Source organism: Candidatus Poribacteria bacterium (assembly GCA_028820845.1).
In the GTDB taxonomy this organism is placed as follows: domain Bacteria; phylum Poribacteria; class WGA-4E; order WGA-4E; family WGA-3G; genus WGA-3G.
The window spans coordinates 1-115343 of the sequence record JAPPII010000022.1; the positions used below are offsets into that span (position 1 = coordinate 1).

104 protein-coding genes and 1 tRNA gene (1 of these 105 running past the window's edge) are annotated in these 115343 nt (G+C 47.2%); 82 read left to right on the plus strand and 23 right to left on the minus strand.

Going from position 1 to position 115343, the window contains the following annotated elements:
• Positions 1-131 precede the first annotated feature (131 nt).
• Positions 132-281: a hypothetical protein gene (locus OXN25_05320; GenBank protein ID MDE0424267.1), complete on the minus strand. Its 150-nt coding sequence runs from the start codon at positions 279-281 to the stop codon at positions 132-134.
• Positions 282-559: 278 nt separating this feature from the next.
• On the opposite strand from OXN25_05320, the gene OXN25_05325 reads away from it, so the two are divergent.
• From OXN25_05325 to OXN25_05365, 9 genes are all read left to right on the plus strand, one after another.
• Entirely contained in the window at positions 560-745 is a 186-nt protein-coding gene (locus OXN25_05325; GenBank protein ID MDE0424268.1) for a hypothetical protein, read from the plus strand.
• Positions 746-756: 11 nt separating this feature from the next.
• Complete coding sequence (locus OXN25_05330; protein MDE0424269.1) at positions 757-1266, plus strand: hypothetical protein; 510 nt, start codon at positions 757-759, stop codon at positions 1264-1266.
• Positions 1267-1284: 18 nt separating this feature from the next.
• Complete coding sequence (locus OXN25_05335) at positions 1285-1443, plus strand: hypothetical protein (GenBank protein MDE0424270.1); 159 nt, start codon at positions 1285-1287, stop codon at positions 1441-1443.
• Positions 1444-1494: 51 nt separating this feature from the next.
• Positions 1495-2211 (plus strand): hypothetical protein, encoded by a 717-nt coding sequence (locus tag OXN25_05340; protein ID MDE0424271.1) that lies wholly within the window; start codon positions 1495-1497, stop codon positions 2209-2211.
• Positions 2208-2405 carry a hypothetical protein gene (locus OXN25_05345; GenBank protein MDE0424272.1) on the plus strand — a complete coding sequence of 66 codons (198 nt, stop codon included), beginning with the start codon at positions 2208-2210 and terminating at the stop codon, positions 2403-2405. The genes OXN25_05340 and OXN25_05345 overlap by 4 nt, the downstream gene beginning before the upstream one ends.
• 140 nt (positions 2406-2545) lie before the next feature.
• Positions 2546-2773, plus strand: a complete 228-nt coding sequence (locus tag OXN25_05350; protein MDE0424273.1) for a hypothetical protein — start codon at positions 2546-2548, stop codon at positions 2771-2773.
• Positions 2767-3444, plus strand: a complete 678-nt coding sequence (locus tag OXN25_05355) for a hypothetical protein (protein MDE0424274.1) — start codon at positions 2767-2769, stop codon at positions 3442-3444. Before OXN25_05350 ends, OXN25_05355 begins: the two co-directional genes overlap by 7 nt.
• A 108-nt stretch (positions 3445-3552) precedes the next feature.
• The gene (locus tag OXN25_05360) at positions 3553-4170 is read left to right on the plus strand and encodes a hypothetical protein (protein MDE0424275.1); all 618 of its coding nucleotides are present in this window, start codon (positions 3553-3555) and stop codon (positions 4168-4170) included.
• A 347-nt stretch (positions 4171-4517) separates the two neighbouring features.
• Positions 4518-5627 carry an RNA-guided endonuclease TnpB family protein gene (locus OXN25_05365; GenBank protein MDE0424276.1) on the plus strand — a complete coding sequence of 370 codons (1110 nt, stop codon included), beginning with the start codon at positions 4518-4520 and terminating at the stop codon, positions 5625-5627.
• A gap of 129 nt (positions 5628-5756) precedes the next feature.
• Here OXN25_05365 and OXN25_05370 read toward each other — a convergent pair whose 3' ends face one another.
• Positions 5757-12500, minus strand: a complete 6744-nt coding sequence (locus tag OXN25_05370) for a hypothetical protein (GenBank protein ID MDE0424277.1) — start codon at positions 12498-12500, stop codon at positions 5757-5759.
• 161 nt (positions 12501-12661) lie between these two features.
• Between OXN25_05370 and OXN25_05375 the strand changes: the two genes are divergently transcribed.
• The 4 genes from OXN25_05375 to OXN25_05390 all read left to right on the plus strand — a co-directional run bounded on the left by OXN25_05375 (position 12662) and on the right by OXN25_05390 (position 15453).
• Entirely contained in the window at positions 12662-13639 is a 978-nt protein-coding gene (locus OXN25_05375) for a LamG domain-containing protein (protein ID MDE0424278.1), read from the plus strand.
• Positions 13640-13849: 210 nt separating this feature from the next.
• Entirely contained in the window at positions 13850-14887 is a 1038-nt protein-coding gene (locus OXN25_05380; GenBank protein ID MDE0424279.1) for a Gfo/Idh/MocA family oxidoreductase, read from the plus strand.
• A gap of 198 nt (positions 14888-15085) precedes the next feature.
• Positions 15086-15262 carry a hypothetical protein gene (locus OXN25_05385; GenBank protein ID MDE0424280.1) on the plus strand — a complete coding sequence of 59 codons (177 nt, stop codon included), beginning with the start codon at positions 15086-15088 and terminating at the stop codon, positions 15260-15262.
• 17 nt (positions 15263-15279) lie between these two features.
• The gene (locus OXN25_05390) at positions 15280-15453 is read left to right on the plus strand and encodes a hypothetical protein (protein MDE0424281.1); all 174 of its coding nucleotides are present in this window, start codon (positions 15280-15282) and stop codon (positions 15451-15453) included.
• A gap of 200 nt (positions 15454-15653) precedes the next feature.
• Here the strand turns inward: OXN25_05390 and OXN25_05395 are convergent, their stop codons facing one another.
• Entirely contained in the window at positions 15654-16763 is a 1110-nt protein-coding gene (locus tag OXN25_05395) for an RNA-guided endonuclease TnpB family protein (GenBank protein MDE0424282.1), read from the minus strand.
• Positions 16764-17196: 433 nt separating this feature from the next.
• Here OXN25_05395 and rpe point away from each other — a divergent pair, with 433 nt between their 5' ends.
• The 14 genes from rpe to OXN25_05465 all read left to right on the plus strand — a co-directional run bounded on the left by rpe (position 17197) and on the right by OXN25_05465 (position 32472).
• On the plus strand, positions 17197-17931 hold the full coding sequence (rpe, locus tag OXN25_05400; protein MDE0424283.1) for a ribulose-phosphate 3-epimerase: 735 nt from the start codon (positions 17197-17199) through the stop codon (positions 17929-17931).
• Between the two features lie 76 nt (positions 17932-18007).
• Positions 18008-19147, plus strand: a complete 1140-nt coding sequence (locus OXN25_05405; protein MDE0424284.1) for a galactitol-1-phosphate 5-dehydrogenase — start codon at positions 18008-18010, stop codon at positions 19145-19147.
• 188 nt (positions 19148-19335) lie between these two features.
• Positions 19336-20394 (plus strand): alcohol dehydrogenase catalytic domain-containing protein, encoded by a 1059-nt coding sequence (locus OXN25_05410; protein ID MDE0424285.1) that lies wholly within the window; start codon positions 19336-19338, stop codon positions 20392-20394.
• Positions 20394-20909 carry an adenine phosphoribosyltransferase gene (locus OXN25_05415; protein ID MDE0424286.1) on the plus strand — a complete coding sequence of 172 codons (516 nt, stop codon included), beginning with the start codon at positions 20394-20396 and terminating at the stop codon, positions 20907-20909. The genes OXN25_05410 and OXN25_05415 overlap by 1 nt, the downstream gene beginning before the upstream one ends.
• Before the next feature lie 8 nt (positions 20910-20917).
• Positions 20918-20990: transfer RNA gene (locus tag OXN25_05420), tRNA-Arg, on the plus strand.
• A 146-nt stretch (positions 20991-21136) separates the two neighbouring features.
• Entirely contained in the window at positions 21137-23083 is a 1947-nt protein-coding gene (gene secD, locus OXN25_05425; protein MDE0424287.1) for a protein translocase subunit SecD, read from the plus strand.
• 226 nt (positions 23084-23309) lie between these two features.
• Positions 23310-24470, plus strand: coding sequence for a protein translocase subunit SecF (gene secF / locus OXN25_05430; GenBank protein ID MDE0424288.1), 1161 nt, complete (start codon positions 23310-23312; stop codon positions 24468-24470).
• Positions 24471-24617: 147 nt separating this feature from the next.
• Positions 24618-25361, plus strand: a complete 744-nt coding sequence (locus OXN25_05435) for a hypothetical protein (protein MDE0424289.1) — start codon at positions 24618-24620, stop codon at positions 25359-25361.
• A gap of 251 nt (positions 25362-25612) precedes the next feature.
• Entirely contained in the window at positions 25613-25990 is a 378-nt protein-coding gene (locus tag OXN25_05440) for a hypothetical protein (protein ID MDE0424290.1), read from the plus strand.
• A gap of 21 nt (positions 25991-26011) precedes the next feature.
• Positions 26012-26239 carry a hypothetical protein gene (locus tag OXN25_05445; GenBank protein MDE0424291.1) on the plus strand — a complete coding sequence of 76 codons (228 nt, stop codon included), beginning with the start codon at positions 26012-26014 and terminating at the stop codon, positions 26237-26239.
• 489 nt (positions 26240-26728) lie between these two features.
• Positions 26729-28270: a DNA double-strand break repair nuclease NurA gene (locus tag OXN25_05450; GenBank protein ID MDE0424292.1), complete on the plus strand. Its 1542-nt coding sequence runs from the start codon at positions 26729-26731 to the stop codon at positions 28268-28270.
• Between the two features lie 7 nt (positions 28271-28277).
• On the plus strand, positions 28278-30017 hold the full coding sequence (locus OXN25_05455) for an ATP-binding protein (GenBank protein ID MDE0424293.1): 1740 nt from the start codon (positions 28278-28280) through the stop codon (positions 30015-30017).
• 159 nt (positions 30018-30176) lie between these two features.
• Positions 30177-31619, plus strand: coding sequence for a sigma 54-interacting transcriptional regulator (locus OXN25_05460; GenBank protein MDE0424294.1), 1443 nt, complete (start codon positions 30177-30179; stop codon positions 31617-31619).
• Positions 31620-31890: 271 nt separating this feature from the next.
• Positions 31891-32472 carry a hypothetical protein gene (locus OXN25_05465; protein ID MDE0424295.1) on the plus strand — a complete coding sequence of 194 codons (582 nt, stop codon included), beginning with the start codon at positions 31891-31893 and terminating at the stop codon, positions 32470-32472.
• A gap of 130 nt (positions 32473-32602) precedes the next feature.
• On the opposite strand, the gene OXN25_05470 is transcribed toward OXN25_05465, so the two are convergent.
• On the minus strand, positions 32603-33187 hold the full coding sequence (locus OXN25_05470) for a Uma2 family endonuclease (GenBank protein ID MDE0424296.1): 585 nt from the start codon (positions 33185-33187) through the stop codon (positions 32603-32605).
• A gap of 83 nt (positions 33188-33270) precedes the next feature.
• Positions 33271-35931 (minus strand): M14 family metallopeptidase, encoded by a 2661-nt coding sequence (locus OXN25_05475; GenBank protein ID MDE0424297.1) that lies wholly within the window; start codon positions 35929-35931, stop codon positions 33271-33273.
• Positions 35932-36244: 313 nt separating this feature from the next.
• Here OXN25_05475 and OXN25_05480 point away from each other — a divergent pair, with 313 nt between their 5' ends.
• The 7 genes from OXN25_05480 to OXN25_05510 all read left to right on the plus strand — a co-directional run bounded on the left by OXN25_05480 (position 36245) and on the right by OXN25_05510 (position 44895).
• On the plus strand, positions 36245-37444 hold the full coding sequence (locus OXN25_05480) for a HEAT repeat domain-containing protein (GenBank protein ID MDE0424298.1): 1200 nt from the start codon (positions 36245-36247) through the stop codon (positions 37442-37444).
• A 421-nt stretch (positions 37445-37865) separates the two neighbouring features.
• Positions 37866-39083: a HEAT repeat domain-containing protein gene (locus OXN25_05485; GenBank protein ID MDE0424299.1), complete on the plus strand. Its 1218-nt coding sequence runs from the start codon at positions 37866-37868 to the stop codon at positions 39081-39083.
• A gap of 82 nt (positions 39084-39165) precedes the next feature.
• A complete protein-coding gene (locus OXN25_05490) occupies positions 39166-40332 on the plus strand; it encodes a mandelate racemase/muconate lactonizing enzyme family protein (GenBank protein MDE0424300.1) in 1167 nt (388 codons plus the stop codon).
• Entirely contained in the window at positions 40332-41420 is a 1089-nt protein-coding gene (gene mnmA, locus OXN25_05495) for a tRNA 2-thiouridine(34) synthase MnmA (GenBank protein MDE0424301.1), read from the plus strand. The genes OXN25_05490 and mnmA overlap by 1 nt, the downstream gene beginning before the upstream one ends.
• Positions 41417-42334 carry a tRNA (adenosine(37)-N6)-dimethylallyltransferase MiaA gene (miaA, locus tag OXN25_05500; GenBank protein ID MDE0424302.1) on the plus strand — a complete coding sequence of 306 codons (918 nt, stop codon included), beginning with the start codon at positions 41417-41419 and terminating at the stop codon, positions 42332-42334. The genes mnmA and miaA overlap by 4 nt, the downstream gene beginning before the upstream one ends.
• A gap of 246 nt (positions 42335-42580) precedes the next feature.
• Entirely contained in the window at positions 42581-44212 is a 1632-nt protein-coding gene (locus OXN25_05505) for an AAA-like domain-containing protein (GenBank protein ID MDE0424303.1), read from the plus strand.
• A 482-nt stretch (positions 44213-44694) separates the two neighbouring features.
• Positions 44695-44895: a hypothetical protein gene (locus OXN25_05510; protein ID MDE0424304.1), complete on the plus strand. Its 201-nt coding sequence runs from the start codon at positions 44695-44697 to the stop codon at positions 44893-44895.
• On the opposite strand, the gene recQ is transcribed toward OXN25_05510, so the two are convergent.
• The 3 genes from recQ to OXN25_05525 are packed head-to-tail and all read right to left on the minus strand — an operon-like array spanning position 44879 to position 49286.
• Positions 44879-48235 carry a DNA helicase RecQ gene (recQ, locus tag OXN25_05515; GenBank protein ID MDE0424305.1) on the minus strand — a complete coding sequence of 1119 codons (3357 nt, stop codon included), beginning with the start codon at positions 48233-48235 and terminating at the stop codon, positions 44879-44881. The two genes, OXN25_05510 and recQ, sit on opposite strands and share 17 nt — an antisense overlap.
• Positions 48232-48720 (minus strand): DUF488 domain-containing protein, encoded by a 489-nt coding sequence (locus OXN25_05520; GenBank protein ID MDE0424306.1) that lies wholly within the window; start codon positions 48718-48720, stop codon positions 48232-48234. The genes recQ and OXN25_05520 overlap by 4 nt, the downstream gene beginning before the upstream one ends.
• 11 nt (positions 48721-48731) lie before the next feature.
• The gene (locus tag OXN25_05525; GenBank protein ID MDE0424307.1) at positions 48732-49286 is read right to left on the minus strand and encodes a DUF488 domain-containing protein; all 555 of its coding nucleotides are present in this window, start codon (positions 49284-49286) and stop codon (positions 48732-48734) included.
• Positions 49287-49380: 94 nt separating this feature from the next.
• Between OXN25_05525 and OXN25_05530 the strand changes: the two genes are divergently transcribed.
• The 3 genes from OXN25_05530 (at position 49381) to OXN25_05540 (ending at position 50864) form a co-directional block, all read left to right on the plus strand.
• The gene (locus OXN25_05530) at positions 49381-49740 is read left to right on the plus strand and encodes a type II toxin-antitoxin system RelE/ParE family toxin (protein MDE0424308.1); all 360 of its coding nucleotides are present in this window, start codon (positions 49381-49383) and stop codon (positions 49738-49740) included.
• Positions 49737-50069 carry a helix-turn-helix transcriptional regulator gene (locus tag OXN25_05535; protein ID MDE0424309.1) on the plus strand — a complete coding sequence of 111 codons (333 nt, stop codon included), beginning with the start codon at positions 49737-49739 and terminating at the stop codon, positions 50067-50069. The genes OXN25_05530 and OXN25_05535 overlap by 4 nt, the downstream gene beginning before the upstream one ends.
• A 93-nt stretch (positions 50070-50162) precedes the next feature.
• Positions 50163-50864 (plus strand): zinc metallopeptidase, encoded by a 702-nt coding sequence (locus OXN25_05540; GenBank protein MDE0424310.1) that lies wholly within the window; start codon positions 50163-50165, stop codon positions 50862-50864.
• Between the two features lie 104 nt (positions 50865-50968).
• Here the strand turns inward: OXN25_05540 and OXN25_05545 are convergent, their stop codons facing one another.
• The 3 genes from OXN25_05545 to OXN25_05555 form a co-directional block, all read right to left on the minus strand.
• Positions 50969-51397: a VOC family protein gene (locus OXN25_05545; protein MDE0424311.1), complete on the minus strand. Its 429-nt coding sequence runs from the start codon at positions 51395-51397 to the stop codon at positions 50969-50971.
• Between the two features lie 267 nt (positions 51398-51664).
• Positions 51665-52456: a phytanoyl-CoA dioxygenase family protein gene (locus tag OXN25_05550; protein MDE0424312.1), complete on the minus strand. Its 792-nt coding sequence runs from the start codon at positions 52454-52456 to the stop codon at positions 51665-51667.
• A gap of 17 nt (positions 52457-52473) precedes the next feature.
• A complete protein-coding gene (locus OXN25_05555) occupies positions 52474-52872 on the minus strand; it encodes an SCP2 sterol-binding domain-containing protein (protein ID MDE0424313.1) in 399 nt (132 codons plus the stop codon).
• Positions 52873-52924: 52 nt separating this feature from the next.
• On the opposite strand from OXN25_05555, the gene OXN25_05560 reads away from it, so the two are divergent.
• Entirely contained in the window at positions 52925-53455 is a 531-nt protein-coding gene (locus tag OXN25_05560) for a methylated-DNA--[protein]-cysteine S-methyltransferase (protein ID MDE0424314.1), read from the plus strand.
• Complete coding sequence (locus OXN25_05565) at positions 53456-54661, plus strand: aminotransferase class I/II-fold pyridoxal phosphate-dependent enzyme (GenBank protein MDE0424315.1); 1206 nt, start codon at positions 53456-53458, stop codon at positions 54659-54661. It begins immediately after the preceding gene.
• On the opposite strand, the gene OXN25_05570 is transcribed toward OXN25_05565, so the two are convergent.
• Positions 54641-55879 (minus strand): tetratricopeptide repeat protein, encoded by a 1239-nt coding sequence (locus OXN25_05570; protein MDE0424316.1) that lies wholly within the window; start codon positions 55877-55879, stop codon positions 54641-54643. The genes OXN25_05565 and OXN25_05570 overlap by 21 nt on opposite strands.
• Positions 55880-56370: 491 nt before the next feature.
• Here OXN25_05570 and OXN25_05575 point away from each other — a divergent pair, with 491 nt between their 5' ends.
• The 19 genes from OXN25_05575 (at position 56371) to OXN25_05665 (ending at position 78611) form a co-directional block, all read left to right on the plus strand.
• Positions 56371-57336 carry an amino acid ABC transporter substrate-binding protein gene (locus OXN25_05575; GenBank protein MDE0424317.1) on the plus strand — a complete coding sequence of 322 codons (966 nt, stop codon included), beginning with the start codon at positions 56371-56373 and terminating at the stop codon, positions 57334-57336.
• Positions 57337-57497: 161 nt separating this feature from the next.
• Positions 57498-58667 (plus strand): ABC transporter permease subunit, encoded by a 1170-nt coding sequence (locus OXN25_05580; protein ID MDE0424318.1) that lies wholly within the window; start codon positions 57498-57500, stop codon positions 58665-58667.
• A 285-nt stretch (positions 58668-58952) separates the two neighbouring features.
• The gene (locus tag OXN25_05585; protein MDE0424319.1) at positions 58953-60149 is read left to right on the plus strand and encodes an amino acid ABC transporter permease; all 1197 of its coding nucleotides are present in this window, start codon (positions 58953-58955) and stop codon (positions 60147-60149) included.
• Between the two features lie 83 nt (positions 60150-60232).
• A complete protein-coding gene (locus OXN25_05590; GenBank protein MDE0424320.1) occupies positions 60233-60994 on the plus strand; it encodes an amino acid ABC transporter ATP-binding protein in 762 nt (253 codons plus the stop codon).
• A 96-nt stretch (positions 60995-61090) separates the two neighbouring features.
• Positions 61091-61291 carry a hypothetical protein gene (locus OXN25_05595; protein ID MDE0424321.1) on the plus strand — a complete coding sequence of 67 codons (201 nt, stop codon included), beginning with the start codon at positions 61091-61093 and terminating at the stop codon, positions 61289-61291.
• 19 nt (positions 61292-61310) lie between these two features.
• On the plus strand, positions 61311-62069 hold the full coding sequence (locus OXN25_05600; protein ID MDE0424322.1) for a glucose 1-dehydrogenase: 759 nt from the start codon (positions 61311-61313) through the stop codon (positions 62067-62069).
• Between the two features lie 381 nt (positions 62070-62450).
• Positions 62451-64409: a site-specific DNA-methyltransferase gene (locus OXN25_05605; GenBank protein ID MDE0424323.1), complete on the plus strand. Its 1959-nt coding sequence runs from the start codon at positions 62451-62453 to the stop codon at positions 64407-64409.
• Positions 64410-64435: 26 nt separating this feature from the next.
• Positions 64436-65476, plus strand: coding sequence for a hypothetical protein (locus OXN25_05610; protein MDE0424324.1), 1041 nt, complete (start codon positions 64436-64438; stop codon positions 65474-65476).
• An 18-nt stretch (positions 65477-65494) separates the two neighbouring features.
• Entirely contained in the window at positions 65495-65827 is a 333-nt protein-coding gene (locus tag OXN25_05615) for a HEPN domain-containing protein (GenBank protein ID MDE0424325.1), read from the plus strand.
• Between the two features lie 101 nt (positions 65828-65928).
• Complete coding sequence (locus OXN25_05620) at positions 65929-66675, plus strand: hypothetical protein (protein ID MDE0424326.1); 747 nt, start codon at positions 65929-65931, stop codon at positions 66673-66675.
• A 74-nt stretch (positions 66676-66749) separates the two neighbouring features.
• Entirely contained in the window at positions 66750-69362 is a 2613-nt protein-coding gene (locus OXN25_05625) for a DEAD/DEAH box helicase family protein (GenBank protein ID MDE0424327.1), read from the plus strand.
• A gap of 250 nt (positions 69363-69612) precedes the next feature.
• On the plus strand, positions 69613-70464 hold the full coding sequence (locus OXN25_05630; GenBank protein MDE0424328.1) for a phytanoyl-CoA dioxygenase family protein: 852 nt from the start codon (positions 69613-69615) through the stop codon (positions 70462-70464).
• Positions 70465-70481: 17 nt separating this feature from the next.
• Positions 70482-71729: an AAA family ATPase gene (locus OXN25_05635; GenBank protein ID MDE0424329.1), complete on the plus strand. Its 1248-nt coding sequence runs from the start codon at positions 70482-70484 to the stop codon at positions 71727-71729.
• On the plus strand, positions 71726-72349 hold the full coding sequence (locus OXN25_05640; GenBank protein ID MDE0424330.1) for a DUF4276 family protein: 624 nt from the start codon (positions 71726-71728) through the stop codon (positions 72347-72349). The genes OXN25_05635 and OXN25_05640 overlap by 4 nt, the downstream gene beginning before the upstream one ends.
• Before the next feature lie 54 nt (positions 72350-72403).
• Complete coding sequence (locus tag OXN25_05645; protein MDE0424331.1) at positions 72404-73807, plus strand: sulfatase-like hydrolase/transferase; 1404 nt, start codon at positions 72404-72406, stop codon at positions 73805-73807.
• A 56-nt stretch (positions 73808-73863) separates the two neighbouring features.
• A complete protein-coding gene (locus tag OXN25_05650) occupies positions 73864-74718 on the plus strand; it encodes a pantoate kinase (GenBank protein ID MDE0424332.1) in 855 nt (284 codons plus the stop codon).
• Between the two features lie 41 nt (positions 74719-74759).
• Positions 74760-76658: a hypothetical protein gene (locus OXN25_05655; protein MDE0424333.1), complete on the plus strand. Its 1899-nt coding sequence runs from the start codon at positions 74760-74762 to the stop codon at positions 76656-76658.
• 32 nt (positions 76659-76690) lie between these two features.
• Complete coding sequence (locus tag OXN25_05660; protein ID MDE0424334.1) at positions 76691-77611, plus strand: sugar kinase; 921 nt, start codon at positions 76691-76693, stop codon at positions 77609-77611.
• Between the two features lie 25 nt (positions 77612-77636).
• The gene (locus tag OXN25_05665) at positions 77637-78611 is read left to right on the plus strand and encodes an ABC transporter ATP-binding protein (GenBank protein ID MDE0424335.1); all 975 of its coding nucleotides are present in this window, start codon (positions 77637-77639) and stop codon (positions 78609-78611) included.
• A gap of 17 nt (positions 78612-78628) precedes the next feature.
• Here the strand turns inward: OXN25_05665 and tgt are convergent, their stop codons facing one another.
• A complete protein-coding gene (tgt, locus tag OXN25_05670) occupies positions 78629-79765 on the minus strand; it encodes a tRNA guanosine(34) transglycosylase Tgt (GenBank protein MDE0424336.1) in 1137 nt (378 codons plus the stop codon).
• Positions 79766-79884: 119 nt separating this feature from the next.
• On the opposite strand from tgt, the gene OXN25_05675 reads away from it, so the two are divergent.
• From OXN25_05675 to OXN25_05695, 5 genes are all read left to right on the plus strand, one after another.
• On the plus strand, positions 79885-80292 hold the full coding sequence (locus OXN25_05675) for an HIT family protein (protein ID MDE0424337.1): 408 nt from the start codon (positions 79885-79887) through the stop codon (positions 80290-80292).
• Between the two features lie 25 nt (positions 80293-80317).
• Complete coding sequence (locus OXN25_05680; protein MDE0424338.1) at positions 80318-81028, plus strand: NAD(P)-dependent oxidoreductase; 711 nt, start codon at positions 80318-80320, stop codon at positions 81026-81028.
• Between the two features lie 79 nt (positions 81029-81107).
• Positions 81108-81833: an NAD(P)-dependent oxidoreductase gene (locus tag OXN25_05685; protein ID MDE0424339.1), complete on the plus strand. Its 726-nt coding sequence runs from the start codon at positions 81108-81110 to the stop codon at positions 81831-81833.
• Between the two features lie 3 nt (positions 81834-81836).
• Entirely contained in the window at positions 81837-82610 is a 774-nt protein-coding gene (locus tag OXN25_05690) for a glycerophosphodiester phosphodiesterase (GenBank protein ID MDE0424340.1), read from the plus strand.
• Between the two features lie 76 nt (positions 82611-82686).
• Entirely contained in the window at positions 82687-83988 is a 1302-nt protein-coding gene (locus OXN25_05695) for a hypothetical protein (GenBank protein ID MDE0424341.1), read from the plus strand.
• Between the two features lie 79 nt (positions 83989-84067).
• Here OXN25_05695 and OXN25_05700 read toward each other — a convergent pair whose 3' ends face one another.
• The 6 genes from OXN25_05700 to OXN25_05725 all read right to left on the minus strand — a co-directional run bounded on the left by OXN25_05700 (position 84068) and on the right by OXN25_05725 (position 89237).
• Positions 84068-84817, minus strand: coding sequence for an SDR family NAD(P)-dependent oxidoreductase (locus OXN25_05700; GenBank protein MDE0424342.1), 750 nt, complete (start codon positions 84815-84817; stop codon positions 84068-84070).
• An 11-nt stretch (positions 84818-84828) separates the two neighbouring features.
• The gene (locus tag OXN25_05705; protein MDE0424343.1) at positions 84829-85731 is read right to left on the minus strand and encodes an aldo/keto reductase; all 903 of its coding nucleotides are present in this window, start codon (positions 85729-85731) and stop codon (positions 84829-84831) included.
• A gap of 138 nt (positions 85732-85869) precedes the next feature.
• Positions 85870-86229, minus strand: coding sequence for a cupin domain-containing protein (locus OXN25_05710; GenBank protein MDE0424344.1), 360 nt, complete (start codon positions 86227-86229; stop codon positions 85870-85872).
• Positions 86229-86990, minus strand: coding sequence for a sugar phosphate isomerase/epimerase (locus OXN25_05715; GenBank protein ID MDE0424345.1), 762 nt, complete (start codon positions 86988-86990; stop codon positions 86229-86231). The genes OXN25_05710 and OXN25_05715 overlap by 1 nt, the downstream gene beginning before the upstream one ends.
• Positions 86991-87111: 121 nt before the next feature.
• Positions 87112-88146, minus strand: coding sequence for a VWA domain-containing protein (locus tag OXN25_05720; GenBank protein MDE0424346.1), 1035 nt, complete (start codon positions 88144-88146; stop codon positions 87112-87114).
• A gap of 5 nt (positions 88147-88151) precedes the next feature.
• Entirely contained in the window at positions 88152-89237 is a 1086-nt protein-coding gene (locus OXN25_05725) for a polymer-forming cytoskeletal protein (GenBank protein MDE0424347.1), read from the minus strand.
• A 240-nt stretch (positions 89238-89477) separates the two neighbouring features.
• Here OXN25_05725 and OXN25_05730 point away from each other — a divergent pair, with 240 nt between their 5' ends.
• The 13 genes from OXN25_05730 (at position 89478) to OXN25_05790 (ending at position 103473) form a co-directional block, all read left to right on the plus strand.
• On the plus strand, positions 89478-90305 hold the full coding sequence (locus OXN25_05730; GenBank protein MDE0424348.1) for a LamG domain-containing protein: 828 nt from the start codon (positions 89478-89480) through the stop codon (positions 90303-90305).
• Between the two features lie 308 nt (positions 90306-90613).
• Positions 90614-91264 (plus strand): hypothetical protein, encoded by a 651-nt coding sequence (locus OXN25_05735; protein ID MDE0424349.1) that lies wholly within the window; start codon positions 90614-90616, stop codon positions 91262-91264.
• Positions 91265-91336: 72 nt separating this feature from the next.
• Positions 91337-91900, plus strand: a complete 564-nt coding sequence (locus tag OXN25_05740) for a tetratricopeptide repeat protein (GenBank protein MDE0424350.1) — start codon at positions 91337-91339, stop codon at positions 91898-91900.
• A gap of 146 nt (positions 91901-92046) precedes the next feature.
• Entirely contained in the window at positions 92047-93897 is a 1851-nt protein-coding gene (locus tag OXN25_05745; GenBank protein MDE0424351.1) for a transketolase, read from the plus strand.
• A gap of 10 nt (positions 93898-93907) precedes the next feature.
• Positions 93908-94276, plus strand: a complete 369-nt coding sequence (locus tag OXN25_05750; GenBank protein ID MDE0424352.1) for a hypothetical protein — start codon at positions 93908-93910, stop codon at positions 94274-94276.
• A gap of 107 nt (positions 94277-94383) precedes the next feature.
• The gene (locus OXN25_05755) at positions 94384-94824 is read left to right on the plus strand and encodes a hypothetical protein (protein ID MDE0424353.1); all 441 of its coding nucleotides are present in this window, start codon (positions 94384-94386) and stop codon (positions 94822-94824) included.
• 228 nt (positions 94825-95052) lie between these two features.
• Positions 95053-95415: a tetratricopeptide repeat protein gene (locus tag OXN25_05760; protein ID MDE0424354.1), complete on the plus strand. Its 363-nt coding sequence runs from the start codon at positions 95053-95055 to the stop codon at positions 95413-95415.
• Positions 95416-95535: 120 nt separating this feature from the next.
• A complete protein-coding gene (locus tag OXN25_05765) occupies positions 95536-96222 on the plus strand; it encodes a YIP1 family protein (GenBank protein ID MDE0424355.1) in 687 nt (228 codons plus the stop codon).
• A 188-nt stretch (positions 96223-96410) separates the two neighbouring features.
• Positions 96411-99914: a hypothetical protein gene (locus OXN25_05770; GenBank protein ID MDE0424356.1), complete on the plus strand. Its 3504-nt coding sequence runs from the start codon at positions 96411-96413 to the stop codon at positions 99912-99914.
• A 112-nt stretch (positions 99915-100026) separates the two neighbouring features.
• Positions 100027-100839, plus strand: a complete 813-nt coding sequence (locus tag OXN25_05775) for a polyphosphate kinase 2 family protein (protein MDE0424357.1) — start codon at positions 100027-100029, stop codon at positions 100837-100839.
• Between the two features lie 112 nt (positions 100840-100951).
• Positions 100952-101731, plus strand: a complete 780-nt coding sequence (locus OXN25_05780) for a phytanoyl-CoA dioxygenase family protein (GenBank protein MDE0424358.1) — start codon at positions 100952-100954, stop codon at positions 101729-101731.
• Positions 101732-101798: 67 nt separating this feature from the next.
• The gene (locus OXN25_05785; protein MDE0424359.1) at positions 101799-102542 is read left to right on the plus strand and encodes a hypothetical protein; all 744 of its coding nucleotides are present in this window, start codon (positions 101799-101801) and stop codon (positions 102540-102542) included.
• A 112-nt stretch (positions 102543-102654) separates the two neighbouring features.
• On the plus strand, positions 102655-103473 hold the full coding sequence (locus OXN25_05790; protein ID MDE0424360.1) for a phytanoyl-CoA dioxygenase family protein: 819 nt from the start codon (positions 102655-102657) through the stop codon (positions 103471-103473).
• Positions 103474-103516: 43 nt separating this feature from the next.
• On the opposite strand, the gene OXN25_05795 is transcribed toward OXN25_05790, so the two are convergent.
• Positions 103517-104224 carry a hypothetical protein gene (locus OXN25_05795; GenBank protein MDE0424361.1) on the minus strand — a complete coding sequence of 236 codons (708 nt, stop codon included), beginning with the start codon at positions 104222-104224 and terminating at the stop codon, positions 103517-103519.
• Between the two features lie 24 nt (positions 104225-104248).
• Complete coding sequence (locus OXN25_05800) at positions 104249-105763, minus strand: sulfatase-like hydrolase/transferase (GenBank protein MDE0424362.1); 1515 nt, start codon at positions 105761-105763, stop codon at positions 104249-104251.
• A 190-nt stretch (positions 105764-105953) separates the two neighbouring features.
• Here OXN25_05800 and OXN25_05805 point away from each other — a divergent pair, with 190 nt between their 5' ends.
• The 4 genes from OXN25_05805 (at position 105954) to OXN25_05820 (ending at position 110651) form a co-directional block, all read left to right on the plus strand.
• The gene (locus tag OXN25_05805) at positions 105954-106691 is read left to right on the plus strand and encodes an FRG domain-containing protein (protein ID MDE0424363.1); all 738 of its coding nucleotides are present in this window, start codon (positions 105954-105956) and stop codon (positions 106689-106691) included.
• Positions 106678-108864 carry a tetratricopeptide repeat protein gene (locus OXN25_05810; protein ID MDE0424364.1) on the plus strand — a complete coding sequence of 729 codons (2187 nt, stop codon included), beginning with the start codon at positions 106678-106680 and terminating at the stop codon, positions 108862-108864. The genes OXN25_05805 and OXN25_05810 overlap by 14 nt, the downstream gene beginning before the upstream one ends.
• Positions 108865-108911: 47 nt before the next feature.
• On the plus strand, positions 108912-110330 hold the full coding sequence (locus tag OXN25_05815) for a sulfatase (GenBank protein MDE0424365.1): 1419 nt from the start codon (positions 108912-108914) through the stop codon (positions 110328-110330).
• A gap of 108 nt (positions 110331-110438) precedes the next feature.
• Positions 110439-110651 (plus strand): DUF433 domain-containing protein, encoded by a 213-nt coding sequence (locus OXN25_05820; GenBank protein MDE0424366.1) that lies wholly within the window; start codon positions 110439-110441, stop codon positions 110649-110651.
• A gap of 87 nt (positions 110652-110738) precedes the next feature.
• On the opposite strand, the gene OXN25_05825 is transcribed toward OXN25_05820, so the two are convergent.
• Together OXN25_05825 and OXN25_05830 are read right to left on the minus strand one after the other, a co-directional pair.
• Complete coding sequence (locus tag OXN25_05825) at positions 110739-112388, minus strand: HEAT repeat domain-containing protein (protein ID MDE0424367.1); 1650 nt, start codon at positions 112386-112388, stop codon at positions 110739-110741.
• Positions 112389-112467: 79 nt separating this feature from the next.
• Positions 112468-113433, minus strand: a complete 966-nt coding sequence (locus OXN25_05830; GenBank protein ID MDE0424368.1) for a D-2-hydroxyacid dehydrogenase — start codon at positions 113431-113433, stop codon at positions 112468-112470.
• Between the two features lie 167 nt (positions 113434-113600).
• Between OXN25_05830 and OXN25_05835 the strand changes: the two genes are divergently transcribed.
• Together OXN25_05835 and OXN25_05840 are read left to right on the plus strand one after the other, a co-directional pair.
• Entirely contained in the window at positions 113601-114989 is a 1389-nt protein-coding gene (locus OXN25_05835) for a DEAD/DEAH box helicase family protein (GenBank protein MDE0424369.1), read from the plus strand.
• Between the two features lie 35 nt (positions 114990-115024).
• On the plus strand, positions 115025-115343 hold the beginning of the coding sequence (locus tag OXN25_05840; protein MDE0424370.1) for a DUF790 family protein. Its footprint extends 920 nt past the window's final position; the window shows 319 of its 1239 coding nt (coding positions 1-319); its start codon is at positions 115025-115027; its stop codon lies beyond the right edge, outside the window.

Consider the following 115343-nt stretch of genomic DNA (forward strand, 5'->3'; position numbering starts at 1 on the left):
GCCAGCAACTCAAATCACCCTCACTCAAATTTAACGCTGCGTAAGTCCTATATTTGACATTTTTTGAGATGTAGGCTATAATTATATTTCAGGAAGGTGGCCCCCAAAAAGTGCCACTGTGCATTTCACATTCATGTAGGGAAATAGCAGATGAAGAACCGATGGATCAGTGATAAAATATCGAAAATAGAGACGTTAGGTGTGCGGTTGCTGGGCGTGTGCTGCTCGGTAGACAGTCGCTTCTTTCCGCTGCCACCGTGTGTTTCTTCGGTTAACATCACGATTTACCCCCCCCTCCTCCCCCCTTACGTTAAGTAGTTTACTTCACAAAATACAAGACCGTCTTTCTCACGATTGTCAAAACTGTTTCTACCCAGATACTGCCTTCCGCAGACACACGGCAGGTATTCTGGGTTCTTCGCGTTGCATCGCAGCACACCCCGAAAAACCAGGCACCCCGCGATGCGACTACTTTCCTTTGACGATACCCTCGAAATGTGGTATACTGCTTCACGTCTCGCGGTATCGTCATTACGTTCACGATAAGGAGTTATACCTCATGCGAGACGATACGAAATACTGGAGACTGGCACTCCTGCTTTTCTGCGTTCTGCTGACACTCGGATACGGTGCTTTGCGAACTCACACACCGAGTCCATCCTGTTCGGGGACCTCTGTCTTCTGTGCTCCTGAACCCTCACCCCCGTGTCCACCGATGTTCTGTCAGGACGCGGCTAACAGCTAAGGAGTCCATTTATGTGTTTCAAGCATTGGCGATTTGATGTGTGTGTTGTGTTGGTGATCTGTTGTCCGTTGGGTCTTTATTGTTTACAAGCACAGCCCGAAGAGTCGACAGAAGCGATAAAGCGTTTTGCCGCGCTGCCCAAGGCAGCCCCGCGCCCTCTCGAAAGCGATGTCTTTGTTGAGGGTGATGCGTTTTCAGAGACGCTTGACAGCGAGTTTTACCAAACGATAATTCAGAATAACCTATTCGCCCCTCTCGGCACGGACTTGAACCCAAAGCAGAACAGAGGTGTGCACTTGAAACTCCTCGCCACGCAGGTGTATCCTGCGGAGCCTGTCGCCGCAACCGCATGGATACAAGACACCGCGACGGACGAATACCGAAAGGTGTTTCTCGGTGATTCGATGGGCGGTTTAATGCTCATTGAGGTTCAACCGAAATCTGTCAGACTCGAAAAAGAGGGCGAGACGGTTATCTTACACCTTGCCACCGATATTTTTCTCAACACCGTAAGGAGATAAACTGAAAAGGAGACCCTGATGTTACCTGATGATCCGATGTTAGAAGATCCGATGTTACCCGATGATCCGACATCACTACCCGATGATACAAAAAAGAGCTGGGGGTTTTACGCGGTAGTTGTTCTGTTTTTCGGATTCGGCATTCTTGCTGGATGGCTACTGCTGAAGTTGTTTTGAGGCTGCACATTCGCAACGTCCTTCAACGGAACCCAAAAAGGAGATAAACGCATGTTTAATCGACTGTTATCCAAGAATCGTGTTTTCATAGCACTCGTGCTGGCAGTGGTTTTCGTTGCCAGTGGTCTGTTGTATCTGAACACCGTCAACCGCCAAGCCACCCGTGACATCCAACGCACCCAAGAGCGCGTGAACGCCCCGAAACCCCCACCGCCCGGGGAAACTGCCGAGAGCGGACATTGGCACGGGGATGAATGGCACGCAGAACCGCATGAGACCCCGAGTGCCGATGCCGCGGAGACTCGTCTCTCGCAGCCCTCCCAACGCCCGGATATTTTCACTGCCTCAGAAATTGCCGTTGCGTATCAGGCATTGCGTGCGAAGTATCCCAAGCAGACGAACAACCCCCCGCCGTTTGAAGATGTGCCTGTGGATTTACACGACTTTGAAGCCACGAAAACCGCCTATATCGATCACTTCAACTTTTATGTGGAACACTATGATCCAGAACAAGGGTGGTCTCATACCCATGAGTTGCGGATCGCAAGCGCAATCATGTCGAATATTAGAAATGCTGCGTACCCCACGTTCGGTCTCTGGACCCGCGCGCAGTGTGATGAAATCAGAGAAATGCATCGGCGTTACTTTGATTTTAAAGGTGTTAAGGCTCTGAATATCACTCGGGTGAAGGAGCTCTTAGATCAGGGGTATAGCATCACGGAAGCACGCAATAAAGCCTCGGCGGAAGCAAGGGAGGCGAACCAATGAGAACCCACAACACCCCCGCGATCATGCTGCTTGTGCTGCTGAGTCTTCTGTTTGTAGGTCGCACGGCACACGCCGAAACCCCGCAAGAGCAAAAACCCTCCCGGAACTTAGGCAGGATAGGGATGACGCAGAGAAGGAGGTCGAATCTGCGGAGAAGACGCACAAGATCGCCAATGATCGTCTCAACGAGATGATCAGCACGTTTACCCGCCAGCATGGAAGTCTTCAGGGGATTTCCATCGACTCGACACCTGCAACGGATCCGGGGTCGCTGCTTGGGAAGATCAAGGCGGCACTCGAGCAAGCCGAGGAGGCAAATGAAATCAGCGAGGCGATGAGAGCACAGTTAGAAGCGATCGAGACGCAGCGGGCGACTTGCGATCGGCTGTGGGCGGATGTGCTGGTGGCACAAGCCACCTATGAGGATGCCGTGGATTGGTATAATGACAAAGCCTCACCGGAGGAGCAGGTGAAAACCATCTATCCCCCGCAGCACCCGCATGTCAATTCGTTGTATGTCTGTCCGGGCCGTGTTCCGATACGTTTGAGACGTTGGTGTTAGCCACGACTTCACATCTGCAGACGTGTCCATCGTCGGGTGGTTGTGGTAAGGACTACTACAATTGTCCGAGCCAGCCGGATACGAGCCATGCGGTGCTGTCGTGTTCAAACTTTCAGATGTCGGGGAGTCGTTCCGATGTGTGTGGTGAGTCGTTTCGTCTGTGTACGAACAGTTCGTGTTCCACACGGGAATGGAATCAACCTACGCAGCATTCGGTGACTGCCAGTGAAATCAGAGAGGGAACGGACCCGCAGCAGACGGTGGAGCGAGAGCAAGAGGTTGTGCCTAACACCCTGGCGTGTGGTCATGCTGTGGGTTCAGAAGGGATTCATCTGCGGGTGTGTTGTGAGTTTTGTAGCGAACAGTTTTATTTCTGCGCTGAGGGGTCGGAGCATGGTCTGGCGCGCTGTCCTCGTAATGACAAGGGGGAGACCTGCACGGTCAGTGGGGGGCGGATGATCCTGTGTGCTGATCCCCCGCATGTTCATCAATACCCGAGCGATCCGAAGCAGACGCAAGCCGAAGCGTCTCCGACATCCGAGAGCCATACCTTCGCCTCCTCGCCACGCAGGTGTATCCTGCGGATCCTGTCGCCGCAACCGCATGGATACAAGACACCGCGACGGACGAATACCGAAAGGTGTTTCTCGGTGATTCGATCCACGGGTTGATGCTCACTGATGTTCAGCCGAAATCCGTCAGACTCGAAAAAGATGGCGAGACGGTGCTCTTACACCTCGAAACAGATATTTTTCTCAACCCACAAAGGAGATAAACGCATGTTGAATCGACTGTTATCCAAGAATCGTGTTTTCATAGCACTCGTGCTGGCAGTGGTTTTCGTTGCCAGTAGTCTGTTGTATCTGAACACCGTCAAACGCCAAGCCACCCGTGACATCCAAAGCACCCCAGAGCGCGTGAACGCTCCGAAACCGCCCCCGCCCGGGGAAACTGCCGAGAGCGGACACTGGCACGGGGATGTCTGGCATGCAGAACCGCATGAGGCACACACGCCTGTGAACTCGCCCGCGCTTGTTCAAGAGAACTTTTCAGGTGAAGTGCGGGGCGAAAGTGCCGCTGTCGCGCCCGTCAATGCACAAGTCGCTGCACCGAATCAAGAGGCATCCGCACCTACACAGGAGACATCCGCACGCATGCAAACATTTCACGAAGCTCACCACGCATGGCGAGAAAAATATCACGAGTTAATAGACCAATACTCGCAGTTGAATCGCGAAATGTCCGAAGTATTTCCAAAAACAGTGGAGGAGTGGAAACAATATAACGCGAACTCAGAAATGTGGCGCAGATATAACGAGTTGTGGGCAAAACAGGCAAAGATAGACGCAAAGTTAAAAGCACTTGAGCAGGAAATGCCATCACCTCCTACCCAGTAATTCAGGTGATACCCTTCAAAGGAGTTAGGATATATGAAACACAAAACAATTTTCAGTCTTTTGTGCCTGACGTGGATGGTATTGCTGTCTATCCCTCTGCTTGATCTGCATGCAGCATCAGAATCGTCCGCCTGCACTGATTACGGGCATTCAGGCGTAAAGTCCAATCCTTTAGGTTTGGGATATAAACCTGCTAAGTGCGTGAAAACCTAAGAAAAACTTGACAATTATAGTAAAAATGTGGTATAATCCTTCTATCAGGCTGGCAGACATAACGAGCATTGCTGCAAGGCAATGTGTCTGCCTACCCACTCGTTAGGGGTTAAAAGTCTGATGTCTGATATACCATGAGAACCTACACATACAAAATCGGCAAACAATCCAATTGTATCCGGCTTGGCAACCTGCTTGATGATATGTGGCAAGTGCATGAATACTTCCATAAGTGGCAGCGTCAACGGTATCAAGACGGCTTGCCGTATGCGAACCACGCTGCGATGTGTGAACATTTGACTGAGTTGAAACGCACGACGCATCCGCATTGGAAAGCACTGCCGAGTCAAGCGATGCAAGAAGAATTGAAACGGATACATCTTGCCTATGAGCCTTTTTTCAAGAAACTTGGTGGTAGACCGCATATCAAACCGCGTCATAAGTTCAAGTCGTTGACGCTCAAACAATCGGGTTGGACGCTGAAAGCCACTCGTCTCACCCTCAATTTCAGAAAATGGGAGAAAGGGAAATGGCGCCATGATAAAGTGGCGTATACATTTCATAAACACCGCGAGTTTCATGGCAATATCAGTCGTATCACCATCAAGCGCGGTGCTTGTGGTAATTATTGGCTTTATCTCATCACAGACTTTGTAGAAACGGAACCGATGCCGACAACGGGTAAGAGTGTTGGGGCAGACTTCGGTATGAAAGACGCATACTTGACACTTTCGACGGGTGAGAAGATCCAACACCCACAACCGCTGAAACACTCCTTGAACAAATTGCGAACCCTCAACAAGTCGCTTTCGGGAAAAGAAAAAGGTTCTAACAGTTGGTGGCGTTGCGTGAGACAACTCTCCCGGCTCTATCGGAAAATCAGCAACCAACGCAAAGACTTTCACTGGCAACTGGCTACCAAACTCTGTAAAAAGTTTGATACGATTGTGCTTGAAACGTTGAACCTTGATGGCATGAAACGCTTGTGGGGACGCAAAGTCTCCGACCTTGCGTTCTACGAGTTTGTTGAGATATTGCGGTATAAGTGTCAAAAACATAAGCGTCATTTTGTTCAAATCGGGCAATGGACCCCCACCTCTAAACCTTGCTCGGATTGTGGATACCATAAAGAAAAATTAACGCTGAACGAAAGGCAATGGACGTGTCCTGAATGTGGGTCTCACCACGACCGAGACATCAACGCTGCGATAAACATATTGCGGGCAGGGATAGCCGTTCTCTAACGATATGCCTGTAGTATAGGAGACTACAGGGAAACGCCCGCGGGTGGAGACGGAATAAGACGGTGGACTCTCTGAGAAAACCGCACTGTCTACGAAACCGAAGCCCACGCCTTTAGGCGTTGGGTGCTATCACTGAATTTCCCCACGGACCGTCAGCGCGCTTGCAATAGAGAGGAAGTCCCTACCCTCTTCAACCCTATCGTGATTGTAACTAACACCGAGATGGAGGTTTGCTGTGATATGCGTGCTAATTTTATATCCGACCCGCAGCGTTGTCTCGTAGCGTTCCGAACGTTCTTCACGGTTGGCACCGAAATTCTCCCTCCGAATCGCCCAGGAGAGGGTGTTGGTTAACTCCAGATCGTGTTGCAGTGGGACTCTACCGAAAAACGGGAGGCGTATCCCGTTTTCTGTCCGGTAGCGGTAATCAACACTCAGATTTGGTGTGACGATAAAGGCGTTGCTTTGAATGCCACTTCGCTGCTGATCTTGGAAAGTCGTGCGGATCCCCAACGCCGTCCGAGTCTCTTTGCCCCATGTGTGTATCCAGCTGAGTGAGGGGGTGTGCGCAGTGCTATCGCTAAGGGTTGCTTCCTGCGTTGTATTGTCTCGTTTCGTGAAGCTATAACGGAGTTGGAAGCTGGTGGTTTCCCTCGCAGTCAGTTTTAGGTCGGTTTCATAAGATTCTGCGTGCGATGTATAGATGCTACCCGAGCTCTTCCGGAAACTATCAGAGGTACTAACGTTTGCCCCAAAGGATGCCCATTTCCATGGATCTACCGAGCTTCGCAACGTGTAACGGTTGCTCCGCCGCGAGTTCGTCCGTTCCTTGGCATCTTCGGCGAGCGAATAAATTTCTATAAGGGACTGACCGGATGCAAGCCGCCGATACGATTCGGTCGCTGTAAAGTTGGCGTTCGTACTCACAGTGAAACTTTTTAGAAGCCGGTTCAGAATCCCATCTTGTTGTTGATTGTTGGAAACCGTTGGTGGTTCGCTATTCGCGGTTCGCGGTTCGCCGTCCGCTGTCTTATCGCGTTCAATCCAATCACCACGTTTTTCTTCGAGTTCTTGGATTTGTGTCTCGTCGATACCATCTTCCCGTAACTGTTCCGTAAGAGTTGTCGGTTGTTGGTTATCGGTTATCGGTAACTCCTTTGTGGCAGATATAGCGTTTTCTCCTGTGACACGATCTGCTGATTGCTGACTGCTGACTGCTGACTGCTGACTGCCATTTAAGAGCCATCCGAACCATTTTTCGATGCGTAGATTCATCCCAAGGCTAACGTTTCCATTGAGCGAAGCATTTTTTTCCTCGCTGAACCAATTCTCACGGAAACTCATCCGGCTTGTGACAGTAGGTCGCATTCCAAGCAGATCCCGGTTGAGACGCGGTGTGAGCGACAAGCGATGTTCGCGCTGCGCAATTGAAAAGTCGGGTTCTATCTCTTCTTCGGCTTCAGCCGTTTCTGGCTCTGTTGCTACGTTACTACCAAAGGGTGCTCTGGAACTGCGATCTTCTCGTCTTTCAAGCGTCCGGCTAATATCGTAAGTTGGGCTTAGGCTGAAGATGTTTGTCGGACTAATATTTAACGTTATTGTACCACTATCTGTTTTTTCGTCCCGATTTCTGCCGTAACCGTAACTGTAATAGGAACTGGAAGTTGAGGCTGTATCTGTCGCGGTTTCCGGCTTTGCGAGTATATCCTCGTGGCGATATTGGGCATTAACGCCGAGTTTTGAACCGAGATCGTAACGAAAACTGCCGGTATAGAGGTGGCTAATTTGCGTTCCCTGACGTTCGTTCCAGAAATCTTGGTAGTTATAAGCGAAGCCGAGGTTTGGAAACGGGTTTCGGTTGAATTGCACAGAAAAATCTCGGCTCCGAATTTCGCTCTTCCCGCTTTGAAAACTACTATAACCGCCTCGCTGACTCTCGGTTTCCGTCTCCTGTTGTCGGATGGCATATCGGACGGGTAACCACGGGAAGAGCGTGACATCTGCATCAATGTTGTAATCGTTGTTCGTCGTGCTATATCCGCGTGAAGAAAGCCGTTGTCTGCCGACTTCACCAGCGCCGCTTTCAAAGTCTTTATCTTGGCTCGCATAACCGCCGCGCAATTTAACGATATTACCGAGACCAACTGACATATTGCCACGCCGCGCCCATCCGGCACGGACGAGCGGATCGCCGAGATGGATCTCGTTCACCCAGATCTCACCGCTAATTTCACGGTCAGTGTTATTACGAATACCCAATAGGATACCACCAATGTTTTTAATCGAGAGTCGCGTGCTATTTCTCCCACGAATCGCGAAGCCATCAGGGTGTCCATCGGGCGCATCATCTATTGGTTGGCTGTCCGTACTTGTGGGTGGTGTGTCTGCCCCTACAAGAGACGGATCACTGACTGCTGACTGCTGTTCGCTGACCACTACATCCGGATAGGCATTCCTGTGTAAATCTCGCAGATCGATTTCAATTAATTTCCAGCCGTCAAAATCGATCGGCACCGTATATTCATAGTAGTCTGTCAGATTCTCAAAAACATTGACATCTTCTTCCTGCGTCTGATCAACGAACGGGTCTGAACTATAAAACGAGCTGCGATAGCCGGTACGGACGGTCGGGGCGAGTTGCAAAACAAAGGTTGTATCGCTTTTGTCACCGTAGAGCCAAAAGCGAAGCGTATCGTGCTTGCTGAAGTCTTGTCCTTCGCTTTGCGTTAAACCTTTCAGTTGTTTAGAAGTAACGCCGTAAGATCCTGGGAAGAGGTAGTACTCAAGGCTCAGCGTCTGTTCGCGTTGCTGTTGCGTTTGAAAGCCGAGGGACGTTGCTGTGAATGGATGCAGTTTTTTGAAGAGTTCATTGTCCTCAATGTCAAGATACGCGCTCTGATAATCATCGTAGCTAAAGTTGTCTTTTGTGCCAACGATGAACTTTTCGAGGGTATCCTCGACGATTGTGCTTGTTGAGAGTGTTTCACCTGTAGGTGTAAGCGCAGGATCGCTAAGTGTCGGTTCAATCTCCGGATTGATTTGCGAGGCGGAGCGGGTTATAATTCCCTGTTGCCATTTGTTTCCAACAATTTCGATGGATGCCCACTGTAAGGTGCCTTGTGCGTTGCCGGGTGCGTTTTTGCGCAACCAGAACCGGAAGTGTTGCACGAACACAAGACTGGGGAGCCGCGAACCCGTCGGTGTAAATTTCGAGAGCGGAATACTCAGGAACATCCAGTCATTTGCGTTTTTGCTTTTGATCCACTCATTCGGGATGTCATTCAGGGGGATTGAAATTTCAAAATAGGCATCAGCACCATCGAGTACACCGTCCCCGTTGAGGTCTTCACTGTCGAGGATTTGATTATCTTCACCGACAGAGATGCCCCCCAGGGGTCCATCGTAATTCCATCCTATATCTTCACCGGTATCCAGTGTGCCGTTTCCGCGATATCGGTCAGCCTCTGAGAGATTCTCCAAGTCCAAATCTAAAGCATCAACACTGCCATCCCCGTTTGTGTCAATTAGCGTATCAGGAAGGTCTTCGCTGTCCAATCGCTTGTCTTCATCGGTATCTTCGTTCACTACACCGAGGTTCAAGTGCAGTGTCACGTTATCGTCTCCTTGGACGCGTAGCCAGATTTCGAGGAAACCGCGTTCCGAATAATCTACACCTGATGCGGATAGACCGTTTGAAAAGCCTCCCCATTCTGCAACGACATCTCTGAAATCGTAGCCGAGTTCCATAATGAGCCGTTCTTCGGTCGAGAGGGAGAGCGGTTGGATTGAGGAAGCAGGAACATCCCGATTTCGCATGTAGTTTCCGATCGCTTCGGATTCGTTTTTATCTTTCAGGACAACTCTGAAAACGGCTCTGTTGTCATTGGTCGGTATAACTCGATAATCCGATGGATTTCCAGTTGTCGTTTGGTTTCGTGAAACATAAGGTAAACTGCTATGTTTCCAGTTGTATTTCAGCGTAGGGACTGTTGTTGCTTCCTTTGCACCCTCCATACTATCAATGAGTGCGACCCCTATACTATTCGGGTTATTGTGTGAGTAAGCGGCTTCCCCACTAAAATCGAGGGAGAGTGGGAAGTTTCGCATATTAATAAACGGTAATAGATTGAAGATGCCTGCAATATTGAATTCTCTACCGAAACTGGTGTTTACATTGACGGCTTGTAAACGGTTGGGAACGCCGTTGACATCCGGTATTTCCGCCGGTTTTTGTCCAGTATTCAGAATATAACCCGTCGATAATGCGAATCCTTTTTGAAAAACAGGGTTAAAGTAGTTCATCCTGCTGCCGTAACTGCCGTAACTCCGAGACCTACCGCCGAGACCGCCGTAACTGCTGTAACCACCCCCAAAGCCGCCGCCACCGAAGCCGCCACCAAATCCGCTACGTCCAAAACCGCCGCCGAAACCACTCCTCCCGAAACCACCACTTCTGCCTCTCGAAAAAGTTTCACCGAAAGCGTCTTGGGTTCCGGTGCCAAGGGTCGGGTCCATCGTTTGCATACCGCCTAATCGGTTAAATCTATCCTCAAGGCTCTGTTCTCTCCCCGATTTAGGCTTCGGTTTATGTGTGTACTCTAACCAAGCACCGACGACAGCCTGTTGTGATGAACCGCCAAACGGTGTCTTTTCAAATTCTACAACAATCTCATCAAACTCATCGAGCTGCCTGAAGAAACGAAGGGTGCCAACTTCATAAAGCATCATGTAATCGGTGTCGCGGGTCAGGAGACGACCGTTGAGGCGAACGGTTTCACTGTTTGGAATGACGAATAAACCGACGTTGTACGTCTCTGATTGGTACGCGTAATCGGCGATAATCGTATAGATTTGGGCATCTGTTCGGACACCTTCAAGATAGATGGCGTTGTTGCTGAGCGTGTCACGGTAGGCATAATACGGGTGGTTCGGATCTGTGATTTGAAACGGATGTGTGCCGTATGTTGTTGGAAAACGAAGAATACCTCTATCGTAGTCTATGAACTGGGCATCGACGTTACCGTCGCCGTTTTGGTCGAGACCGAAGATTTCGATGTAGGGGGCAGAGCCGTTACTCGTTTGGAACGTCTCGCTTTGCCCCTGTCGGAGGATGGTGAGTGTGAAATCGCGCGGATTAATATTTCGGTTGCCGAGACTATAGACGTGAGTCGCTTCTGTGCCACGGAAACCCTTCTCTTTTAGCACAACATAACCGACTTCTTCCCCTTCTTCATCAAGTGTCCCATCTCCGTTTTCGTCGACAAAGACTTCCCCAGGGTTTCCAACACTGCCGCCGCCACTACCAAGATATTCATACGCCACAACGATGGTATAACTCGCCGAAATCGGCGAGAGAAATTCTATTTCACCCGTTTCATAGTCTATGTTGTAGTCTTGTCCAGTGAACTGTGGGTTGAAATAGCCTCGACTCGTCCGTTTACCGCCTTGGTTGTTTCCCACAACACCATCATCGATGTAAATTTCTTCGCTCCCTGCTTTTATGGGCAGATATGCTTCATGGAGTAGGTTATCTTCATCTCTGTGGATGTGATAGAACCTGCTTTTTACGTAGTTGGTGTCTTGAATCTGAATGCCGCGGGGTCCGTACCCGTAGCCGCCGCCTGCACGCCGCGATTGTCCGCGGAAGGTTCGTACCTCGCGTATGCCCTTGCTCCGGGAACCGAACGCTGTAAGCCGTGCGTTTTTCCATTCAAACACGCCTTCAAGCCCGAATAAGTTCCGATTGATATTCAAAAAACGGGTGTTCGGTAAGCTGAGTGTGATGTCACCGAAAGAGATCGTTTTTATAATACTATCCGGTGTACCTTCATACCAGATTTTAATCTTCTGCTCCTTCGCGCCACCGATGCCGTATCCGCCGCCGTATCCGCCATATCCACCGCCGTATCCACCATATCCACCGCCACTCCCGAAACTGCTGCCACCGGCACTGTAATCTACGGCAATATGCGTCCGTTGTCCGACACGACCGTGGAGACCGAACTGCTGAATCTGTCGTAGGTTAAAGCCTGTTGCTCGCGGAACACCGCCACTCCCATATCCACCATATCCACCATAGCTGCTGCCGTATCCACTACTATAGCCACTTCCGTAACTGCTATACCCACTTCCAAGCCCTGAGCCGTATCCACCCCCAAATCCGCTGCTGCTATAGCCGAAATCCTCATAACCGTAAGACGATGTGAGTCCTAAGTCAAGTCCCGATGAATAGCCCCCATATCCGCCGCCATAACCGTAGCCGCCATATCGGTTCAAGTCCCCTTCCCCAAAGTAGTGAGTCTTGTTTGCCTCTATCGTTACCGATTGTAAGCCTGTAATCTTGAGATTGGAATCCATCGGGAGTGCGATACCTTCTTCGTCCCGCTTCGGCCTCGGTTTCCAATTGTAGAGTTTACTGAGATCGGTCAAGTGTGGCGGGTGCCGCCATCTTCGGAGGCTGTCTAAGTAGGGTTGTATGAGGCGATCGCTATCGGTTGTCGGTGCTTGGTCTTCAGTTTCTTGCGACGTATCCGGTGCTTGCCATTCTTGCTGATTGCCACTTTGCCAGATGAAATGTTTCGACGCGCTGCTGCTGTCGAAAGGATTGCGGTTAGACAGTCCGAATTGGATAGAACCCTGATTTTCCGCAGGTGTTTCGGATGTGTCGGAATCAGGAGTGGAAGCGCGTGGACGGGATTCTGTGGGATCCGTAGTGGGAGAGGTTTCTGATTGCGCCGTCGGTTCAGTCTCTTCTTCAGCGATACGGCTCACGGCAACGTCAAACGTTGCAGAGATTACAATGATAAGGATAAGTCCAGTTTTTAACAGCAGGTTTCGCGCTTTTGAGGTTAACTGGTCTACAAATTTTAGCAAAAAATGTATCTGCACGTATACTCTCGGTTTGTCCTATTTACTGCGTTTCTGTGAATATTAAGGATCGCGGCATGATAAGGCCTTATAAAAAGCGGCCGTTCGCAGTGATAGGGGAGTAATTTAAAATTAATTCTTGATTAAAAACGACAGATTGAGTCTTTATGTTTACACAGATTTTTGTAACGCTACTATTTTTTAGTTCGGCGTTTCTCTATTCTACCAGATTCAGCGGAAGGCTGCATACATTTTTTCTTCTTGACTTTTTCGGACTATTGAAGTACGATGTCCAGCAATTCCAAATTATGGAGGATACTGCTGTGCGAAACTTATCTATTTTCGGGATAATTTGCTTAATGATTATCCCCGTGATATTTGCGACTGTCGGCGATGCGGCAATTGATATCAAAAATCTCGTTGGCGTATGGCTTTTTGATGAAGCCAAAAACGATATGTCTCCCGATTCTACCGATAACGGTAACGATGCTGAACTGCTTAAAGGTGCCGAATTGGTAGATGATGGAAAATTTGATAAGGCGTTGAGTCTCGCTGGTGATAACCAATTCCAGATTGCAAGAGTCGAGAGTTCAAAAAGTTTGGACAGTTGTGCTGAGGAGTATACCACAACAACGTGGGTGAAACTTAAGAAAAAGGATAAAATCGTTTTGGGTGGTTGTTGTAACGACGACCATGCCATTGTTAATTTCATGTATACCAACCTCTTGAACATCTTTGGACCCGGAAGAGGGGGTGGGCACGGCAAGGTTGAGATTGGCAGTGGCCAGCTCGCACCCTCATGGGTCTCCGGTCCAACGCTCGTCAACGATGACCAGTGGCATCACATCGCCTTCACCTACGATAGCAAGAAGATGATAGCCTATGTAGATGGCAAGGTTGATGCGCAAGCCAATACCGGTGGCGTTTTTGGATTAACAGGACAAGCCCTCAACATTGGCGGTATGCCCGATCAGCGGCCCGGATGGGGACTTATGGACGATGTCGCTGTCTTCAATACCGCTTTAAGCGAAGCCGATATCAATGAGATTATGGACAAAGGACTCGGTCGGCTCTTCGGGTTTACGCCTGTCTCGCCAAAGGGACGTCTAACAACAGTCTGGGCAAGCGTAAAATTGGAACGTTAATTTTGTAGTTACACCGCTGGCGAGGTTTCCTGAAGTTTAAGAGTTTAATCAGGTAATTTCTCAACGTGCGATAAATCGCACTACTACAAGCGGAATCGTTCGTAGTAGGGCAATTCATTACCCGTCAATTACCGAAATATTTTCTTAAACTTCATCTAACCCAGCTATTTATTGTAGCAAATCGTGGTGCCCTATTAAGGTATGGATACAATGCCCAAATATCGCAGCGCAATCATCGGCTGTGGCGGTAGAGCCTACGGTCATGCCAATGCCTATCAACAAATTCCGCAAGCCGAGTTAGTCGCGTGTGCCAATCGGTCAGATACAGCCCGATGCCAGAAATTCGTTGAAACCTTTGGTATCACAGGTTATGCCGATGCCGAGCAGATGCTCCGTACAGAACAGCCCGACCTCGTCCACCTCGTCGCTATGCCCGATCAGTGGTGTGAACTCATACCGATGGTCTCTGAACTCGGTGTTCCGGCATGTATTGTCGAAAAACCTATTGCTTGTGGCGTTTCAGACTGGCGTTTTTTGTGTGAATTAGAGGCGCAGACGAATACAAAATTCGGGGTTGGGAAACAGTTCCGTTGGCATCCGGGACTCATTAATTGTCGAGAGGCAGTGCAGAACGGTGAATTAGGGGATATTAACTTTTTAGATTTTTCCTGTGGTATGAACCTCGCTGCCCAAGGCACCCATATCATCGATTGGGCGATGTCCTTAAACAACGATTCCCCTATCGTCAGGGTCTTCGGGACGGCGAGCGGTGCCGAGTTGCTTGATAGTGACTATCCCGCCCCGGACACGACTTCATGTCAAGTTTTGTTTGAAAATAGAGTCTACGGTCTCTGGAACACCGGCTGGACATCACCCCGTGTAACCGACGACCCTGCTGTTCACACACACTGCCGCGTGACAGCTTATAGTGAAACCGGATACGTGCGATTTGAAGAATTCGCTGGATGGCAGATTGTTTCTACCGAGAGGGTAGAGAAGCGTCAAACAACGCCTGATGAATGGCGCGCCAACAACGACCTCGCACAAGCGCGTCTGACACAGGCGATGTTCGACTGGCTTGAAGACGATACCCGTCCAGTCGAAACGAACCTAAAACTTGCATTACACCAGTTCAACGCCGTTTTGGGTATCTATGCGAGTGCGATCTCTCACCAACCGATTGACCTTCCTTTTGAACCCCCAGATGACCTCGACGCGCAACTCCGCGAAATTGTGTCTCGTTCCTGATATGCCACTCATAATTCATTCAGTTTTATCAATTTTTACCTGAAAATACACATTTTCTTATCTTTTCTTTACATTATGCACATTTTTTACCCCAAAATTGTGTCTTTGATATAATACAGGAATTATGATCGTATCAATTGTTTTGATTTAACCTTTTGTTGAATACAAACACACTCATTTATACGGTAGGGGTCTGTCATGAAACGGGAAAATGATGTACAACTGATTCAGGACACTTTGCCTGGCGATGACACAGCGTTCAATATATTAGTCCAAAAGTACCAAAAAAGCGTTCACGCCCTCGTATGGCGGAAGATTGGCGATTTTCACCACGCCGAGGAGGTTACACAAGATGCTTTCCTCTCGCTGATCTGAAAATCACACCACATCCGATGCCCAAACCCTTCACGCCGTGGCTTGCCATTGGCACAACTGTTTTGCTGATTGCCCTGGTTTTCGGCACAAGCAATCAGGACCTTGCCCGTTTCCAGAAGCCGTATAGTTTCCAAGCGAAATCCGAACCCACAATTTGGCGATTTGATGCCCTTCCAGCAGTTGTGGATTAAGAGGAATCGGGCAAATCCCGCCAGTCCACCGCCAGAATTAAATCTCTCGGAACGAACCTTTTGGGCGTTTCCGTGATAGCACCCACTGCCTAAAGGCAGGGGCTTTGGCTTCGTAGACAGTGCGGTTTTCTCAAAGAGTAGACCGTCTTATTCCGTCTCCACCCACGGGCGTTTCCCTGTAGTATTCTACAGGCATATCGTCAGGTGACGGCTATCCCCGCCCGCAATATGTTTATCGCAGCGTTTATGTCTCTGTCATGGTGTGAACCACATTCGAGACACGTCCACTGCCTATCTGAAAGAGAAAGATTTTTATTATGGTATCCACAAGTGCTACAAGGTTTTGTTGTAGGTGTCCATTGGTCAATCTCTTTCAAAAGACGCTTATGTTTTTGACACTTATATCTCAATATCTCAACAAACTGGTGGAAGGCAAGGTCGGAAACTTTACGTCCCCACAAGCGTTTCATGCCGTCAATGTTCAGCGTTTCAATAAAGATTTTATCAAACTTCTTACAAAGTTGAGAGGCGAGTTGCCAGTGAAAGTCTTTGCGTTGATTGCCGATTTTCCGATAGAGACGTGCGATTTGCCTCACACATTGCCACCAACGATGAGAGCCTTTGACTTTACGACTCAAAGATTTCATGAGAGACCGAAGTTTATTCAAAGACTGTTTCAAAGGTTGTGGGTGTTGGAGCTTCTCACCCGTGCTGAGCGTCAAGTATGCGTCTTTCATGCCGAAATCTGCCCCAACACTTTGACCCGTTGTCGACAGAGGTTTCGTTTCTACAAAGTCGGTTATCAGATAAAGCCAATAATCACCAGAAGCGTCGCGCTTGATTGTGAGGCGACTGATCTTCCCATGAAACTCACGGTGCTTATGGAATGTATACGGCACTTTATCGTATCGCCATTTCCCATTTTCCCATTTTCGGAATGTCACTGTGATGCGATTGCTGTCAAGAGACCAGCCGGTTTGTTTCAGCGTGAAGGATTTGAACTTATGACGTTTTTTGATCTTCGGTCTACCGCTGAGTTTCTTGAAAAAACGCTCATACGCCGAGTGTATCCGTTTCAGTTCCTCTTGGATCGCTTGACTCGGCAACGCATTCCAATGTGGATGAGTCGTCCGTTTCAACTCTGTCAAATGCGCACACATCGCAGCATGGTTGGCATACGGCAACCGATCTTTATAGCGTTGACGCTGCCACTTATGAAAATACGCGTGAACCTGCCACATATCGTCAAGTAGGTTGCCAAGACGTATACAATTAGATTGATGTCCAAATTTATACTTATAGGTTTTCATGGTATATCAAGTCTCAAATCTTTAACCCCTTTCCAGTGGGTAGGCAGACACGTTGCCTTGCGGTAACGCTGGAAATGTCTGCCAACTTGATACTATGAATTATACCACATTTTTAGATAAAAATCAAATTTATTTTGGCTTTCATGCCTTACGCCCGCTTACATCCCCAAGCTGAAGCATGGGGCTTTAGCGGGAAGATTGGTAAAGATGAAAACCCAGCAGTGCTTTGTAGCGTAAACTTTCAGTTTGCGCACGGATATGCACAATCCATCCTTCCACCCTAAACTTTTGACAAAAACTTTACACACCGTCTCCATGCAAAAATTTGACAAATTCTGCGTTTTATGCTATACTATTAAAGGTTTAAAAGTTTCGTTTGCAAGCCTATCTTAAGAATGATAAAGACAGAATTTTGGACACTGGAAGGACTATTTTGCCTGTTGAAAGCCCAGCATCTTCAAAACCGCACATCCAAATCGCACCATCCGTGATGTGTGCCGATTTGTGCAACTTAGAAGCCGATATTCGAGAATTAGAAGCCGCTGGCGTTGGCATGCTACATTTCGATTTGATGGACGCACATTTCGTCCCGAATATGCCGATTGGACTTGCGCTCATTCAGCAATTACGCTCGAAAACAGACTCTGCTTTTGACATCCATCTCATGGTGGAGAATAACGATTTCTTTGTTGACGCAGTCGCGGAAATTGGCGTTCAACAGATAGCCGTTCACGTTGAATCAGCGACACATCTTGATAGAACGTTATCCGTAATTCAAGCGTCCAACGTCAAAGCAGGTGCTGCGCTGAATCCAGCAACCCCGTTTTCTGCATTGGATTACGTCCTTGACCGACTCGATTTTGTCTTGATTATGACCGTAAATCCCGGGTTTGCAGGGCAGAAGATGGTGCCAGCAACACTCCGAAAAATTGCGGAGTGTCGTGCTTTTTTAGACAAACATGGCGTGGATCTCCCTATTGAAGTTGACGGGAATGTAAGTTTTGAGAATATCCCTAAAATGGTGTCCGCAGGTGCCGATATCTTGGTCGGCGGCACGAGTAGTGTTTTCCACAAGTCGGGTTCACGCGCTGAAAACATCCAACGGACGCGGCAGGCGATTGATTTGGGGCTTGCTAAGAGATTTCCTAAAAACTATCGTGGAACATAGAGGAACGATGTCCAAATTTAATAGTTAAAGGTTCATCGTCCAGAGCCAGTTGGAATTAACCAGAAACCGCCGCGTAATGAAATTCCGAGTGATTAGCGAGGAATTTGTCTTTGCTTTACATTTGGAGCGGCGACCAGATTTAATAGTTAAAAGAATGGAAGCACTGGTTCTACACGGAATTGGAGATTTACGATTAGAACAAGTTCCCGTGCCGCATCTCGCTGACGGAGAGGTTCGTGTCCGAATCGGTTTCTGTGGGGTCTGCGGTTCGGATATTCCGAGGATTTTTGTCAAAGGCACCTATAGTTTTCCGACGATCTGTGGACATGAATTTGCGGGTATTGTTGACGCGTGTGGTCCCGACGTTGAAGATTTTAGTCCCGGCGATCCTGTTGCCGTCTTTCCACTGCTCTGGTGCGGCAAATGTTCGGCGTGTGAACAAGGAAAGTATGTCCAGTGTCACGACTACGACTATCTCGGTTCGCGAAGTGATGGGGCTTTCGCTGAATATGTCGTCTCGCCCCAGCAAAATTTAATTCCTATTCCGCAAGGCGTAACGCTCGAAGAAGCATCTATGACAGAACCGGCTGCAGTCGCATTACACGCACTCCGTCGAGTTCAAACCTCGCTTGCTGGAAAGACAGTTGCGATCTTTGGTGCCGGACCTATCGGGTTGATGACTGCGCAGTGGGCAAGAATAATGGGCGCAGTGGAAATATTTCTCTTTGATATTGTCGCAGAGAAACTCCGACTGGCGAAACAACTCGGTTTTGATAAGGTATTTAATACTTTAGCTGGGGAACCGGTTGGGGTCATAGAGACACATACTGACGGGAAGGGCGCGCATATCTGTATTGAGGCTGCGGGGGTTCCCGCTACCTATCAGAATGCGCTCGGCAGTGCCGGGCGTGGGGGCAGCGTTGTTTTCCTCGGTAATCCTGCTACGGATGTAACCCTACCTGCGACGCTTATATCGCAGGTAATGCGGCGTGAGGTGAGTATTTTCGGGACTTGGAATTCCGATTATAGTGCCGCAGGCAACGACGATGACTGGCGTACTGTACTTCAAGCAATGGCTTCTGGCATGCTAACGCTCGCGCCCTTGATAACCCATAAAGTACCTTTAACGGATAGTTCCGACATGTTACATAAAATGCGAGACCAGCGTGAATTTTACGCAAAAGTTTTGATCCATCCGTCTGGTGCGGATTTTTAATAATTAAGTCTGAATCATGCCCATTACATTCCGCATAGGTTTTCAGTTAAGACGAGAACCTGCTTTAGGTATGGAAAGGTTTCTGACTTTACCAAAAACCATCGTGAAATGAAATTCTGAGTGATTAGCGAAGAATTTGTCTTTGCTTTACATTGTGGAACGATGCCCAGGAGCAAACAGTTAAAAGTATGAAAGCGGCTATACTTGAAAGTCTTGACAATTTAAGCGTGAGAGAAGTACCCGAACCCGAAATTGACGATGATGCCGCTTTAATGCGTGTGGAAGCCGTCAGTATCTGCGGCTCTGATGTCCGCATTCTCCATCACGGTAACCCCAGAGTTGAACCCCCTACTATTATCGGACACGAAAATTCGGGGGTTGTCGTTAAAACAGGCAAAAACGTAACGCGCGTCAAGGAAGGGGACCGTGTGTCAATCGGTGCTGATGTGCCGTGTGGGCAGTGTCGTTGGTGCCGGGATGGACTCGGAAACAACTGCCATATCAACTACGCCATTGGTTACCAAATCCCAGGTGCTTTCGCGCAATATATGAAACTCCCCCGCCTCGTTTTAGAGGAAGGCCCCGTTACACCCTTCGATGCCTCACTCAGTTTTGATGAGGCTGCGCTTGCTGAACCCCTCGCCTGTGCCATCAACGGGCTTGAACTCATCAATATGTCACTCGGAAAAACCGTGGTGATTATCGGTCTCGGACCCATCGGATGTATGATGATTGACCTCGCACGCGTTATGGGTGCCACGAAAGTCATCGGTGTACAACGGAGCAAGCTCCGTATGGAGATCGCAAAGTTTTACGAGGCGGATGCTTACATCGCTTCTGAAGAAGAAGATGTCATTGAGAGATGCAAAGAGGAAACAGACGGTGAGGGACCCGATATCGTCGTTACGACTTGTGGTTCTGTTGAAGCGCACGAACAAGCCGTTGAAATGGTCGCCCACCGCGGGTATGTCAATCTATTCGGGGGCCTACCAAAAACCATGCGACCGATGAGTGTGCTCTCAAATACTATTCACTATAAAGAGTGTTTCGTCACAGGTTCGCACGGATGCGTACCGCGCCACCATGAGCTAGCAGTTCGACTCCTTGAAAAGGGGTTAGTGCGGGTGAAACCCCTTATCACACACCACTTTCCGCTCGTTGAGATTGATAAAGCGTTTGAGACCATGGAATCCAGAAAAGGAATGAAAATTATGATACACCCGCATCAGGAGGAGAAAGGGACATAATGCACGATTTTTCGCAGTTTATTCGAGATATACCCGATTTTCCAAAACCGGGTGTTTCATTTAAAGACATCACACCACTTTTAGGGAATCCAACTGTTTTTCATAAGGTCATTGATGAGTTCGCACTCCGTTATAAACTTGAAGCGATTGATGCTGTCGTTGGCATAGACGCACGCGGCTTTATTTTTGGCTCTGCCCTCGCTTACCGGCTCGGCACTGCCTTTGTCCCCATTCGGAAAAGCGGTAAATTACCCTTTGATAAATATGAAGTCACTTATGATCTTGAATACGGTAGTGATACGATCGCAATTCATCGAGATGCCTTCCCGAAAGATAGTAAAGTGCTGATATGCGACGATCTCTTAGCGACGGGTGGGACGCTTATGGCATCAGTGAGTCTCATCGAAAAACTACAAGGACACATCGTCGGTATTGCTATTTTGGTTGAATTGACCGAACTCAACGGCAGAGAGAGAGTTCCAAAGCACGATGTTTTTTCGCTCGTTAAATACTAAAAACGTATGCGCCTGTAGCTCAGGGGACAGAGCAGGGGCTTCCTAAGCCTCGTGTCGGGGGTTCGATTCCTCCCAGGCGCGTTTGTAACGGCTGATGGCTATCAGCTGTCGTTCGTTTGTGACGGGAAAGCCCTTCACAACTGCTAAATGTTTTACTGACCGCTGATGGCTGACAACTGACGGCTATTGGACTAACAACCATTCTAATGTCTTAGGAGTGAATTTGGATGTACAGATTTAGTGTCTGGAAAATTGTTTTAATCCTTGGGGTTTTGGTGTTTGCCGCGCTATACCTCATCCCGACTCCGGATGATTTCTACAATCCGTTGTACGGAAACCTACCGCTTTGGATGCAAGAAAAACTCCCACCCTTTGAAGTCAACGAAGATAATGCCTTTAAAGTGAACCTCGCAGAAGTCGAGTACCCCGAAGGAATCAACTTCCAGGATACAACCTTTGAACTGCAGGATGTCTTCCGGGTCCATCTCAGAAAGCTTGGGCTTGAGGAGACGCTTGACTATGAATTTGATACCACGGAAGCGCGCGAATTTTATGTCCGGATGCTCTCGGAGAAGGCACTTCAAAATCCAGGGGCGACGCTCGACAATCTTCACCTATACGGAAGCCTACCGGGAACCCTCCGGCGCCTCATACCCGATAGCCGATTGAAGTTGGGGCTGGACCTTAAAGGCGGTGTACACCTTGTACTTGAGGTGGATTTGGAAACCTCCAAAGCGGCACTGCTCCGCGAACACGCACTCTCTATTCCCGAACGGCTTCGCGCCGAGGATGTCTTATGTCGAGACGTTCAACAGGTCAGTGATCAGGATGTCCTGAATGTGTTTGTCGGTATTCCGTCTCGACTCCGAGCGGATGCTACACAAAAAGCTGCCTATATTGAAAAAGCCGAGGAGCTCTTGAACGAAATTGAATTTTTTGAGGACGCACAGATTCAAGCCGAAACAGAAACACAATCTACATACCAGTTGAAACTCAGCACATCGGGCATAGAAAAATATACCGAACAGGCGATTGAACAGGTCCTCATTGTGCTCCGAAATCGCGTCGATGCCTTCGGCGTTTCGGAACCCTCTATCCGTCGGGAGGCAAATCACCCCCGAATCATTGTTGAACTCCCTGGTGCTAAAGATTCCTCGAAACCCCTTCAAATCGTAAAGACAATGGGGAGGCTCGAATTCAAACTCGTTAAAAAATCACCCACTGGCGGGAGTTTATGGAGTGGCACTGCCGATACACCCCCACCCGATAATATACCCGAAGACAGTGAAATCCGATACCACTACGAGACAGGCAACTGGTACGTCTTAGAGAGTCCTGTACTTTTAAGCGGGGACCGCATTAACGACGCTGGACCCTCTACCGGGAGAACGAGTTTCGACATAGTTGTTTCGATGAGTTTTGATAGTATTGGGAGACGCAAGTTTGCGGAAGTCACAGGCGACCACATTGGTGAACACTTGGCGATTCTCCTTGACGGAAGGATCCAATCCGCACCTGTTATTCAAGACCAAATTGTCGGAAACGCCATTATTCAAGGGAACTTCACTTATGAGGAAGCCAGTTACCTTTCCAATATCCTGAAAGCCGGGGCGTTTCCTGTCGGTGTCCAGATCGCCGAGGAGCGGACGGTCGGGCCCACCCTTGGACAAGAATCCATTGATGATGGCATTAAAGCTGTGCTCATCGGTCTGGGCGGGGTCTTAATTTTCGTGATGATCTACTACCGTTTATCTGGGATCATCGCTATTACCGCCCTCGTTTTTAATATGCTCATCATTCTGGGTGCCTTGGCGGGATTTGGTGCAGCGTTGACGCTGCCGGGTATCGCCGGACTTGTCCTCACTATTGGTATGGCTGTTGACGCGAATGTACTCATCTTTGAGCGAATTCGCGAAGAATTGCGAACCGGTAAAACCGTCTGGTCCGCTATCGAAAGCGGCTATCAACGTGCATTTATAACGATCTTAGATGCCAACCTGACGACATTCTTTACCGCTCTTGTCCTTTATCACTTTGGCACAGGTCCAATTAAAGGATTTGCTTTAACACTCGGTATCGGTATCCTCGCAAGTATGTTTACAGCGATTGTTGTCACACGCGAAATATACGGTTGGACAGTCGGAAACAAGGACGTACAAAAACTTAGCATTTAATGGCTGTCAGCCGTCGGCAGTCAGCAGTCAGTCGGGCATGTGGTATTTATGAACATTTTTGCTGCTATACGCGAGGGACTGACCGCTGAAAGGATTTTACGAGGCACTCGTAAAATCCGTCCTGACCGCTGATTGCTAATTATAGATTTTACTACAGTGGAGGAGTGGTTGTCGAAAGGATAGAGGTCAGTCTGCTGATAACTATTAACCGATAACTATTGAAACTTTGGAATTACTCAGAAATACAAACTTCGATTTTATTAGCAAATATCGCACTGGATTTATATTATCAGCCGTGGTCATCGTTATCGGCATAGTCTTTCTCGCAATCCATCAAGGACCGAACTTTGGGATTGACTTTCGTGGGGGCGTTAAAATCCAAGCCAAGTTCAACAGAGTGGTCTCGGAGGCGGAATTGCAATCCAAACTTGCTGAAATTGGTTATGAACGTGCCACGATACAGATAGATGAAAGCAGAAATGAAGCGTCTATCTCTATGGGACACCGTCCGGAATTTCAGCAGCAGTTGATTGATATTCCGATTATGGCGGATCCGGGCGATGCAACTGCCATGCGTCTGCAGGTGAGCAGTACTGTTGAAAAATTGCATCTATTAGAAGTTGGTGAAACTGTTGAGCTCATTGATGGCAATCTGCGACAACGCAATGAGATTACGGCACTCGACACTGTTGCCGACAGCAACGCCGTCCAGTTAACCTTTGCGAACCCGTTCGGAATTGATTTGAGCGAGAACGCACATATCCAAATCCAAGCGAGTGTCGGCAGAATCCTCACAGATGCCTTGCTCGAAGGCGGAAACGATTGGCAAGCACTTGTTGGAGGTGTCAATGTCTCGGAAGTCCTTCCCAGTGTCGGGCGCGACCTTAAGTGGGCAGCCCTCTGGTCTGTACTCTGGTCGATCGTTATTTTGTTGGCTTACATCTCTTGGCGGTTTGAATTCCGTTTTGCTATCGGGGCAATTGCCGCCCTCGTCCACGATGTCCTGATTACCTTGGGGATTTTTGCTGTGCTATCAAAAGAGATTAATCTACCCACAGTGGCGGCGTTCCTGACGATTATCGGGTATTCACTCAATGACACGATTGTTGTGTTTGACCGGATTCGGGAAAACTCGCAAACTTTACGCGGCACCGATTATACGACCGTGCTGAACCGAAGCATCAACCAGTCGCTCAGCCGGACGGTTATTACCTCTTTGACAACCCTGTTTGTTGTTCTGGTTATTTTTATCATCACCACTGCAGGGGAAGAGATTAACACGTTCGCCTTGGCACTTATCGTTGGTGTATTGGTCGGGACCTACTCCTCAATCTTCATCGCGAGTCCGATTGTGTATCTCTGGAATCGCGGACAGCAACCGGCTTAATTGTTGTCGGTTATCAGTTATTGGTTATCGGTTAAAGAGAGATTCTGTAACAATGTGCCACTTTTGGCAGTACGCCAAGTTTGGGGTGATTGTTACAAAACGTCTCTTAACTGACGACTGACAACCAACAACTAACCCCTAATTTACATGAAAATATTGATCTTAAGTCCTTATACAACCGGGCAAAAATATAAACCCGATAACCCCCTTCAGCGTGAAGATACCGTTTCACCTGAACGCCTTAAGGCGAGAATAAAAGAGTTATGCGGTTACAATGCTGAGGGGTGGTACCACGAAGATAGAGACTACACCGCACCCGCTGGAGAGATGTTCACCGGTCCCATGCATACGCAATTGCGTGAGGGATTGAGACACATTCGGGAACATGAAGGTTATGGCGAAACGACGCTCGACCTTTATTTTCCGTGGTATGCGTGTCGCGTTGACGGAAGAAAAACTCCTGTTGGTGAGAAGGATACAATCGTTCCTTTTGATATAGCACCGCTTCATGACACTAAGGTTTTGAAGTTAGGCGAGACGGGTGTTCCTGAAGCGATAGCGACTTTAATTGATCGCTACGACCTCGTTTTCTCGCTCTTGCGGCAAGAAGACATTATATCCCTACAACGTGTTTTTGAGATGCAACGGTCAACACCTCTGGTTTTCCTACTTGCCCCGAGCCACAGGCATGTCGTTAATGAGAGTTTGTCCAATGTCCACGTTATTGAGACAGGACGAAATTTAGCAAAAGCCATCCGTGCCACGAATTGGTCAATAAAGGGAGTCGTCGTGAGACGTTTGTGTGAAGCTGCCTGTCGAGACGGTTTTCACGTCTTTGCGCAAGTCAAACAAGACCCCCAACAGTTACTTGAGATCATCCAGAACCAATAACTGTAGTAAAACCTAAAAACAAATAGACGCTTTCTCCCCTGGTAGGCGAGGTTTCCTAACCTCGCCGCCTTTGTCCTAAAATACGCTGTAGCATAAACTGTTAGGTTGTGCTACCCAAATATCTGTGTTTGTCCAGGTATCTCCATAGTAAATTTATCCCTTAAACTAAACGCCCCTGATAAAGCTTAAATTTGACTTGACGCGTAGGGGTTGAATGTGGTATTTTTTAGTAGACCTTTTGGGAGGGTTTTTTGAAAAAAGAAAAGGGTTTCTGGCTTGATCTATGGGTAAACAGTAAAACAGGTATTGTGCTTTTCCTGGTTTCTGTCTTTTTTATCATCTATAGCCTAATAGCTATAAGGTATGAGATAGGGCAAGGATGGCGCGGACACCCATCTGTTCAAGATGTCTTGATGGATATTTCGAGATTTATCCCTGTCGCGGGAGCATTTGTAGCTACATTGATAGGGGGTATTGACTTGATTGTATTCTTTTCGGGTTTATACATAGATTGGAGAAAAAAGCGTTTCCAGAAGGCGGTCGCATCCGCTGTTGAGGCAGCGAGATCGGAGGCTTACGCAGAAGGTTACGCAGCGGGCCAGCGAGACAAAGACTCTGGGGACAACTAAACAGGAGGCAATAGCAGTATCATGTTACTTTCAGATTGGTATGCCAGATGGAAAGAGAAGCATATTCAAGCAGCGGTTGAAGCAGCCAGAAAGCACGCCTATGAAGAAGGCTATGAGGCTGGTAAGGCGGGAGTCTCTGAAAATGTGCAAGGCGTAAAGAAAAATAATGCCGTAACACGCGAATCAAATGTTGTCTTGCATGAACATAAAGCAGCGGTTGTAACGCCTAAGAAAAAGGAAACGAAATAGTTTAATCCTGTGATCTAAGCAAACGTAGGTTTAACTTTAGCACATACGGAATCAATGTCTAATGCACCTGTGGCATTCCTCATGGTTGATTCTCTACCCTATGCTGAACTTACGTTGGTAAACGTAATGTCGAGACAAAGATCTTCAAACCCACGATTGTTGATTCTTTCGTGTTCTCGGAAGAAACATCCTGCCCAGGGTTTACTGCCCGCCTTAGAACGTTATGATGGACCAGCGTATCGGGTGATAAATAAGTTCCTACGAGTTCACCCATCTGAGAAACAATCACTTAATGTGTATATTTTATCAGCAAGATTTGGATTGATTTCGGATGATGAACGAATTCCTAACTGTGATCATAGCGTCCTCTCCAGTGGTTGGTGAGTCAGTTGACAGGTTTAGCTGTGGGCACTTTTCACACAAATGAAGCCAGAAGAGTCTTGCAACAGCTTGGAATAGATATCTATCGAAAAGAATAAGGGTTTAGTGATGAGTACAGAATCTTCTATTGGTACAGTTTCGCCTGATAACGGAACACAAGCGGATAGGTCGGAAGTAAATGAGCGATTAACCGAGAATGATGTACAAGAAGACCTCCGTCGCCAGCCTCAGTTAATGATGAAAACACTGTTGATAGCTGAGAATCTGCGGGATAATTATTTCCGTAATACAGCGCGTTTTATACGTCATTTACGTCGACGTCGAGCTATAGACGCGACTAATAAAGGAATGCGCGATAGTTCCATTCTTCAGGCTTACTCAGTCAAGGATGCGTCTTGGGGAGATTTTAAAGATGAATTAGTTAGTTTTATTGACAGAGGAATCGGTCAGACACAATTATCCCAAGTGCCGCTCCTATTGCGGGTCGGATCTTATGAGGTACATGTAGGTAACAGGAACATGACCGAGCGGGAAAATTTTGGCTATTACCCGGTAATCTTCGGAGACTTTGAAGGCGGTAGTAAGGAGCGAAGAGATTTTCCCGATATCGTTCGCATTACTGCTGAATTACTGAGTGGACTTTCAGTACTGAATCGCAATCAGAGTCTAAGAGTCCTGCTGTTTCACGGACCATTGGTTTATTTGATGGACGCTTACGCAGGTCATACACCCTTCACCGAAGCAGACATTGACCTATTTCTAAAACACTATTCAGATGATAAAGAACAAGCAGATCAGTTGAAAGAAGATTTTCTTAAAGAAGCCCGGCTTGATATTTATCCAGCTATGGCTGAGGGAAGGTCCGATGAGTGGGCAGATCGTCGGTTTTTTGAACCGTTGTCATGGATTGCATTTCTCTATAGAAAATTGATTGCTGTGGCACTAAATAGAGAACCTCGTCCTATCATTGCAGGAGTTGTAGAACGTGGGAGATCGCGCGAGTTTTGCGAGGAAGTGTTACTTAAACGCGTTTTTCGTAGTCTAAGTGAAAGAGGAAACCAGAACTATTTCAATGACTTGTTTAGTCTTTCTGACCTTACTTCTCCTAAAAATTTGATGGACAGGTTAGGTTATACGGACAATCTTCTCTTAGGCTTGCTTCTTGATACTGGCGAATATTCGGAACATTGGAAGATGAACAAGTCCAGTGGTTTGGGAGCAGGTGCAATTAGGCTTCCAGGAGAGTCTGGAAGTTCAACGGTAGACTTTTCCTGCTTGAGAGAAGACAACCAATTTGGTTTTCCGACTGTAAAGGGAACTTATATTCGAGTTAGTGAGAATACTGAACCCATTAGGATTGAGATTTTTTCCGAACTTGGAGAAAATCAAGTCAGAGAAGCTGCGCGGCGTGTATATTTGTACTCGCGCCTCTTACCTAATTATGGCTTTCCTGTGGGTTTGGATATCGCTGATAAGTTTGCCCACGTGCCAAGTTGGATGACAAGAGCGGGCGACAAGATGATTCTCCATACATTGGGGATGAGTTTACAGAAAGGTGCAATTAGCGATGCAGATATGCGAAGAGTGTTAGTGCAAGCTATCTATATGACACCCCGAGATTGGTTTCTTCGACCAACTGTAGAAGGATAGATAAATAATGGAAACAGAGAAGGTCATTGGGACCCTTGTTGGTGAAAGTACGAGCAAAGAATTTCGTCTTGCTGTAACACCTGAAGCGACCCGGGAGCAGGATATTATCGCAGTAGATGCTACCTTAAATGAGACGGAAAACGGTGGAGAGTTGAAAAAAATAAGGATTTGGGCAAAAGTCCAAAGAATAGAACGTATCAATCCTCTGTTTCCGGCTGAAGCAGGGCACGAACTGGCAGAAACACAGACTGATCCCATGGATACCGTACTTTCTCTAAGTCGTGAGATGGTATCAGCCGTATGCCAAGTGATAGGGTATGAACAATTGACGACAGGTGGATGGTCCGGTAAACTTGAAAGTTTACGATATCCCCCTAAACCTGCTACTCGTGCTTATGGTCCGGATCCAGCGGATCTAAAACGAGTGTTAGTCGGAAAATTAGAAGATGAATCGCAAAGCGCGATAAATATTGCGACCCTCTCTAATCGAGATAATGTTGACGTAGAAGTAGATGGCAATGCTATAGTTACTCGTCATTTAGCTATACTGGCAATGACTGGAGCGGGTAAAAGTTGGACAGCCCGAAGGATTATTGAACAATTAGCAGACAAAAATTATCCGATGGTTATTTTCGATCCACATGGGGATTATACAAGGCTGGGGGAGATTGAATCGCTTAACAATAAAGTTAATCGTTATCACGCCACCTTAGCGATTTTCGAGGAAGATGCAGATACAGTGGCTCAAATTATCGGCAATCTGGCGGACAATCCTCTAACACCTGCAATGAATGCTTTATTTGGTGATTTATTTAATGCGTCCAGAAGGTTTAACGAAGCTGAAGGGAGCGAAAGAATAAACTGGCTAGCTAATAGACTTAATGATAATTGCATTCGTCAAAATGGTATTAAACCCGATCTTTGGTTAATTGCCAATATAGCAGATGCCGCTTTTCAATCAATAAAAGATGCCGGGGATGGGAATACCTACGATTTTGAGTATCTGAAACATATCTGTTGGGAGAATCTAAAAGAAAAGGAGCGACGTGACACTTTACAGGGAATATACGGAAGGGCTCGGGCGGCAGCATCCGAACTACGTAAGATGGAAAGAGTTAATCAAAGAATCACTGGTGAGTCACAACCCATGCCTCAAAATCGCGACGAGCTCGTACAGTATGGTAAGATTTCAGTAATATCTTTGGCGGGTTACACTGGAGACTTTCAGGCTACAATATATAGTATTATTGCAGAGGAATTGTTTGAAGCCAAGGTTAACGAAAGGCTGCAATTGCCGTTTTTACTGTTACTTGAAGAAGCTCACAATTTCATTCCTAGTCGTGGTACTGCTTCAGCCCAAAAACAATCCATTGCTATTACCAAACAGATTGCCCGGGAGGGAAGGAAATTTCATGTTGGTTTGGTTGTGATTAGTCAGCGGCCTTCCCGCTTAGATGAGACGACTCTTTCTCAATGCAACTCTTACATTATCATGAGAATGGTAAATCCAGCCGATCAGACCTTTGTGAAGAGAGTTGTTGAATCATTAGGTGAAGAAGAAGCGAGTCTACTTCCTAACCTTGAGGTAGGCGAAGCACTTTTATCAGGGCAAATGGTAAATTTTCCCATCTTAGTAAAAATGAAGGAACCTGAATTTAGAGGTGGACTTGGGAATACTAATGCATTCCTTCAGCTTGAAGAAGTTCATGATCGGGAAGTTCGCGATCCAGTTAGAAGTAGTTTTTGACTGGGAAAATAGTTAAGAGACAGTTATTAGGAAGTAGCGATATGGTGGTTGATCACTCGCTTATAGCAGGAAATCCTTTCGTACTGCCACAGAACCCCTGCAGGTAGCCAATGGGCAATATTAAAGGAACAGTTCAAGACACACTGAGGACAAAAGAAGATGGATCTTCCAAAGCTCGTTATTGGCGATAGTTCACGACGCATTATCGGTGAATCCGCACCGATGCGGACGGTTTTGCGTCAAGTCGAACAGGTCGCACCGACGAAAGCGACTGTCCTCATCACAGGCGAAACGGGTGTCGGCAAAGATGTCATCGCCGAGGCTATACACGAAAGTAGTCCACGTAAAGATCGACCCTTCAAAGCCGTCAACTGCGGTGCATTTTACCAAGACCTCCTTCAAAGCGAACTCTTTGGACATGAAAGAGGCGCGTTTACAGGCGCGTCCAGCCAACGCCGCGGGGTGTTTGAGCAAGCAGACGGTGGGACGCTTTTTCTTGATGAAGTCGGCGAAATGTCCCCTGAAGTACAGGTAAAATTCCTGCGGGTCTTAGAGTCGCAGGAATTCACCCGACTCGGTGGTGAAAAAAATATAAAAGTCGATGTCCGAATTATCGCCGCAACGAATATCAACCTTGCAAAGTCCGTTAAAGATCGAAAATTTAGGCAAGATCTCTATTATCGGTTGAACCTCTTTCGCATCCACATCCCACCGCTGCGCGACCGACGCGAGGATATTCCGCTCTTTGTTGATGCGTTTATTTCTGAATTAAGTGAAGACCACGGAAAAACGGTTACCGGCATAGCACCGGAAGCGCTCAGTTATCTCCAAAATGCAAATTGGCACGGTAACGTCCGGCAACTCAGAAATGCCATTGAGTCTGCTATCATTGTGGCGACAACTGATGAGCTCCAACTTAAAGATTTTCCAATAGATTCAGAATCCGAACAGATTACGGCACTGCCTGTTCAAGTGTCAGGCACGCAACTCGCACCTACGCAGGTGGTCGGCACCGAAATCTCTGGAGAAGTCGGGTTTCCTAATCAATCTGGGACATCTTTACAAGTCGTGGACCCCGCCACCAGTGCCATTACCACAGAAAATATAGCGGTCTACAAGACAATTATCGGGCTTATCTTCTCCGCAATCCGATCGCTGGATCCAACCGCTGCCGCAAGGGATGATATGCCACCCTTAATTCCTGATGAGGATACCAGTTGGATGCAGATTAACGAGGCTGATGACGCAGCCGACATACTGAGAAAAACACTGGAGGTGCTTTCGACAATTACTAAGGTGCTTGAGAATCGCAATCAGGATGGAATCTTACCTATCGTTAATCCTATGGAACCACAAGAAGGCACAAAAAGGACAGACAGCAAACCCGTGGCTGTATATGATGAGGAAGTTATTGGCAAGGTAGGCATGACAATGGCAGAAATTGAACGCGCAGCTATCCAGAAAACGCTCGCGGAAACGGATGGAAATAAGACAGAAGCGGCAAAAATTCTTGACATCGGAGTCCGAACCCTACACCGCAAATTGGACGCTTATAGACAAGAAGTCAATAACAATTCGGGTGATAATTTTAATCAGGAATAACGTTTACAGAAACGCTTATCAAATCTTCCCACCAAAAATCGCTACTTCAGTGGAGGGATGTAGGTGGGTTTTTATTTTCGTTTGACAAAATATGTTAAGTTCTCTTGACAGAATATGTTGGGAATGTTAAAATACCTCTCAGCGACTTCATCACAAGAAACTTGTTGCCTGTGAGATTGTGTGCATGCACTCTGGACGCTACACATATTGAGTGAAAACGCTGGTGGGATGCCCACTGAGTTGTAATCGTTAGAAATGAACACCTAAGTAAATGGCTAAAGAAGATAGTGGGAACGCGAGAGAAATCATAAAGAAGTGGATGCCTGTAGCAATATGGCTTGCGGCAGTAATGATTGCCCCATATTGGCTATGGATAGACGAAAAGAAATCGTTACAATTCACTTTACTCAACGTAAGTGCTTTAATTCCGCTTTTTCTACTATTATCAACACTTTTCATAGAAACGGGAGGATTTGTAATGTCTGGGATTATGATGGCGGAAAGACTCTGGAGAGAAAGAAAGGAGAGAATCCATAAGGAAAAAATAGCTGCAGCCCTGTCCCCACTTGCATTGCGTGTCGCCACGGGCTTTATTATGGAGCATGACACTGAGTTGGTAGACAAATCGGATTCCGATTTATTAGAAATGATAAAGGCATTTGGTGCTAATAAAGCACTTGATATCGCAGCAGAAGAAACTCGCGCAGATATTTTGGAATTTGTCAACAGTATTGACCATGAAAGACGTGCTAACCAAATAGCCGTTAAAATTTCTGACTTGATGGGTCGTGATGATTTTGCAAATCAAGTTGTGGACTTAGTGAAAGAAAACCAGTATCTGCATATTGCGTGAAGACACTGAGATCTTTGTCCTGCAAGGTGGTTAAACTTACGCACAATTTGGAAAGGAACTTAAAATAATGAATTCATTGATTCCTTAGTCCCTTTTTAACTGAGAACTGATAGCCTGTGACTGACGACCTTTAAACGAATAGATCTCGGACGTAACACTGAAACCCTTCAATCACATCACCACCCTCAAGGATGTCGTCTCCACGCAAAACAATAATATCGTCAGGGGAACGGTACACTTCCACTGTTTCTCGGCGCGGATTGATAACCCACACCATCGCACACCCCGCATTTAACCATGCGTCTACCTTTTCTGCGACCTCCGTGTAGGTGTCACCTGGAGAGATGACTTCAACCGCAAGATCGGGGGCACCTTCCCAATATCCTTTTGAAATACCCCGCTCATCAACTGTGGCTTGACGCACAAACGCGGCATCTGGGGCACGCACAGTGTCTGGATTTTGGGCAATTTTAAATCCTGTTTCGGCACCACACACATAGCCTAATTGATGTCTTTCAACGTACGCGTCGAGATGTCTTCCAATTTTAGCCGATCGGATCCCGTGTTCAAATCCAGCGGGTGGCATTCTACGTATGACTCCTTTCACCAATTCATACCGATAGCCATCATCAGGCTGTTTCCACAGATCCTCAGCCGTTAAGAGTGTGGGTTGGGCGGATAGCAGTTTTGATTGATTCTGTTGTGTTTCTGACATTTTGTTTTCCTTTTTATTCCCTGTCTGCTATTAGCAGCCAGTAAACGTTGCTTCGCCTCAAATGGCTCTTTACTGACTGCTGACTACTGACCGCTATAGTAAATCGCGTTGAAAAGCAGCTTAAAAGTCCCATAAGACTGTCCCCGATGCTGCGGTTTGAAACCAAAGAGGACCACACGCCCATCTCCAAGCGATGTTTCCAGCAGTGCAGTTTTCTGCCGAATCCGTTTTTCACCTTCAAGCCACCCACTCATTAGTGGACTGAATTCTGGATACGTGGCTATGGCTTTCACATCCCCGCGCACACCGTCAAAAACCGGTCCCGATTTAAAGAAGATCGCCATATCCCGATCCAGCCCATACCCTATCGGATGCCTTGTATCTATACGGACGCGCAGGAGCGAACCCGGACAGAAAAAAGCGTCTTCTTTCGGTTGATTTGCTTTTTTGACCACATTGACAATGCCCTTCTCACTCAACCCAAAGTATTCCAAGGGAAGTTCTGTCGCACGATTTAGACAGATAAGCGTGCCGCCGTCCTCTACAAACGCGCGCAGGTTCGCTAACCCTTCTGTGCCTATACCCCCGACGTATTCCGGCGGTAATTTTCCGGTTGCATGTCCGTTGAGAATGCCGGAGGCACCGAAATCCGGCAAAATGATCGCATCGTAGCGATCCACCAAATGTCCTGCCTGAATTTCTGCATTCGTGAGGCTACTGTAGGTGAATTCGTGCGTATCTAAAACCCAGCGTGTCCACCCTTCATCCATGTTTGCCGTCCACGGCTTATAGAGTCCTAAGCGCGGCGCCGTCACCTTTGAGAACGACCGATCGAATGTCTTTTCATCAATAGATTCATCTGCATAAATATGAATGCCGAACGCCGCCGCGAGTGCTTCCATTGTCTCCATCTCTTGTACGGGTGGTGATGTCGTTCTAATCAAGATACTCCCACGCGGAAATATTTTACCGCCACTGTTTATTTCCCGATCTGCTCGATAGAGCGTATACTTCGGGCTATTATCTTCTAATTTCGCATTAAATAGGCGGTTGAGGACAATCGCTTCAGTGTTCGTTCGATTCTCCAACAGGTAACCTTTCGGCTCCGGGACACCCTCCAGACGACCTTCCACTTGTGTCAACACAGGAACTGGACTTAAATCTGCTTCAAAGGGATGCACAACTGAGATTGTTCGGACCCCCATCTGTAAAGGTAGTGTCCATCCGGCGATATCATACGGACGTTCCGGGGGCGATTCCGGCGACGGACGGCGTTCTGGATAGCGTTGAACTTCAAGCAGGTCCTTCGCGTGTGCCCGAAACGGTTGCGACATTAAAACAACGTAAGTTTCCGCGGGGTATGCTACACCATCTGCCGTAAAGGGTGCGTTTGCTTGATGAATCTCTACACCCCCGCGTTGCAAAATGTCTAACATCTTAAGAGTTGTGTGAATGTCGCGCTGCTGCGTCGGAATGAGAAACGCCCGAGGTGGTTCGTTTTCTCCTTTTGCTCTCGCGTTGAGTCCCATCTTGTAAAAGTTAGTCTTCAGCATCACCCGATGCTCAGCCACGAAATCAAGAATTGACAGTGCTGCTGCCTTCTCGTATTCTACAATGTTTCGCAGCCGCCACCATCCCCCGGGCCACGGTTCTGGAAAATTCGTGCGGAGTGTGTATGCGTCCAGGCCGCGTCGGTATCCTCTTAAAGTGTGATGCGGTTGGAAGATTGGGGTCGCTATCTCCACGCGTGCCGCTTCTGTCAAAATCCCTACCATGTTATGGCGATACGGGACTGTCCGAAATCCGCCGTGCCACCATGTATCGTAGACAGCACTTGAAAGCACACCTGTAAACCCGTCACTTGTTAAATCGAACGCCAGCTGCGCGCCAATTAGCGAAAGCGTTCGTTGTAGAAGTGGCGGGATATTCGGGTTAACGGGTTCAAAATACGGCGGAATTACAAACCGAGGCCCGCGATAACTCATCTCATGTACGTCGTAGACGACTTCGGGAAACCATTCTTCATAAAGCACGCGCGTGAGGAGTTGCGTTTCTATCTGTGTTAGCATGAACCAATCTCGGTTGTTATCGTGGCCCGTGTATCTGTGATACAACCACGGGATTTCTGAACCTTCATAGGGGGTCCTGACCGTGCGGTTATACCAATCCACGACAATATCCAGACCGTCAGGGTTAGCCGATGGGATGAGCAGAATTATCACATTTTCAAGAATTTTCTGAATGTGTGGACTGTCCGTGGTCGCAAATTCATACGCAAATTCCATTGACATTTGTGATGAGGCAATCTCTGTCGAATGCAGATTACAGTTAATCAGCACTACCGCTTTACCCGCTTGCGCCAACGCATCTAATTCCGATCGATCGTCTGCTGTTATCGCCGCGCGTGGCAATGCGATCTGTGTCTGAATCGCTTTATAACGTGCCAGGTTCTCCAGATTTTCCGGCGCGGAAATCAGTAACATGAGAAAGTCATTGCCTTCTGTCGTTTTCCCGAGTGCTTCTAATAGAATCCGATCCGAGTTCTCAGCGACATGCCGCATGTAATCAGAAACCGTCTGCCATCCTGCTACCTTATAGTCGGCACCGACCTGAAACCCAAGGACTTCTTCTGGAGGCATCAGTTGGGCTTGTGTCGAAGTCTGTATCAGCACTGAACAGATGAGCGATAAGATGAATGTAGACCACCGTGTTATATTTTCGAGTTTGGAGAGGTGTTTTTTCATGGTAGTTGCTTCCGACAGGAATAGGCTGCCGGCGCGCCTCCTATTTGTTTGTTACAAAGATACCAAAAAGTATAACCTGAATTTAACAGCACGTCAACACCCTTTTCCAATCAGCATAGCAATCCTTTCTGACTTTCCAAAAAATCCGCACTTGACTTTTTCAAGATTTTGTGGTATTGTTATAGAGAATAGAAATGTTTTTTGGATATAGTGTTGTAGTCTGCACTTTACAATTTACTGTTCCAACACTCTGAATTCCTATATTAAGACGACGCTTGAATAAAAAACATTTTCAGGAGGAAAACAGAACGAAATGAAAAAAGTTATAATTATCCCACTGGTCGTCCTACTGCTCGCGAGTTTTGGGTGTCAGGATAAACAGAGGGGACCGAGCAATCTATCAGTGGGCAAGAGTAAATTGATTGATAGCGGGAACGCCTTGGAAGCCGTTGAATTGCTTGAAAAAGCGGAGCAGGAAGAGGTAAATAAACTCGAACCGCGCGCCTTACTTGTTATTGCTTATTCTCATGGACTTGCTACCGGAGACGCTGCCAGCCTTGGGGTTGAAGCCAAATTCAAGAATCAACGAACGCAACGCATACAAGAACTGACCGATGCTGAAATGAGACAGATCCTGCAAATTCTCAGCACACCCTCACGCGTACAGAAAGCCGGTTTACAGGCACTTGTGGATAAGGGACCCGAAGTATCGACAATAATTCTCGAGAGTCTCGCGAAGGGAAGATATCCCGCACTTCACGAAAATTTTACAGAGATGCTCGTCCAGATCGGATCTGGCGGTCTTGATTTAATTTTAGCCAAGCTCACTGATGAAATGACACCGCCTGCTCTCAAGATTAAGTTGGTACGGGTGCTATCTAAAATCAGGGACGCGAAAAGCATAGATGCGTTAAAAACCCTGCAAAGTCAGACAGACGAGGCTGCCTTGGCGATGGAGATTAATACGACGCTCTATCAACTCGGTGAGGCGGCATATAAGCAGGCAATCATCGATGGCTTAAATCATAGCGATGTTGCTGTCCGACGCGCCGCCGCGAAAGCTATGGTAGATATTCCCGACATATCAACGAAGGTACTCATTGCAGGATTGGAAGACGATGACTCCGAAGTCGTCGCATCACTTGTAAAAGCACTCGCCGTCCATCAGGATGCTGCTGCTGTTGACCCACTTGTGAAAATCCTTACCAGTGAATTAAACAAAGACCCGAAACAAGCCGCGATTGATACGCTTGATATTTATGGAGAAAACAAACTCACGGGCGGCTTAGCAAAGCCGATTACGATGCTGCTCATTGGTGGAACGGTTACCGATCCAGACAATCGTTTATATCTTGTGCAGCTGCTCAAAAGAGAGCCGTTTCAAAGGCAGCTGAGGGCATTACAGTCGGTCGAAGGATTGGTAGACAAGCTCTATCAATATCACCAAAATACCGAGACGGTCGGGCTCGTCAAAAGAGCACTTAGTGAACTTCTTGACGCAGTTGGTAAGTGACGAGACTTTTTTATAATTTCTAAGTTCAAAACAAACACCCCTTCGTAGTAGGGCAATTTATTGCCCGTCGTATTAAAGCGGGACCAGGTATTTTCCGACTTTCCTATAATTCTGACTTAAATTTGTTGACATAAAAGTGTATTTATTTTAAAATACCTTTTACGCCGTGCTTATTCGGATTGGTAGCCTCTGTCCGATAGGTACGAAAAATCTATAGACGAACAACCTTAATCGTCTTCGCATGCAAACTTCACCCGACATCAAGGTTCGCAACCCGCAATCAGGAGCCTTAAATTGTCTGTATGTTTTTCACGTTGTGGGATATACTTGATGTTCATTATTTTTCATAAAGTCTGCACGCTACAAGAGGCACAAACGGGTGAATCAAATCGAGATTCCAGGAGGAAAAGATAAACGGAACATGAAGAAACTTTTGATGATATTACTGCTTATAGGGGTTGTAAGCTTCGGCTGCCAGCAGAAACAGGTCATCACCCAACTTGAAGTTGGCAGAGGTAAGTTGTTTGCAGGACTCTCACTGGAGGCCGCTCAGCACCTTGAACGTGCTGAAGTGGAGGAGGAAAACAAAGTTGAACCTCGCGCACTCCTCGTTCTTGCATATAGCAACGCTATTTCAACGGGCGCCGCGAGAACCCATAATGTAGAAGCCAGATACCAAAGTGCACGTGACCAGCGCGTTGGTCAATTGGGTGAGTATGAAATAAAGAAAGTTCTGCAACTCCTCGGTGAGCGGCATAGAGTACAAAAAGATGCTATACAAGTCCTGATTGATAGGGGCGCGCCAGCCGTACCTTTCGTTTTGGAAGACATCGTTAAAAATCGGTATCGCGCTGTCCATGGCGACTTCATTCAAATCTTGATAGGAATCGGCACGCCAGCTATTAACGACATACTCAAGGCAGCTGGTGATAGCAACACGCCTCTTGATGCGAAGATTCAACTTATACGTATCATAGGGGATATAGGGGACCCATCTGCCATAGTAGGATTAGAGACACTCCAAAATGCAACCACTGATGAAGGGTTGAAGATGGAAATTAATACCGCACTCTATCACCTCGGCAGCGAAGACTCCGAAGGTAAAATCGTCGCCGGTTTGGCTGATGATAATGTTGTGGTCCGACGCGCCGCCGCAAAATCTATGATGTACCTCAAGGAACATCCTACAGACATGCTGATTGATGCGCTTGACGATTCTGATGACACCGTACGGATGGACGTTGCTAAAGCACTGCTGAAATATCCCGACGCAGGGGCTGTTGACGGTCTCCTCGCAATCCTCACAAACGGTTCGAGTCTCAACACGAAACAGGCGGCTATTGATACGCTAAACCATTATGCCGAAAATGGACTCGCTGATGGATTAGCCCCACGTTTAATCACAATATTGACGAACCCCGAGGTCGTCAACCATGAAGATAGACTCCGTATTGTTCAACTTCTCAAGAAACCTGCTTTGATAAAGCAAATAGATGAGGCTGACCAATACGATAATCTGCCCCACAAAATTGACGTTTTCTATCGGGAGACGGAAACTAACGATATGGTCAAAGATGCCCTCAATGAACTGCTTCTTGCAATTGAGCCTGATACCGAAGATCTTGAGTCGGAAAATTAAGGAATGCGGCCTATGATTTTCAATAGAATTCTAAGGCTTTATCGTATCTGATTTACCGGTTAACAGGAGGAAACTTCTAACTATGCAGGACTATCCAACCGGTATCAAGATTACCAAAGTTGAGCAGGTCACAATCGAAATTGACCAGCCTGCTATCGGGTGTAACTCTCAGGCACCGGAGATAAAACAGCCTGACCCGAACGGGAAATGGAAAGAGCGTATCATCCGTATTTACACCGACGATGGAGTGCTTGGTTGGGGTGCTGGCAGTTGGGCGACAACGACTGCTGAGGATGCACAAGGCATACTCAATCAAAATCCGTTTGATCTCTTGAATTCTGAAGACGGTATCGCTCCCGAATTCCGTGGGCTTGAAAACGCACTCTGGGATACTATCGGCAAAATCCTCGGCAAGCCAGCTTATCAGCTGATTGGCGGCGATGTCTTCTCAAACGGGTTGCCTGCTTACGACAGCACTATCTATTTCAACGATCTCCTCTACGAGACGAAAGCCGAAGGTCTCAAGCGAATTGAGAGCGATGTCAAAAGCAGTCTCGCCAACGGGTTTACCGCATGCAAAATGAAAATAGGACGCGGTAACCACCTCATGGAACGCAAAGCCGGTCTACAGCGAGACATAGAGCTCGTCCAACTTGCACGTAGTACCGCAGGCGAAGGTTTCAATATCCTTGTTGATGCGAATAACGCATACACCTATGACGAAGTCATCACTTTCCTTAATGAAACAAGCGATTGCAATGTCTTTTGGATTGAAGAGATGTTTGACGAGGATGTTGAGTTATATCGCAACCTAAAGGCTTTCATCCAAGAGAAGGGTTTGAAGACGTTCATTGCTGATGGCGAGACTCGGACACGTGACCCGCTCGAATTTTACGACCCCTTCTTTGAAGCAGGTGTGATTGATGTCATTCAGCACGACATGAAAGGACTGGGTGTTACGGGGTGGCGGCGGCTTGCCGATATGGCTGCTGCCCACGATGTCCAGTGTGCGCCGCATAACTGGGGCTCCCTGCTCGGTTTCTATCTCAGTCTCCAATTCGGCAAAACCATTCCCCATTTCCTCTATGGCGAAGTCGCAACGCTCACAAGTGATGTTGTTGATACTTCTAACTACGATTTCACAGGCGGCACGTTCACAGTCCCAGATACCCCTGGGCTTGGGTTGTCGCTTAATGAAGATGTGTACGATGACCGTTACGCCGGAAACGAGGATTGGCTGGTATCCTAATGAAGAAAGTTCTCGTTGCAATGAGCGGAGGCGTAGACAGCTCCGTCACCGCCGCCATGATGGTTGACGCAGGGTATGATGTCACCGGCATCACCATGCGCCTCGGCGCGCCTGATACAATTGAAGTAGAACCTGAGCGTCCCAACTGCTGCTCGCTTGAGGGCATTGAGGATGCCCGCCGCGTCGCCACACAACTCGGCATCCCCTTCTACGGCGTGAACTACGAGGACGCTTTCCGTGAACAGATTATTGACTATTTCGTAGATGAGTACCTCGTCGGGAGAACCCCCAGTCCGTGTATGGTATGTAACAGGGAGCTGAAGTTTGGTAGGCTCCTTGACCTCGCCAAGACGTTGGAATGCGATGCCATCGCCACAGGACACTATGCTCGTGTCGAGCAACATCCAGAGACAGGTCGCTATCTCTTACGCAAAGCACGCGATGTCAGCAAAGACCAGTCCTATTTCCTTGCCGCGCTCACACAGGAGCAATTACAATGTGCCCTGATGCCTCTCGGTGAATACACGAAATCTGAGGTCCGCGACCTTGCCCGAAAGTATCAGCTCCGCACCGCCGAAAAGATTGAGAGTCAGGAGCTCTGCTTTGTGGCTGACACTAACTATAGACGTTTCCTCCAAGACAGGGTCCCTGAAAAAATTCAGGGCGGCAATATTGTGGACCAGGAAGGCAACGTTCTCGGTAAGCATGACGGTGTGCCGTTTTATACCGTCGGTCAGCGACGTGGATTAGGCATTGCAGTCGGCAAACCCCTCTACGTGACGCAGCTCAACGCAAAGAAGAATACCGTCGTTGTCGGTGAATCCGCTGCACTCCTTGAGGACACCATGTACGTTGAACGCATCAACCTCATCGCCATTGAAAAGTTGACAGAACCGATCCGCGCCCACGTTAAAGTTCGCTCTCGTGATGATGGTGGTCCGGCGACCATCTCCCCTATCAGCGATACAGAAGTCGTCGTTCAGTTTGACGAACCCCGTCGTGCGATTACTCCGGGACAAGCCACCGTCTTTTACGACGACGAATACGTCCTCGGCGGTGGTTGGATTGTAGACCCTCGCGACAAATGAACGCAAGACTCATCTGCCTCCTCGGTCCTACAGCAGTCGGCAAAACGGAGATAGCGATTCAACTCGCGCAACGCCTCAATGCCGAGATTATCTCCGTTGATTCCCGCCAAATCTATCGACAAATGGACATCGGTACCGCCAAGCCAAACCCCGAAGAACAACAAGCAGCACGGCATCATCTTATAGACTGCGTAGATATTTCCCAATCTTTTTCCGTTGCTGATTATCAACGCCTCGCAGACACAGCAATCGCCGACATCCAAAACAGAGGCAAACGTGTATTACTTGTCGGCGGTGCCGGGCTTTACTTCCGAGCAATTGTTGACGGCTTGTTTGAGGGACCCGGCGCAAATCCTGCGCTCCGTGAGCGGCTTGAGGGGGAAGCAGCACAACACGGTGTTGATGTCCTCCACCAACGGCTCCGTGCCTGTGATCCAGTGTCTGCTGACCGTATCCACCCCAACAACATCATTCGCGTCATCCGTGCCTTGGAAGTCTATGAATTGACCGGCACCCCTATGTCCGTACTCCAACAGCAGTGGCATCCAGAGAAACAACGTTATCCATTTATCGCCTTCTGCCTGACGATGCCGCGCGCCCTGCTCTATCGTCGTATTGAGCAGCGTGTTGATATAATGCTTGCAAATGGGTTAATCGCCGAAGTCGAAGCGTTATTAGCAGCGGGCTATTCCCGTGATACCGTTGCCCTCCAAAGTTTCGGTTATAGAGAGTTGATAGCGTATCTGGACGGGGAGTGTACGTATATGGAAGCCGTCGCGCAGCTAAAACAGAACACCCGTCGTTTCGCCAAACGGCAACTCATATGGTTCCGCAAAGACACCCGCCTTGAATGGATAGATCGGGAGTCCGCACCTGATGTCGTTGCCTACGTCTTGGAAAGAATTGAGCGCTAATTGTAGTTTGTGTCGGTTTCAGTTGTAGGAGCGAGTGTTTTTGCTTGGGGTGTTTTTGCGAATCAACACGGAATGCGCGTGTGGCATTCCGTGGGGTATTTCTGCGTATTGCTTGGGGTGTTTTTGCTTGGGTGTTTCTGCGTATTGATAGGGTGTTTCTGCGGATTTCTTCATGTTCGCGATCTTGAGTCCTCATTTCTTGACTTCATCAAACCAGTGTGATACAATAGCGCAAAGGAGAAAAAAATGAGACGTTTTGGGACACAGGGTCCCGTTAATCCTCAAGAGCACTACATAGTTTCACGCACCGAGGAGATCGCAGATTTCATTGAACGGGTCAAAGAAGGCAAATATATCGTGCTCTTTGCACCGCGCCAAACGGGCAAAACGACTTTCTTTCAGGCTGCTGTAGAGGCACTTATTGCCAATTTTATGACAATTACTGAAACCGATGCTGTCAGCCAAGAGACAACCTATTTCCCAATCCAACTGAACTTTGATGTCTATAAAAACCTTGATCTGTCTCGATTCTACGGACATCTTTACCAACAAATCCGTGAAGAAATAGAAGCTGTTTTTGAGAAACAGGGCAGTCCTCCTTCTGAGGCTTTACGCCAATTTTTAGAGAGCACGCACCTAACGGATCACCTCTCAATGCTCTCGTTCTTTAAGCGGTTTGCGCGTTTTCTCGGCAATCAGCGAGTTGTGCTTGTCATCGACGAATTTGATGGCATTCCGCAAGCTGCCGTGAGCGATTTTCTTCACACGCTCCGTCATATCTACATTGCCGGTAAACCCCGATGCCCACACAGCGTCGGCATCATCGGTGTCAAAAGTATTGCCCAGTTCAACTATGACCGTTCTATCTCTCCGTTCAACATCCAAGACGAATTCCATCTCCCTAACTTCACACTTGAGCAGGTGCAGGAACTCCTTGGGCAATATACCGCCGAAGTCGGACAAGCCTTTGTCCCGGAAGTTATAGCGTCTATCCATAAACAGACTGCCGGGCAGCCCGTCCTCGTCAACCGCTTTGCCCAGATTCTCACCGAAGAGCTGGACATTCCCAAAACCGAACCGATTACCATGACGCACTTTTCAGCGGCACACACAGAGCTCCTTCATGGACAGAACACGAACATTGAGCATCTGACAACCAATATCCGAAAAAATCCGCGTTTTGAAAGCGTTCTCATGCGGATTATGGCACGAGATGAGGGTGTAGACTTCAATAGGGACGATAATATCATCAGTGAACTTGCCACTTATGGAGTCATCAAAAGAGCCGCTGACGGTATGTGTGAAATTCTCAACCCAATTTATCTCTATCGTATTATGAGAACCTTTAAACCGACAGTGAATGGGCTGGAGCATGCGTACCTTCCCACTGGGAGTAATGAGGACTTTCTCAATTATATTACGCCAACCGGACGCATTGATATGGGGGCGTTACTTGACAACTTTCAGGACTTCATCGCCCGCGCGGGTTTTAGAATTCTGCAAGTCCCGGATACTCCACAAGAGTCCGTCGGCAGACATCTCCTTCTCGCCTATCTTGATCAGTTCGTTAAGCTTATCGGTGCCGTTATGCATATTGAGGTCCAGACAGGTCGTGGCAGGATGGACCTTATCATCACCCATAGCCAGCGGAAATACATCGTCGAAACAAAAGTCTGGAGAGGCGAAAATCGTTATCAGACAGGTAAAAAGCAGCTGGTTCAGTACCTGAAATTGGAGGGACAGACGGAGGGATATTATATAGTTTTCGACCATCGCGAAGACCCAGAGCCACGGGTAGAGACAGAGACGTTGGAAGGTTTGACAATTCGGAGTTACGTCATTCCTGTCATACAAGAACCCCCTTCAGGGACCCTATAATCCTAAGATTTTCCAAAGAAGTCAATAGTGTATCAATCTCCAAAACGCCGGTGCCGAAACTGACACAACATTTTCAGCGGACCACAGAAGTTTCTTACTGACCGCTAACCGCTGACTGCTAACCTCTATATAAATTTTTTACTAACTATCAACCGCTGACTGCTGAGAGTGTAGCGCAGCGGAACGCCCTGACCGCTGACCGCTAACTAAAAAACATATCGTTAAGTTAATACCATATTCACGTACGTTTTCACATAGATAGACAGCACTTTCATAGTAACCTCTCAAAACCCCTAAAAGGAGAAAGTCGTCTAAACCCACGCCACCCGTGGCGTTACAAGGGTAACGCGGAGAAACGAAAAATGCCGATTCATAGTAACAGCAAAAAAACAGTCCTTTCATAGTAACCCGACAAACCCACGTCACACGTTACTTTATGAGGGTTTTAAAGGCACAATTTTCAAAACGTTACTATGAATACTATGAATACTATGAATCCCGATGCCGCTGAATCCAACCTACGGTTACAGAGATGTCGCCGCGACAGGACTGAAGCACTTCAGACACGTGAGGACGCTTGGGATAAACAGCTTGAAGTGGATATAGAAGCGGGAAAATTGGAGCATCTACGAAAGGACGCACGCCGCGCAAAAAAGGCTGGAAAGCTCAAAACTCATCTATGATTCCATTTTCTTCACAATACGCACGAATAATCGGCAAAAATACATCCGCGTATTTTTCCATTTTCCTGAGACTGACCCCACGAATCTGTACGAACGCCTCTCTGGTTCTCGGAAAAGAGGTTGCCATTTCCCTTAACATTCTATCAGTGAAAATCCCTTCTTGCTCTGCCTTTTCTAATGTTTTACACTTGTCTTGAAGTAATTCAAAAAGTTCTTGGGAATATTCACTTTGTCTTTGGGAGGTAGCCTCATAAGTATTCAATATTTTAGGTTTCTTCTTTATTGAGTCAATTCCATGTTCTTTGCAATAGTCGCGAATAATAGGAAAGAAAATATCGGAATATTTTTTAAATCTTTCTGGTCCTACGCTAGATATCTGGCTGAACGATTCCTCGGATCTGGGAAAATAAGTCGCCATCGTTTGTAGTGCTTTATCGTGAAAAGCCTCGTAAACTCGGTCTCCCTCGGTCTCAAAAATTTTATCTCGTTCAGCTTGTAGTAATTCAAAGAGCTCTGGAGAATACTCATTTGGTGCTTCAGTTGTGTTTCTACTGAATTCCGATCTGTGTTTCTCACAGTAATCACGAATAATTTCCAAGAAAATATCAGCATATTTTTTAGTTTTTACAAAGCCAACTCCATGAATTTGCCTGAATTCTTTTTTCGTTTGTGGGAGGTGGACTGCCATTGCCTTCAATGTCCTATTAGTGAAAATTCCGCCTCCTTCTGCTCGTGCCAGTACTTTGCACTTGTTGTGTAGTAATTCAAAAAGTTCCTGATCATATTTATTGACTACCTCGGATGTTACATCATTAGTATTCAGCGTTTTAGTTTCCCTCTTTGCTGGATCTATTCTATGTTCCTCACAATATGCCCTGATGATAGGCAAAAAATCATCTGCATATTTTTGGGTTTTCACAGAACCAATACCATAAATTTTCCTAAATTCTTCCACCGATTGTGGTAATTGATTCGCCATCGCTTGCAAAGTTTTGTTGTGAAAAATACAATATGCCGGTAACCGCTCCTGATCTGCTATACCTTTACGCTTGGTACGAAGTTGTTCAAATAGTTCTGGGGCGTAAGTATTTGATTCATTATAGGTATCCGTTCCTACCTCAATGATGGTATTTACCATATTCACGGGAAACCCCCAATACTTCTCTCTGCTTTTTAATACCGCCCATCCCTTCTCTGTTAGGCGAAGACTGCCATACCGCTTATCTCGATCCAATAACTGGTCTTGGAGAAATTGGTGGGCTAAATATCGCCACTGCTCCTTGTTATATTCTTTTCCTTTACCATAGGTTTTGATTTGATCATGTTCGTTATCAAGAACCTTCCTTTGCTTTGAACCCCGTAACACGTCAATAATATATACTTCCCCAAAAATCTGATTTGTCCGGTAAACTCCAGAGAGAAATTTTTGTGCTGGTTCTGTCAAATCAACCCGTTTTTCATCAGTTTTGCGGCAATTGTCACACATTTCACAATTTGGCTCCTTGTATTCTTCCTCAAAATAGGCTAACAACACTTTCCGGCGGCACTCGGTTGTAGTTGCCCACGACACAAGTGCTTGTAAACGTTTGAATCGCCCCTCCTGTTCAGATGGTGCTCCTTGAGTAATGAAATCATTGATAATATCTGCATCTTCATAATCAAAGAGCAGGAGGCACTCAGACCGGAGTCCATCGCGTCCAGCGCGCCCAATTTCCTGATAGTAGGATTCAGGATTCTTTGGCAGCCAAGCATGTAGAACAAACCTCACGTCCGCTTTATCTATTCCCATACCGAAGGCAATTGTGGCAACTATAACTCGCACATCGCCGTTCATGAAAGCTGCTTGGTTTTGTTTGCGAGTTTCGATGTCCAGACCTGCATGATAGGGTAGTGCCGAAATTCCATGTTCTATTAAATCCTGATATAGTGATTCAACTTGTTTTCTTCTTTGGCAGTAGATAATACCGGATCCTTCAGAATTTTTGTTGAGAAACGAGAGTGTCTGCGTGAGTAGTTCGACCTTCGGTTCAACAGCGATAAATAGGTTTTTCCGGTCAAAACTATCAACAAATTCACTGCCTTTAGGAAATTTGAGCGATTGTTTTATATCCTCTTGAACCCTTGGAGTCGCAGTAGCAGTCATCGCGAGGCAGACGGCATTTTGGAATCGTTCGCGAACAGAATCTAACTCTCGATAATCCAGACGAAAATCGTGTCCCCATTGTGAAATACAGTGTGCTTCGTCTATCGCAAGACATGATACATTTGATCTATCGAGTTTCAACAGCGTTCCAGGCTTCACCAACGTTTCAGGGGCCAGGTAAAGCAGTTTCACTTCACCTCGTAGAACACGATGCATAGTGGCTTCTTGTTCTACGAGGCTGAGGTCGCTGTTGAGAAAGGAGGCACGAATCCCTCTCTGTTCCAGCTGCATTACTTGATCCTGCATCAGGGACTTTAAAGGAGAAACGACGACGGTCAAACCATCAAAGATGAGTGAAGGCAATTGGTAACAGAGCGACTTTCCACCGCCTGTTGGTAAGACAATTAGGGCATCCTGTCCCTTGAGGATGTGCTTAATAATTTCCTCCTGAAACGGGCGGAACTCTTCATGTCCAAAGACGTTTTGAAGAATTTCTAAGGGGCTTTGTGTTAGCGTCTGGGATGGGGGCAGTTTCTCCTCACGAAAAGGTTTCTGTTCTTCCTGTATTTCTTCTTCAAGAAACCAGCCGGAAATTTGCGCGTAGCAACGCTCTTCTACTTCTGGTTTATCTTCTGGTCGCCACCAATGTGCAAGTGATACGCGCAAAAGCGTATTTTCAGGAATTATCTCAAGCGGTTCTTGGAAACCACCGAAAGTAAATGTACAGCCGCCATTTTCTGTAGGATAACGATACCGGGGCTTCTGTTTCTCTATATCAAGGGTAAGCGACATATCTGGTCGCCAAAATGTAGTGCTGTGGGTTGGAATGCTGCTTTGCTTAGCAATGTGAAGCCTACCGCTCTCGGTATTCTGCAATAAACCGTCATAGAGTTCACGCGGGTGTCCAATTTTCGGAGGCATCAAGAGTTCAATAGCACTCACCAAATCTTTCGGATCTTTCGCCAGATGAAGCAGCTGCTTTTCGTAAACGACGATGTTTTCATTATGCGGTGGGATTAGTGAAGTTTCGGGTTTAGCCGTTATCTCCCAGATTTCACCGACGTTATACTCTCGGTTCGCACCATCATGCGGATCAGCGTTAAATGGAATCAATCGAACACTTTTCCCTGTCTCTGTAATACCACCGATGCATGCCCCGCCTCCCATTCGGGTTTTCGCAACAATCAGTACTCTCACGGTAAAATATTTTCGACCTCCACATTGAGTGTTTTCACCAACTTATCCGCTACCAATGAGCGATGACACGCCTCAGGGGCAGTTTCCACACAAAAGAGAGCAACAACTCTGGCATCCGATGCCAGTTCATCCAAAAGGTTTTGGGGTTCAAACGCAGTAAGACATTCGGTGTGGTAGGCTTCAATGAATGCTTCTCCCAGAGCAGTGCGTTTGCGTTTCGCGGTTTTCGTCGCTTTATCTGCCGCCGCCTGTTTTTCTCGGACGGCTTTTGTCGGTCCGAGATCTTTACGATAGATGTATCGAATACCGAGTTCTGCAAGGCGTGCTTGCAACCGCGTGCTATTGGCGAATGCATAAGTTGCCCCGCGGACACCACGGCGACTACGGATATCGCAGAATGTATCAACCTCGGCGTTGCGTAAAGCCTCAAAAAAGCTATTTTCATCAAATCCGTACACGCCAATAGTAACAATTTTGATTTGCATAGTAGATCGAATTACGAGTATTTTTTTCGAGAATGAAACGTCTCTTCACCAAACATCGACAATTGCCCCCTTGTCAGCCGCTCAACAACTTGCGCCTGTGTCAGGGGTTCCCCATTTTCGTCGATATGCATGACAGTGATATTCTCATTCGTGAGGGTTGCACCAATGAGTTTACAACGGTGACACTCTTCCGGCTTCCCCTCACTACACATCAGGACAATAGAGTTTTGCTGCGAGAAGGCAGTCCGAAGGCGTTCGATACCGCGCTGATAGGATGCCGTGGCTTTAACCTTTTCGTAATCGACTTGACCGTTGACGTAGCACGTTTCATCGTCCGGTCTGCCCCCGAGTGTGTCTCCCATAAACACGTAGCGAATGCCGTGCTGTTCCATTTTATTCGCCAGGGGTGCTTTCGAGAATTCCGGTTTGTAACGAGAGTAAGGTGCCGAGCGGACATCGATGAGATAAGCGATCTTATGCGTGTGTAGCAGTTCGATGAGTTCCTCCATCGAACGGCTGCCATAGCCGATTGTATAAATTGGAATGTGAGTAGATGGTTTTTCCATGATGCCTATATAGTATCACAGACTCCCCGAAAAAGCAATCGAATGTTTCCATTTTTGAACTTGCCAAAATATCGTTAATCAGTTATAATAAGGTATGCCTCAAGAACTAACGACACCCAGAAACGTTCGGTGGGTTGGTGATTCAAAAGAACGATTACAGGCTTTTCCAGAACCGGTGCGTAAGGATATTGGGCACGCCCTGTATCGTGTGCAGATTGGCGAAATCCCTCCGTCAGCGAAACCGATGATAGGTATAGAATCCGGAGTGTTTGAAATTGTTGATAACTATGGTACAGACACTTACCGAGCGGTTTACACTCTCAAAATTGGTCGAAGCCTGTATGTCCTGCATTGTTTTCAAAAGAAATCAAAACGTGGGATTAGGACACCGAAGAAGGAAATTGACCTGATTAAACGGAGATTAAGACGAGCGAAGGAAATGGAGAAAGAATGATGAGCAATAGAATTAAGGTTGAAGAAGGCAGCGGGAATATTTTCAAGGATTTGGGTTTTTCTGATGAGGTTGCGGAGAAAGAACTCCTAAAAGCACAGTTAGGAACAGAGATTTTCCGCATTCTGGAAGAACGTAAACTAACTCAGGTAGAGGCAGCGAAGCTACTTGGCGTTAAACGCCCTGAAATTTCTCGCCTTAAAACCGCTAAACTTTCTGACTACAGCGTTGAACGATTGATGGCGTTTCTTAATCGATTGAATCGAGATATTGAGATTCGCATTATTCCTTCAGAAGGTAAAGAAGGACAACAGCGGGTGGTTGCTGTTTAGAACAGAAACATTGCTAAAAAATATCTTGTATAATTCCCTTAATCAAACTCACATTTAACGAATAAATAAAAACACAATTTGGAGGTATATATCATGTTTTGGGGTTTCTTTGACCCATTGTATTTCGTATTCCTCGCCCCAGGGCTCGCGTTGTCCCTATACGCAACGTTTCGCACAAAAAGAACTTTCTCAAAATATTCACAAGTCGGTTCACGGAGCGGGTTAACAGGAGCGCAAGCCGCCCAACTCATGCTGAATAAACACGGCATCAGCGGTGTGCGGATTGAACGCGCACAGGGTTTTTTAAGCGACCATTACGATCCACGCGAGAAAACATTGCGACTCTCCGAAGATGTCTATTCAAGCCAGTCGCTCTCCGCGATAGGAGTCGCCTGCCATGAAGCCGGACATGCCATGCAGGACGCACACGGTTATGCGATGCTAAGCTTGCGCAGTGCCCTCGTGCCTGCGACGAACTTCAGCTCAACCTTTGCCTATATCGTAATGATAGCAGGGTTCTTCCTCCAGATGGCTGGTTTGATACTCATAGGTGTTGGACTCTTTACAGTGGGTGTTGTTTTTTCTTTGGTCACGCTTCCCGTTGAATGGGACGCAAGCAGACGCGCCAGGATTGCAATAGATGAAGCCGGAATGCTTTCACCTGAAGAAAGTCGCCATGCCAGCAAAGTCCTAAATGCAGCGTTCTTGACCTACGTCGCTGCAGCAGTGACAAGTCTCCTAACACTCGTCTATTACCTGTTTCGGTTAGGGGTTTTAGGTGGCGGGGATGAGTAAGTAGAAGTTGTTGGAAGGAGTAGGAAGAGCGGAAGCGTCGGAAATGGAAGATTGGATACCCAACCTTCCTCTCTTCCAGCCTTCCAACCAAACCCGACAGCCATTCAACTTTTGCTCGCAATATCGACCCCTGGCCACTGGTCGTCTTGCTCCGTAATATCAACGACAATGCCGTCTGGGTCTTCCACCTTGAAAGCGACTGAAGGGAGATCGTCCGAGTTCGGATCGTAAGGTTTACTGCCGTCTAAACCTTCCCAGGTAATCTCAAAACCGAGGTCTTCACACCGCGCTGCCGCCTCTCGCAAATTCGGGACACGCACTCCGATATGTAGATAGTCCAACATACCGCCGACATGCTTCGGACGGTCAGGACCGCCGTGCTGAAAGACACGGAAGTTATGGTAACCATCCGTGAGATCGTAGCAGCCGTTCATCGTTGAAAAGACACGCAAGCCGAGGGCATCGCGCCAGAAGCGGATGCTCTTTTCCAAGTCCGTCGTGCGGACACCAATGTGTACAAGTGTTGTTGACATGAGAAATTATCCTTTTTTTACTTTAGTTTGGACGGTTTCTGGAATGTGAACTCCGCTCGTAGTAGGGCAATTCATTGCCCGTTATTGACTTATGGACGTGCGATAATGCACGTCGCATGAATCAACGGTATTCATGCCTTAGGGAAACCTGAACCGGGTCGAGTACGCCGCAAAATCGCACGACTACAAACCCACCTTCAAGGTCAAATTTGACGAAGGACTACAATCTCGAAAATCCTATAATCCTGTAAATCCTGGTTCAGGCCATTAAACCCAGACAGTCGGTTCACGGTTTTCTGCGCGGTGTTCGTAGAGAAGCTTAACGTCATCCGGTAGTTTATCGAATGTCTCACCCGGAATCGTTGCCGTGTTCACACCGAAGAGTTCCAAATTGAGCCACCACGGTGCGTATCTAACAACGACAGCCGTCCGTTTACCCGCGCTCGGATTTTCTGCGTTAGAGTGCCAAATCCGGCTATCCATAATAAGGACACTGCCCGCACCACCAGTGGCTTGCAATTCACCATCAAGAGGGTTTCGGTCGCCAATACCGTCTGCTTTGCCTCTCGGATTCCGAAGGTCTATATGCGTTTTCGGAACAATCCATGTGCCGCCGTTTTCCGTCGTGAAATCCGAGAGCATCCAGAGCGTTGTAATGCCAATAACAGCACTCGGAAACGGTTGTGGAATGTGCCATTTCTGGTTCAGATCATAAGGAAAATCGGAGTGATACGCACGCACCAATTCATAGTGGGGTGGACGAATCTTGTATTCCGTTTGAGATATCCGTACTTGCGGTCCCAACAACTGTTGAATAACAGTGAGGAGCCGCGCATTCGCGAGATGTTCGGCAAATTTCGGCATAAAACTGATAACATTGCGTTCCCATCTGCCGTTGTCTTTGCTGAATTCGTTATAATCAGTCTCTGATGTTTCGACCTCTTCACGGACTGCGTCAACAACATCGGTGGGAATAACGTTCTCCAAGACACACCAGCCTTCTTCCCGTAACTGTGTAACGTGAGGTTTGATCGTCTCTAATAGGGTGTCAGTTTCCATTGAAATCTCCTTGCGCGTTATGAATCGTAACCGGTTTCTCGTTCACGGTTATAACGGACTGCTGTTTTAATGAGAGGTTCGAGTCGCATGACTTTGCCAAGCGAACCGATAACGCCAATCTCACGGGTCATTAGCGCACCCATGACATTGAGTTTACCTGTCCAAAATTTGTAGGCAACGTCGCCTGTCATCGTGAGTTCAATATCTGGGTCAGTATCTTCGCCGATACCGCGAGCAATTGTCCATTCGCCATTCGCTGCCGTTAGCGTCAGTGTACAGTCGGGTTGGGTGTAGTTGAACTGAACACGCAGGTTCAACGACTTGAGTGCCGCTTGTGCTTCTGGAAGCGTGGCGATTTCTTCAAAGAGTTCGCTGATGTAACTGTAAAGCTGGTCAGGTGCTTCAAATATAGCCATAATTTACGCTATAACATAACATAATAACAGACTGGAGGTCAAATTAAAAAAAATGAATCCATTGAAAACACTTCCTGAACAGAATGACTTTGTTTCGCGGGCTATTGCCTACGCGTCTCCAATCGGATGTATCGGTATAGTTGCAGCGGATCGGGATCACATTTCGCATCTTTTCTTTACGGATGGCTTTCCATTCGATGAACCCTCCCACCTTCGAGTTCAGTATCCTGTGCTGACTCGTATGGAGGTGCTGCTTGACCGATATTTTGCGGGTCAACCGTTTGATACCGCCACGCTCCCGGTCCGAGTAGAGGGCGGCACTCACTTTCAGAACGAGGTCTGGGATGCTATCCGACAGATCCCTCATGGAGAGGTACGCAGCTACAGATGGATCGCCGAAAAGATAGGTAACCCCAAGGCTGTGAGGGCTGTCGGCAGTGCGGTCGGGGCAAATGCTGTTTCTATTTTTATACCGTGTCATCGGGTCATTAGAAGTGACGGGACATTGGGGGGCTACGGCGGTGGTATAGAACGGAAACGCCAATTGTTGGCACTTGAAGGTTATCAAAAGGAGTTTTCTTGAATGACATCTCAGAAAAATTTCGGTAAAACAACCCAAGCCATCCATGCAGGTGAAACGTCGAAAGACACCGCCGAAAAAAGTGGAACCCCGTTGTTACCACCGATCTATCAAAACAGCACGTTCCGGTTCGCAACTGCCGCTGAATGTGCAGAGGCATTCCGAGATGAAGAAAGCGGTTACGTCTACACCCGTTGGGGCAATCCGACGCAGGAGATATTAGAAAAGAAACTCGCTGTCCTTGAGGCGGGTGAAGCCGCACTCGCAACAGCGTCCGGGATGGGGGCAATCAGCGTTGCCCTGCTTACTGCTTTGGCTGAGGATGGGCATGTGGTCGCTATGGAAAACCTCTATTCCGCTACGTTCCAAATCCTCAATGAAGACCTTCGACGGTTCGGGGTTGAAACAACATTTGTTGATGCCACAGACCCGACGCAAATTGAGCACGCCATCAGAACGGATACAAAGGTTCTCTATCTTGAAAGTCCGACAAATCCACTCTTAAAACTGGTTGACTTGCGGAAGGCTGCCGAGATCGCGAAAGCGCACGGCGTAACCTCAATTATTGACAATACATTTTCAACGCCGTGCGGACAGCAACCGATTCCACTCGGTATCGATGTCGTCGTTCATAGCATGACAAAGTATCTGAGCGGCAACGGGGCAGTTATCGCCGGTGCGATTGTCGGAGAAAAGACGTTCATTACGCGTGCTAAAGAAGGCGCGTTGCGCAACTTTGGAGCAGCTATCAGTCCGTTCAATGCCTGGCTAACGCTGCATGGCATCGCGACGCTACCGTTACGCTATACACGACACTGTGAAAATGCTGGACGCGTCGCGGCGTTCCTTGAGGCGCACCCTGCGGTGGCATGGGTCCGTTATCCCGGTCTGCCCAGCCACCCACAGCACGAACTCGCCAAGTATCAAATGGATGCCTTCGGTGGTATGATAACGATGGAACTAAAAGGTGGACACGCTGCTGGTGAAAGCCTTGTAGATCGACTTCAACTCTGCTCACTCGCAGTCAGTTTGGGAGACGTACGCACCCTCATTTGCCATCCTGCCTCAACAACGCATTCACATGTACCCGCGAAAATTAGACACCGCACCGGCATTACAGACGGCTTGGTCAGAATTTCTATTGGGCTGGAAGATATTGAGGATATCCTCGCAGACTTTGAGCAAGCCTTAGAGTCCTGTACCTCTTAGGTTCTGAATATACGTTTCGCTGATACTGTTTGAAGGATGTGCGCCTTCTTTATGCGGTTCCGAAAACTCGGTGAGCAATTTCCGATATGCCTCGACCGCTAACTCCGTATCGCCGTTGTCTTCGTAGATTTTGCCAACCCAATATTGCGCTTGTCGGCGGTTGTCGTAATCGTATGTACTGTTATCAGCGACCTTTTGATACGCCTCAATAGCACTCGCCATATCTTGGTTAGCGTAGGCGATTTGCCCAATGTAAATTTGTGAGTTCGCAGTGTTTTCGTTGCGAGGATACAAATCGATCGCTGTTTCAAGTTGGGCAATAGCTTCGTCATACTTGCCGAGTCTTTCATAAGCCCATCCCCTATAGAAGTGAGCATCTTGCCCAGCTTTTGAATCTGGGTACAAATCGATAACCGTTTGATAGGCTGCTACCGCCTCCTCATATTTACCTTCCGCGAGATAGGTCTGCGCGATACCGAAACTCGCAAGTGGTGCCAAGGTAGGATCACCGGAATCAACGACGTTTGTGAATTCCACGCGTGCATTTTCGTATTCTTGCTTCTTGAGATAAATTTCGCCAGTAACGTACAGAATCTGGTAGAGGAGCGGACTATCGCTAAAGGGTTCACGAAGCGCATCCAGCTGTGCAAGCGCAATATTCAATTCACCTTTACCGTAGTAGCACATCGCTGTGTTAAACTGCGCCTGCTCCGACAGTTCACTCCCCGGATACGCCGTGATTAATTGATTGTAAAGTGTCAGTGCGCGATCGTAGTATGCTGCGAGCGATTCCAGCGTCCCTGTCCGTTTTAACTCCTCCGCAATCTGGTAAGAGGCAAAGGCAATCGCGTACATCGAATCGTCCGCTAACTCGCTATCCGGATAATTGTTGATGATGCGACGAAAGAGGGCAAAAGCCTCTTCATCTGTACGTGGGATACGGGAGGCGAGTTGGTAGATAGCATCATCTGCCCAGAGGCTGTCCGGGTATTTCTCAAAAACTTCACGATAGGCAGCGCGAACTTTCCGCAAACGGTTTTTGTCTGGCTCATCTAATGTTATCGGAGGATTGTCGAGTGTCTGTGCTTCTGTCCATGCTTTGTCGGCGTTGTCATAATAGTGGGCATAACTTTCACTCTTGTTCGTGACGCGTCCCAACCAGAATCCGCCAGCAAGGGCGACAATAATACAAATTTCTGCGATTATGAACTGTTTCATCTCTGTTCTCCTCGACCAAGTATTTATTTTATAGTAGATTCCGTAAATACATTTACATTCTCAAACACCCCTGGTAGGTGCGGTTTCTAACCGCACACCCCTGGTAGGTGCGGTTTCTAACCGCACCGATGCGAAGTGTGAAATTAATCCTAAAATCTACTATAACTTATGTTAGCAAGGTTTTTGAAATATGTCAAGTATAGTTTAGTGTAGCAAATTTTGTGCCGCTCTGAAAAGCATTGAACAGAACACTTTGCAAAATGAACCAGAAATTACTGCACCAAATAGGGCAGACTTGCAGACTTAATTCCCTTGACAGCATAACCACGGTTTGATAAAATGTATAAAGATGTATCGAATGAAAATAAAAAACCTTAATCAACATATTTCCTTACAACGACCTCTGCGATAGGGGCACACCAAAAAGAGAGGATTTTTTTGTGCGCAAATTTTTGTTTCGCGTTTCCGCATTAATTTTAGTGACTTCATTGATGATCCCATTGCTCGCGAGCAGCGAAGAGGGAGTTCTGGACAGAGTAAAAAACAGGGGACGGCTAATTTGTGGGGTACACGGTAGCCTGCCTGGCTTTGGATTCCTCAATGAAAATGGTGAGTGGACCGGCTTTGATGTAGACTATGGGAGAGCGATTGCTGCTGCTGTACTCGGTGATCCGAGCAAGGTAGAATTTGTTCCACTGAAAGCACCCGAGCGTTTTCCCGCCTTACAGACAGGCGAGATAGATGTCCTCATCCGAAATACAACGTGGACGCTTACGCGCGACACCCAAGTCGGTGCCGATTTCGCGCCCCCAACCTTTTATGATGGACAGGGATTTATGCTGCCGAAAGAACTCGGTATCACCTCCTTAGAGGAATTGGCAGGCGCAAGTATCGGTGTAACGGCGGGTAGCACCACCGAGCTAAATTTAACGGACACAATGCGGGCTTTGGGTGTCGATTTCAATCCTGTTGTTTTTGAAGAAATTGATACGCTCTACAACAGTTACGAACAGGGACGGTGTGACGTGGTAACCTCTGATAAATCGCAGTTGGTCGCACGTCGCCAAGTGCTCAAAGATCCAGAGGCGCATATTATACTTGAGGCGACCATCTCAAAGGAACCCCTCGGACCTGTTACCGTCCATGGTGATAATAAGTGGAACGATGTCGTGAGTTGGACGGTTTACGCCACCTTTTTCGCTGAAGAACACGGCATTACACAAGCCAACGCCAGTACCTTTGAAACCCAGAACCCCGAAATCCAACGGTTCTTAGGCAAAACCGGCGATATCGGAGAAAAACTCGGTTTGTCGAAAGATTGGGCGCATCAAGTCGTTTCTGCTGTCGGCAACTACGGTGAGATCTTTGAACGCAACCTCACACCACTCGGTCTACCCCGCGGGGTCAATAAACCGTGGACGCAAGGTGGACTCCTCTACGCCATGCCGTTCCGATAGCGGAAACACCACTATACGGCAGACTGAGGTAAATGTTTCAATGACTATCGGTTGTCAGCAGCCAATTGACAGTCAAAGAGCGTTGTGGCAGGTGAAAGTGTTGACAACTACCACGATGAGCCACTGACTGCTGACGACTGACGACTGACGACTATTAAAAAATGGCACTAAATTCTACGACAATTCCTTTCTGGCGAGATGTTCGCGTCCTGCGCGTGCTACTCCAAGTCCTTTTTCTCATTGGTGTTCTTCTCTTAGCGGGTATCCTCTACATGAATATGCTTAGGGGATTGAACAACCTTGGGTTAACGCTCAATCTCGAATTTCTGAAGAACGAAGCCGGGTTTGATATTTCTGAAGGGATTGAGTACGACCCTTCAGATACCTATCTTAAGGCGTTTTGGGTGGGAGTGGTGAACACCCTAAAAGTGAGTCTCATAGGGATTGTGTGTGCAACAATTCTCGGACTCATTGTTGGTATCGCTCGCCTTTCGAGCAATTGGCTCATCCGAACTGTCGCTGCTGTCTACGTCGAATGTTTCCGAAACGTTCCGCTGCTACTCCAGATACTGTTCTGGTACACTGCCGTCATCCTTCAACTGCCGAGAGTTCGAGACAGTATTTCACTCTTTGGAGATGTTTTCATTAACCAGCGCGGGGTCTACCTCCCTTCACCTGAACCGACTTCGGGTTTCAAGGTATGGAGTGTCTATCTGCTTGCAGGTCTTATCGTAGCTGCAATTCTCTATGTACTACGTGCGAGACAACTTCGCCAACTTGAACTTCCTGGGTTTCGTGCCAAGTGGGCACTACCTGCTTTCCTAATCATCGCATTACTCGGATGGCTTCTGACACCAGAAAAGCCGTTCAGACTCGACCCGCCTGTTTTGAGAGGTTTTAACTTCGTTGGTGGCATCAGTTTATCCCCTGAATTCTCCGCACTTTTAATCGGGCTTTCTGTTTATACGGGGGCGTTCATCGCTGAAGTGGTGAGAAGTGGCATACAAGCCGTCGTGAAAGGGCAACGCGAGGCTGCGAAAGCCGTCGGACTAAGTGAAGCACAAACCCTGCAGTTAGTTGTTCTACCGCAAGCTGTCCCGATTATCGTGCCGCCCCTCACAAGTCAGTATCTCAACCTCACCAAAAACTCGAGTTTAGCGATTGCTATCGGTTTTCCAGATGTCTTCAGCATTGGGAACACGATGATGCTCCAAACAGGGCAATCCATACCTGTGTTTGCGATGATTATGGTAAGTTATTTGATTATGAGCTTGACGACATCGGCGGCTATGAATTGGTACAATCGCTGGATTAACCGTGTTAGACGATAATTGAAAACCTAAATATGCCCTCTCTCGGTAGGTGCGGTTTTGCGGCGTACCCGCCCCCGGTTCATGCCACACGGCATGAATACCGTTGATTCTGAAGCCCACACGGGCTTCATACCCGGTGAATGCCCATAAGGCATGAATACCCGGGGAATGCCATGCGGCATTCATACCGTTGATTCTGATTCTGATTCATGCGACGTGCATTCTAACCGCACCGGACACTACCGAAATATTTATTTAATCTAACCGTACTGGATAATGTCTATAGAGACTGAAGTAGAACTTATGGAAGAAATTAGACCTCCCAAGCGTACAATAGGTGTTTCGGCGTGGCTAAAAGAAAATCTCTTTAGCACATGGTACAACACGCTCTTAACCCTTGTCGCTCTGGGTTGTGTATACCTCCTTTTGAAGGGCATTTTGGTGTGGGCATTCACGGACGCAAAATGGGGCGTTATTCCGGCGAATCTGCAACTTTTTGCGATCGGTGCCTATCCTATAGCCCAAGTCTGGCGCGTTTGGATTGTCCTTTATACGGTGTGTGCCTTAGCAGGGTTAAGCGGCGGAATTTGGGGCGGATTAACACTCAGGTTTGCTGTCGGCATCGGAGGCGTTGGGGTCATAATCGCACTTCTATCGATGGGTATACCAACCTTTGGTTGGGCGACGCGTGGATGGATACTCGGCGCGGTCGTCCTGCTCGCAGTCTTTCTATTTCTTGGGAGCCGTAGTCAAAGCTTATTTCCAAAAATCCGCCGCTGGGTCCTCATTGGATGGTTATTCTCTTTTCCGTGGACCCTCATAATGCTACACGGTTTCGGCGAGAATGTTGTCCTCACAACAAATTGGGGTGGACTGCTGCTGACGCTGATTCTCGCTGCTGTCGGTATCTGTTTCTGTTTTCCGCTCGGTGTCCTACTTGCACTCGGAAGACGGAGCTCTTTACCCGTTGTCAAATGGGTTTCAACCGCCTATATTGAGATAGTCCGTGGCGTACCCTTAATCACAATCTTGTTTATGGCGCAGGTCGTGATCCCGATTTTTATGCCTGACAATATCCGCCTTGATAAAGTCCTGCGAGCGATGCTTGGGATAACACTTTTCTCTGCGGCTTACATGGCGGAGAACGTCCGGGGCGGACTTCAAGCGATTCCGAGGGGACAATATGAAGCCGCACAAGCAGTTGGACTCAACTATCCGCTGACGATGCTGTTTATCGTTTTGCCACAAGCACTTCGTTCTGTGATACCCGCGATTGTTGGGCAATTCATAGCACTCTTCAAGGATACATCGCTCGTTACCATCGTCGGGTTACTCGATCTCTTGGGCATTGCGAAAAGCGTTATCGCAAACCCAGATTGGCTCGGATTGCAAGCCGAGGTATATATCTTCGTTGCCGTCATCTATTTTGTTTTTAGTTATTCAATGTCGTATGTCAGCCAAAAAGTTGAAGAAGCACTCGGTGTTGGAAAAAACTTGTAGTAGGGGCGGGGTTGCCCCGCCCGATTTTCTGCAATACACTGTAAGCGGGGTTTGAACCCCGATATCACAACGGATTAAAAAAAATGGCTACTCTTGAAAACGCAACAAACGACCCTATTATTGTATGCGAGGATGTACACAAATGGTTTGACGATTTCCATGTCCTCAAAGGCGTTACGACCTCGTTCCAAAAAGGCGAGCGAGCCGTGATCTGTGGTCCCTCCGGTTCAGGGAAGTCCACGTTCATCAGGACGCTGAACCGACTTGAGGAACATCAACGCGGCAAAATTGTCGTTGATGGAATTGAACTCACCAATGACCTCCGGAATATCGATCTCATCCGCCGGGAAGTCGGAATGGTCTTTCAGCAATTCAACCTGTTTCCGCACCTGACAAATCTGCAGAATATAACATTAGGTCCCATCCGAGTCAGAAAGATACCGAAAAGCGAAGCAGAATCGCAAGCTTTGGCACTCTTAGAACGTGTGGATATTGCAGACCAAGCGGACAAGTACCCCGCAGAAATTTCGGGTGGACAACAACAGCGCGTCGCAATCGCAAGAGCCTTAGCCATGGAACCCAAGATTATGCTATTTGACGAACCGACGAGTGCACTTGACCCAGAAATGATTACGGAAGTCCTTGATGTGATGCGTGAGTTAGCGCACTCTGGTATGACGATGCTTGTTGTTACCCATGAGATGGGTTTTGCCCGTGAAGTCGCTGACCGCGTCCTCTTTTTCGATGAGGGATTAATCGTTGAAGAGGCAGCACCCGCAGATTTCTTTGATAACCCACAGCACGAACGCACTAAGCTTTTCATCTCACAAACGCTGCAGCATTAGAGTTTAGCCTAGGAGTCAAAGTTGCGATATAGTTTTGAATGGGATGTTGAGAAAGAAAAGCAAAACAGAAACCAAACAATATGAGGAATTTAACCAATGAAAGCAGAATACGATTTTTCAAAAGGTGAACGCGGTAAGTTCTATAGAGCAGATGCCGTTTTCCAACTTCCTATCTATTTAGAAAAAGATGTTGATGAGTTTATGCGTCATCTCGCCGATGCTAAAGGAAAGGACGTTGGAGAACTCGTTAACGAAGTACTCCGCCGTAATATCCAGTTAATTCAGAGTATCCGATAGATAGATGAGATGCCTCCTTATGCGATTGAATAACAAAATTGCCATTGTCACAGGAGCTGGGCGCGGTATCGGCAGAGCAGTCGCCCTTCGGTTTGCTGAAGAAGGAGCCAAAGTCGTCGTTAATGATATAAACGATGCCACTGGAGCGTCAACCGTTTCTACCATAACCGATGCAGGCGGCGAGGCACTATTTATCAACGCCGATGTCTCTGATGCTACTCATGCAGAAAGACTCGTTGCTGAGACTCTTGATGCTTACAGTGCAGTTGACATCCTTGTGAACAACGCCATCTGTTCCACAGCCGATGTCCTCAACAACAACTGGGAAGCAAATTTGGCAGTCGCCCTCCGAGGCACCAGCCACTGTTCCAACGCCGTCATTCCTGTCATGCAAAAAGGTGGAGAGGGTAGCATTGTCAACATCGCCTCAGTCAACGGACTTATCGGTTTACAGGCAATTCACGCCTATTCTGCTGCGAAAGGCGGCGTTATCGCACTAACCCGCTCTATGGCAGTCGCGCACGGTCCAGACAACATCCGTATCAACTGTATCTGTCCCGGGACAATTCAGACCGAAGTGTGGGAGCCGATGATTGAACGCAACCCGCAAATCTTAGACGAAATCACGCCGTGGTATCCGTTAGGGAGAGTTGGGCAACCCATTGACATCGCCAACGCTGCGCTCTTCCTCGCCTCCGATGAAGCCGATTTTGCAACAGGAGCCGTCTTTGTTATTGACGGTGGGCTAACCGCTGGCAATCACCAGTTTCCGATTTAGATATCGATTTAAAGAGGGCAGCATAAAGTGGAAAAAAAGGAATCCTTTTCCGGTGATAAATTTTTCTTAATCCTGTTCTTACTAATAGTCGCCTGTTTTGGGTTTATCCTTGTCTTCACTGTGTCCCTTGAATCAATAGAAAAAAGCACACTACTATATTTTTTCATAGTCGCCCTCAAAATTCTTTGTGTCGGAATAGTATATATCTCTATCTTATATCTTACATTTTGTTTAGTGATCTTTTTGTGGTACTTGATACGGCAGTTGATCCGTTTTATTTACAACACGCTGCGGACATTCTATCGGAAGTTTGTGAGATCGTAGCACAAACTTTAGTTTGTGCAGTCTGAGTGCATCTTGACAAAGAAAGGACACGTCCCTATGTCAAAAGAAAATTTTGACAAAAAACTGATTACACTCCTTGAATCCAATCCCAACTTTGTGGACGAAGCCGGTGTGTTACACCGCGCAAACGTCAGAGACCACGCTTGGAAACTCGATCCCGAACTCATCACGCTTCTTCTCACCGATAAGGAGATTGAAGCCAAATTCTTCACAGCAATCGAGGGACGTTGGATTTTCAATTATAATATCTTCGTTGATTATATCACTGACAAAAACTTCTTTGCCGACTCTTATACGCAGTTTCGCAACAAAATCGGTTTGAACATTGATGGGAAATTTCTCTCTGAACGCGGCGAAGTTGCACTTGTTTGGCCCTACAAGGATTGTGTCTTGGAGGGTGGCCAAACGCGGGAAGAAGAAAAACGCAAAGAGATTTTCTTCAACGAAATCCTTGCACCCGACGAAATTAACCGCATGTTTGATCCAAAAGTCCTCACCAACTGGAAACGCCACACTGCTAACGGTGAAAAGGAAGAAAAAAACATAAAACGCGATGAAAATGGTACCCTCCGCGAGAACCTTATCATCAAAGGTAATAATCTCATCACCCTCCATTGCCTCAAAGAGCAGCTCCGCGGCAAGGTCAAATTGATCTATATTGATCCTCCGTATAATACAGGTGGAGAAGCAAATATTTTTACCTATAACAACACTTTCAATCATTCCAGTTGGCTCACCTTCATGAAAAACAGGTTAGATGTAGCAAAGCAATTCTTGACGGATGATGGGTTTATTGCAATTTCTATTGATAACTATGAACTCTTATACTTGGGAACTTTAGCAGACGAGATTTTTGGAAGAGAAAACCGCATTTCGGTTCTGACGATCGTTCATCATCCGGCAGGTAAGACGAATAACAATTTTTTCGCGACGACTAACGAATTCATGGTGATTTATGCTAAGAATAGAGAACTTGCAAAGATAAACTTCTTTGAGATGTCCGAAAAAACAGAAAAAACTTACAATCTTGCTGATGAAATTTCAAAATACAAGCTAGAAAATTTGATGCGAAAGGGTGAAACGAGGAACGCACGCAGAGAAGATAGACCCAAACAATTTTATCCGATTTATGTTTCCAAAGACTTAAAGCAAATTTCTTTGACAAAAGAGGGAAACTATCATGAAGTTCTTCCAAAAGAAAACGGCATAGAATGGGTTTGGTCAAATTCACCTTCAACTTTACAAGAAAAGATAGATAATAACGAAGTGGTAGCTAAAAAGCATAAAGATGGGCACATTCAAATCTTTTTTAAGCGGCGAATAATTGATTATGAAGGAGAGCGTCCAAAAACCGCTTGGACCGACAAAAAATATAACGCAACACAACATGGCACAAAACTTTTGGAAAATATTCTTGGAAAGAAATCTTTTTCATACCCAAAATCGTTGCATGCAATCGTGGATATTGTGAAAGTCACAACGGATCCTGGAGACATTGTACTTGATTTCTTCGCTGGTTCAGGGACAACAGGACATGCCGTTTTAGAACTTAATAAACTTGAGGGAAGCAACCGCCAATTTATTCTTGTAGAGCAGTTGGAAGAACATATAACAGTTTGCAAGGAACGGCTTGAGAAAGTGATCGCACAACAAGGTATGCTGAGCGAAAATTTTCTTTCATGCGAACTAATGCCTTACAACGAAGTTTTCATGGAGCGAATCCAGTCCGTACAATCCAGCAAAGAACTCTTAGATATATGGCACGATATATCAAAAAATTCTGTCCTGAATTGGTATGTCAAACCTCACAAACCGGAGGAAGCAGAGGAACACTTTATTGCTATTGATGACCTGGAAAAGCAGAAACAACTGTTAGCGGAGCTGCTGGATAAGAACCAATTGTATGTGCATTTCTCTGAAATAGCGGATGAGACGTTTGATGTGAATGAGGCAGATAAGGCGTTGAATAAGGCGTTTTATGGAGATTCAAACTAAATAGCGAATTGAAGGAAAATAATGAAATGACTGAAGAAAGAAAGCAGGAACTCAGGCAATTGCTAAATGAAGCAATGGAAAATTTGGAATTACGATCTTATGGCGGATTCGATGGATTATCTATAACTCTCGATAAGTATAAACGGCATTTACAACGAGCCTGGTCATCCTATTCAGAAAATTCGCTATGGATTGTACAGCATTTTACAGTTGACATTAGCGGAGAGATAAGAGCAAAGTTTCTTGAATTCATAAAGGTGGAATTAGATGCGTTTATCCATGAAGACAAAATCCTCTCCGCGTCCATTTTTGTATTCAGTCATGATATGGGAAGGACTGGACACAAAAGGAATCAAACGGACGGTGACTCTCTAAATAGTTTTTTACAGCAACTTTTGAAAATTGCCATTTTTCGCGGAATTGAAAGAGCAGCATCTGACTTTGAAAAATGCACCAAGAAGATAGGCAGTTCTTTTCAATCCGTAGTATTACTTACAGGAATAACTTCAGCGGCAGAGATTCCAGTTTTTGATGGAGTTCGCCTTATTCCGCTTTCAAATTCGACAAGGGACCTTCCACGTTGTTGGGGAGGACTTCCCAATCCTAATCGAGATTTCTATAAAAAAACACTGCTTGTTATTGACTATTCTGTATTCCCAATATTTCATAACCCTTTCTTACCGGCAACAACAGGGACCAACTGGGAAGATAAATGGGATATGCAAAAAGCTCGATTTCGGTTTGAGGTGAAAAGTAGAGAATTTTCAAATTTTAACGAGACCGATTTCCATGAAAAATTCTGTCAGGCACTGTCTTTGGCTTGCAATTCGGCAGTTCAGATTGATACGGCTTGGAGTTATATGGCAGAAGATGAACTTTTTAATATCAATCATGATCGCTTATCTACTTCGTTCACACGTCTATCGTCTGCAAATTCCATGACGATAGAAAAGGCTGAAATAGATGAATCCAAACGTCTGTATGAAAAATTGATCAATCCAAACTCAAACGTTGTCGGAAAATTGCAAATACCTATTGCTAGATGGATAAAATCCAAGACATCCTAAGCTCCGGAAGATAAAATAATTGATTTAGCAATAGCTTTTGAATCCCTCTACTTATCAGATACTTCTCTGGGCGAATTCACTTTTAAATTAAGTATTCGTGCTGCATGGTCCCTGGGAATAGATAAAACACATCGGGAAGAATTAATGAAAGACTTTAGTAAAATATACGAGTGGCGTTCAAAGGTTGTTCACACAGGAAAATTACCCAATAAAACAAAGAAAACACCTTTTACATGGCAAGAGATTGCAGAGTTTACAGAAAAAGGGCAAGACCTATGTCGGGACTCAATAATGAAAATTCTGGAAGATGGGAAATTCCCTGATTGGAACACTTTGATACTCGGCGAATAAATGTTGACCCGGTAAAAATCTTTGTACCGCAAACTTTTAGTTTGCGTGCTAAGGATAATGATGCACAAACTAAAGTTTGTGCTACAAGGACCGAATATCTTATGAACAAGGATCGACAGATGAATCAATTCGACTACAAATCGTTCTATCGTCGCAACTTACCACACATACAACCACCCGGTGCAACTTTTTTTGTCACGTTCCGCCTAGCAGGCTCTATACCACAGGTTGTCTTTCAGCGATGGAAAGCAGAGCAAGATCAACTTGAATCAGAAAAATTACGCCGCCTTGAGTTGCAAAATAGTGAGTGTCTTACTGCTGTTGAGCAGACGATATTTGAACGAAAACGTGAATGGTTCCGTAAGTTTGAAAAAATGTTGGATATTGCACAAAATGGACCTGTCTGGCTCAAAGATGCTCGGATTGCTAAAGAAGTGGCGGAGCGTATGCACTACTTAGATGGAAGGCTATATCATTTGGACGCTTACTGTATCATGGCAAATCACGTCCATATTGTGTTTACACCACTTCCAATACAAGTTTCAGGTGTGAGGCAAACTGAGAGTGTGCTCACTAATGATCATGATGCACAAACTAAAAGTTCGTGCTACAATACACTTTCTTCTATTATGCAATCGCTCAAAGGTTATACGGCAAGGAGAGCCAATCAGGTCTTAAATCGACACGGAACATTCTGGCACCACGAAAGTTACGATCATGCTGTCCGCAATCCAGATGAATGGCAACGGATTATAACCTATATTCTCAATAATCCTGTAAAAGTCGGTTTAGTAGGAGAGTGGAAGGAATGGCAATGGAGCTACTACCGATCAAACTCTTCATCTTAGCAAAATTTGTATCACAAATTTTAGTTTGTGTGAGTTTGTATTTACGATGATTTTATCGGACAAAGGATACCATAATGTCTGAACAATTTCTTTATCAACAACTTGATACACTGTCCGAGTTTGGCGTTTTAGACAAAGAGATGCCCGATAGCATTACGCAAAATCTACATCCTAAGTTTGAACTTCGTCCCTATCAAGTAGAGGCGTTTGCAAGGTTCATTCACTGCTTAAATAGGGATTTCCCGGGCAAGAAAAATCCTTTACAATTCCTGTTCAACATGGCAACAGGCAGCGGTAAAACGCTTATCATGGCCGGGTTGATTCTCTATCTCTATGAGCACGGATACCGGAACTTCCTCTTTTTCGTCAACGCCGATAATATCATTGAAAAAACAAAAGACAACTTCCTCAACCCAATATCTTCAAAATACCTTTTCAACAAAAATATCTATCTCAAAAACGACCAGGTTAAGGTAACGGAAGTGGAAAATTTTGAAGGGGTCAACGAGAACGACATCAACATCCGATTCACGACAATTCAGAAACTACACAGCGATTTGATGAACGAAAAAGAGAACGCCTTAACTTTTGACGATTTCAAGAAAAAGAAAATTGTACTCTTATCTGATGAAGCACACCACATGAACGTTTCTACCAGAGCACAGTTGGAGCTTGATCTAACAGGTAATCAAACAAACGCAAAACCAACATGGGAGAACACCGTTGAAAACATATTTAACGCTAACGATGATAACTTGTTGCTGGAATTTACCGCCACTTTTGATGACAAAACACCTGCAATAGCAGAGAAGTATCGGAATAAGGTCATCTACCGCTATGATCTGGTAAAATTTCGCAATGACAAATACTCAAAAGATATTGAAATCGTGAGATCCGATTTCAGTCTGGAGGACCGTATTTTACAGGCAATCCTTCTCAATCATTACAAACAGTCAGTTGCAACAAAATACAAAATTCAACTGAAACCTGTAATTCTCTTCAAAGGAAAAACAATCCCGGACTCCGAAAAGAACAAAGCAGACTTCCATAAACTTATTGATAGTCTCACCAGAAACGATATTGACAGAATTCGGAGATCTGAAGTTCCGATTATTAAACAGGCATTTCACTTTTTTGATAACCATAACATCCGTTCCGAGCGGCTAACACGTGATCTAAAAGAATATTTTCAAAAAAAATACTGTCTCGCCGTTAACTCCAAAGTCGAAAGAGAGAAGTATCAGGTGGAGGTAAACAGACTTGAAGAAAAAAATAACCCTATACGTGCTATTTTTGCCGTGCAGATGCTTAGTGAAGGGTGGGATGTGCTAAACCTGTTTGACATCGTACGCTGTTATGATACCGGCAGTACAGGTCATAACAAAATTGGAAAAGCGACCATCGCCGAAGCGCAACTTATTGGGCGCGGTGCTCGCTATTATCCTTTTAGCTTGCCCCCGGAACACGAGGATAAATATATACGCAAATTTGACGAAGACCTCGAGCATGAACTCCGCATCTTGGAAGAATTTCATTACCACAGCATTAACGATTTGCCCTACATCACTGAGATCAAGAAAGCATTGGTTCAGCAAGGTCTCATGGACGAACAGACTGTGACTCGCAAGTTAACTTTGAAAAAAGAATTCAAAGAAACCGATTTATACAAATACGGTGTAATATGGGTAAATAAACAGGCATTGAGAGATTATAAACATGTTAAATCTTTTGCGGATTTGGCATCTCTCAGTGTAAAAAAGAAATGGCATGAGCATACTGTCTACGAAGGGACTGGAGGCGTGACGAATATGATAGAGAAAAATACAACCTACATCACTCGGAACGCAAACAGTCAGGACATACCGCTAACGGATATCGAACAGAATATCGTCCAAACAGCCATTGCGCGTAACCCGTTTTTTCAGTTTGCATCCCTCAAACGGTATTTTCCGCAATTGAAATCAATGAAAGAATTTAGAACTTCGGATAACTTTCTGGGTGGTTTGAAAATCACTTTCAAAGGCAGTTTCTCTGAATGGCAGGACGAAGCTTCAGAAAAACTCAGGGCGTGTTGTGATCTTTTAGAAAAAATTGAAGCCGAACTTCGCAGGCAGATTACCGAATATGAAGGCACGAAACACTTTTATAAAGAACAAATCCGCACGATTTTCATGGACAAAATTCTGAAATTCAGTGCGAATAATCCGCGTGCTGATGAAAATCACGATGCTGAACGTATAGCGAAAGCCGAAGAGTGGTTTGCTTTTAATGGCCTCTACGGCACCAGCGAGGAAAAGGCGTTTGTGCAATTTCTACAGACACACCTTGAGGACTTGCAGAAAACCTACAATGGCGTTTATCTCATTCGTAACGAGAAGCATTTTTCTATCTATAACTTCTTTGACGGTCAAGCTTTCCAACCCGACTTTGTCCTCTTTTTGGGCAAAGAGAACGGTGAAACACTGAGTTACCAACTCTTTATTGAGCCTAAAGGTGAGCATATTGAAGACTTTGATCGGTGGAAAGAAACCTTTCTGAAAGAGATTGATACCGAACGCAAAACTGAACTCATAATAGAGGATAGAAGTTATCGCATTATCGGTTTGCCGTTTTATCAGGATAAAAATCAAAATGAATTTCGTGAGGCACTTGATGAAGCACTACAATCATCAACGCTCTGTATCTAAGCAAAGGACGAATTGTAGCACAAACTTTAGTTTGTGCAGTCAGGGTTCACCTTCATAAATGTAGTATAAACACGAGATATAATTTCAGAAGTGATATAATGCACATCAAATACACACGGAGAAACACAATGGCAACACAAAAACAGATTGATAAGCAAAGGACGAATTGTAGCACAAACTTTAGTTTGTGCAGTCAGGGTTCACCTTCATAAATGATATAATGCACATCAAATACACGCGGAGAAACACAATGGTAACACAAGAACAGATTGATTTTTTTCAGGAAAATGGGTATCTCAAGTTTGGAAAAGTTTTGGATAGCGATGGTGTTGAAGCCATGCGTGACGGATTAGACGCTATCATTGAATTGGAACTTACTGAAGGCGACGAGTCGTCGCCAGAGTTCAAATACGGACATGATCGGCATGACAATCAACTGGATCGACAGAGTGGTCACCCACGCGCAATCCACCAATACGTGAACATGTGGAAGCGAGAGCCACGCTATGAGGCTGCCATTCACCATCCGCTCATCGCAGGCACAGCCCGCGGACTGCTGAATACACCCGAAGTCCGTCTCTGGCACGATCAGGTTATCTCCAAGCCACCCCACGACAACGGACATTTCGGATTCCATCACGATTTTTTCTTCTGGCCCCTGAGTCCACCGAACATCGTCAGCTGCTGGCTTGCCTTGGACGATGCGACCGTCGAGAGCGGGTGTATGCACGTTATGCCGAAGAGCCACAAGGACGAACGCTTCTCGGTCGCAGCGAGGGCGGCATCGGACGCAGCAGCGGCGAAAGCACGTGAAGAAGGACGCGAACCACCGCCGAATCAGTGGACGGAAAGACAGCAGTTGGACATTGGTCACGGTGTTCCTGTAGAATTGAAGGCAGGCGAATGTATGTTCCATCACTGCCTCAACTGGCACGGCACACCTCCAAATGTCACGGAGCATCAACGCCGAGCGTTCGTTATGATTTTCATGGCGCAAGATGTCTGCTATAATAATGCACAGTCACCCAATCACGTCCTCGTTCCGACAATCGAGGTTGCGGATGGCGAACCGCTCATCGGTGAGGCGTTCCCAGTAGCGTAGCAAGTTTGGATATTATCATGAAAGATTCAACCTTTATTACAAGAGTTGTTCTCAAGAACTATAAGAGCATTGCTGCGTGTGATGTGCGATTGGGACCTCTGACGTTTCTTGTCGGGCGCAACGGTTCGGGGAAGAGCAATTTTCTTGATGCACTCCGATTCGTTGCCGATGCCTTGAATACATCGCTTGATCACGCCATACGCGCCCGAGGGGGTATTAACGATGTTCTCCGTCGCTCTCGTGGTCACCCGAATCATTTCAGTATTCGTCTTGAGTTTTCTCTGCCTGGGGGTGTTACGGGCCATTATGCTTTCCAAATTAGAAAGCGTTCACCGGGAGGTTATGAGGTTCGGACGGAAGAGTGTAGCGTTCAAAATGAGCGAGGTCAGACCCCAGAGGAATACTTCCGTATTGATAATGGCGTTGTGATAGACGCAAGTATGAAGGTGGCACCAGCTGCTGCAACAGACCGACTCTATCTGGTGAATGCTTCTGGATTGCCCGAATTTCGTCCTGTCTACGATGCATTTTCTCGGATGGGATTTTACAATCTTAATCCTGATAAAATTCGAGACCTCCAAGACCCGCATTCTGGAGATATGCTGCTTCGTGATGGCAGTAACCTTACCAGTGTTCTTGCCCAACTTTCACCCATTGCGAAACAAGACATTGAGGAATATCTGGAATTAGTTGCTCCTGATCTTCGTGAGGTGGATGTCAAAACGTTTGGTTCCAAGCTAGCATTAGCATTTAGACAAAAAGTCACAGGGGACAGATACCAAGGGCGATTCTACGCAAATAATATGTCTGATGGTACCCTCCGAGCCTTAGGGATTTTGGTGGCACTATTTCAGGGGAATCAAGCAGTAGAAAGACCTGTAACGCTTGTCGGAATAGAAGAACCAGAAATCGCGCTTCATCCAGGAGCGGTAGCGGTGCTGCTTGACGGCCTTCGAGATGCTGCCCATAGGACGCAGGTTATTGTCACCAGTCACAGTCCCGACCTCCTTGAGGATAAACACTTGGATGTAGATTCAATTCTCGCGGTCGAAGCGGGTGATGGAAATACGGTAATCGCCCCAGTGGACGAGGTAAGTAGATCCGTGGTTCGCGATAAACTGTTTACAATCGGGGAACTTTTACGCAGTAATCAATTGCAACCGGATCCGGCTGCTCTTTCTACTGCAAAGGAGAAACAACAGTCTCTGCCTGATTTTGATGAGCTGAAGTCTGGTAAAGCGAAGAGTAGAGGAAAGCACGAATGACAGTCAAAATCGGTTGCATTGTCGAAGGGGAAAGCGAGATAGCAGCTGTACCCCTTCTGATTCGCCGTATCGCTGCGGATCTTTATCCAGAATTGCCGATTGTTGTGCCACCACCTATTCGCCGTCCCCGGAATAAGGTTATTAAAGAAAACGAACTTGAAAGAGCGGTTGAATTCGTAGCTCGGCAGATTGGTGGGCAAGGTGCTATATTTATCATTCTCGATAGTGACGATGACTGTCCAGCAGAACTGGGACCTGCACTGCTTCACCGAGCATCACAAACTCGTAGCGATTTGCCGATTGCCGTTGTCCTCGCCAAACACGAGTTTGAGGCATGGTTTCTTGCAGCAGCTGAATCTATTCGTGGGCAAAGAGGGTTAGGAGATGATATTCACCCACCGAACGATCCGGAGACAATTAGGGATGCCAAACGGTGGCTAAGTCAGCGAATGGAAAGAAACAAAACGTATAGTGAAACGAGTGATCAACCCGCCCTCACAGCACTTTTTGATATAGAACAGGCGCGTCAAGCAAATTCATTCGACAAATGCTACCGCGACATCGTTCGTCTCCTTGACGAATTACGGAGAACAAACTATCTAATCAGTGAGCAATCGTAACGGAGAAAATACAAACTATCGCACCAACTCTACTAATGAAACGGAGAATTCAATATGAGCAACAAACCAAATGTCATCTTTGTTTTAACAGACGACCAAGGCCCCTGGGCAGCCGGATGCTGCGGTAACGACGAGGTACGCACACCTTATCTCGACCAATTGGCTTCAGAAGGCACACGCTTCCCGAATTTCTTTTGCACAAGTCCCGTCTGCTCACCCGCACGCGCCAGTCTTATGACAGGACGTATCCCTTCTGCACACGGTGTCCACGACTGGATTCGCGACGGCAACATGCCTCCTGATCCTGCCCAATATTTAGACGGACTCACCTGCTATACAGACATACTCGCAGAAAATGACTACACAGTCGGATTGAGTGGCAAATGGCATCTCGGCGACAGTCTAACACCCCAACACGGATTCAGCCATTGGTTCGCTTTACTCACTGGTGGAAGCAAATACAATGACGCGGACATGATACGGGACGGGCAGGTCGAAATGCAACCCGGCTACCTCACCGATGTCATCACCGATGACGCGTTAAACTTTATCTCGGCGAACAAAGACGGACCCTTCTATCTCAGCGTCAACTACAACGCACCGCATACGCCGTTCACAGGGCACCCTCAAGACATCGTTGACTCCTATGACGATTGCCCCTTCAAAACCTGTCCACAGGAGGCGTTGCACCCGTGGGCGGTACAGGGCGCCGCTGTTCACATGGGCAACCGTGAATCGTTGAAAGGCTATTTCGCAGCGATAACAGCACTCGATTTAAACGTTGGACGGATTCTTGATAGGCTTACCGAACTCGGCATCCGTGAAAATACACTCGTTGTTTTCAGTAGCGACAACGGCTACTCCTGCGGACATCACGGATTTTGGCATAAAGGCAACGGGACGTTCCCGCTGAATATGTATGAAAATTCTGTTAAGGTGCCCTTCATTATAAGTCAACCCGGCAGGATTCCAGAGGGGCGCGTCAGTGAAGCGATGGTCAGCCAATACGATTTCATGCCGACACTCCTTGATTACCTCGGTCTACCCGATCCGAATGACGATATGTCCCCCGGCAGGAGTTTCGTCCCCGCGCTTTCTGGCGAAACGAACGATGCTAAAGATGAAATTGTCGTCTTCGATGAATACGGACCTGTCCGTATGATTCGGACGCAAGAGTGGAAATATGTCCATAGATATCCGTATGGACCGCATGAACTCTACGATTTGGTGAACGACCCCGATGAACGGAAAAACCTGATAGATGAAAAATCTCAGACTGCCCGAATAGATGATATGCGACAACAGATGGGGGCATGGTTCCAACGTTACGTGCTGCCGGAATTAGACGGCGCGAGATGCTCCGTTACCGGGGGTGGACAAGCCGCAAAAATTGAAGAAGGGCAATGTGGTGAGGGCGCATTCCATCCAAGGTATGCCCCGCCGCAACGCAATGTATAGAAGCATTTGCTGGAGGTGCGAAAAACTTCCGCTGATAGCCATAGGAAAGGAGCGAAATGGCGAGAGCATTTGCCCCAGGCAACATCTCTTGTGTCTTCAAGATTATTCCGCATTCCGACGCGACCCGTATGCACTCACTTGGTATGGGATTTACGGTTACAGAAGGTGTAGAAGTTACCGTCTCTGACTGTCAGGAAACAGAGGTGCTATTTAACGGAGAAAGTATTAATTTTCCTACGGTTCTTGCGGTTGTTGAGCGGTTGGTTCAAAACACTGGAGTTACAGGCATAAGGGTAGACCTGACTTCCCCGTTACCACTCGGCTGTGGTTTCGGGCTTAGCGGCGCTGCTGCACTCGCAACAGCCTACGCCCTTAATGAACTCTTACATCTACGCAAAGATACAGAATCACTTGCGATGGTAGCACATGTCGCAGAAGTAGAAAATCGCACTGGACTCGGAGATGTATGCTCACAATATCACGGCGGCTGCCTTGTCAAATTGCAGGAAGGCGCGCCTTTGGTCGCTGATAGGTTACCGATTGCAGAACAACCTATCTATTATCGTTACTTCGGACCGATTCAGACAAGCAAAGTCCTCGGAAACCCGGAGCAGACCCTTCGTATTAATCGTGCCGCTGATGTGGCTTTAGATACTTTGAGAACGCTTACACACGCCAAACCGGATACCGAACTCTTTAACGCTTGCTTTGCTGTCTCAAAGCAGTTTTCGGTAGAGAGTGGATTGCTTAGCGACGCGCGGGTCATTGACGTAATCGCGCAGATTGAGGCGGAAGGTGGTGTTGCATCAATGATCATGTTAGGAAACGGCGTTTTTAGCACGCATCCTTTTGTAGGGGCAGTGAAAACAAGGCTGGTTAACAATCCGGCGCGTCTTGTTGGGGCAACCTAATAGAAGCAATTTCTAACCTCGGTTCCGTTGGAGTAGGTAAAATGAGAATACTGCTTTACCTTTCGCTTTTTTCAGTGTCTGTTGCCTTCGGTGCCGTGGAAGTTGAGAATGCAACCTTCGGATTCAGCGATGGCTACAAAACAGGGACATGGGTACCCTTGACTGTTACAGTCCGAAGTCAGGATGAACCCGATGTATCTACTGGAGAACTGGTGGTGGAGGTCCGGAATTTTACTTCAGATACACCTTTTGAACGATACGCCACCCCGTTGAGACTCAGCCTGACCGGACGACAGCAGAAACATTTCTATGTTTACTGTCCGAAAAATGCGACACGACTTGTTATAGAACTTGTGTCCACAGCACCCGTAGAAAGTGAACGCTTACATACTTATAACACTAATGCGTTCCACGAAGTGCTATTACCCACACCTATCGCACGTAAAGACTATCTCGTGTTGGTATTGGCACCGAGCGGTGATAAGTTAAAACGATTTATTGACAAAAGACAATTAAAGGTTGCCAACGGCGCACGGGTGCATGTTAAATACCTACCCGATTCAACCTCACTGCTACGGGATTGGATCGGTTATAGTCCTGTTGATATCCTTGTTGTCCGTGAGACCTTTTTGACAGAGAGAAATGTCTCTAAAGCGGAACAAAGAGCACTACTTGATTGGGTCCAGCGGGGTGGCACCCTTATTATGTCCGGCGGTGGTAGTTTTAACGCACTGCGTGGCAGTTTTATAGAACCTTTTCTTCCTGTTGAATTAAAAGGTATAGAAAAAACAGATGCACTCTCTGATGCCTTGTATGAGCAACTCGGTTTTCATGCTTCTGATAACAACGGAATTTTATTTGAACGCATTGTGTTCGCACCGAAAGACGGATGTGAAACGTTAATCGGTACAAAGGAAGAGATTTACGTTGCAAAACGAAACTTTGGGGATGGACAAATTCTCTGTCTTGCATTTGATTACAATGCATTGCCATTCTCGGAGCAAAAGGTAGGTGAAGCCTTCTGGCAACATTTGCTGAGTGAGTCGGGTAAATCTCCGCGACACTTTGCAGATCAGTATGCGCTTTCTCGTCAACATGAGGAGCGGATTTATAAACAGTTTCTCTCAAAAATGCCGACCCAAGTGCCACTCATCAAACTATTGGCGGTGGTCTTACCGGTGTACCTTCTCATTTTCGGAGGTTTCTTACTCAATTTTGGGAGGTCTAAACAAAAATCGTCCAGCTACTGGATAGGCAGCTGCCTCTTTATTCTGTTTTCGGTGTGCACAATTGCAGTGGCGAGAAATATTTTGCCTATCAATATGACAGCAGACCAATTATCGGTCTTGTCGGTCTATCCTGAACGACAGCGTGCGCATCTACAAAGTTTTGTTTCTATAAGGACTGCAGCGCGGACAGAAACAACCATTGAGTTTCCAAACGGGACTTTTATTCGCCATCAGGAAACTGAACTGCCCCAACGGATTGGAACGTTGATGCGTGATTCAGGTGTTCACTTGCAAGATGTCTTTGTAGAACCGTGGCACCCGACGACTTATATCAAGGAAGCGTTTACACAGCAACTACCCGTTGAACTTGAAGACGCGTGGCGCGTCACAGGTAAGCAAATAACTTACTTAGGAGACATTCCACTCCGTACGAATCCGAAACAAGAGACCGAGCTTTCGACAGCGCATCTCCCGCTACATTCCACGTCAAAGATGCCGCCAGATGAGGAACTCGACGACACGCGAGAAACGTTTGCGAGAATCCTACAACAAGAGGGTGTACTGCAATATCTGATGATGGGGACGGGTTTGAACCCGCAACCCTATATTATCGGGTGGACTTCTCGAAACTTTACTGACATAGCAGCGGGCGAAAATTTTAATGTAAATAGTGATACTTTGGTAATTTTTCGCCCTGGTACCGAGCGTTAAAAGAAAATTGTCTCAAGGAGATGAGGTGAAACATGGATGTGCTATCCCTCGGCATTTATGTCGTTGATGTGTTAGGACGGCCGATAGATCAGTTCCCCGAAAAGGGAAAATTAGCACTCTTTGATGAGCTCGAAATCCATACGGGAGGCTGTGCCAACAACACGGCTATCGCACTCGCTCGCCTCGGTATCTCTGCTGGTGCAATGGGCAAAGTTGGTACGGATGCTTTCGGTGATCTCATCCTGCAGGGACTCGCGGACAACGGCGTCAACGCAGTAGGCATGCGACAAGATATTGATGTCAGTACTTCATTTACGTTTGTCGCGATTGCCTCTGATGGGGAACGGACTTTCTATCACTATATCGGCGCGAACGGTGAGCTTTGTGAAGCAGACCTTGATTGGGAACTTATCAGAACTGTCAAGATTTTGCACATCGCTGGCGCACTCGTCATGCCCCGTTTTGATGGGGCACCGATGGCAAACGTTCTCCGAACGGCGAAGGGGTTGGGTATAACCACTTCACTCGACACAGCGTATGATGCCACTGGAAGATGGATGGAGACGCTTGAGCCGTGCTTGCCTTACATAGACATCTTTATGCCGAGTATCGTTGAAGCACAACATCTCACAGGACTGTCTGATTACAGAGAAATTACCCAATTTTTGCGCGGTAACTACGACATTGACACCGTCATCATTAAAATGGGTGAAAACGGAAGTTACGCCGCTACACCAGAGGCGGAACGCTTAGCACCGGCATATCCTGTGGATGTTGTTGATGCAACGGGAGCAGGGGACGCTTATGCTGCTGGATTTCTCGCCGGGACCCTCATGGACTGGGACCTAACGGCAACGATGGAATTGGCATCTGCAACCGGTGCTGCATGTGTCACTGCTATCGGGACAACTGCTGGTATCCTGAACCTTGAAGAAACCTTGAAAATTACTTGAACATACCGCAAGGAAAAATTAAAAAGTGATCGTTCAAACGGAAAATCTATCGAAATGGTACGGTGAGGTCATGGGAGTAAACGATATAACCCTGACAATTCGCCCTGGAATAACCGGTTTATTGGGTCCAAATGGGGCGGGAAAAACGAGTTTAATTAAACTCATGACAGGGCAACTCAAACCGAATCAGGGCGAGGTTAAAGTCCTCAACCAACCCGTGTGGAACAATCCTGACTTGACGAAACGGGTAGGTTACTGCCCCGACATAGAATTGGCGTATCAATTCATGAGCGGTTTTGAGTTTATCGCTTTTTTTGCGACGTTGAGTGGATACGACAAAGCCGAGGTCAAATCTCGGAGTCTACAGGTTCTGGAGACGGTAGACATGCTACAGGCAAAAGACCGACCGATTGGCTCCTATAGCAAGGGGATGCGGCAGCGCATCAAACTCGCGCAGGCGTTGGTACATGAACCCGAACTTCTTTTCCTTGATGAACCCCTTACCGGTTTGGATCCGAATGGGAGACGGCATGTGCTCGCGCTCCTAAATGGACTTGCTGATAAAGGTATCAGCATCGTCGTTTCGAGTCATATCCTCTACGAGATTGAAGCGTTGACGGAGACAATCTTGCTTATTCATCAAGGGCGAATTCTCGCTGAAGGCACTATTTCCGATATCCGAGAACTGATTGACGAACATCCGCACAAAGTCTATCTAAGCACCGATGAACCGCGCCGCTTGGCGCAAGTCTGTCTCCCTTTTGAGGATATCCTGAGCGTGACCTTTGTGAATGTGAACGGGGTTTCTAACCCCGAATTCTCTGGTGCAGAGAACGAATCACAAGAGAACGGAGATGGCGATATTATCATCGAAACCGCCAGACCGGATGCTTTCTATGCCCGACTTCCCGAACTCCTCATTGAGAACGAATTAACTGTCTCTCAACTCTACTCCCCCGATGATAACCTCTCCTCTGTGTTTAAATATTTGGTGGGTTAGCTGAGTTGTAGGTCGGATTAAGCGGGTTGCCCCAACTTCACTAACGCACTAATATCCGGTTCACCATCTGCCAACGCTGTGAAACTCCCATCACAAATAGCGCGCCGAATCCCACGCATTAAACTGATATAAAAATGTAGATTGTGCAAAGTATGCAGTTGCGAACCGAGAATCTCGTTTTCGACATGCAAATGCCGGAGATACGCCTGCGTGAAATTCTGGCACGTATAACAGGTACACTCTGGATCCAAAGGACCAAAATCACGGCTGTACTTCGAGTTGCGGATGCGGACGATACCCGCTGTTGTAAACAAAGATCCGTTGCGGGCGTTTCGGGTCGGCATCACGCAATCGAACATGTCAATCCCACAACGGACACCGTAGACCAAGTCTTCAGGCGTTCCAACACCCATCAAGTAGCGCGGCTTCTCCGCTGGTAGAAGCGGTGCGGTGTATGCCAGCGTCTCATACATCAGTGCCTTTTCTTCTCCAACGCTCAAACCCCCGATTGCGTATCCCGGAAAACCGATGGATACCGTTCCTTCCACACTTGCCTGACGTAAATCTCGTTCCATACCCCCCTGCACAATTCCAAATAGCAGTTGGTTCGGGTTTTGGTGTGCCGCTTTACACCGTGCTGCCCACCGTAATGTCATCTCCATTGAGTTTTTAAGATACGTATAGTCATTCGGTAACGCAGGACACTCATCAAACGCCATGATAATGTCCGCACCGAGGGCATTTTGAATCTCAATGGAACGTTCAGGACTGATAAAGTGTTCCGTTCCGTCTATTGTAGAGCGGAACGTTACACCCTCTTCCGTAATCGTCCGAAGGCTGCCAAGGCTGAAAACCTGAAATCCGCCACTATCCGTTAAGATGGGACGTTGCCATCCCATAAATCTATGCAAACCCCCTGCATCATGGACGGTTTCGTGTCCGGGACGTAGGTAAAGATGATAGGTGTTCGCAAGAATAATCTCTGCCTGAATCTGATTGGATAGCATTTCTGGTGTGCATGCCTTCACCGTCCCGCGCGTCCCTACTGGCATAAATATCGGTGTGTTGACAACACCGTGCGCTGTTTGAAGTTTGCCAACTCGCGCCGAAGTGGATGGGTCTTGGTGAATAAGGGTATAGGTGTGCTGTGCCATGTTTACGCATTTTACCACAATCGAAATCAAAAATCAAGCCGACAATAGCCATTTGCTATTGCTTTTCCGCGCCAGATTTGCTAAAATATCTACTAAGATTTTATCTGAGGAACGACAAAATGGATTGTATTTTTTGTGAGATTGTTGCTGGTAACATTCCGGCAGTGAAAGTTTACGAAGACGAACACGTTTTTGCTTTCATGGATATCGCACCCGCAAATCCTGGGCATACCCTCGTCATACCGAAACAGCACTACAGAAACATCTTCGATATGCCCACAGAAGTCGGCAGTCAAATTATGCAAGCCGCGATTCCGATCGCAAACGCGATCAAGACGGCTTTAAACGCTGATGGACTTAACCTCGTTCAGTCGAACGAAGCTGCCGGATTCCAAACGGTGTTCCATTTCCATCTCCACATCATTCCGCGATGGGAAGGGGACCCACTACGGTTGCCGTGGCGACCCAGCGAAGGGGATATGGCAGAGATTGGCAACATTGCGGCAAAAATTCGAGAGGCTTTGTAAAGGTAGGAGGTCGATAATTAAAAATATGAATATCTTAATTACCGCTGCCGGTTCTGAACTGGCACGCAATCTAGCTGAAAGGTTGGCTGAAAAACATACACTCCGCTTAACAGAACTACATCCTATCGAAAATACTGTCGGGACTTTCGTGCAAAGCGAACTTGGGCATGATGAGACGACCGATGAACTCGTCCGCGATATCGACACTATTATCCATATTGCTGAAGTGCCATCCCAATGCCTCTCTGAAGCCGGTCAACCCGACAATTACGCAATTGACTATCAGACGCGCTGCACCTATAATCTACTCATGGCAGCATCAGCAGAAGGTGTAAAGCATGTCATTTACGCAAGTACGCTCCGCCTCTTTGAGCAGCACGGCGAAGACTGGACGGTCACGGAGAGTTGGCGACCCCAACCCGCTGTCGATAGTTTTGTGCTTTCAAAACACTTGGGTGAATTTACATGTCGAGAATTCGGACGCGAAAGGAAACTCAACGTGACATGTCTCCGACTCGGCAATCTTGTCACTGCTGAGACCGCGGCAACTGCCGATTTTGATGCTATGTGGTTGGAGATGAATGATGCAGTCGCGGCTTTCGAGTGCGCTCTCAATTCTTCCGCAGCGTGGCAAATCTTTCACATTCAGTCAGAGTTCCCTGGATCTCGCTTCTCAGTCGGGAAAGCCAAGTCACATCTGGAGTTCAATCCGCAATTCGTACCCTCACAATCTTAAAAGTAGTAGGCACACTCCCGGGGAATGCCATAAGGCATTCATACCGTTGATTTGTGCCGCAACGACAGGAGGTATACCAATGAAAGTGCTTATTTTAGGGGGTAACGGTTATCTTGGACCGCATGTCGTCAAAGCCTTAGAACCTTACTACACCTTACGCATCACGGACATCAACGAGATTGAGACGAAACATGAATCGATGCATATTGATGTGGGTTCACTGGATCAGGTCATGCATGCTGCTGAGGGAATGGACGCAATCCTCAATTGCTCCGTACTCCGACACGACCGACAATTGGCTTTTGATGTTAGCACACGCGGGTGTTATAATACAATGCGTGCCGCCGTCGAACACGGCATTCGCCGTGTGATTAACACGGGACCCCACTTTACAATTCAAGGCGACAGTTATACCACTTTTGATTATGAGATTAATCCCGAGGTCCCACCGCATACAAGCACCGGACTCTATCCAATAACCAAAGGACTCGGACAGGAAATTTGCAAAGTCTTCACCGAACATTACGATATCTATGTCCTCTGTTACCTGTTTCTGAGTTTCCGTGAGCATGAAGATCAAGCCGAAGGCACGGATCTCAATCCATTTTCTGTCAGTTGGCGAGACGCAGGTGAGGCATTCCGGCTCGGTTTGGAAATTGATCTCGAAGAACTCCCGTCGCGTTGTGAAATTTTCAATATCTTCGCCGATCTACCACATCAGCAGTTTTCTAATCTCAAAGCGAAACACATCTTAGGGTTCACACCACAGGACAACTTTGAACGGATGTGGCATAAGAGAGATTAGGTAATGAAACTTCAACTCCTTGCACATCGGGGCGGTATGGGCCGCGCACCGGAAAATACCCTTGCCTCCTTTAAACAAGCATTGGCAGACGGTGCCGATGGATACGAGTGCGATGTCTGCCTCACCCAAGACAAACAACCTGTGTTAATTCATATCGGCTTCAACAGCAACAACATTCGGGAAGCCACTGGATGTTCGACACCTCTCAACCAACTTACTTGGGAAGATGTACAACAATTGACATCGGTTACTTCCGACGAACCTGTAGCACACCTTGATGATGCACTCCGGTTTACACGAGAAAACCAGATGCCGTGCTTTGTTGAACCAAAGGTGGACGCGCCAGAACTACTTCCTATCATTGTGGAACGAATACGCCACTTTGATGTTGTCCATCTCGTCAGCATACTCACCTTTTACATCAGAAAGCATTTACTTCTTGATGCCAAGCGTTTGGAGCCGAAATTGAAAACGAGCGCAATCCTCATCAATCCGATGGCGAACTTCCTCAAGGCAGCTACGCTGATTGAGGCAGACCGTATGATCTTAGGTTGGAGTGGAATTAATCACTTCGGACTCTATAATACCTTCACGCGTGCTGTTACACGTCAAGTCAAGCAACTTCGGGCAAACGGCATTGTTGTTGAGGCTGGATTTATCAAAACAGCGAAGGACGTGGCGTGGGCGATCTCTCCACATAAAGCAGGGGGTGTTGATGGCTTATGGGTGGACGATGTCCCTTACATCAGACGCTGCCTCCAAGAACTTGAACCTTAAAAATTCTCAGTAGAGAAACCATTCATGGTCTCCTGTTTTCGCGATCCATAGAAAATTTATGAGGTCAGAAAAACACATGAATATTACCGTCTGCAACCCACTTTTAAGAACGCCACTTTCTCTTATCGTTGACGATTCGGGTCCGGTAGTCAATCTTACTTATTACTGGATCCACCAGCGACACGCCTGGAAAACACGCCACCAGCCCGGTGTGTCCCCTGACCGCTGGGAGGGTGATGCTTTTGAGTTAAAAAAAATGCCACCCACAATTCCCGCGGATTTCGCCTGGGAATGGGCAGAATGGTGTGCAGAAAATGGTGTGAAAGGCAAATTTAGCCTCATCCCATATCCTGCCGGAGTTGGCCGTGTTGACGAGGGATTTCCTGATTTCCCGGTCCGCGAATATCAGGCATGGCTGCGAATTTACCGGGAGATCATCTGGCCCAACTTCGATTTGACACCGGAGATGCTTACCCACACTGCCGTCGTTGATCTCGACACATTCACCCTTACCGAAGAATGGGAACAGGTCGAATGGGTGGATCCGCCTGTTGATAACAGACTGACAGACTACATTATCACGGCGATGGAAATGCTGGATAACGTCGGTATTCCATGTGAAGGTGTAACGAGTCCCGGAGCTTTCGGAAAGCGTCAAGAGGCAGCGTATGCGAAGGCAGTGCTAACCGCTTCACAGCACGTCAATAACAACCCGCGTCCGTTTTATTTTCTCTGGCTCAAACACGATGAACTTCCAGATGTCCCAATCTGGTATGCTGAAAAAGAGAAAGGGATAGCGATTGCCAGTATCGTTTCGTGTGCAGGGGATTGGTTCGGGGGTTGGACAGGATACGATTTGGGAAGTGCTGACCGGTTCATCACAGAGGACTTGCAAGGTGGACGACTCCCGCCGATTCTCGAAAAAGAACTGCCGTGTGTCCTCGTCGGACACTGGCCCGGATTCTATTTCAACGGCGAAAAAAGCGGGTTTGAGGTACTGAAAACCGTCAAAGCACGGCTCAACGCTTATGACCCAGATGGCACAAAAACAATTTGGATGAAGAACTCGGAAATCGGGCACTATGCGATGGCACGCGAGCTCACCGACATAGTAGTAGGCAGACTCCGCTCTGCCGTAACTGATACAAGGATAGACAGCCTTCGTTCTGCTGTAACGCTCTCCACCCAATTCCCGACAGCGAATTTCACACTCGCCATTGATGCCCCCGTCCGTTTTATGCAGGTCAACGGGTGGGATCTACGCGAGGTAGGTTCTCAACGCGACTTTCAGAGAGATACTTTTCTCCGTGAAGGTAAGCAAACTTATGTCGCTTTCGATTTAGAAGTCGGAGATACGGTTCTTGAATTGGTCCTATAGCGTTCTTAAAAAATGGTAGGCGAGGTTTCCCTCAAGCCTCCTGTTCGTAGTAGGGCAATTCATTGCCCGTTAGCACACTTTACGGAATCAAAATACGCCCACCACTCGCGATCACCGTTGAACCCGTCATATAACTCGATTCCTCACTCAAGAGGAACACAATGACATCCGCCATCTCTTCCGGTTCACCGAGCCTGCCGAGGGGGGTCGTTGATCGGAGCTGCTCCTTCATCTCTGGTGACACCTCATTGAGCATATCCGTAGCGATTGCACCCGGGGCAACCGAATTAATACGGATATTGTGGCGCGCCAGCGGTCCGCAACACGATTTCGTCAGAGAGATAACCCCGGCTTTCGCTGCTCCATAAGGCAATTGATCCGGACGCACTGCCAATGCAGCAATCGACGAAACATTAACGATACGTCCAAACTCCTGCGCAATCATTCCCGGTTTAACCGCCCAAATCACGTTGAAAGGACCCGTCAGATTAACCGCAATAATCCGGTCCCAGTGTTCAGGTGTGAGTTCATCAAACACCATATCACCAACAGCCCCGGCATTGTTCACTAAGAGTTCAATTGCGCCGAGTTCTGCTGTCACGGTTGCCACCATCTTGTTCACGGCATCTCTATCCGCAATATCCGCTTGCACCGGTATGGCGTGTTGTCCGAGGTCACGGATCTGGCTGCAGACTTCTTCTGCTTTAGCCGTTGAAAGTGAATAATGAACAGCAACAGTTGCACCTTCGCCTGCCAATTTCAGTGCCGTCGCTTTTCCAATCCCGCGGCTTCCCCCCGTTACCAACGCAACCTTTCCTTGGAATCGCATCAAATCTCCTTCTACAAAAGTGCCTGTAGTTTCTCCCACACGTCATCAGGGACGGGGGTCGTGGCGGCAGCGAAATTCTGCTCTACTTCCATCGCATTCTTAGAACCCGTTAGACTCATCGCAATACGAGGTTGCCGAAAACAAAATTGAATCGCAAGATTCAATAGACTCAAATCGTTATCAGCTGCCCACTGCCAGAGACGATGCGCCTTTTCGGCATCAGAGGTGCCTAAGTGCATTCGTTCAGCCGATACATCCGGTTCAATCCCAGAGAGCAACCCCATCGCAATTGGACTCCCGTTAATAATTCCTATGTCACATTCAGAGGCAAGCGGTAGCAACCACTCATTTGCAGTTTGGCTTAGGAGCGTATAGTCCAAGTATGTGAGAATCACATCAACGACACCCGTTTCAATAGCAGTCTTGTGGAATTCGTGTTGCCGAACCCCGAGTCCTATAAACTTAATCAGTCCTTCCTCACGCATCCGTTGGAGTTCATCAAGCGCACCACCTTTCGCCACAACAGGATCCATGCTATCTGGGTCGTGTACCAAGCAGACATCGAGATAATCCGTGCCTAATAGCCGTAGACTGTTCTCAACACTGCGACGGGTCCCCGGTCCACTAAAATCGCCGCGCCATTCCGGGTGTGTGCCTGTTTTCGTGGCGAGATAAATCTTCTCACGCCAACCATCAGCGAGTGCCAGCCCGACCCGTCTTTCGCTCTCACCATAGAGAGGCGCGGTGTCGAGATAATTTATTCCTAAGTCAATGGCTCGGTGCACCGCTTCGACTGCTTCATCGTCGGTGACATCACCTCTACCGAGGCCCGCCCCTCCCATACCGAGGCAGGTGACCTCTAATTCTGTACGTCCCAACCGCCGCCGGGGTAACAGGTATGTTTGTGTTGCCATGGTTTACGCTCCTCTTGATCGCTATCGGAAATCATTGGAAGTCAGAGCGTTTTTGAAACAAATGCCGCCTTTGACGTACGCTGCGCTTGTAACAAAAAGCCTCTTTACTGAGTGCTGACAGCCGACGGCTGACAGCCATTATCGATGCAGATGTCCGCGACGGGCATCAGGGGGAATTACACTCACCCACTGCACCCCTTTAACGACATCATCCGGGGTATGTCCATGCTCAACGCCTCTGGGCGTGACGACCAGGTCTCCAGGACCGATGCGATAGGATGCAGAGTGCCCATCCGCCGTTCGGAGCGTCACAGTCGTCGTACCTTCCGTGAAATACCAATACTCATCAAAATCGTGATAGTGAAGTTCAGTGGGGTTTTCTTTTGAAACAGCGAAGGCTCCGATCGTCGTCATATCTGGGGTATCCAAGACTTCTCCGAGTGCGTCGCCGATCCGTTCCCCTTCACCCAGTCGGATGACGCAAAGATTTGTATCCACTATATGACTCCTATGTCTTTTAGGTGTTGCAGCGAACCTGCCACCCGCGCTTGCGCACCTGCTTCGTCAAGGTTTTCCCCCTCAATACCTTCTAATTCCATTGTGAAAGGACCATAGAAACCGGCATCGTTCAACGTCTGGAATACCGCTTTGAAATCAACCACACCTTCACCGAGCGTCGGGAAATGCCACGTCCGATAACCGCCATTTGTATCCTTAAGATGGACGGCACCGACATGCGGGATGACCTTCTCAACCTCTGTGAGGGCTGTCACATTGTGGTTGTAGTAGTAAACGTTGCCGGTATCGAAATTGACACAGATGTTCGGATGGTTAACAGCTTGCATCGTCTCCAATGCGATATCGCCGTTGTGTGCCATATCTGGATGGGTTTCCAAGCAGACTTTGATACCCGCAGGTGCAGCGTTCTCACCGATAGCGCGGAGTCGATCGTATGCAACGTTACGATCTGTGTCCCCAGCATGAACACTGACGAAGATAATGTTCACTCCCATCTGCGCGGCAGTATCCAAGGTCGTCTGGAAATCCGATACAACCGTTTCAGACTGAACATCGCATCTACCAAGCAGACTCGTAGCAGTAAGTCCGTGTGCGTCCAATTCTGACTGGAGTGCATCCACAGATTCAGCCGAAGGCACCCCGACTTCTACATTCGTCAGACCGATTTCTGCCAAGTGTGCATAAGCACCCGCCCGAAACTGTCGGTAACTCCCTAAATTACATGCAATAATATTTTCCATTTTATCTCCATATTGGCTATCGGCTGTCAGGTCGCTTCGCTATCGGCTATCGGAGCTCTCTTTCCGACCGCTGACTGCTACGCAAGTCGCGTGTGGACTTGCGGGACAATGCTGACAGCCATTAAGGTATTTTTCGTAACACTGTATTGCTCAATAATATCTCTATACCCAACAGCAACGCTGCCGGTATCAGAATATATGATGCCAACTCTGTGTGATTAACAGTGCTAACGACCTCAAATTTCGTCTTTTCAAACAGGTCGATTTCTGCATATATTCGCTGCAACGACTGCGTATCTGTCGCGCGAAAATAGCGACCGTCTGTTATGCTGGCAATCTGTTTCAAAGTGTCTTCGTCAAGATAGGTTAAGACCTCACGGTATCTTTTGCCGAAGGTTGTATCCGCGTACGGAATACGTGCGCCGCCCTCTTTCCCCATACCGATTGTATAAACCTTAATGCCGAAGGATTGCGCCAGAGCGGCTGCCGTCTCTGGGTCTATACTACCGGCGTTGTTTTCTCCATCGGTCAAGAGGATGACAATCTTCGTTTTCGATGCCGAGATTTCCAACCGATGCGTAGCAGTTGCAAGAGCATCACCGATGGCTGTACCGTCCTCTAACTGCCCGATTTGGACATCACGGAGCAATTCTATTAATACTGAATAGTCCAACGTGAGTGGACAGAGTGTGAAACTCTCACCCGCAAAAATAACTAAACCGATGCGATCATTTTCGCGATGGGACAGGAAGTCGTTAATGACCGATTTGGCAATTTGGATACGATTGGCACCTTCAAAGTCTTCTGCCCGCATACTCTCCGAGATGTCGAGTACTAAGAGAATATCAATACCTTCTGCAAATTTATGCTCACGACTTTGAGAGAGTTGAGGACGAGCGAGCGTAAAAATAAGAAGTGCCAGGACAATGAATCTCAGAATGCTAAGTGTCGGCAGTGCTTTGACCGAGAGGGTCTGTCGCATCTGTTGGGTGCCTGCTGCGAATCCATGTCTGAAGTCAGAGAAACGTACTGCCGGGACAATTGCCTGCTTCCAGAACGAGGGTCTATGTCTGTTACTACGGAAAAACCATAAAGCAATTATTAGCAGCGGCACTACAATTAGCAGAACGAGGAAAAGTGGAGAAACTAACTGCATGGAGGCTAAACCCTTTCTGACCAAGAAATATTTTGACGCGGGTCTTGTGGTAGCATCGCGCTGATACCACTCAGCACACATAATCCAATGCTAATAGCGTTGACAAGAAGAAACGTTACCCAGTCAATATGCGGCAGGGCTGTTGCCATGAAATAGAGAATGTAGCAGAAAATTATTCCGAGCGGTTTCAATCGTCCTGAAAAGAGGGTGCCGCCGAGCGTAACGAAAATCGTCGTCTTACCAAAGATTGCCAGAGGAACCAAGAGTGCTAACGCTAATAGCATAAATGGCACTCCGATAATGGATAACGTTAGCAGCGTGAGAATCAGTGGTATTATAGGTAACATCAGAATACCGAATAAGACACTCCCCATCGGTCTACGTGCCAACATTTCACCCGTGGCATTTATAGGTCTTGGGAATGCGGCGAATACCAACAAATACATCAAGACGGAAATACCAGCCTCGACTAAGGTTAATCGTAAATTTGCCTGTTTACTGGTGATTTTCCAAAAAATATAAGGACGCATCAGCAGCTTCGCCCCAGCCGGAATCATCTTCCAATGATTGCTTACTTGAAGGTCCGCCACGCCGTCTGTTTGTCCTGACACCTGCCCACCTATAATCTGAAGGGTCCCGTTCACCTGTGATTCTTGTGTCAGGGTAACATTTCCACCAAGAATCAACATATTTCCAGTGACGGTTCCTTGTAGTCTCACGTCACCAGCAATGACGATAAGCGTCGTTAACACATCATCCGCTCCCAACTCATAATCGTTGGCAATTCTTAGGATTCTCCGCTTCCTTTCATTGGGAGACGGATTTGTAATCTCAATGTGCTGTTGATCAGTCGTTCCAACTTGTGGTGCTGGTTGGTCAGCGTGCTCTTCAGGGGTTGATTCCGTTGTAGGCGGGGTTTCTGACGCTTGTCCTGTTTCGCTTTGGGCAATAAGAAAGGGGCTTGCTGGTTTTTTATGCTCAAAGTCAGGTTGTTGCAAGTCTGAAACTTGCGGGTTGCTGTTTGAAGTTTGCCCAAATACCGGCAGCACGCCAAACATTAAAAGAAAAAAAATAATTTCTATGTGTTTCATACTTTCCTGTGTCTTAGATGAGGATAGATGTCTGGGTGAATTATAAATGGAACTTTCTTTGATGTCAATGCTTTTTTCTAAGTGACTGGTTTATTTTCTTGACATCTGCCCGCGAATTTGGTATGATAAATACAAGATGATATTTTAGCGGTGGTTTATCCTTTACGACAATCGTGTGGTCATGTAAATCACCTGTACGTATAAGGTCTTTGAACGTGTAATATTGAATGGGAGGTAAAAATGGATTTCGGTGCTATTTTTTCTCGCAAATTTTGGCTTGCGGGTTTAGTCTTTGTGTGTTCCAGTCTCTTCTTCGTCGGTCTTTTCTGTGTCTCCACGACCTCTGCTAAGATTGATCCTGCCACTGTTACCGGGTTGTGGCTCTTTGATGAAGGCAAGGGGAAGATTGCAACCGATGCGTCTGGAAATGGTCTGGACGGTGATCTTGAGAATAGTCCAAAATGGGTCGAAGGTAAATTCGGAGAAGGGCTTGAGTTCGATGGGACTGGTCCACATGTCGTCATTCCCGATCATGAGAACCCGACGGAAGCGATAACTGTTACTATCTGGGTTAAAAGCAATACGGATACTTGGAATCAACACGGTTGGATGGTCGAAAAGAGGAATGCCTATATTATCCATCCCAACCAAGGAACGAAAAATGTTTCATGGCCGATTTGCAATGGCGGTTGTTGGAATAAGCCGGGTGGTTGGCGCGATGGTGAAGTCGGTCCGAAAGATATTACCGAATGGCACATGTACACCACCACTTATGATAGCAATACCGGTGAATGGTACATCTATATTGATGGTGAAGAAGCGAGTTCGATGGATTTGACAAAGAATCCGATTGATCCAGATAAGGGTCCCGTTTACATCGGCAACGACACCTGTTGTGGTGGACGCTTCGCCGATGCTGTTGTTGATGAAGTCGCAATCTTTGATGTGGCTTTGGAGCCAGAGGATATCCAGAGCCTCTATAAAAATGGACTCTACTTCTCAGTCTTGGCAGTTGAACCCGCTGACAAAATGACAACCACTTGGGCAGACGTGAAAGTCAAATATTAATTCGGTTCGCAAGTCATTTAATATTGAAAACAGTTATGTGGGCGGATCGTCGGGTCCGCCTACACACGCGTGGTGAAGTACACGCTGCCTTTTAACGAAAACGGACGTAAGGTTTCCGCCATGCTTTAGCAGGGGAATATAAGTCCGCCGTATGGTATTAGGCCACAGCGTGGAAACGTAAGAAAAACTTGACAAACAGAGTGAAATTGTGGTATAATGCTTATACATCGTGGCGGTGGACTTGACCTCCCGCTTGGGAGTGCCACCGCACCGTTTCAAGTCGGTATCACGATGTAAAGGAATTCACGATGTATATCACAACGACACTTAAACACAAAAGAACAGATGTTTTAGACGCGCTCGCACGTGAGTCTGGACGTTGCTATTCCAAAGTCGTTTCACTGATGCGAAAAACGCAGAAGCGAAAAGGTTTTTGGTTGTCCAAAGGCGCGGTGCAGAAATACTTGAGACTTCGCGGATATGCCTTGCATTCTCAATCTGTGCAAGCGTGCGTTGATAGTTACTTTGATGCGCTGAAAAGTTTCTTTCAAGTGCGTAATTCCAATTCTGATGCCAAGCCTTCGAAACGGACACCTCGCTATTTCAAGGTGCGTTGGAAATCAGGAGCGATTCGCCACAAAGACAGTCAACTCATACTCTCTAATGGTAAAGGTCAAGAACCGCTTATTTTGAAAACCGACATAAAACCGAAATATGTTGAGATGTATTTTCACCGCGGTGCCTATTGGTTCGCTTTGGTCTCTGAAGTAGATGTGCCGCCAAAACAGGAAACGGGGATCACGGTTGCTATAGATATGGGCGAAATACATCCGATTGTCAGTCATGATAGCGAAAAAACGATAATCTATAATGGTCGATTGCTACGGTCTATCTTCCAGTATCGGAACAAAGTTAAGGCAAGTTTCCAAGCGAAAATAGATAGATGCAAAAAACAATAGAATTGTCCTATAAGGAACAAAGGAATCACCCACGCTTTAGCGGGGTGAGGATGTCAAAAAATGGAGGAACGGATGCTATTTAACTATGACGAGACAGATGATTTTGAGGATGAGCCACAGGAGTTATCGCCAAACGAAGAGGATGACTTCTCTGAAAATGAAGGTTCTCCTGAAACAGAATCAGAGGTAATAGAAACAGAAGGTAATGATGACAGCAATGAATCTGATCCCTATGATCGAATTGCCGAGATACTCGGTAAAGGTGAATTGGAAGAAATCTCAGCACCCTTGACTGCAACACCACAAGGAAGTGTCCTTTTTCATCTCTATGAGCAGAGTAGTCATGCCTATGCAAACGCTGTCACAGCCTATTATGAGGAGAAGAATTATCAACAGGCAATCGAAAAATTTGACGAAGCCATTGAAAACGCCTCCGAACGCGCCGCACACGACCTAACCGAAGAGCAAGCCAACGAGATCGTAGCGAAATCAATGTACTGGCAGGCGGAGGCTTACGTCAAAACGGAAAATATTCCGCAAGCCATTGAGACTTTCAGGGCCCTTATCCAAAATTGCCAGGGGCATTATCTCACGTTAGCTGCACAGCGTAGAACGGACGAGTTGAACACGAAATAGCAATTAGTAAGCCGCTTTCAGCGGTCAGCGACGAGGGATTTTATAACACTTCACCATTTCACTGGAATACGCCAAGTCGAGGATAGATTGTTACAAAGGATTCTTAACTGATAGCTGATAACGCTAAAAAAGGATTGATAAAATTTGTGGAAACCCTAAAAAACCTTCTCAAACAAAAGGCAACCAATTTACGTATTCATTCCATTGTCTCTACATCGGAAGCCGGATCCGGGCACCCAACCACGTGTCTCTCTGCTGCGGATATCGTCTCTGCACTCTTTTTTCATGCAATGCGCTATGACCCTACCGACGCACAGAATCCGAACAACGATAGGTTCATCTTATCCAAGGGACATGCCGCACCCCTCCTTTACGCTGCTTATGCCGAAGCAGGTATCATTCCAACGGATGAACTGGGCACGCTCCGACAAATTGACAGCATCTTGGAAGGACATCCGACACCACGGTTCGAGTGGACTGAGGTAGCAACGGGATCCCTCGGACAAGGTTTATCGCTTGGGCTCGGTATGGCACTCAACGGTAAATACTTAGATAAATCTGATTACCGTGTGTATGTCCTCCTCGGTGATGGCGAGACTGCTGAAGGGGGAGTGTGGGAAGCCGCCGCTTTGGCATCTCATTACCAACTCAATAACCTTATCGGAATCATTGATGTCAATGCACTCGGACAGAGCCAGCGGACTATGTACGCCTTTGATATTGACACCTACTGCCGACGTTTCGAGTCGTTCGGGTGGCAAACTATTGGTATTGATGGACACGATTTTGACGAAATTCTACCAGCACTCGCCGAAGCGAAAGCCTCAACCGATAAACCCACAATGATTGTTGCTAAAACCTTTAAGGGCAAAGGCGTTTCGTTCCTTGAGAACGCGGACAACTGGCATGGGAAAGCAGTCGCCAAAGGCGAAGACCTTGATAAAGCGTTGGCTGAGCTTGGTCCCCTACATACAGATGTTCCCGTTCAGATTGAACCACCGAATCCGATAAAGGTAAATGGCGCGATGCCAACCGAATGTGACCCACCAGACTATTCACCGGACGAAGAGGTCGCAACACGCGGCGGTTACGGCACCGGACTCGCGAAACTCGGAACTGCGAACCCCGATGTCGTTGCGCTTGATGGTGATACAAAAAACTCTACCTACGCCGAGCAATTTATGACACTCTATCCAGACCGATACTTTGAGATGTTCATCGCCGAACAAAATTTGGTCGGTGCCGGCATCGGTTTAGCAAAACGCGGGAAAATTCCGTTTGTTTCGACGTTCGCAGCGTTTTTATCGCGCGCCTACGATCAGATTCGGATGTCCGCTATCTCGCAAGCCAATATTAAATATGCTGGATCACACTGCGGGGTCTCAATTGGTGAAGACGGACCCTCGCAGATGGGTTTAGAGGACCTCGCAATGTTCCGAGCGATTCCAGGAGCAGCCGTACTCTATCCGAGCGATGCCGTCTCCGCAGAACGCCTCGTCGCAGGAGCTGCAGCGCACCAAGGTATCGTTTATCTCCGAACCTCGCGTCCACCAACCCCAATCCTCTATGATGCTAATGAAAGTTTTCCCATTGGTGGATCGAAGGTACTACGTAAAAGCGATGCAGATGAGGTAACCGTCATTGCCGCGGGTGTAACGCTTCACGAAACGCTTAAAGCATACGAAATACTTGCTGCAGATGGCATTGCTATCCGTGTGATTGACCTCTACTCCGTTAAGCCGATTGACAAGAAGGCACTGCAAGCTGCTGCGGCTGAGACTAACAATACTCTGGTTACTGTTGAGGACCACTATCCTGAAGGTGGTTTGGGAGATGCTGTGTTGAGTGCTGTCGCAGCTGACGGCGTTTGCGTCCACAAACTCGCAGTAACAGGAATACCGCGTTCGGGGAAGCCAGAGGAACTTTTGGAACATCATGGGATTAGTGCAGATGCTATTGTGCGGAAAGTGAAAGATTTATTAGCGATTAGCGGTTAGCGATTAAAAAATGCGTAACACAATTGTTTGGATCGTTGTTTTAGGGGTTATTTTTCTTGTAGGTATCGGGATGATTTACGCGTTACGCGTGCCGCGCGTCGCACCGAAAACCTATCCAGCGGATAAGGGACCTAACTTTATTGATGTTAGCAGCTATTCCCCTAAGATGCAAGGGTCTTATGAGCTCTTTACCCGTAAATGTAGTCGATGCCATACCGTTGCACGCCCGATTAATTCTACCTTCACATCGGAAGAATGGCGAGAGTATGTCTATAAAATGATGAGAAAACCGGGATCCGGGCTTACGCCGAAAACCGCTGATGAGATCATTGAATTCCTCACTTACGATTCGCAGCACAGAGAGAAAACAACAGAATGATTACTGCAAGATGGAATCACAAAGTGCCCCATACGCTAAAGTTTTTGATCTTCACAGCCTTGTTCTGTGTAATAGGTTTGCAAATAGGAGATGCCCAAGAGGATAACATGAAGCGTGTTGATTTTCAGATTTCAATAGATGCCCAGCCCGTCGTGTTTACCGCGCCACCTATCTTAAAAGATGGGGTCTGGTTGGTACCTTTAGAGAATTTCGCGGAACGACTCGGATTAAAAGTGGAATATCCACAAGGCGAAAAGATGGCGGTTCTCTGTCGAGAAACGGAATCGGAACTCTGTGTACCCCTCCGATTTCAGGATAGCAAAGACGGTGTTGTGGACATTATTAATGGTGTCGTTTATGTCCGACCTGAAAGCGTCACAGAGCCTTTCGGATTTGAAATTTATAGGGCACCATCAAACAGATTGGAGGTTATTCAACCTATGCATCTTGCTCCCGAATTTACGCTTCCCGATCTGCGGGATACCCAAAGACATTTACGAGATTTTCGAGGGAAAAAGACGCTCCTCTACGTGTGGGGGTCTTGGTGAGGGTGTCGTGAACAACTGCCGGGCTGGCAGCAATTTTATAACAAATACCGAGAGAAATTAAACCTCGTCTCTATTGCCCTCGATGCACAAGGTGCTTCGGTCGTCCGCCCTTGGCATGATGCTGCGAACGCCGATTTCGTCACACTCGTTGATACACAAAATATCTTCGGCACCCGTTACAACCTCAAAGCTATCCCCTACGGTGTCCTGATTGATGAGGCGGGTCGTATGGTTAAAGCACCTTTCAGCATCAATGTTGCCGATAAAGAGACGCTTATGATGTTGGAAAAATGGCTCTCAGATCCTGACTATAATGCGGTGCTGCTTCGCGATATAAAACGCTCAAATGAACCAGTTGCCCAAGCTCTTACTGAAGCGATGGCCCGTTTTCAACTCGGTCTCATCTTGCTGGAGAGCGGTAAAAAACAGGAAGCGATGGCTGAATGGCGAAAAGCACTTGCATTGGATCCAGAAAACTGGATTATCCATAAGCAAATTTGGGCAGTTGAGCATCCAGACAAATTCTATAATGGAGATGTTGATTACGGATGGCAGAAAACACAGTTGGAATCAGAGAAAAGTGAACAGTAGCAGCGATTTCTACTTCAATTGAAATATTTGCTATTTCGTCTCGGATTTGCTATATTATCTGTAGTTTTAGAAACCTGTGCACCGATGCCGTGACATGTCCAGGTCCTAAGAATCGTTGTTATGAGAGAGAGTTGGCGAAATCTCATTGATCTCGTTGTGAACCCAAAGGCTACGTTTACGCGGTTGAAGTCTAAACCAAAGTACGGTGTTGCATTCTTCGTTTTCTGCTTCCTCGTCGTGCTGCTGGCATGGATCGTTTTTCCATTTACACAGAAGTTTGTTAACCCAGAGTATGCAAGTAGTTTGGCCGATGTTCAACTGTTTGGATCTACCAAAGCGGCATCTATGGGACTTGTTGCGGTAAGCGGCATTGCTCTTGGCATTCTCTGTGCCGTTACGTTCAGTGCTATACTTATCGTGGTGTCGCGAGTTTTCGAGGCAAATGAGGCACTCAAGTTTAAACATGTCTTCGCCGCTTGGTGGCACACTATCTTGATTAATCCAGCGATATTTTTTATCAATGTCGCATTCGTTCCAGTTTTTAGGCGCGTTGAAGATATTGAAACACTCATTGATTTAAGAGTGATTCCGGGACTCCACATGTTGGTGCCAACCCTCGAAAATCAGTATCTTTTGGTGTTTTTGAGTTTTGTTGATATTTTAGCTATATGGAATATCTTTGTTTTAACTGTAGCGGTTGCTACACTCGCGGAAGTCAGGAAAACAAAAGCGTGTCTTACGGCGGTAATTATTTGGCTCTTAAGAGTTGGTATTGATGTTATATTCCAAGTTGGATATTCTTCTTAGGGAACACGTGCGTAAAAGAGAGTCGTTAGAATCTTATAGAGCATTGGTAGATTTTAGAGTTAATTTGGACGCTCAGCATCGGTGGGGTCGAAAAATGCCCTGATAGTTGGTAAGCATACTGACTGCTGAGAGTGGAGGACAACGGAACGCCCTAATGGCTGATAGCCATATAATGTAGGTGGAGGAGAATGATGAATACAAGGGAAGGTTACGCAGAATTACAAGCAAGAATTTTGAGGGCGCGACGTGTGTGGAAACGCAGTCTCTTCTGGACAGGGTTTGCTATTGTCCTGACAGGCATTATCGCTTTAGTTGCGGGTGAAGCTATCATTGATTGGTTGATGCCGCTTCCAAGTCCTGTCCGTATTGCATTGTTAATAGTCGGTGTAGGCGTTACGGGTTACCTACTATATAAATATCTCGTTCAACCGCTCCGGGCATCACTCACGCTCCGTGATGTCGCCCTTAATGTTGAACGAAACCATCCCGACCTTGAGGATAGATTGATCAGTGCGATCGAATTCGGAGACCGGGAATCAACGGATCCAATTGAAGCGCACATGCTCCAACGCCTGTTGGCGGATACCACACAGCGGACGGAAGGGATTGATTTTAGAGCGACGGTTGATCACAGTCGCACTCGCAAGCATGTTGGCATTGCAGCTTTGGTTTTTGTTGGTTGTTGCGTCCTCTCACTCTTATTTCCGAAAGAAATACATACCAGCTTGCTCCGCGTATTCACCCCTTGGGAAAAAACCGACCCGATTTTAACGACGCACCTCACTGTTGAGCCGGGAAACGCTCGTATTCTACGAGGCAAGAGTTTACCCATTCATGTCACTGTCACCGGCAAGTCTGCTGAAAAGGTTGTTCTCGCTTATCAGGATACTCGTGAATCGGATCCCACTACTGCTGAAGTCGAAACAACCGAACAGCAGTCCAAAACTATGATTGGCATGTTGCGAAATCCGGAGGACAAGCGTGGGTTCGCTTATGAGATTTTCAATATTGATGCCGATATGGAATACTATATCGTCGCGAACGAGGTTACTTCGGAACGCTATACGGTCGAAGTATTTGATATGCCGAGAGTAACTGAAATATCTGTTGCTTACACATATCCAACCTATACCCGACTTAAACCTGTCGTGCAAACAGGGACAGGTGATATTCAGGCTGTCGTCGGCACGCGCGCAGAACTCAAAATTGTAACAAATAAAGCCATTCAAACCGCAAAGTTCACGCTTAAAACGGATACAAGGCAGGATTCTTTTTTTCAAAAATTAACAGAAACACCGGAACCCGAGCCAACACAAATGGTTATTTCTGATGGGAACACGCTGACAACAGCCATAGATGTTGTTGCGAACGGGAGATATACTGTTGAACTCCTATGTATTGATGGGTTCAACAACGAGATACCTATTGAATACAACATTAAGGCTGTTCCAGACGCTGCGCCTGAAGTCGTAATCAAGGAACCTGGGCGTGATATTAAAACTACAAAGTTAGGTGAAGTGGAAATTATTGCTGAGGCAACGGACGACTACGGTATCGCTGAATTAAAACTCAGATATCACATCGGTGCCGATGAATTGCAAAAGATTGCCCTTAATGCCAATGCCCCACCTTTAAGTGCTATTGAAGAAAAAGCGACGGACGATGCGTTTGTGCATCGTGTTTTAAATGGCAGCTACACTTTCTATATCGAAGAATTTGACGTGGAACCGGGTGATGTTATCTCTTACTACGCCCATGCCACTGATAATAACACACAGACCGGTCCTGGTGAAGCCAGCAGCGACATTTACTTCATCGAAATCCGACCCTTTAACGAGGATTTCCATGAAGGTGAATCAGAACAAGCGCAAGCACAAGCGGAACCAAATCCACTCGCGGGTATCATTGCCTCTCAGAAGCAGATTATCCGAGACACGTGGAAGCATACGAACGCTCAATCTACAACCAGTGAAGAATATCAGTCGGCTGTCAAGCAGACTGCTGACAAGCAAGCCGAATTAAAAGATAAAACGCAAAAGTTCGTAGATGAGTTGAGCGTGGCTATACAGACGACTGCGCAGGTCTCACCTGAGATTCTGATGAATTTGGAAGACGCTATTAGTAACATGGGTGAAGCAACGGACCATCTGAATGCCATCCAGCCGACTGAGGCGATACCGCCAGAGCAAAATGCTCTTGAACTCCTCATCAAAGTCAACCTTGAGATTCCCAAAGTACTCATGCAAATGCGGAGCAGTAATCCGCAAGCCGCCGAGGACCTTGAACTCGAGATGGAAGAATTGCAAAGTGAACTTGAGAATCAGCAGAATGAACTGGATATGGAAATGCAGGAACAGACACAAGAGATGTTAGATCAGGCGCGTCAGATGTTGCAGGAACAACAGCAGCTCAGTCAACAGAGCCAGCAATTAGGACGTGAAAGTGAACCTTCTCCGAGCGAGATGCAGCAGAATAGCCAGCAACAGGGACAGTTGTCACAACAGGCACAACAGATGGCACAGCAGCTCGGCACTATGCAACAGAGTGGGCAGGGGACACAAGGGGAACGCCTCAATCAAGCAGGTCAAGCGATGCAACAGGCTGGTGAACAGATGCAGGAAGCCTCGGAAGGCATGGAGCAACAGCAACCTCAGCTCAGTGCCGCCAAGGGAGAAAAGGCGGAAGAGCGGATTGAGGAGGCTATTGAGCAGTTGGAGAGGGTCGCCGCGGAGTTCACAGAAGATACGCTTGAGAGAACCGCACAACAGCTTCAGGAGTTGACAGAGGCGCAATCTGAGGTCCAACAACAGACACAGGAACTCAGAAGCCGCTCGCAACAGTCGGAAATGCGTCCTGAAGATTTCCGACGGGCATCTGAACTCGCTAACCAGCAGCGCGAACTTCAGCGAGATTTGGAAACACTCGAACGCGAATTGAGGAATCTTCAAACGCAACTCAACCCGGAAAATCCAGAGGCAGCCCAAAACGTAGGGGATGCTACAAGACGCTTCGCAGAGGAACAGACCTTGGAGGATATGTCAACCGCACAGCGTGCCTTGCAGTGGCGAAGCTTCCGAGCCGCTGATCAGAATCAGCAAGAGGCACTTGATGCACTCAATCAAGCGCAAGCCGATCTCCAACAGGCGCAAGCGAATATGGCAAACACTGAGGAAGAACAACTCGAAACTGCGCTCCAACAACTTCAGCAAGCGCGTGAACAGATGGAGGATATCCAACGCGAGCTTCAGGCGATGGAAGGGCAAGAACAGACGGAAGAACAGCAACGCCGTCAGCAACAACTCGCGCAACAGCAACAGCAGCTCGAAGAACGCCTGCAACAAGCACAACAAGCGATGCAAAGACAACAAAACCAGCAGCCCGGTCAGCAACCCGGACAAGACGGTGAAGCCGAAAATCAGGAAGCACGTGCTGGGGGTAGAGAGTCTGATCGCGAACTTAATGAACTCTGGCTCGGTATGCTTGATACGATGGACCACCGTCCTGGAAATCGTTCAAACCCGTTCCCTAATTATGAATTCGTTATTCGCGACCTGAATAAACTTGAAGCCGCACTTGAGGATCGGCTCAACACCCTTCAAGAGAAAAAACGACTCACACAAGTTGCTAAAGAGGGTGTCCCACCTGAATACCGAAGACTCGTTGATGACTATTACGAATCTTTATCACAATAATTGGCTGTCAGCAACCAGTTTTCAGCCAGAGATCGTTGTGGCAAGTAAGAACGTTTGCCACTGCCACACTAATTACTAACAGCTGATGGCTGATAGCCGAAAGCGAAAAAATATGGAACTTCAAGCTAAAAGTATTGTCAATCCGGGTGAGTTAGTCAGTTTGGACGATCACCCACCCGAATATACCGGAACTTACGAGAAGAAGGGTCAAACCAAGAAAAGACTTAAAAAGTTACATAAGCAACTCCTGGAACTTCAGGGATTGCTTTACGCTGAAAGCCAACATGCCCTGCTCATTATCCTGCAAGGCATGGATACATGCGGCAAAGATGGAACCATTCGGGGGGTGATGTCTGGCATCAACGTCCAAGGCTGCAATGTCGTTAATTTCAAAGTGCCAACCGCAGATGAACTCTCTCGAGATTTCTTATGGCGTGCCCACAGAGTCGTCCCATCGAAAGGAAAAATCGGCATCTTTAACCGCTCACACTATGAAGATGTCCTCGTTGTTCGGGTACATAACATTGTGCCGGAATCGGTCTGGTCGCAGCGTTATCAGCAAATCAACGATTTTGAGAGGATGCTCGTTGAAAGTGGAACGGTTGTTCTGAAATTTTTCCTTCATATCTCGAAAGATGAACAGAAACAACGGCTTGAATCTCGGATTAGCGATCCGACAAAACATTGGAAAGTCGAAGCATCTGATATTCGGGAACGCGCCTATTGGGACGACTACATGCAAGCGTTTGAGGTTATGCTCCAAAAATGTAGTACCGACTGGGCACCTTGGCATATCATCCCCGCGAATAAGAAGTGGTATCGGAACCTCGTTATTGCAGAGTGTGTTGTTGATGCACTCAAAAAACTCGACATGCAGTATCCTGAACCTAAGATTGATGTTACCCAACTCAGGATTGTTGATTGAAGCACCTTTAGCAATCGTTAAAAAACCTGCTTTAGGGCAAAAAAGGTTGCTAACTTTACCGAACACCTGCAAGGACAACGGACGCAGCAGCCCAGGAGCAATAGTTAAAAACATGGTTTCAGAACAGCAGTTAGCACAATTTGAAGAAGAAGGTTACCTCCTCCTTTCAGGATTGATTCCGAAAGAGACTGTCACAAAAGCAGAGCAGGCAATGTGGCAGATGATGGGAATGGATGCGGAAGACCCAGACTCATGGGGACAGTTTAAGCGTCCACACCTTGCCGGGTTTTACATGGAGAAAATGGGAGATGGAAAGCGGGTTGAGCTTTACGGTGTTACCCATCCCGATGTCTTAGCGTGTTGCACGCCTGATTACCTCACTATCCTTAAGCAACTCGCTTCCCGATATCCAGAGATCCCACATTGTGAAAGTCAACAGCCGGATGGTATCTGGGCACTGAATCAATTCCCCGTTTCAACCGATTGGAAAAACCCGTCACCCCATTTAGATGGCGATTTTCGGGATTTCCGATTGGATCCTGGAACCTTCCGCGCAACCAGTCTCACCTACCTCACTGATGCCAATTCGCACGGCGGGACGACGGTAATATGGCCCGAAGGTCCACAACGGATTCGTGAGTTTCGCAAGAAAAACCCGGAGTTCTCCAACCATGTCGGTGATATGAAAGCGCAGTTTCCAGAGATGGATTTAGGCGAGCCGATGGAGATCGTTGCTAAACAGGGGGATGTCCTCTTTTTCCACCATCTACTGCCGCATTCTGGCACAATGAATGTTGGAAGTTCCGCACGTTTCGCAATTCGATATATGTGCTTATGCCTCTCATGTCGTAAATGGGAGAAAAAAGGGGAGTGGAATCTCTGGATGCCCTGAAAAGTAGTAGGCAGACTCCGTTCTGCCGCACACAAATAGAAAAAACAATGAAACGAAGGAGTAAAAGATGATTCAAAAAAGTATTTCTGGTTGGTATTTTTTACTGGCTGTTGCTGTTGTCTTGAGTTTCGTTATTGTGCCAATTACAGTCGCACAAGAGGTCTTTGTGCGGACCGGTTTTGAGGAATTCACTGTCGGCGATACACCCGACGACTGGGAGGCAATTGGCGGAGACTTTGAGGTTACTAAGGACACCGTCAAAACCGATAAACAGGCACTCGCTATCTTAGCAGGTGCAGACGGGGATGGACTCGGTGTGCCTATAGAAACCGACAATCCTCTCATTTCTGCTGAATTCTGGATCTATGTTGAAGGGGGTGGACGCTCCTTGAATATTAAGCTCGCTTCTGCTGACAATATCGGTGAGAACAATGGCTGCACCTACATCAATTGGGACGCAGATATGGTTCGCCTCTACGACGGTGCTGCCTGGCAGCCCATTGGGGAATTTGAAACCGATACATGGAAGTACGTCCGCATCATCGCCGATTTTGAAAAAAGTGAATTTTCGTTCGCCTCAGGAGACGATAGGGACGATGCCTTGGGTGCCAAAGCAGAAGACGGCCTTCCGTTTCGGAACCCCGCACTCGGTCCCACCGCCAAGTGGTTCGCTTTCTATGTCTGGGGCATGGCCTCGCCAGCTTACTTCGACGATCTACTCGTCTATGAAGGCGCAGATGCACTCGATCTCGCCGTTGATCCCAGCCAAAAACTCACCACATTTTGGGGACAGGTTAAGCACGGGTTGTAAGAAAACGTGAATTGGGTATTTGTAGCATGATGCACGTTGCATCTGGGCGAGTACGCCGCAAACCTGTTAGGTTGTGCTACGTAGGAATATCTCTCGGTCTTGGAGATAAAAAATGAATAACAGCGAAACAGTTTGCCTGACACCAGCACAGCGGCTCCACTTCGACATCTACGGCTTTGTCCTATTAGAGGACGTCCTGAGTAGCGACGAAATCGAGCGCATGAAAGGGGCACTCTACAGAATGAAAGCCGACGACGACCTTGATGCCAAGCGGGTCTATGCCCGCGGGCAGCGCGAACACCATGTCCTTTTCGGCAACCTTGTTGCGTATGACCCAGCGTTGTTGGAATACGCCGCACATCCAAAACTCGTGCCACTGGTCGAAGAGGTCGTAGGCGGTGCTGTCCGTCTGGAAGAGACCGAAGCCATCATCAATAGCCGTAATCCAGAGACACCACTTGATGAACTCCACAAACGTCGCTATAATCCGACCGGCTTTCATCGTGGCACACAACACGGGTGGGGGACCTATGTAGAGCAGAACAAGTTCCACTGCATCTTTGTCAAAACACTCGCCTACCTCACCGATGTCGGTCCAGACGACGGCGGGACGTGTGTTATCCCCGGAAGCCACCGATTGACGTGGGATCAGAGCGAAATGGTTGAGGCTGCACTATCCGATGACAAACTCATCTACCAAGTCGAGGCATCAGCCGGTTCCGTGCTGCTTTTTGCCGAAGCATTGATTCACAGCACGACTGCTATCCGTAGCGACAAAGAGCGTGTTATCCTTATCTCCGGCTACACACCCCCGATGGTACGCGAATGGCCCGGTAACGAAGTTAGTCCCGAATTTATTAAGACCTTACCGGAGGACATCCGTCCCCTCATTTCAGGAAGCGACAGTTGGCACTGGAAACGGCGGTATTGATTTATTATTTTTCCCGTAAACGTGCTTTCCAAACGTATTCTCATTATTGATATTTGAGCTCTCCCCATGTGATGGCGAGTTTGCCATTCAGTTCTACGGGGAGAATGCCCGGACCACCGTTCGGTATATTCGTTCCTGTGATTTCAACATCGTCAAACCGAGCTTGTGCGCGGACAACCATAAGTCCGGCTTTCCCGTTTTTTATCGGATCTCTATCAACAGCAGTGAACATCACATTATCAATTTGAAATTTAATTTTCCCTCGGCTATCAATAGAGGCAGCTAGTTCATACCACGTATCCAGTTTTGCTGCGAAATCGAACTCACCCAATGTACTTGTACCTGCTTCGCTCATTTTTGTGATATGGACGAGTTTCTGAGGATACAAAATTCGGAGAACGTAGAAGGAAAATTTCTCCCACTCATGATGGAGTATAATTCCAACGGTAGCCGGTTCGCCTTTCGCTTTAACTAATTTGGCTTTGCATGAAAACGAATAGTTTCTCCAAGCGACTTCACCTGTTGCCAATATACTCGGGGTATTGGGTTTAAACGTTTCACATACTGCTTCACCCCTATTAATCCACCATTTCGCATCTTCGCCACGCGTATTAATGATCTCCCATCCTTGTGTGTTGTCGTCTTCAAAAGCGTCTGTCCATGTGCCAGCAAAACTCTGTTGGTTGAAGACAATAGTGCATGCAACAATGTGAAAGAAGTATAGAAAACTTCTAAACCTTTTAGATGTCATTACCTTTTCCCTTCATCTTTCATCTTATGCCCCCGAAGTCCGTGGCATCCATAACGGTTCTTTCCCCATCTCCGCGAACAGCAGCTTCATCACCAAATCCGCTTTCAACTCGGCATGCTCAGCAGAATTCCACAGGTTATTGACTTCTCCAGGATCCGCTTTCAGATCAAACAACTCACCGTAGTCTCGGTTGTAATAGACGGTCAACTTGTAACGATCATTGACGTAAGTTTTGACGTGTACAGTTGTCGGTTCATGGCGATTTTCGACAATAATATGGTCGCGTGCCGCTTCTGACTGTCCGTACCAGACCGGAGTCTGATCTACACCCGTCATCGGACGCGGAATGTCAATACCAGTCGCACTCAGGAACGACGGAGCCAAGTCTACCAACGTCTGTAACGCCTCGGACCGTCTCCCAGCAGGCACAACACCCGGATACCGCGCAATAAACGGAACGCGGATAACATCTTCATAGTGAAATGCCCCTTTCGCGACGAGTCCGTGCTGTCCATAAAAGTGTCCATGATCAGAAGTGAACACAACCAGTGTATTATCTGCCAATCCGAGTTCATCGAGTTTCGCCAGGATCTTTCCGATGTATTTATCCATCAGACTCACCATCCCATAGTAGACAGCAATATCTTTAGCGAGTTCATCTCGATCGCGTAAATGTGAGTTGAATCCATGTACTCCTTTCCCACTTTCACGCCAAGCCGAGAAGTCCGGTTTTTGTTGTTGTGTCAATTGGAAATGGGGTGGGTTGTTATCGTGTTCCCCTTCTGTTACAGACGGCACTGTTAATGCTGACGGGTCGTACATCGTATCCCACGGTTCAGGAACAAGATATTTCGGGTGTGGATCAAAGAAACTTGCCCAGAGGAAAAAGTTTTCATCGTTCTGTTGATACCTTTCCATGAGGGCATTCGTACGTTCGGCGATCCAAGTATCGTAATGGTATGCCTCTGGGATTGGCCACTTTCGGTACTGACCACGCGTATTTCCAGTCGGCGGTAGGAAATAGTCGCGCCAATTCGTCAAACCGTTCTCTTCCATCCAGATGGCATAGTGCTGTCCGACGTGTGCCTCATCGGTGTGGTTACGCGCAAGTTCAACGTGTTCAAACCCATAAAATGGCTCGTTGAAGCTCCGCCAAAAGTCCAAATCTTGGAGAATCGGATAGGATTCGAGAGACGGAAATTCTTCAGTGCCATGGAGCGGTTGAAAGTGTGCTTTTCCGACGAGAGCCGTGCGGTAACCTGCGTCTGTGAAATCTTCACCGACAGTATGTTCATCTTCAGAGAGTTTTGTCCCCAAGGACCAAGCACCGTGCTGACTCGGGTACTTCCCGGTGATAATAGAGGCGCGCGTCGGCGTACAGGTGGGGTTCGGGCAATAGGCTCTATTGAAAAGCGTACCTTGCGCTGCCAATGCGTCCAAGTGCGGGGTCTGAATTTCAGGATTAAGACATCCGAGGGTGTTCCAATGCTGTTGGTCGCTGGTGATGAGTAGGATATTCGGTCTGGTTTTAGTTGCCATAATTTTCGCGTAGCCTGCAAGCGAAAACTTGCGCTACAGAAGTCCTTTGTGATGTATGTGTTGGTGAGAATCAGCATATCAGTTTACGAGGAATAATTCAAGAGGAATGCTATAGACTTGATTAAATTCGTTTGACACCCTTTCCGAAATGTGTTACGCTTTTAGACAGCATCGCGATAAAGGAAGGCGAATGGACAGAGAAAATCAAAACGAACCAAATACAGTTGATGAAATACTCCGGAAAATAGAAGCGAAAGCGAACACCGGGAATTATCTTTACCGCGGTGAGCCTGAACGCCATGAGGAAGAGCCTTATTTTGGTAAAGTTTCTTCAAACTTCTATCGCGAGTTTTTGAAGGATGACGACTTTGATGTCTCGGCAAAATACTTTGATATAGAGGCATTCCAAGAAGTACTGTTGACCTCAGCTAATAGGTTTTCGCGTGAACCGATTAGCGAGCTTGAACGCTTATCTGAAATTCAACACTATGGCGGAAAAACAAACCTTATTGATTTCACAACGGATTATCTTATTGCACTTTTCATGGCTTGTGATGGTTCCCGGAGTAAAGATGGTAGAGTTATATTGCAAAAAAAGGAACAAATAGATCCATACATTCAGGAATCTTATGAACCAATAAATCGTGTTATTGCCCAGAAGAGCGTGTTTGTTCGACATCCAGATGGTTTTATTGAACCCAACGAGGACGATATTATCAATATTCCAGCTGATCTCAAGCAACCTATACTAATACACCTGCGAAATTCCCACGGTATATCTGTTGAAACTATTTACAACGATATCCATGGCTTTATCAAAGATCAAACCATCCGCATAGAAGTCTACATGGCAATTTACAAAGGTCTAATCCAGGAGCAAAAAGGGAGTGTAGAAAATGGTGACTCCAACGCAGATGGCGCCTTATGAAGAAGCTGTCAAGCACTATAGCAGAGCCATTGACTTGCGACCAAACTTCGCCTTATCTTACATCTACCGTGGTAATGTTTACCGTAAAATGGGCGAGTTTGACCTTGCCATTAACGACTATACAGAAGCCATTTTCTGGACCCGCCAGCCTGCCAGGGCCTATCACGGTCGCGGTATGGCACACGGTGCTAAAGGGGACATTGACAAAGCAATTGAAGACTTCACGAAGGCAATCCAATACGAACCCGATCACCCCGAAGCGTATTACCATCGCGGCCACGCCTATAACAGCATAGGCGAAACTGATCTTGCTATTGCAGATTGTGATAGGTCGATACGGCTTAATCCTGATATTGCTGAAGCCTATCTCGTTCGAGGCAACGCTTACAGAGATAAAGATGAACTTGATTTCGCTATTATGGATTATAGCAAGGCATTACGACTCAAGCCGAATTTTGCTGAGGTCTACGCTATTCGCGGTAATGCTTATAGCAGCAAGGGTGAAGGTGATAAAGCTATTGCAGACTATAGCAAGGCGATAGAGTTGAGACCCAATTACTTGCCAGTCTATGTTATGAGAGGGCACATTCACTTACTTAAAGGCGATTTTGACTCCGCTATCGCAGACTGCCAAAAGTTAATAGAACTCGATCCGAATGCTGCTCATCCTTATGTCACCCGCGCAACTGCTCATAGTCTTAGGGGAGATTTTGACTCCGCTATCGCAGATTGTGAAAAAGCGTTGGAACGCAATTCCAATGCTGCGGATGCACATCTGATTTTGGGTATGGCTTTCGACAACACAGGCGAAGTGAATTCGGCAATTGAAAGTTACACAAAAGCAATACAATTACACCCCAATTACCGCAATGCCTATTATGAACGAGGCAATGCGTACAGCAATAAAGGCGAATTTGACAACGCTATCGCGGACTATACGGAAGTAATTCGATATGTTCCAAATCACGCCGAGTGCTATTTTAATCGTGGTATTGCTTATAGCAGAAGAAAGGAATTTGATTTAGCCATTATAGATTATGCTACGGTTATTCAACTTCAACCGGATCATATTCCATCCTATATTAATCGTGGCATCGCTTATAGTAACAAAGGTGATTTCGACAATGCTATCGCGGATTATACAAGCGCGATACAAATTGATCCAAAATTTGCTGTGCCTTATCATAATCGCGGTAATGTTTACTTACTCAAAAGTGATTTTGACTCGGCGATTACGGATTACACCGTGGCTATACAACTTGATCCTAATGATGCAAGGACCTATGCCAGTCGGGGAGCAATTTACGGTATTGTAGGAGAGGTAGACAAAGCGATTAACGACTGCACGAAGGCAATAGAACTTCGTCTCTATCATGCGGATATCTATTTCAATCGTGCTATTGGTTACAATAGCGTGGGAAAACTTGATTTGGCTATCAAAGACTATACAAAAGTGATAGAGATCAATCCAGGGCATTTCAGAGCCTATGTTAATCGCGGTGTTACTTATGGTGATATAGGTGAAGTGGATTTAGCGATTAATGACTTAAACAAGGCAATAAAACTGAATCCAGACAATGCTACAGCTTATAATAATATTGGCAATGTTTACGGCAACGAAGGGGATTTTGACTCGGCTATTGCGAATTATAGTAAGGCGATAGAATTGAATCCAAATGATCCAGCATTTTATCACAATCGCGGTCTGGCTTACTTCAGCAATAACGAGTTTAGTCGAGCACGCGAAGACTATACGAAAGTACTAAAATTAGATTCCGATTATGCACCAGCCTATTACAATCGCGCAATGGCTTGGCTACACCAACAAGAATGGAAGAAAGCCAAAGCAAGCTTAACACAGGCAGCGGACAAAGGCATAGATATTACTGCTGTTTTTGGCGGCGACTATCAAAGTGTTGCTAGCTTTGAAAAGCAAACTGGCGTTAAATTGCCAAAAGATATTGCTGCAATGTTAAGAGAGAAAAAGGAACAGATTTCCATTTCACCTATAGAAGAAAATCCGTTTGGTTTTCAAAGCAAAATGGTATCGTATTCATCTGAAAGTTTTACAGGAATGTCTCTGCAACAACCAGAAAAACCTTCAACGCCATCCATACCAGCTGGCTTGCTTCAACCTCAAAGTCAAAGATCGCCCAGCCTATTTGCCAGTTAAAGTGTTAAAGTGAGTTAACTCCAGGTTTATTAATGTGGAGTCTCTTGATGTCCCGTTCAACCGAAAAACGCCCCAATCTCGTCTATGTGTTCGCCGACCAACTCCGCTATCAGTCGTGTGGCTACGCCGGAGATACCCGCGCACGGACACCTCATATCGACCAACTTGCAGCAGAGAGTGCAAATTTCTGCAACGCTGTCTCTGGGAGTCCGATGTGTGCACCCTATCGCGCTTCGCTCTTCACCGGAAAATATGCCAGTAGCACCGGTATGGCGATTAATGAACTCCGAATGAACCCAAATCACGACTGTTTTGGGCATGTCCTGCATCGCAACGGCTACCAGACGAGTTACATCGGAAAATGGCATCTATGGGCTAATCAATTGGGAAGGCACAACGATCCAAGGAATTCTTACATCCCACCCGGACCCTATCGACTCGGTTTCGATGGAGAGTGGTCGGCATACAATTTTCATCATCTCTATTTCGATGCCTATTACCACAAGGACGCGCCTGAGAAAATCGTCCTTCCTGGATATGAACCCGATGGGCAGACCGATTTGGCAATCGACTACCTACAACGCGCAGCAACAACAGATGATCCCTTCGCGCTTTTCCTCTCAATCGGAACACCACACGATCCATGGACACAAGACAATGTTCCAAATGAGGATTATGAGTTGTTCCGGGGTGTTGACTTCCCCTTACCGCTAAACTATCGAGACGAAAACGACCCCTATGGTGATACATGGGCGATTATGTCCGCCGCGGAACGCGCTAAACTCCCTGAGTGGATGCGCGTCTATTACGCGATGACCACCAATCTGGATCGGAATGTTGGGCGGTTGCTCCGTGCAGTTGACGACTTAGGATTGCGTGACAACACAATTTTCGTCTTTACCTCCGACCACGGGGAGATGTTCGGCGCGCAAGGTCGCCGCGCCAAGAACATCTTTTATGAAGAGGCGGTACGGGTGCCGTTTCTGGTGCGATGGCAGGGACAGATTCCAGAAGCACACATCTCGGATGCATGCCTAAATACACCGGATATTATGCCGACGCTGCTCTCGATGATGGACCTCCCAATTCCAGCGGATGTTGAAGGCACGGATTTAAGCCGCGCCGCTTTTAATCAATCGACGGACGAACCCGATGCAGCGTTTATGCAAGGCATGGGGTGTACGGCGAAATGGGAAGACGGTTATGAGTGGCGGGCGCTCCGCACGAAGCAGTATACCTACGCCGTTCACCGTCCGGATAGGAGCGAGAAACTCTTTGATAACCTCGCCGACCCGTTCCAAACCCGTAACCTGATTGATGAACCCACAGCCACTGAACTCCGAGAGCAATTCCGGGGAATGCTAAAACAGCGTATGGATACCCTCAACGACACCTTTGAGGCGTGTACGTGGTATCGCGATAATTGGACTGAAGACCGAATTATCTTACGTACCGCTACATTATAGACATATCACCAGAAACTTTAGGAGAAGTCTGTAAGCGGACTAAATCAAATTCGTTTGAAATCCTCTCAATAAACCTGTTATGATTAAAAGAAAAAGGAGATAGATGCTATGGATAGAATCACTTTTAATTCTGATCAGTGTGGGGGCCGTCCTTGTATTCGCGGTATGCGGATTCGGGTAACAGATGTCTTAGATTTGTTGGCGAGCGGTCTCTCTTTTCAGGAAATTCTTGATGAAATGCCAGCCTTGGAATACGAAGACATCGTCGCTTGTCTCCAATTCGCCTCACGCAAAATTAACCATCCTGTAATTGCTGCATGAAGTTTTGGATCGACGGGCAACTTTCTCCTGCACTCGCCCCTTGGCTCAAGGACACCTTACGTCTTAAACCCAGCCGCTGCGCCCCGTTTATGATATAGATTTCTTCACATAGTTAAACCAGCGCGCAGTCCGCAGGAACGGCACGAGTGCCTGTAACGCTTCAGCAGTCCCAATCCGACTCAATGCTTCGGAGGAAAAACCACGCACGTATGCCGAATCACTCAGCAATGCCTCGCGCAACGCCGGAACCGCTTCAGTCGCATCCGGTCCGATACGGGTCAATGCTTGTGCCGCGAAGAACGCTAAATCCGTATCTTCGCGATCTGCCAGAACCCGTACCAACGCCGGAACCGTTTTCGACACGGGGACTTTAATCATACCCAATGCCGAGGTTGCATGCCGCCGCACCTCTTCCGATTCATCTGTCAGCAACGCAATAAGCCCATCAACTGCCTCTGCTGCAACTGGACCCATTTCACCCAACGCATAAACCGTTGACGCGCGGACGTTCTCGCGTTCATCTTTCAATGCGGCTATGAGTGCAGGCACCCCTGATGCACCAATCGCTGCGAGTCCGTGCGCTGGGTCGCAGATGTGGAGAATCGGCTCCATCTCAAACGCCTCTTTTTCTGAATCAAGCGCGTCGATGAGGGGTTCGACAGCTGGTTTTCCAATCGCACCGAGCGCATAGATGGCGTTCCGCCGTACCGGTTCGTAACTATCGTTGAGCGCATCAACGAGCGCAGGGATCGCCTCAGCAGCATCTATGCCTCCGATAAAGCCCAATTCGCTGGCGGCCTTCATACGGACATTTGGATCGTCTGCCTTCAACGCCGCAACTGCTGACGCTATATCCATTGTCGTGTCTGGACGGTCAGTTTCATACAAATCCGTCTTTCCGTACATCCAATTCCACATATAGGTCCAGAGAATCTCTGCATCGTAAGGGACATGGTTGATTTCAGGCGGTTGCCAGATGGAGGTTTTACTATTCCATGAAGGTGCCGTCGGCTGTTCCGTACGCATAAACACGAATTTCATACCGTACCGGTTCAGCGAGACGTAGTTCTGGAGGAATGAATGCACCATATCGAAGTGCATAATCCATACCGTACCGAGTTCACCGGACATCGGGACGAGATTTCGATTCAGGAAATCCTCAGAGAGCAGTCGCGTCCCATTTCCGCCTTCAGCGTGCATTTCGTGCCGCTCGCGTTCACCCTCCAGCATAAATTCTCGGATGTACTGCGTCCCCGGAATGATACACGTCGGCCCCTGCTCCGCAAGACAGGGCTGCGGATAGTAGAAAAGGATCGCCCAACGCGGCGTTCGATGCCGTGGGCGTTTTCCACCGGCGTGTCCATCTTTATGGAGCGGCATCATCAACCGTTCCTCGCCATTCTCTTTCCCAGTTGGTGTGCTTCCGGCGAAATTGGGATGGCAGTGCCGATGCGGATGCATGACATACCCATTCCCCAAAATACTCGTAAGCGCGCCCCGTACTTCTGGAGATTCCAAAACTATCTGAAGTTCCGGGACCAAAGGTAGAATGTTATTGAGTGGGTTATGCTGCCTATCGCCTCGAAAATCCGTCGTGCCAGCGAAGAGTTCATCCGTTTTATCATAGATGGTTTCATGGATGTGCGTCGGTACGTCGGCAGTAACATTGACATATCCATTCACAATGAAATGGCGAATGTCTTCATCGTTTAGAAGTTGCTGTTTAACTGTTGTCATACGCCCTTTTTCTCTCAATTTCTTTTTGATCGTTTAATGGGTATTGGCTATCCGCTAATCACTAACCGCTAATTGCCACTTAATACCACGCTGCTTTGTTGACGACATTTTGCAACGGCGCACCTTCAGCGAACCGACGGGCATTTTCCAGAAGCACCTCAAATCGCCGTTCAGGAAGGTTCTCTGCGTCTTTTACAGCGATATGTGGCGTTATTAACACATTGGGCAACTGCCACAATCGACTGTCCGCAGGTAGCGGTTCAACTTCAAATACGTCCAAACCACAACCCGCAATGGCCCCTTGTTCAAGTGCTGCAATAAGGTCGGCAAGTTTTATCGTCTTACCGCGTCCGATATTAACAAAGTACGCTGTGTTTTTCATCAAGGCGAAACGGTCTTTATGCCACATCCCTTCCGTGTCAGGTGTATGCGGTGTTGTCGCTATCACAAAGTCAGCGCGCGGAAGGAGCGAATCTAACGCTGCGGGTTCGTGTTTCTCGACAAAAGGCACCTCGTATTCCCACCTTGGATCAACACCGATAACCTCCATCCCGAATTCGTTGCAGAGTCGAGCGGTTTCGTGCCCGATACCACCGACCCCAACAATCAATGCAGTCGCTTCCGCGAGGTCAATGTAGCCATGTTTACGTGCGTCCTTATCCCAGATCCCCTCGCGTTGTGCATCCATGTAGTAGGGCAGCCCTCGCGAAAGCGCAAGCACAAACATCATGATGTGATGTGCGATATGGTCGTTGTAGATACCGCGTGGATTACAGGCGACGACTGGATGCTCAATCAGTGCGGGATAGTAGAAGCCCGGGAAAGGACCTGCCGCAGGATTCTGCAACCATCGCAGATTTTTCGCCAACGGCAATTGCTCCGGCGACACCCAACCGTAGACAGCATCTGCATCGGGGAGGTGTTCGGCTACCGCGTTGTCTGTCTCCGGCAGGACAACGGTGTATACAGGCAATTCGTTCTGCAGGCGTTCAGCCCATTCGTGTAATTCGGCGTTCTGTGGTGGCATGATAATAAGTTTTGGCACGGGTTCTGTTCCTCTCTGTAATTTTTATGTCTAAGATGCGCCTATTTTAGCATAGGGTCATCGGAAAATCAAGACTTGTTAAAAACTTGATTTTCTGCTGGATTTTGCTATAATAGAAATGTTGATAAATGCTGAAATACTTCAACTCAAAACCTTAAGAAAATTTTATGTCTGCACCAGTAAAAATCAACTTCGACAAAGGCACCCTCATCCTTCAGGATGTTCCGAAGGATATCCAATTACATCTGCCTGACCTCCGATGGGACGAGCGGACACTCACCTTCCGAGCACCCGCGTATCGCTATCGACATATCGTTTCCCAATTGCGCGCACACAATATCCCCTATCAAGACACAGCACGACAGTTCACAGTCGAACCCTTCACGTTCCAAAAAGAGATGACACCGTACCCTTACCAGACCGAAGCCGTTGATGCATGGCACGCCAACGGCAAACGCGGTGTGATCAGTCTACCGACAGGCGCAGGAAAAACCTTCATTGCAATCCTGCTCATCGCCGATACACAACGTCCCACACTCGTGCATGTTCCGACAATCGACCTGATGCACCAATGGTATACTGTCTTGAAAGAGCATTTCGGACAAGAGGTAGGACTTTACGGCGGCGGCGAACATGAATTGCGGGATCTCACTGTGACGACCTATCAATCCGCTGTCATGCACGCCCCTCACTACGGAAATCGATTCGGTTTCGCCATTTTCGACGAATGCCATCATCTCCCCGGAGACCAGTATCAATACGCCGCAATCAGCAGCATCGCTCCCTTTCGGTTGGGATTGACAGCCACGCCCGAACGCGTTGATGGGAAAGAGAGTCGGCTCTACGCACTCCTCGGCGAGTGCTGCTATGAAGCAAAGGTGCAGGAACTTTCCGGGAAGACGCTTTCTGAGTACCGCGTTGTGACTATAGCAGTCGAGATGGAAGACACAGAACGCGTCCAATACGAGGAAGCGCGCCGCACCTACTTAGGCTTTCTCAAACGGTTGAAAATCAATATGGGTACCCCGCGCGGATGGCATACCTTTCTCTGGAGAGCCTCGCAAACCGATGAAGGACGCGCTGCTTTCAAGGCATACCTCACCCAAAAGCAGCTCAGTTTTGCCTCTACCACGAAACAGGAATGGGTCTGGAAACTGATTCAGAGACACCGCGGTGATCGGATTCTCATCTTTACACAGGATAACGACACAGCCTACCAACTCGGCACGCGTTTCTTTCTACCAGTCCTCACACATCAGACAAAACTCAAAGAACGGAACGCCTTTTTAAACGGATTTCGAGATGGCACCTATTCCATCTTGGTCACCTCGAAAGTGCTGAACGAGGGTGTAGATGTCCCAGAAGCGAATGTCGCTATCATCGTTTCAGGGAGCGGGAGCGTACGGGAACACGTACAGCGGTTAGGACGTATCCTCCGCAAACGCGAGGGCAAACAGGCAGTGCTTTACGAACTCATCTCCAAACAGACAGGCGAACATTTTGTCAACAAACGGCGGAGACAACACCACGCCTATCAAGGTAGGGCGGGTTTGTAACCCCGACCTTTCTTAGCATCTATTTCTAAAATACCATGCTTACTAAAGATCTCCTTCAGTATAAAATTAAAAAGGGGCAAATCCTCCCACAGTTCGTGAACCCAGCCGATGACCAGTTATTGGCAATCGCTGAGCAACTAATCGCCGTTTTTGAGGACTCGCCAGACACACAACGCGCAACGCTTTTAGAAGCGAGCAAACACGTTATTGATAGCACACCGGGGCCGCCGATAGTCAAGCGCGGACTCGAAAAACTCTTGTTAGACCGAACCGAATTTAACACTGCCCCCAACGAAGAACTCATCGCATTCCGCCAAAAACTTTTCACAGAGACGAGTCGCCTGCTTGCACAAG

Excerpts from the sequence above, each read along its gene's own strand:
- miaA (MDE0424302.1), top strand. The coding sequence starts at position 41,417 with ATGAACGCAAGACTCATCTGCCTCCTCGGTCCTACAGCAGTCGGCAAA.
- OXN25_05705 (MDE0424343.1), bottom strand. The coding sequence starts at position 85,731 with ATGGCAACACAAACATACCTGTTACCCCGGCGGCGGTTGGGACGTACA.
- OXN25_05630 (MDE0424328.1), top strand. The coding sequence starts at position 69,613 with ATGGTAACACAAGAACAGATTGATTTTTTTCAGGAAAATGGGTATCTC.
- OXN25_05465 (MDE0424295.1), top strand. The coding sequence starts at position 31,891 with ATGGCTAAAGAAGATAGTGGGAACGCGAGAGAAATCATAAAGAAGTGG.
- OXN25_05560 (MDE0424314.1), top strand. The coding sequence starts at position 52,925 with ATGAATCCATTGAAAACACTTCCTGAACAGAATGACTTTGTTTCGCGG.
- OXN25_05765 (MDE0424355.1), top strand. The coding sequence starts at position 95,536 with ATGAGAGAGAGTTGGCGAAATCTCATTGATCTCGTTGTGAACCCAAAG.
- OXN25_05610 (MDE0424324.1), top strand. The coding sequence starts at position 64,436 with ATGACTGAAGAAAGAAAGCAGGAACTCAGGCAATTGCTAAATGAAGCA.
- OXN25_05555 (MDE0424313.1), bottom strand. The coding sequence starts at position 52,872 with ATGGCTATATTTGAAGCACCTGACCAGCTTTACAGTTACATCAGCGAA.
- OXN25_05785 (MDE0424359.1), top strand. The coding sequence starts at position 101,799 with ATGATTCAAAAAAGTATTTCTGGTTGGTATTTTTTACTGGCTGTTGCT.
- OXN25_05805 (MDE0424363.1), top strand. The coding sequence starts at position 105,954 with ATGGACAGAGAAAATCAAAACGAACCAAATACAGTTGATGAAATACTC.
- OXN25_05730 (MDE0424348.1), top strand. The coding sequence starts at position 89,478 with ATGGATTTCGGTGCTATTTTTTCTCGCAAATTTTGGCTTGCGGGTTTA.
- OXN25_05485 (MDE0424299.1), top strand. The coding sequence starts at position 37,866 with ATGAAGAAACTTTTGATGATATTACTGCTTATAGGGGTTGTAAGCTTC.
- OXN25_05815 (MDE0424365.1), top strand. The coding sequence starts at position 108,912 with ATGTCCCGTTCAACCGAAAAACGCCCCAATCTCGTCTATGTGTTCGCC.
- OXN25_05755 (MDE0424353.1), top strand. The coding sequence starts at position 94,384 with ATGAAGCGTGTTGATTTTCAGATTTCAATAGATGCCCAGCCCGTCGTG.
- OXN25_05835 (MDE0424369.1), top strand. The coding sequence starts at position 113,601 with ATGTCTGCACCAGTAAAAATCAACTTCGACAAAGGCACCCTCATCCTT.
- OXN25_05445 (MDE0424291.1), top strand. The coding sequence starts at position 26,012 with ATGTTACTTTCAGATTGGTATGCCAGATGGAAAGAGAAGCATATTCAA.
- OXN25_05820 (MDE0424366.1), top strand. The coding sequence starts at position 110,439 with ATGGATAGAATCACTTTTAATTCTGATCAGTGTGGGGGCCGTCCTTGT.
- OXN25_05645 (MDE0424331.1), top strand. The coding sequence starts at position 72,404 with ATGAGCAACAAACCAAATGTCATCTTTGTTTTAACAGACGACCAAGGC.
- OXN25_05715 (MDE0424345.1), bottom strand. The coding sequence starts at position 86,990 with ATGGAAAATATTATTGCATGTAATTTAGGGAGTTACCGACAGTTTCGG.
- OXN25_05525 (MDE0424307.1), bottom strand. The coding sequence starts at position 49,286 with ATGGAAAAACCATCTACTCACATTCCAATTTATACAATCGGCTATGGC.
- OXN25_05375 (MDE0424278.1), top strand. The coding sequence starts at position 12,662 with ATGTTTACACAGATTTTTGTAACGCTACTATTTTTTAGTTCGGCGTTT.
- OXN25_05415 (MDE0424286.1), top strand. The coding sequence starts at position 20,394 with ATGCACGATTTTTCGCAGTTTATTCGAGATATACCCGATTTTCCAAAA.
- OXN25_05390 (MDE0424281.1), top strand. The coding sequence starts at position 15,280 with ATGCCCAAACCCTTCACGCCGTGGCTTGCCATTGGCACAACTGTTTTG.
- OXN25_05575 (MDE0424317.1), top strand. The coding sequence starts at position 56,371 with ATGATCCCATTGCTCGCGAGCAGCGAAGAGGGAGTTCTGGACAGAGTA.
- OXN25_05450 (MDE0424292.1), top strand. The coding sequence starts at position 26,729 with ATGAGTACAGAATCTTCTATTGGTACAGTTTCGCCTGATAACGGAACA.
- OXN25_05530 (MDE0424308.1), top strand. The coding sequence starts at position 49,381 with ATGCCTCAAGAACTAACGACACCCAGAAACGTTCGGTGGGTTGGTGAT.
- OXN25_05335 (MDE0424270.1), top strand. The coding sequence starts at position 1,285 with ATGTTACCTGATGATCCGATGTTAGAAGATCCGATGTTACCCGATGAT.
- OXN25_05640 (MDE0424330.1), top strand. The coding sequence starts at position 71,726 with ATGACAGTCAAAATCGGTTGCATTGTCGAAGGGGAAAGCGAGATAGCA.
- OXN25_05675 (MDE0424337.1), top strand. The coding sequence starts at position 79,885 with ATGGATTGTATTTTTTGTGAGATTGTTGCTGGTAACATTCCGGCAGTG.
- OXN25_05385 (MDE0424280.1), top strand. The coding sequence starts at position 15,086 with ATGAAACGGGAAAATGATGTACAACTGATTCAGGACACTTTGCCTGGC.
- OXN25_05740 (MDE0424350.1), top strand. The coding sequence starts at position 91,337 with ATGCTATTTAACTATGACGAGACAGATGATTTTGAGGATGAGCCACAG.
- OXN25_05330 (MDE0424269.1), top strand. The coding sequence starts at position 757 with ATGTGTTTCAAGCATTGGCGATTTGATGTGTGTGTTGTGTTGGTGATC.
- OXN25_05800 (MDE0424362.1), bottom strand. The coding sequence starts at position 105,763 with ATGGCAACTAAAACCAGACCGAATATCCTACTCATCACCAGCGACCAA.
- OXN25_05565 (MDE0424315.1), top strand. The coding sequence starts at position 53,456 with ATGACATCTCAGAAAAATTTCGGTAAAACAACCCAAGCCATCCATGCA.
- OXN25_05600 (MDE0424322.1), top strand. The coding sequence starts at position 61,311 with ATGCGATTGAATAACAAAATTGCCATTGTCACAGGAGCTGGGCGCGGT.
- OXN25_05535 (MDE0424309.1), top strand. The coding sequence starts at position 49,737 with ATGATGAGCAATAGAATTAAGGTTGAAGAAGGCAGCGGGAATATTTTC.
- OXN25_05780 (MDE0424358.1), top strand. The coding sequence starts at position 100,952 with ATGGTTTCAGAACAGCAGTTAGCACAATTTGAAGAAGAAGGTTACCTC.
- OXN25_05340 (MDE0424271.1), top strand. The coding sequence starts at position 1,495 with ATGTTTAATCGACTGTTATCCAAGAATCGTGTTTTCATAGCACTCGTG.
- mnmA (MDE0424301.1), top strand. The coding sequence starts at position 40,332 with ATGAAGAAAGTTCTCGTTGCAATGAGCGGAGGCGTAGACAGCTCCGTC.
- OXN25_05695 (MDE0424341.1), top strand. The coding sequence starts at position 82,687 with ATGAATATTACCGTCTGCAACCCACTTTTAAGAACGCCACTTTCTCTT.
- OXN25_05690 (MDE0424340.1), top strand. The coding sequence starts at position 81,837 with ATGAAACTTCAACTCCTTGCACATCGGGGCGGTATGGGCCGCGCACCG.
- OXN25_05480 (MDE0424298.1), top strand. The coding sequence starts at position 36,245 with ATGAAAAAAGTTATAATTATCCCACTGGTCGTCCTACTGCTCGCGAGT.
- OXN25_05380 (MDE0424279.1), top strand. The coding sequence starts at position 13,850 with ATGCCCAAATATCGCAGCGCAATCATCGGCTGTGGCGGTAGAGCCTAC.
- OXN25_05720 (MDE0424346.1), bottom strand. The coding sequence starts at position 88,146 with ATGCAGTTAGTTTCTCCACTTTTCCTCGTTCTGCTAATTGTAGTGCCG.
- OXN25_05360 (MDE0424275.1), top strand. The coding sequence starts at position 3,553 with ATGTTGAATCGACTGTTATCCAAGAATCGTGTTTTCATAGCACTCGTG.
- OXN25_05605 (MDE0424323.1), top strand. The coding sequence starts at position 62,451 with ATGTCAAAAGAAAATTTTGACAAAAAACTGATTACACTCCTTGAATCC.
- OXN25_05725 (MDE0424347.1), bottom strand. The coding sequence starts at position 89,237 with ATGAAACACATAGAAATTATTTTTTTTCTTTTAATGTTTGGCGTGCTG.
- OXN25_05775 (MDE0424357.1), top strand. The coding sequence starts at position 100,027 with ATGGAACTTCAAGCTAAAAGTATTGTCAATCCGGGTGAGTTAGTCAGT.
- OXN25_05570 (MDE0424316.1), bottom strand. The coding sequence starts at position 55,879 with ATGAAACAGTTCATAATCGCAGAAATTTGTATTATTGTCGCCCTTGCT.
- OXN25_05435 (MDE0424289.1), top strand. The coding sequence starts at position 24,618 with ATGAAAATATTGATCTTAAGTCCTTATACAACCGGGCAAAAATATAAA.
- OXN25_05395 (MDE0424282.1), bottom strand. The coding sequence starts at position 16,763 with ATGAAAACCTATAAGTATAAATTTGGACATCAATCTAATTGTATACGT.
- OXN25_05660 (MDE0424334.1), top strand. The coding sequence starts at position 76,691 with ATGGATGTGCTATCCCTCGGCATTTATGTCGTTGATGTGTTAGGACGG.
- OXN25_05790 (MDE0424360.1), top strand. The coding sequence starts at position 102,655 with ATGAATAACAGCGAAACAGTTTGCCTGACACCAGCACAGCGGCTCCAC.
- OXN25_05635 (MDE0424329.1), top strand. The coding sequence starts at position 70,482 with ATGAAAGATTCAACCTTTATTACAAGAGTTGTTCTCAAGAACTATAAG.
- OXN25_05735 (MDE0424349.1), top strand. The coding sequence starts at position 90,614 with ATGTATATCACAACGACACTTAAACACAAAAGAACAGATGTTTTAGAC.
- OXN25_05520 (MDE0424306.1), bottom strand. The coding sequence starts at position 48,720 with ATGCAAATCAAAATTGTTACTATTGGCGTGTACGGATTTGATGAAAAT.
- OXN25_05770 (MDE0424356.1), top strand. The coding sequence starts at position 96,411 with ATGATGAATACAAGGGAAGGTTACGCAGAATTACAAGCAAGAATTTTG.
- OXN25_05490 (MDE0424300.1), top strand. The coding sequence starts at position 39,166 with ATGCAGGACTATCCAACCGGTATCAAGATTACCAAAGTTGAGCAGGTC.
- OXN25_05585 (MDE0424319.1), top strand. The coding sequence starts at position 58,953 with ATGGAAGAAATTAGACCTCCCAAGCGTACAATAGGTGTTTCGGCGTGG.
- OXN25_05410 (MDE0424285.1), top strand. The coding sequence starts at position 19,336 with ATGAAAGCGGCTATACTTGAAAGTCTTGACAATTTAAGCGTGAGAGAA.
- OXN25_05550 (MDE0424312.1), bottom strand. The coding sequence starts at position 52,456 with ATGGAAACTGACACCCTATTAGAGACGATCAAACCTCACGTTACACAG.
- OXN25_05625 (MDE0424327.1), top strand. The coding sequence starts at position 66,750 with ATGTCTGAACAATTTCTTTATCAACAACTTGATACACTGTCCGAGTTT.
- OXN25_05595 (MDE0424321.1), top strand. The coding sequence starts at position 61,091 with ATGAAAGCAGAATACGATTTTTCAAAAGGTGAACGCGGTAAGTTCTAT.
- OXN25_05510 (MDE0424304.1), top strand. The coding sequence starts at position 44,695 with ATGAATACTATGAATCCCGATGCCGCTGAATCCAACCTACGGTTACAG.
- OXN25_05650 (MDE0424332.1), top strand. The coding sequence starts at position 73,864 with ATGGCGAGAGCATTTGCCCCAGGCAACATCTCTTGTGTCTTCAAGATT.
- OXN25_05750 (MDE0424352.1), top strand. The coding sequence starts at position 93,908 with ATGCGTAACACAATTGTTTGGATCGTTGTTTTAGGGGTTATTTTTCTT.
- tgt (MDE0424336.1), bottom strand. The coding sequence starts at position 79,765 with ATGGCACAGCACACCTATACCCTTATTCACCAAGACCCATCCACTTCG.
- OXN25_05505 (MDE0424303.1), top strand. The coding sequence starts at position 42,581 with ATGAGACGTTTTGGGACACAGGGTCCCGTTAATCCTCAAGAGCACTAC.
- OXN25_05455 (MDE0424293.1), top strand. The coding sequence starts at position 28,278 with ATGGAAACAGAGAAGGTCATTGGGACCCTTGTTGGTGAAAGTACGAGC.
- OXN25_05460 (MDE0424294.1), top strand. The coding sequence starts at position 30,177 with ATGGATCTTCCAAAGCTCGTTATTGGCGATAGTTCACGACGCATTATC.
- OXN25_05680 (MDE0424338.1), top strand. The coding sequence starts at position 80,318 with ATGAATATCTTAATTACCGCTGCCGGTTCTGAACTGGCACGCAATCTA.
- OXN25_05795 (MDE0424361.1), bottom strand. The coding sequence starts at position 104,224 with ATGACATCTAAAAGGTTTAGAAGTTTTCTATACTTCTTTCACATTGTT.
- OXN25_05760 (MDE0424354.1), top strand. The coding sequence starts at position 95,053 with ATGGTTAAAGCACCTTTCAGCATCAATGTTGCCGATAAAGAGACGCTT.
- OXN25_05620 (MDE0424326.1), top strand. The coding sequence starts at position 65,929 with ATGAACAAGGATCGACAGATGAATCAATTCGACTACAAATCGTTCTAT.
- OXN25_05540 (MDE0424310.1), top strand. The coding sequence starts at position 50,163 with ATGTTTTGGGGTTTCTTTGACCCATTGTATTTCGTATTCCTCGCCCCA.
- OXN25_05825 (MDE0424367.1), bottom strand. The coding sequence starts at position 112,388 with ATGACAACAGTTAAACAGCAACTTCTAAACGATGAAGACATTCGCCAT.
- OXN25_05655 (MDE0424333.1), top strand. The coding sequence starts at position 74,760 with ATGAGAATACTGCTTTACCTTTCGCTTTTTTCAGTGTCTGTTGCCTTC.
- OXN25_05470 (MDE0424296.1), bottom strand. The coding sequence starts at position 33,187 with ATGTCAGAAACACAACAGAATCAATCAAAACTGCTATCCGCCCAACCC.
- OXN25_05345 (MDE0424272.1), top strand. The coding sequence starts at position 2,208 with ATGAGAACCCACAACACCCCCGCGATCATGCTGCTTGTGCTGCTGAGT.
- OXN25_05685 (MDE0424339.1), top strand. The coding sequence starts at position 81,108 with ATGAAAGTGCTTATTTTAGGGGGTAACGGTTATCTTGGACCGCATGTC.
- OXN25_05365 (MDE0424276.1), top strand. The coding sequence starts at position 4,518 with ATGAGAACCTACACATACAAAATCGGCAAACAATCCAATTGTATCCGG.
- OXN25_05405 (MDE0424284.1), top strand. The coding sequence starts at position 18,008 with ATGAAATTCCGAGTGATTAGCGAGGAATTTGTCTTTGCTTTACATTTG.
- OXN25_05700 (MDE0424342.1), bottom strand. The coding sequence starts at position 84,817 with ATGCGATTCCAAGGAAAGGTTGCGTTGGTAACGGGGGGAAGCCGCGGG.
- OXN25_05545 (MDE0424311.1), bottom strand. The coding sequence starts at position 51,397 with ATGTCAACAACACTTGTACACATTGGTGTCCGCACGACGGACTTGGAA.
- OXN25_05350 (MDE0424273.1), top strand. The coding sequence starts at position 2,546 with ATGAGAGCACAGTTAGAAGCGATCGAGACGCAGCGGGCGACTTGCGAT.
- OXN25_05475 (MDE0424297.1), bottom strand. The coding sequence starts at position 35,931 with ATGAAAAAACACCTCTCCAAACTCGAAAATATAACACGGTGGTCTACA.
- OXN25_05590 (MDE0424320.1), top strand. The coding sequence starts at position 60,233 with ATGGCTACTCTTGAAAACGCAACAAACGACCCTATTATTGTATGCGAG.
- OXN25_05810 (MDE0424364.1), top strand. The coding sequence starts at position 106,678 with ATGGCGCCTTATGAAGAAGCTGTCAAGCACTATAGCAGAGCCATTGAC.
- OXN25_05325 (MDE0424268.1), top strand. The coding sequence starts at position 560 with ATGCGAGACGATACGAAATACTGGAGACTGGCACTCCTGCTTTTCTGC.
- secD (MDE0424287.1), top strand. The coding sequence starts at position 21,137 with ATGTACAGATTTAGTGTCTGGAAAATTGTTTTAATCCTTGGGGTTTTG.
- OXN25_05580 (MDE0424318.1), top strand. The coding sequence starts at position 57,498 with ATGGCACTAAATTCTACGACAATTCCTTTCTGGCGAGATGTTCGCGTC.